Raw genomic sequence first — 110,656 nt, 5'->3', positions numbered from 1 at the left:
GGGGTGTCACCCTCTCGATAGGGTGACACCCCTCCACCGCCTTCGGCGGTCCCCCTCCCCTTACAGGGGAGGAATTTAGGGGCGGGTCTGCAAAGGATATGTGCGTCATGCGAGTGGGAGTTGAGGGATGAGCATGGCGGCAGGCAACACGGGCGCAAAAGACCTGACGCAAGGGCCGATCGCGTCCACGTTGATGCTGTTCGCCATGCCCACATTGGCGTCGAACATCCTTCAGTCGCTCAATGGCTCGATCAACGCCATCTGGGTCGGACGCTTCCTGGGGCCTCAGGCGCTGGCGGCGACCGCCAACGCCAATATCATCATGTTCCTGATGTTCTCGGTCGTCTTCGGCTTCGGCATGGCATCCACGGTGATGATCGGCCAAGCCATGGGACGGCGCGACATGGACGCCGCGCGCCGCGCCTTTGGGTCGGCAGTCGGTTTCTGCATGGGGCTGGCGCTTGTCGTATCGACCCTGGGTTGGGTGGGGGCGCCCGCGCTGCTACGGCTGCTCGCAACCCCGGTCGAAGCCTATGCCATGGCGCTGGTCTATCTGCGCGTGATCTTCATCGCCATGCCCGCGACCCTCTTATCCGTCATGATCATGATGGGTCTGCGCGGCGTGGGCGATGCGCGCACGCCGCTCATCTTCATGATCGTCAGCGTTACGGTGGACTTGATCCTCAACCCCGTGCTGATCCTGGGGCTGGGGCCATTCCCGGCCATGGGGATTGCGGGATCGGCGACGGCAACGGCCATGGCGGGTTTCGTCAGCCTGATCGGGATCATCGTCTATACCTATGCCAAGGATCTGCCGCTGCGGCTGCGCGGGGTGGAGCTAGCCTATCTGCGCCCTGCGGCCGAACAGATGCGCGTGCTGCTGGGCAAGGGGTTGCCGATGGGCCTCCAGATGATCGTCATGTCGGCATCGGGGCTGGTGATGATCGGCCTCGTCAACCGCGAAGGGCTGCTGGTGACGGCGGCCTATGGCGCGTCGCAGCAGCTATGGACCTATCTCCAGATGCCCGCCATGGCGATGGGCGCGGCGGTGAGCGCGATGGCGGCGCAGAATATCGGCGCGGGGCGCTGGGACCGGATCAGCCGCATCACCGGCTATGGCATCGGCTATCAGTTGCTGATCACCGGCACGATGGTCGCGGTGATGCTGACCTTCCACGAAGCGTTGCTGGGGCTGTTTCTGGGCGACAATGACGCCGTGATCGCCGAAGCGTGGCATATGCAGTTGCGGGTGAGCTGGAGCTTCATCGCCTTTGGCTGCACGATGATCCTGTTCGGGGTGATGCGCGCCAATGGCGTGGTGATAAAGCCGCTGATCATCCTGATCTTCACCCTGTTCGCGGTGCGGATTGGCTTCTATTATCTCGCTTATCCCCGGATCGGTGCCGATGCGTTATGGTTCAGCTTTCCGGCCGGGTCGTTCGTCTCGCTGTTGCTGGCCTATCTGGTCTATGCCCATGGCGGCTGGCGCAAGGCCAAGCTGCTGGTGCCGGTGCATGAAGAGGAATGCCGGGAAACGGTAAACAGCGACGCCGAACCCGCCGGGCGCATCGCGCCGACCGGATAATTACCGCCCTTGGTTGCGCCAGCGGGTGATGGTGCGGTCTAGGATGGCCTCTTCGTCGCCTGACTGCCGCCAAAGGGCGGTAAAACTGGGGTCGCCGGACGCGGGGCGGCGATGTTCTTCCAGATTGTCGAGCGCGACGCGGATCGGCACGGCGACACCTTCGCCGCAGATGATCGCCTCGCGGTTGCGCAGCGCGGGGATCGAATCCAGGAAGCCACGCGCGCCTTCGGGCATGGCGGCCTTGACGAAAGCCTGATCGCGGTCGTTGTTCAGGCGCATGGCGATGATGGTGCCGCATTGCGACAACACGCCTTCGGCCAGGTCTGACGGGCGCTGGGTGATGAGGCCGAGGCTGACGCCATATTTGCGGCCTTCCTTGGCGATCCGCTCCAATATCTTGCGCACCGCCTGACCGTTGCCGCTGGTCGAATTGGGAATATAGCGATGCGCTTCTTCGCACACGAGCAGGATCGGCCGTTGCGGTTCGTCGCGCGCCCAGATGGCATAGTCGAACACCAGGCGCGACAGCACGGATACGACGGTCGAAGTGATGTCCGACGGGATGGCGGAGACGTCGATGATTGAAATCGGCTTGCCGTCCGAGGGCAGGCGAAAAATCTTCGCGAGAAAGTCCTGCATCGTGTCGGCGACCAGCATCCCTGAAAACATGAAGCTGTAGCGTGGGTCGGCCTTGATCTCGTCGATCTTGGTCTTGATCCGCATATAGGGCAGCGCCCCTGTGCCCTTGTCGAGCTTGCCCATCTCATTCTGGAGAATGGTGGTGAGATCGGAGAGCATATAGGGGACTGGCGAATCGACGGTCAGCCGACCAATTTGTTCGGCCAGCCGGTTCTTCATGCGGGCCGCGAGCAGGCATTTGGCGAGAATGTCGCAATCGACCGTCCGTTCCGAGCCGGATGAGGTGACGAACACCTCGCAATGTTCCTCGAAATTCATCAGCCAGTAGGGCAGCGCCAGATTGCTGATGTCGAACACCGCGCCATTGGCTGCGAAGGCCGCGCCATATTCGCCATGGGGGTCGATCATCACGATATGCCCCATGGGCGACAGGTCGCAGATGCGATGGAGGATCAGCGCGGCGCTGGTCGATTTGCCGGTGCCGGTGGAGCCGAGCAGCGCGAAATGCTTGCCCAGCATCTGATCGACATAGAGCGCAGCGCGCGTGTCGGTGGTGGGATAGACGGTGCCGATCTGGACATGCGGCCGGTCATCGGCGGCGTAAATCTGCTGCATATCCTTGCTCGACACCGGGAAAATCTCGGTGCCGGGGGTGGGATAGCGCGTGACGCCGCGCCGGAAGTGAAAGATGCGCCCGGTCAGCTTCTCTTCATCGCCCTCGCCCAGAAAGTCGATGTCCGCGACGATACTCTGACTGGCTTGGTCCAGCACCATCGCGCGGACGCTGGCGACCAGCCAGACCGAGCCGACGCGCATCTTGACCTGGCTGCCGACCTGGCCCGCCATCGCCGTGCAGGGATCGGCATCCTGGCCCAATATGGCAAGCCGTTGCGGATCAAGGAGAATTTTCGAACTGGAACCGGCGATCTGGAACACCATGCCCATCGACTGCGCGTTGGCAAGGGAAGCAGGTGCCGCGGTCGGCGTGAATTGATGCGCACCCGGCATATGGGTCATGGCCTTTGTCATCCCTTGGCCCGGAAAGACTTCCGGCAAACACATGATGTCTAGGCGGCGAAGGTAAATATTGGCTTATTCATCCCTTTCAACATGGCCTGATCCGACAGAATGCGCCATGGCGTCTTAACAAGGGCTAGTCATCCATCCAAAATGGATGGGCCTGATGTTTGGGAACAGGACGAGATGTCGGGCATTGAGCCCTGGCCACTACAGGATATTTTCGTGCCCGAAACGATTGCGGACCATGAAGCGCAGCGCTCCGACGCCATCGCCATAGCGCGAGTCATCTGCATTTTGGGCGTGGTCTATGTCCATGCCTGGACGGGGTTGAACGGGGCGGCGCTCGACGCATTGCGCGGAACGGCGCAGGAAAACCTGCGCTGGCTGTTGATGGAACTGTTCGGGCGCAGCGCGGTGCCGTTACTGGGCCTGATATCGGGTTGGCTGGTGGCGGGGTCGAGCGGTGTGCGCAACTGGAGCGGGCATGTCCGGCGCAAGGCGCGGACGATCCTGCTGCCGATGATCCTGTGGAATGGCATCGCGATCCTGCTGGTGTCGGGGGCTGCGCTGACGCTCGGCCTGTCCGCTCCAGTTCCCAAGACGATCTGGTGGGTCATCGACGAAATGCTGGTCGTGACCCGCAATCCGCACATCAATGTTCAGATGCCTTTCCTGCGCGATCTGTTTTTATGTATGGTCGCCGCGCCGTTGCTGGTGCGCATGCCGGGCTGGGCGCTGGCGTGCATAGCGCTGGTCGCGGCAGCCTGCCATGTCACAGGGCTAGGCCCACCGGTGCTGATGCGGGCGTCCATCCTCTTCTTCTTCACCCTGGGCATATTGGCGCGTCGGGGTGCTTGGGAAGAGCGGATACTTCGCTGGCCCCTGGTCTTGGCGCTGCTGCCCTTTACGTTGTTGATGGGCGCGCAACTCTATCGCGCCATTATGCTGGCTGACAGCGATGCTGTCCTGGCATTGCGGGGATTGGATTTGGCCGCGCGCCTTGCGGCCGTGATCGCCTTCTGGCGGATTGCCTGGATATTGGCGGGGGGCAGGGCGCGCTTGTTGCTCCTGCGGATCGAGCCTTATGTCTTTCTGCTCTTTTGCGCGCATCTGGTCCTGATCTGGCTCGGCGGCCCGCTTTTGGGCAAGCTGACCGGCCGCATGGGATCGCCACTATATCCCATCTATCTGATTCTGCAGCCCTTGCTGGTGCTGGGCGTCGTGATCATCCTGGGGAGGTTGCTCAGCAGGGTCGCGCCCCGTGCTGCGGCCCTGCTGAGCGGCGGTCGCCTATAGAACGGGTTCGGGGGTGGTAATCGCCTGCGCCGCTGCCATGGCGATGGCGAAGCTGTGCTTGCGGGCGGCGGGATCGAAAATCTGCCCGGTCAGGATCAACTCGTCGGCCCGCGTGCGGCGCAGGAAGGCGGCCAGATCATGCTCGACATCGGCTTGCGTACCGATGCTGGACGCGCTCAGAACATCGGCCAGCATCGCCTGCGCCTGGGGCGGCAGCGTGTCGTAATAATCCGGCACCGGAGGCTGGAGCTTGCCCGGCTGGCCGGTGCGCAGCCGCACGAACGCCTGCTGCATCGAACTGGCAAGCAATTGGGCGTCGGCCATGCTGTCGGCGGCGAAGACATTGTAACCCGCCATCACATAAGGCTCCTTCAACTGGGCCGAGGGGCGGAAGTCACGCCGGTAAATTTCGATGGCCTCGTCCAGCGCGGCCGGCGCGAAATGGGAGGCGAAGGCATAAGGGAGGCCGAGCGCCGCAGCGAGTTGCGCGCCATAGAGGCTGGACCCCAGAATCCAGAGCGGCACATTCGCGCCTGCGCCTGGCGTCGCCTGAATACCCAGTCGATCATCGGCGGCGAAATAGGCCTGTATCTCCATCACGTCGCGCAGGAAATTATCCGCGCCACCAGCCAAGGTTCGGCGGATCGCTTGCGCCACCCGCTGGTCGGAACCCGGTGCGCGCCCAAGGCCGAGATCAATCCGACCGGGAAACAGCGCATCGAGCGTGCCGAACTGTTCGGCGATGAGCAGGGGGGCATGATTGGGCAGCATGATGCCGCCCGCGCCGATGCGGATCGTCGATGTCGCCTGGCCGATATGCGCCAGCACGACCGACGTCGCGGCCGATGCAATGCCTGCCATGCCATGATGTTCGGCGACCCAGAAGCGGTGATAGCCCAGCCTTTCGGCATGAGCGGCGAGGTCAGCCGTATTGGCGAGCGCGGTGGCGATGCTGTCGCCTTCGCGGACGGGGACGAGATCCAGCAGGGAGAAGCGTGTCATGCTCCCCATATGGGGGCATGATGGGTTTTATTTCAATACGCAATATCAGATGGCGCGGCCAAAACCTTGCGCGGGTGTTTCGGTACGGCGGCCGAAGGTCACGGGACGGCGCGCCACGAGCGGATTGGCATCGCGATCCAGCAACGCGAGCGTTTCGGTAAAGCAAGGGCGCAGCGCGACGACGGTCTCGATCAGTTCGTCCGGCTGTTCACGGGTCTCGACGCAGCGGCGGGCGACCATCTCAATCTCTTCGGCCATGGCGCTCAAGCGATAGGCACCGAACTGCGCCGATTCCCCCTTGAGCGTATGCGCGGGGGTCACCAAGGCGACGGCTTTGCGGGCGCGGAACGCCTCTTCGATTGCCTGAATCGACTTGACGCCATCTTCGCGAAAATAGCCCAATATCCGCGGAAAAGCCGCACCCAGTTCATTCCGGGTCCGGGTAAATTCGGTCCAGTTGACCAGATCGGTCTCTTGATGGGGCACGCGCACCGCTCCTTAGGCTACCCTGTGGAAATAGAGCAGGCATGTAAACAGGCGGTTAAAATCGGGTGGGCATCAGCCCGTGCGACGTAGTGAAAACCGATCCTCGTCAAGTGCTTCGAAGCTCCAGCCCTGGGCCTTGGCCAGCGCGGCCAATTCGGCAGGCGCGATAGGATCGTCAGCCTCCACCAACACTGCATCCGCCCCGCGCATGGCTCGTGCCGCGCGCAGCACGGGCCAGGGGCATTTCATGCCGCGCGCATTGACCGACACCGGCTCATTTGCTGGCATAGGGATTCTTGGCGCTCCGCAGCGTCAGGCGGACGGGCACGGCGCCAAAGCCCAGTTCCCGCCTTATGCCGTTCACCAGATAGCGGCGATAGCTTTCGGGCAAATCATCAAGGCGCGTGCCGAACAGCACGAAGGTCGGCGGGCGAGTCTTGTTCTGGGTGATGTAGCGCAGCTTGATCCGCTTGCCGCCCGGCGCTGGCGGCGGATTGGCCTCCAGCGCGGTTTCGAACCAACGGTTGAGGACGCCCGTGGACACGCGCTGCGACCAGGCGGTGCGGGTTTCGAACGCGACATGGATCAGGTCGTCCAGACCCTTGCCGGTGGCCGCCGACACGGTCATGATCGGCACGCCGCGTACCTGCGCCAGCCCGTCGTCCAGCGCTTTCTTGATGCCCTGATACAAAGCCGAACCATGTTCGACCGTGTCCCATTTGTTGAGCGCAACGACGAGCGCGCGCCCTTCCTCCAGCACCTTGTCGGCGATGCGCAGATCCTGCGCCTCCAGCCCGCGCGTCGAATCGAGCAGCAGCACCACGACTTCGGCAAAGTTCACAGCGTTCAAGCCGTCGGTCACGGCCAGCTTTTCCAGCTTGTCCTGCACCTTGGCGTGCTTGCGCATGCCCGCCGTGTCGATCAGGCGGACGGGGCGCTCCACGCTCTCGCGGCTGGTCCACATCCAGTCGACGGCGATACTGTCGCGGGTAATGCCCGCTTCCGGCCCGGTCAGCAGGCGGTTTTCGCCGAGCAGGCGGTTGATCAGCGTGGACTTGCCCGCATTGGGGCGGCCAACGATGGCGAGCTTGAGCGGCGCGCTCTCGTCATCCTCGTAAAATTCCCGCTCGAACGGTTCATCGCCTTCGCGCTCGACATGGGGCAGCAGCGCCTGGAACAGGTCGGCCATGCCCTGGCCATGTTCGGCCGAAAAGGGGACAGGCTCGCCCAGTCCCAGGCTGAAGGATTCCATCACGCCATCGTCGGCGGCTTTGCCCTCCGCCTTGTTGGCGACCAGAATGACCGGCGCATCATTGGCGCGCAGCCAGCGGGCGATTTCCTCGTCCAGCGGGGTGATGCCCGCGCGCGCGTCGATCATGAACAAGGCGACGTCGCAATTTTCGACGGCCGCTTCGGTCTGCATCCGCATCCGGCCGGGCAGGCTGTTGGCGTCCTCATCCTCATAACCGGCGGTATCGACGATGGTGAAGTCGAGGCCGAGCAGATGCGCTTCGCCCTCGCGCCGGTCGCGGGTGACGCCGGGCTGGTCATCGACCAGCGCGAGCTTCTTGCCGATCAGGCGGTTGAACAGGGTGGACTTGCCCACATTGGGCCGCCCGACAATGGCTACGATGGGCAGCATGGAGGCCCGTTTCCTTCTTATCTAAAAAACGCAATTCTCCTGCGAAGCCAGAAGCCCAGTCCAAAAGTGGAGGAACTGGGCTCCTGCCTTCGCAGGAGCATGCTTAGCACGAATATTCGGTTTAGCGGAACGCCGTCAGTTTCCCGTCATCCGCCAGCACATAGAGCATATTGTTGGCGATAACCGGCGAAAGCGACATGGAGCGTTTCATGTCCACTTCGGATTGCACGACGCCGGTCGTTGGATCGACATAGGCCATTTGGCCGCGCGTCGAGACGACGATCAGACGACCGCCCGCCAGGACCGGCCCCGTCCAGCGGATCGCCTTGTCCTTCTTCTTTTCCTTCTGCCAACGGCGCAACTGGCTGACCCAGCGGATTTTGCCGGTCGCGCGGGCGACGCAGAGCAGGCGCGCATCGCTGGTTACGGCAAATACCCATTCGCCCACGACCCAGGGAGTCGAGATGCCCGCAATATTGATTTCCCACAGGCGTTGACCGCTGGTGAGTTCATAGGAGGCCATGCGGCCACCTTGGCCGATCGCGAAAACACGGCCACGGTCGATAACCGGATCAGCGTCGATGTCGGTTAGCGTCGCCACGGCCGTTGAAATGCTGGTGCGCGACAGGGCGTCGCTCCAAAGCGTACGACCATTTTCGTAGCGATAGGCGTTGATTTCGCCCGAACTATAGCCAGCGATCACCGTGCCCTGCGCGGCCGCGGGGGCGGCAACGCCGAAGATCCCCGTAACCTGCAAGGTGCCGCTGTCGGTCCACTGGGTTTCGCCATCGCTCTGGTTCAGCGCGAAAACCTGATTGTCCTGACCCATCACATAGACATGGCCATTTTCCAGCGTCGGCGCGCCACGCAGCGGCCCGGCCAGATGCTTCTTCCAGATGACCGCGCCATCCGCCGCATTGAGCGCGAAGACGTCGCCAAGGCCGGTGCTGGCAAATACACGGTCGCCGATGACGCTGACGCCGCCGCCGAACAACGAACGGCCATTGCCCTTGCCTTCCGCGGGCAGGTCAGTCTGCCACAATTTCGACCCACTGGTGGCATCGAACGCAATGACATGCGCACCCGCATCGGTCACGAACAGCTTGCCGTCCGACACGACGGGCGCGGCTGCAAGCCGGGCCTGCGGGGAACTGCCAGCAATGGATGCTGTCCACACCTGCGTGGGCGAACCGCCCAGCGCGACATGGCCCATCGCCTTGGACGGATCGCCGCCCGGCTGCGACCAACTGTCATTGACGGCGGGAGCGGGCAGGGTGACCTGAACGTCGGCCAGGCTCGGTTCGACCTCGACGCCCTGTTCGCTGGTCAGGATGGACACGCGATTGCCGACCACCGGCGTCTTGGGGCCACCCTTCTTGCCGCCGATGATGCCGCACCCAGCGACCATCACGATCATGGCGGTCAGCGTCAGGGCGCGGCCCATGGGCGCAAATCTCTTCATCTTATGCTGTCCCATTTGCTCGTTACCCTTCCGTCGGCTCGGCCGGTATCTCTACCGCGTCGATCCCCATGACGCCTGCCATCTGACGCGCGCGTGAACGGATCGACTGCGGCACATTACTGTCCTTGGCAAGCGCGGCGAACATCGGCCCGGCGAGGTCCGTCTTGCCCATCTTGGCATAGGCGATGGCGACCAGTTCGCCCGCGCTGCCGAACCAGGGCGCGCCCTCGACGGCGAGCGGCTTGAGGCGATCGACCACCTGCTGCGGCTTGAGCGTTTCAAATTCGAGCGCGGTCTGGCGGATCAGCGCCAAATCGCGATAGGGCTGGTCCAGACCGGTGTCGGCGGCCATGGCTGCGTAGAGCGCGATCGCGCTCTTATTGTCGCCCTTACGTGCGGCCAAGCCAGCTTTGAGCAACTGCGCCGACGCGCGGTAGCCGGGCTGATCAGCCTTGGTGAGTGCGTCAAGCTGCTTGGCATCCGGTTCACCGCCGCCAGCGGTCGTCGCCAACACCGCGTCCATCTCTTCGGACACGGCCTGCGACTGGCTCTGCTGATGCTGCTGCCAATAGAGCCAGCCGCCAAAAGCCGCGAGGCCCAGCACCAGCACGACAAGAAGCACGCGGCCATAGCGCTGCCAGAAGGATGTCAGCTGGTCCTGCCGGACGGCTTCATCAACTTCACGCATGAAGGCTTCACTATTTTGCGGCGTCAGGGCCACTGCATTCTCCGGGACATGGATCAGAAATATGTGAGGGCAGAAGGCGCGATCAATAGCGGCGCTTATGCCACAGGCAAATCACTTTTTCGGGCGATAGACCTGTTCTTCGGTAGGAAAGGCGCGACTGCGCACATCGGCGGCGTAACGCTGGGCGGCACTGTCGATGCTTTGCGCGATAGTGTCGAATCGCTTCACGAAACGGGGGACGCGCTCGAACATGCCCAGCATATCCTCCGTCACCAGCACCTGCCCGTCGCAATGGGCGGACGCGCCGATGCCGATCACCGGCACATCGACGCTATCGGTGACGGCGACGGCCAGTTCCTCCATCACCCCCTCCAGCACCATGGCGAAGGCTCCGGCGTCGGCGACGGCGCGCGCGTCGGCCATGATCTTGGCATGTTCCTGCTGGCTCTTGCCCCGCGCGCCATAGCCGCCCAGCGCATTGACCGCCTGCGGCGTCAAGCCGACATGCGCCATGACCGGAATGCCGCGCTGGCCAAGGAAGCTGATCGTCTCCGCCATGGCCTGCCCGCCCTCCAGCTTGACCGCCGCCGCGCCGGTTTCCGCCATGATGCGGCTGGCGCTGGCAAATGCCTGCTGCGGCGAGGCTTCATAGCTGCCAAAGGGCATGTCGATGATCACGACGCTATGATAGCTGCCGCGCACGACGGCTGCGCCATGGGCGCACATCATGTCGAGCGTGACGGCGAGCGTGGATGGCAGGCCATAGATGACCTGGCCCAGCGAATCGCCGACCAGCAGCATGTCGCAATGCGGATCAAGCAATTGTGCCTGGCGCGCGGTGTAAGCGGTCAGCATCACCAGCGGCTCGGTGGTCTTGCCCTCGAACTTGCGCCGCTGGATGGCGGGCACGGTCAGCCGCTTCATGGGGGCCGGGGTGGGCGTGGCGCGGCTGGTCGCCGTGTCGATCGTGAAGGTCGTGGACATGGGTGCGCTCTACCCCACCCTGCGCCGGGCCGCAAATGCGCAAAGAAACGGGTGCGATCCAGGGAATCGCACCCGCAGGGTGGGAGCCTGTCAGAAGGAGAATTTGATCGTGCCGCCCCAGGTTTGCGGATCGCCCGGCTGGCCCGCGATCAGGCCGGTATTGCCGGGCGCGACCTGCAATGTTTCGATATAGTTGACGTCGAAGGCATTGCGGACCCAGCCGAACACATCGAAGCCCTCACCCCGGAAACCGGCGCGGACGTTGGTGAGCGCATAGCCCTTCACTTCGGTATAGATTGAAGGCGAGGCGTTGGAATTCCAGCGCGACCGATAATTGCCATCGACGCCGAGATAGACCTGGCCCTCCTTCGCCAGCAGCGTGATCGGTGCATTGACCTCCGCGCCGTAGGAGAAAGCCCATTTGGATACGCCGGGCAGTTCCTGCCCCGAAATATCGCACTGGCGGGGGCTGAGCGCACCGGGGACACCGGCTTGCGAATAATCGGGCGTTGCACTGGCGGGCTGAAGCGTGCCGCCCGACAATTCGGGCGGGCAGGGTGCGTTGGTGAATCTCTTATACTTCGCATCGGTATAGGCGCCGTTTGCATAAGCGCTGAAGCGATCGCTTGGCGTGATCTTGAAGTCGGCTTCGATGCCCTGCGACCGGACCTTGCCCGCATTGGCCAGATAGCCGCGCACCGTGCCGAATTGGCCGCCATTCACCGTCGCCTGGAAATTCTTGATGTCGGTGCGGAAGGCGGAGAGGTTGAAAGTCGCCCGGCGATCCCACAACTGGGTCTTGAGGCCGATTTCATAATGGTTGACCGATTCCGGCTTCACCGTCCCGGCATCGTAGTTGACACTATTGTCGGCGTTGAGCGGCAAGCCATTCTGGTTGATGCCCAGCGTCTTGAAGCTCTTGGCATAGGTCGCATAGGCGAGGACGTCGCGCGCGAATTTGTAGTTCAGGTTGAAGTCGTAGGTGAAGTTCCAGGCACTGTCCGATGGCGCGCTGACCTGCGGTTGGTAGACGCCGCATTGCGCGGCCAGTACCGATCCGGCTGCCGGGGTCGGGGAGCAACTGATAAGCTGGCCCTGGCCGTTGGTCACCACGCGCTCGTAGAAGCCCGACTTCTTGTCATAATTGATGCGCGCGCCCGACTGGATGGTCAGCGCATCAGTCACCTTCCAGCTCAACTGGCCGAACAGCGCGGCGCTGTCGCTCTTGAGATATTGGGTATTGCTGGCGGTCAGGCCTTGCAGCACGCTGGGATCGTTCGCAAGCGCGCCGGTCAGGCTCCATCGGCTGGCATCGGCACCCTGCTGTTCCGTGCCCTGGGTGTCGATCCGCTGTTTGAAGCCGAACAGGCCGACGACGAAATCGATCCGGTCGCCTTCCTGGCTGTAGCGGAATTCCTGGCTATATTGGTCCTGTTGCGAGGGGTTTTGCGATCGGGACACGATCGACAGGCCGGTAAAGTCGCGATCATTTTCCGGCTTCCAGTCCCAGAACCGCCAGGCGGTCACGGAGGTGAACTTGCCTGCGCCCAGGTCCCAGTTCACCTTCAGCGATGCGCCACCAATCTTGTTGCCAGCGTTCAAACTTGAGTCGAGATCGGTGCGGCGATCATAGACATTGCGGCTGGGCGCATAGTTGCGGCCGGGATTGGCGGCGTTGATCGCGGCAACCAGGGCGTCATATTGCCGATTGAGCGCGCGCTGGGTGCGGCCGACCCGCACGAAGGCGGTGCCGAACCCTTCCGGGTCCTGCTTGCTGTAATCGCCCGACAGGGTGATGCTGAGATCTTCACTGGGCTTGAACAGCAACTGGCCGCGAAGGCCCAGATTGTCCTGCTCGTTGATCCACCGGTCGCTGGTGGTGTTGAACAATGTGCCGCGCCGACTGGTCGATGCGATCGCGATCCGCGCGGCGATCGTGTCGGTCAGCGGGCCGGATATGGCGGCCTTGGCCTGCTTATAATTGAGATTGCCCACGGTCAGTTCGGCGCGCCCCTCGAAATCGAAGGTCGGCTGGTTGGTGGTGATGTTGATCGCGCCGGCGGTGGTATTCTTGCCGTAGAGCGTACCCTGCGGCCCGCGCAGGACTTCGACCTGGGCCACGTCCAGAAAATCGAACGTCGCAGCGGCGACGCGCGAATTATAGACATCGTCGACATAGATGCCCACGCCCTGTTCGAACCCGTCGCTGGTCAGTCCGAACGGCACGCCGAGGCCACGGATGTTGACCGATGTGTTGCGCGGATTGGTGGTGTAGACCTGCAACGTCGGCGCAAGCTGCTGCAATTTGACGATGTTGAAATTGCCGGTGGATTCGATGCTGTCGCCCCGGATCACCGAGATGGCGAGTGGCACTTCCTGCGCCGTTTCCTGGCGACGCCGCGCAGTGACGACGATCACATCGCCGCGCACCCGCTGCGCCTCGGCAGTTGCATCAGCCTGGTCCGGCGCCCCGTCCGGGGCTTGCGCCTGCGCATGGGCGGCAGGCACGATGATAGAAGCGCTCGCCACACTGGCGAGCAACAGGAAACGCGCAATCATATATATCCCCTTTATGTCCGGATGTCCGGTGGATGTGTGATCGCGGCGATTCCGGTGGTCCGGTCATGGCCGATAGGTCGGGCTTCACGAGCTCGTGTCATGGCTGGATTGCTCCAGCCCGTTGTGGTTCGCCGATCCTGTGGTCAGGCGGTAAGGCGGGTCTTTTCCGTCACGTCGATCTGCACGACGCGGGCGTCATGCACGGTCAGCGTGATCGAGCCGAAGCGTAGTTCCTGCAAAACATCGCGCACCTTTTCGATGCTGGCGGCGATGTCGATGCGCGGCGTGTCGGCGCGGGCCTGGTGAAAGTCGATCGGTCGTTGGTCGGTCATCTGTAACTCCTGCCCCTTCTTATCTCAACTCTATAAGTAGACAAAGCATGAAAAATAGCAGACGGACAATCTGAGCTTCTCGTCTTCCCGCTTAGCGATGGGCATGGGTGACGCTGTCGGTAGCCGATCGAATATTGTGGGCGGCTGGCAGCGTCCGACGGGTTGGCAGGGGACGATAGCGCGCATTGTCGATCAACCGGTCGAGCAAAGCCTGCCCGAACTGCCAATCGCCCAGGCCTGAGTCCGCGTTGATATGCCCGCAATGGCCCGCATCGACGAACTCGCTGCCCCAATATTTGCCGATGCTGTGGGCGCGTTCGAAGAAGATGTAGGGATCGTCGCGGCTGGCCACCAGAATGGAGGGGAAGGGCAGCGACGAATGGGGCGTCGGGCCAAAGCCGCCGATCGTATCGGGCGTTTCCACCCGTTCGCAATCAGGTGGCGCGACCAGCAGCGCACCGACGACTGGCCAACCATAGGCCTGGCTCTGCAAGGCGCCCCACCAGCCGACCGTGATGCAGCCCAGACTATGGGCGGCCAGCACCACCGGGCCATCGACCTGACGAATGGCCGCGTCGAGGCGCGTGACCCAGGCATTGCGATTGGGACTGGTCCAGCGGCCCAGATCCACCCGCTGGCAATCGCCGCGCGTCTCTTCCCACACGCTTTGCCAATGGTCCGGCCCGCTATTGTTGAGGCCGGGAACCGTCAGCACCACCGGCTGGCGCGTGCTGTGCGAAACTCCGAATCGATCCATGATACACTCCTCTCGTTTCGCCACCTTCCATAACTCTATTTATAAAGTAGACAATTGCCAAGCGATGGATTGTGGTTGAGGAGAGGCAGCCGGAAAAGGCGATGGGCGATGCCAGATATGAAAAGAGGCGCATGACCGATTGGTCACGCGCCTCCCGAAGGACATCGAGTGCCCGGACCTACCAGGGATAAATCAGCCCATAATATTGGTAGACGTTGCGGCCATAGCCATCATCATATTCGGGCCGCTGCTCATCGGCATAGCGGGGGGCATCGTCCAGAACGGCCTTGTCCAGTTCCACGACATAGCCGCCCTGCGCGACATCATAGTCGAGCATCGACCAGGGCAGGGGATAATGATCTTCTCCCATGCCCAGAAAGCCGCCGAACGACAGGACCGCATAGCGCACCTGTCCGCTCTTCTTGTCGACCATGAAATTGGAAATCTTGCCGAGTTTCTCACCTTGTTTGTTAAAGACCGTGGTGCCCTCGACCCGGTCCGATGCGATCAGGTCGCCGCGATTGTGCATAGCCAGTTCGGCCATCGTCACTCTCCTCACATAATGTCGCTATATAGATGCAACCATGCGGGCAGGCTGGGGTTCCATCGCTGACACAAGAGGAGTGACGAGATGAAGATCAATCGCAACGGTTCGGCGGCCTGGAGCGGCGGCCTCAAGGACGGCAAGGGCACGATCTCCACCCAGAGCGGCGCGCTCGACGCCTACCCCTATGGCTTTGCCACCCGCTTTGAAGGCGTGCCGGGCAGCAATCCCGAAGAACTGATCGCGGCCGCCCACGCCTCCTGCTTCACCATGGCGCTGTCGCTGATCCTGGGCGAGGCCGGGCTGACGGCGGACAAGATGGAAACCAATGCCGTCGTGACGCTGGAAAAGCAGGATGACGGATTTGCCGTGACGGCCAGCCATCTGACGCTCAAGGCGACCATCCCCGGCACCGACGATGCGACGTTCCAGGAGCTGGCGGGCAAAGCCAAGGCGAATTGCCCGATCTCTAAGCTGTTGAAGGCTGATATCAGTCTGGATGCGGAACTGCTGAACTGACGACCGATTGCCTGGCGCGACGATGTTCGCGCCAGGCAATGTAAAGCCCGCTGGCGATGATCAGGCTTGCGCCGATCCAGGTCGTGATCATCGGCCAATCCTCGCCGATCGCGACGCCCAGCAACGTGGTCCAGATGATCGCGCTATAGTCCATCGGCAGCACCACCGACACCGGCCCCCAGCGCAGCGATGCGGTGAGGCAAAGTTGCGCGATCCCGCCGACACAGCCGATCAGCAGCAGCAGCCCCCATGTCAGCGGATCATGGGCCTGCGCAAAGAAGGGCATGGCGATGCCCAGCGGGATCATCGACAGCGTCGTGAACCAGAATACGACAACGCCTGCATTTTCCGTCCGGCCCAGCGCCCGCAGCACCAGGCTGACGCTGGCGGTTACAATCGCGGCAACGATTGCCACGGCGACGCCCTGCATCGGAAAATGCCCCGCTTCCGGGCGGATCATCACCAGCACGCCAACGAAACCGATGAGGACAGCGCTCCAGCGATGCACGCCCGTAGCTTCGCGCAGGATCAGCGCCGACAGGATCGTGCCGAAAATCGGCATGGTGAAGCCGATCGTCGCGGCTTCGGCGGGCAGCAGTAGGATGTAGGACAGGAAATTGAGCAACATGCCGGTCATGCCCAGCAGCATCCGGCTGGCATGCACGCCAATCCGCTGCGTCCGTACCGCGCCTAGCCCACCGGACAGGGACAGCCAGGCAATGACGAAGGGTAGGGCAAGCGCCTGGCGGTAAAAGAGCGACTCGACGATATGGACGCCGCGCTGATCGACGATCCGCACCGTCACGAACATCGCCGACAAGCAGATTACGGCGGTCAGGCGCAGGCCGATTGCCAGGAGCGGGCGATGGGGGCGGGCGGCGAGGGTCACGCCCCCGCCTTAGCCCGGTCGCGCGTTGACGCAACCGGGCTTGGTCAGGAAAGGCTTATGCCGCAGGCTTGCGGAATTTGAGCGTCATCCGATCGCTTTCGCCAATGGTGAGATATTTGTCGCGATCGACCTCTTTCTGGCTGAGGCCGGGCGGCAGGGTCCAGACGCCCTTCGCCCAGTCGGCTGTGTCCTTGGGGTTGGCGTTCACTTCCGACGCCTCGACAAATTCAAAGCCTGCTTCTTGCGCAATCCGCTTGATGGTCGAGACTTTGAGATAGCCGCTGCTCTTTTCCAGCGCGCTGTCGCGATCTTCGGGCAGGCGGTGATCGACCACGCCCAGCGTGCCGCCGGGCTTGAGCATCGCGAAAAAGGCCTTGAAGGTTGCCGCTTCGCTGCCTGCCATGACCATATTATGGACGTTGCGGAAGGTCAGCACCGTGTCCACGCTCCCCGCCGGGATCGTGGCGGCTTCATCGGGATGGGCGACCAGCGTCACCTTGTCATAGACGGTCGGCTTGGCGGCCAGGAACGTCTTGTAGCCATCCAGATAGCGGCCGCTCGGCTGGAGCGCGTAGAAGCGCCCATGATCGCGCAGCAGGGGCGCGAGGATTTCGGAATACCAGCCACCACTGGGGCTATATTCCACCACCGTCTGGGTCGGGGTGACGCCGAAGAAAGCCAGCGTATCGGCCGGATGGCGATATTGGTCGCGCGCGACATTGGCCGGGGTGCGGCTAGGCGCGGCGATAGCGGCCGCGATCGGGTCGGCGGCCTGATGCGCGGCATGATCGGCGTGCTGGGCGGCCAGCGGCAGGAGGGGAAGGCAAAGGGCGGTTGCAACAAGTGCGGTACGGGCGAGACGGTTCATCGGGGATCCTCTCTTATAGGGAGAGGCTGATGTGCCGTCCGCCCGTGCCAAGCGCAAGAGGAATGGAAGGGAAAGCCCCTTCGAACATCATTCGTTACAGGCAGGCTTCCAGAAACGGCTGATCGAAGCCAAACATCCGCGCCTTGTCGAGCGTATAGGGACGCAGGCCCATCGAGCGATATTCGCCGACGATCTTCCCGCTGTCATCCTCGTCATGATATTCGAACTTGAACAATTCCTGGGTGACGATGACGTCGCCCTCCATGCCGATGACTTCGGTGACGTTGGTGATACGGCGCGATCCGTCGCGCAGGCGCTTCACCTGGATGATCAGGTCGACCGAATCGGCGATCTGCTTGGAAATCGCTTCCTTGGGGATTTTGATGTCCCCCATCAGGATCATATTTTCCATACGACCCAGGCACTCGCGCGGGCTGTTGGCGTGGAGCGTACACATGGAGCCGTCATGGCCGGTGTTCATCGCGGCCAGCAGATCGAAACATTCCGCGCCACGAATTTCGCCCAGGATGATCCGATCCGGCCGCATACGCAGGGCGTTCTTGACGAGATCGCCGATGGTGATGGCGCCATTGCCTTCCAGATTGGCCGGGCGGGTTTCAAGCGGCAGCCAGTGCGGCTGTTGCAGGCGCAATTCCGCCGCATCTTCGATCGTCAGCACGCGCTCGCCCGGATCAATCATTTTCGACAGGGCATTAAGCATCGTCGTCTTGCCCGAACCCGTGCCACCCGAAATGACGATGTTGAACCGGCAGGCACCGGCAATCTTGAGCGCAGTCGCCATTTTGGGACTCATCGCGCCCCAATTGGCCAGCATGTCGAGCGTGATCGGTTTGGCGGAAAATTTACGGATCGAGATCGCCGTGCCTTTGAGGCTCAGCGGGGGCACGATCACGTTGACGCGGCTGCCATCGGGCAGGCGGGCGTCGGCCAGCGGCGTGGTCTGATCAACGCGGCGGCCGACCTTGTTGACGATCCGCTGCGCGATCTGGAACAGATGCTCCTCGTCGCGGAACTTGATCGGGGCGATGACCAGCTTGCCCTTTTTTTCGATATAGGTCTGGTCCGGGCCGTTCACCATGATGTCGGTGATGTCCGGGTCGTTCAGCAATTCTTCGAGCGGGCCAAGGCCCAGCAATTCATCGACCAGAACCTTTTCCAGCGCGAATTGCTCGCGTCGGTTGAGGGTGAGCTTGAGTTCGGCCAGCACCTCCAAAATGATCGGGCGGAATTCCTCCGCCAACTCATCCTTGGTCAGCGTAGCCGCGGCTTCGGGATCGACTCGTTCCAGCAGGCGGGGCAGCACCTGCTCTTTGATCTTGTGGACGCTGGCCTCGAACCCCTGCGGCCCCGCGTCGGGCAGATGCTCGGCATTGGCGCGATCGGACAGGCGCATCATCGCATCGGCGTTGCGCTGCATCTGGCTGGTTGGCGCGGACAGCGGGTCGAAACTCTCGCCGGGCAGCGACGCTATGTCGAGCGGCGGGAATTGTTCGCCGCCGCGCGGCTCCTCCTTGGGGCTGCCGCCGTGCATCGGTCGGGCGACGCCAAAGCCGGGCTTGATCGCGGCAGGTCCATTTTTCCGTCCAAAGGCGCTCATAAGTCTCCGCCAGCAAGTCGCGACCGTCGCCGGTCTGATAGTGTCGGATAAGGTGAATAGATTGGAAACTTTGACAAATGGCTAATGGCGGGAAGGCTGCCGTGCGGCGGATAAGGCGACACCAACAAAAAGGGGCACCAACGGCACCCCTCTTCATGCGGCAGGGTCAACGCCTACCGCCTTATTTCTGAAGACTCAGCCCGCCTTTTCGGCCAGCACCGTCAGACCCTTTTCATTGACCTCGGCAAAGCCGCCCTGCACCGGAATAATCTCCGGCGTGGCCCCGGCCGACGCATAAATCTGGATGCTGCCATCGCGCACGGTCGACATGAAAGGGGCATGGCCCTCCAGCACGCCGAAGTCGCCATCGGTGCCCGGCACCACAACCTGCCACACATCCGCTGCACGAACGAGCTTTTCCGGGGTCACGAGTTCAAAATGCAGTGCCATGTTTTCGATCCTCTTGCCCTCTCCCGCCTTCGCGGGAGAGGCTACGAAGACTTGGCAGCTTGCTGCCTAGTCAAAGTCGGTGAGGGTCTTTCTATCTTTCCGCTCATTGTCAGAAAGAGAGAAAGACCCTCACCCAACCCTCTCCCGCGAAGGCGGGAGAGGGCTAGATAGGTTCTGCTTAAGCCGCTTCGGCAGCGAGCTTCTTGGCCTTTTCGACCGCTTCGTCGATGCCGCCAACCATGTAGAAGGCGTTTTCGGGCAGATGGTCATATTCGCCTTCGACCACGGCCTTGAACGACTTCACCGTATCTTCGATCTGCACGAACTTGCCGCTGATGCCGGTGAAGACTTCGGCGACATGGAAGGGCTGCGACAGGAACTTCTGGATCTTGCGCGCGCGGGCGACGGTCAGCTTATCTTCTTCGGACAGCTCGTCCATGCCCAGAATGGCGATGATGTCCTGCAGCGACTTGTACTTCTGCAGGATCGACTGGACCGCGCGGGCGGTGTCATAATGTTCCTGGCCCACGGTGCGCGGCTCCAGCACGCGGCTGGTGGAGTCGAGCGGATCGACCGCCGGGTAGATGCCCAGTTCAGAGATGGCGCGGTTGAGAACGGTCGTCGCATCAAGATGCGCGAACGAGGTCGCCGGTGCCGGATCGGTAAGATCGTCCGCGGGAACATACACGGCCTGGACCGAGGTGATCGACCCCTTGTTGGTGGAGGTGATGCGCTCCTGCAACTGGCCCATGTCGGTCGACAGGGTCGGCTGATAGCCCACGGCCGAAGGAATACGGCCCAGCAGAGCGGACACTTCCGCGCCCGCCTGGGTGAAGCGGAAGATGTTGTCGACGAAGAACAGCACGTCCTGGTTTTCGACGTCACGGAAATATTCAGCGATCGTCAGGCCCGACAGGGCGACGCGGGCACGCGCGCCTGGAGGCTCGTTCATCTGGCCATAGACCAGCGCAACCTTGGAGCCTTCGGAGATGGCATTGCCATCGGCATCCTTGGCGATGACGCCTGCGTCGAGGAACTCGTGATAGAGGTCATTGCCCTCACGGGTCCGCTCACCCACACCGGCGAAGACCGAAGTGCCGCCATGGCCCTTGGCGATGTTGTTGATCAATTCCTGAATGAGAACCGTCTTGCCAACGCCTGCGCCGCCGAACAGGCCGATCTTGCCGCCCTTGGCGTAGGGCGCGAGCAGGTCGATAACCTTGATGCCGGTGACCAGGATCGAGCTTTCGGTCGACTGGTCGACGAACTCAGGTGCCTTGGCATGGATCGGCGAGCGCATGTCAGTCGCGACCGGGCCGCGCTCGTCAATCGGTTCGCCGACGACGTTGAGGATGCGGCCAAGCGTGGCCGGACCGACCGGGACAGTGATCTGCGCGCCAGTGTCGGTGACTTCCTGGCCACGGGTCAGGCCTTCGGTCGAGTCCATCGCGATCGTGCGGACGGTGTTCTCGCCCAGATGCTGGGCGACTTCGAGTACCAGTCGCTGGCCGTTATTGCTGGTTTCCAGCGCCGAGAGGATGAACGGGAGCGCATCGGGGAAGGTCACGTCGACGACGGCGCCGATGACCTGCGAAATGCGGCCTACATTGTTGGTGGTTGCCATGACTGCTTCCTTGCGTGCGTGTACTTAGAGGGCCTCAGCGCCCGAAATGATTTCAACGAGTTCGGTGGTGATCGCGGCCTGACGGCTGCGGTTATACTGGATCGTCAGTTTGTTGATCAGGTCGCCGGCGTTGCGCGTGGCATTGTCCATCGCGGTCATCGACGCGCCCTGTTCGGATGCGTTGTTTTCCAGCAATGCCTTGAACAACTGGATCGCCACGTTACGCGGCAGCAGATCGTCGAGGATCGCTTCCTCGCTCGGTTCATATTCGACCGTCGCGCCGATGGCGTTGCGGTCGGCATCGGCCGGGATTTTGACGGGGATGATCTGCTGCTCGGTCGGGATCTGGGCGAGGGCCGACTTGAAGCGCGAATAGAAAAGATGCGCCATGTCGAACTTGCCGTCCAGATACATGGTGGTCAGTTCAGTCGCAATCGCCTGCGCCTGCTCATAACCGGGCTGTTTGGCGCCGGTCGTGTCGAATTGACCCATGATCGCGCCGGGGTAGAGGCGGTTGATGACCGGACGACCCTTGCGGCCGATCAGGTAGAATTTCACCGTCTTGCCCTGTTCGATCAACGCATCCGCCTTCGCGCGCGCGGCCTTGACGATGTTCGCGTTGAACGCGCCGGCGAGGCCACGGTCGGAGTTGGCGACGACCAGCAGATGCACCTCATCCTTGCCAGTGCCCGCCAGCAGCGGCGACGCGCCTTCGCCCGAACCACCCGCAATTTTCGAGGCCAAGCTGGCGACCACGGCTTCCAGACGGCTGCTATAGGGACGCGCGGCCTCCGCTGCGGCCTGCGCCTTGCGCAGCTTCGCGGCGGCGACCATCTGCTTCGCCTTGGTGATCTTCTGGGTCGATTTGACCGACCCGATCCGGATCTTCAGTTCTTTGAGGCTAGCCATCTCAATCCCGTGTTTCCCTCCCCCTTGAGTGGGAGGCAAGTGAAACTTGGCGGCTTGCCGCCTAGTTGAACTAGGAGAGGGTGGTCCGCCCCATCGGCGTTGCACACCCTCACCCAACCCTCTCCCTCAAGGGAGAGGGCTTTTAGCTATGCGAAGGTCTTGCCGAAGCTGTCGAGCGCGGCCTTGAGCTTGCTCTTGGCTTCGTCGCCCAGATCCTTAGTATCGCGGATCATGCCCAGCACGTCGGCATGTTCATGGCGCAGATAGCCCAGCATCATCTCTTCGTAGCGGTTCACGTCGCCGACCGGGATGCCGTCGAGATAGCCGTTGGTGCCCGCGAAGATCGACGCGGTCTGCTCTTCGAACGGCAGGGGCGAGAACTGCGCCTGCTTGAGCAACTCGGTCAGGCGCGCGCCACGGTTGAGCAGCTTCTGGGTCGAAGCGTCAAGGTCGGAACCGAACTGGGCAAAGGCCGCCATTTCGCGATATTGCGCCAGCTCCAGCTTGATCGAGCCGGACACCTTCTTCATCGCCTTGGTCTGCGCGGCGGAACCGACGCGCGACACCGATAGGCCGACGTTAATGGCCGGACGGATGCCCTGGTAGAAGAGGTTGGTTTCGAGGAAGATCTGGCCGTCGGTGATCGAAATCACGTTGGTCGGAATATAGGCCGACACGTCGCCTGCCTGGGTTTCGATGATCGGCAGTGCGGTCAGCGAACCCGAACCATTGTCGCTGTTCATCTTGGCCGCGCGCTCCAGCAGGCGGCTGTGCAGATAGAAAACGTCGCCCGGATAGGCTTCACGGCCCGGAGGACGACGCAGCAGCAGCGACATCTGGCGATATGCGACGGCCTGCTTGGACAGATCGTCATAGACGATGACGGCGTGCATGCCGTTGTCGCGGAAATATTCGCCCATCGTCACGCCGGTATAGGGCGCGAGATACTGGAGCGGGGCTGGCTCGGAAGCGGTCGCAGCGACGACGATCGAATATTCCATCGCGCCATTTTCTTCGAGCTGCTTGACGATCTGCGCCACGGTCGAGCGCTTCTGGCCGATCGCGACATAGATGCAGTAGAGCTTCTTGCTCTCATCATCGCCCGCATTGGCGGTCTTCTGGTTGATGAAAGTGTCGATCGCGACGGCGGTCTTGCCGGTCTGGCGATCGCCGATGATCAGTTCGCGCTGGCCACGACCAACGGGAACGAGCGTGTCGATGGCCTTGAGGCCAGTCTGGACAGGCTCATGGACCGAGGTGCGCGGGATGATGCCGGGCGCCTTGCGCTCGACGCGCATACGCTGGTCGGACACGATCGGACCCTTGCCGTCGATGGGATTGCCCAGGCCGTCCACGACGCGACCGAGCAGGCCTTTGCCGACGGGCACGTCGACGATGGTGCCGGTGCGCTTGACGGTGTCGCCTTCCTTGATCTCGCTGTCGGACCCGAAGATCACGACACCGACATTGTCGGCTTCCAGGTTCAGCGCCATGCCCTGAATCCCGTTGGCGAATTCGACCATTTCGCCCGCCTGGACGTTGTCGAGGCCATGGACGCGGGCGATGCCGTCACCCACGGTCAGCACGGAACCGACTTCGCTGACCTGCGCTTCGGTGCCGAAATTGGCGATCTGGTCCTTGATGACCTTCGAAATTTCTGCGGCGTTGATATCCATGTTCAGCCTTTCATCGCCATAGCGAGACTATTCAAACGGGTACGAATGGAGCTGTCGATCATCTGGCTGCCGATCTTGACGACCAGCCCGCCCAGGATCGCGGGGTCAGTCTTGGCATCGACGGCGACGGTGCGGCCGACGCGGGCGCGCAGATTTTGTGCCAGCGAAGCGATCTGCTGCGCGTCGAGCGGATGCGCGCTCGTCACTTCGGCGCGAACCTCGCCTTTGTGATTCGACAGCAGCGTTTCATAGGTGCGGATGACCGCGGGCAGTTGGCCGAGGCGACGGTTCTGCGCGAGCACGCCCAGAAATTTCGTCGTCAGCGGATCAATGCCCATGGCGGATGCCACGGCGGCGATCGTCTTGCCCGATGCGTCCCGGCTCAGCACCGGGCTGTTGATAAGGCCCTTGAAATCAGGGGATTGGGCGATAGCCGCCTTCAACCCGGACAGGCTTTGCGCCACCGTGTCGAGCGCGTTCGCGTCGCGAGCCAGATCGAACAGGGCCACCGCGTAGCGGCCGCTGAGGCTGGCCTGTATGCCGCCATTAGTCTCCACGCGCTTGCCGTCCTCCATTGACTTACTGGCAGGTGATGTGCCGGTCATGCAAAAAGAGAGGGGAGCAGTTACGCCCGTCCCCCTTTGTTGTCGGGCCGGTTAGCAGCGCGATTATGACTATGCAAGTCATGGTGCGCGATTCCATCGTTAGTCGGAAAGGCGCGGCATTTGCCTGAGTTTTTATTGCCCGCGCGAATCGGCTATTCGGCCGCTTCGGCGGGAGCAAGCCGTCCCTTTTGGCAATGATAGACGATCCGCTCATTGGGCGCGGCGGGCAGCAGCGCACTTAGCTCCGATTGCAGCGTAGCGATGCGCGCCAGTGCGTCCGGGTCTGCGCCACAGCCGGGAAAAGGCTTGTCTCCCAGCAGTGCGCGCGCCTTGGCCATGCTGTCCATGTCGGGCAGCCAGCGCTGCACGCGCAAAGTGCCGCTTGCCGGATCAAAGACGCTTATGGTGACGAAATTGCTTTGTGCAGGGATGCTGGCGCGCTGCCATTTGGTACCGCTCGCGACATATTGCGTATCGCCATCGACGCAGCCGCCTTCGGCCCAGTGGAAACCAATGTCATTGGGCTGCGAAACGGTCAGCCGGCTGCGCTGGAGGTCGATGCGGCAGATATTGTCCCCGGCCCAGGCATAGGCGTCGTTGCTGCTGACCCTCTGGTCCTGGGGCATCGCCATACGGTCTTCGATCGTGTCGAAACTGGGTTTGAACACGAACAAGGCCAACGCCCCCAACAGCATCGCGCCGCCGCCGCCAATGCCCCATATGGCGGGCTTTTCCTTGCCCTGGCTGTAGAATAGCCCGCCTGCGCCCAGACCCAATACCGCCAGCGCCAGCAGCACCGCTGCCCCTGCCATGGCGTTTTCGCGCGCGGTGATGACATCGCGTTCGGCCGCTTCGCGCGCGCGCGCCGTCGCCTGTTCGCGCGCATCGGCGCTGGCGCGGTTCTTCTGCTCGCTCACTTGCGATTCGCGCTGGGTGATGGCTGCTTCGGCGGCGTCCGCTTCCGCCATCGACCGGCAGGGAACGACGGTGCGCAGCGACGCAACGCCTGCCTGCCGGAGGAAGGACGCAATTTCGCGCCACGACACGGCAAAACCGAATTCCGCGTCGCTGCCGTCCGAAATCGAGCCGAAACTATTGACCCCAAGCACTCGGCCGCAATCGTCCACCAACGGCCCGCCGCTATTGCCCGCCGCCAGCGGTGCCGTATGCAGCACCGTCTCGAAGCTCTGGCTCGCGCGCCCTGCCGATACATTGCCGCTGGTCTTCACCGTCGCCAGCGGCTCGACCAACTGCTTGAGGCCCAGCCCCTGCGCACGGTCCACCGTGCCGGGATAGCCGATCGCGGTGACATGCTGCCCGTCCGATATCGCCCCTGCGTAGAAAGTGCTGACCGGCAGGCTGCCTTCCTCCAACTGGATGAGGGCCAGGTCATTGCCCGGCGAAAAGGCGATGATGCGCCCGCCATAGGTTTTTTTGCCCTCTGAGGGGATCACGCCGATCACGAGTTTTTTTTCCTCGCGCGCCAGTTCGACGACATGGGCGTTGGTCAATATTTTGTCCGGCGCGACCGCAAGGCCGCTGCCATGGCCGACGAAATAAGCCTCGCTGCCATCGGTCGCGACCAGCACCACGCGCACCACCCCGCGCGCCGCCGCAGCGATATCCTGCTGGTCGGCATGGGACGTTGCTGGCGCAAAAAGCGCGATCAGCAGGGCGAAGCGGCGGAGGAGGGCGATCATGGAGCGCGCATACATATTGGATGGGGGGCGCGGCGCAATCGGGAAATGCCGCAATGTTTTGAAAGCAAGACGCGGGAAGCATGGCCAAGCGCCAGCGTCTATTCCATAGACATGAACCTGATGACCGCCCTTGCCGAGCCGATGCCTGACGACGCGACCTGCTGGGCCGCTTTCCTAGCGCGCGACCGCACCATGGACGGCCGCTTCGTCGGCTGCGTCGCCACCACCGGCATTTACTGCAAGCCGAGTTGCGCTGCTCGCCACCCCAGGCGCGAGAATATGCGCTTCCTGCCCGACCCCGCCGCCGCGCGCGCGGCGGGATTCCGCGCTTGTCTGCGCTGCCGCCCGGACGAGGTTGGCCGCGACCGAATCGCCGTTGCGGCGGCACGCGCGCTGATCGAGGCGGCAGAGGACGCGCCGCGGCTGGAGGCGATCGCCGCCCATGTCGGCTATGCCCCGCATCATTTCCACCGCCTGTTCAAGCGCGAGACGGGCCTGACCCCCGCCGCCTATGCCCGCGCCCTGCGCGCCGACCGATTGAAGGCGGCGCTTGGTTCGCCCGGCAGCGTGACGAGCGCCATCTATGCAGCGGGCTATAATGCGCCGAGCCGCGCCTATGCCGACGCCGACCGCCATCTGGGCATGACGCCCAGCGCATGGAAGGATGGCGGCCGCGGCGCGCTGATCCGCTGGCGCACGATCGACAGCAGCCTGGGGCTGCTCTTGGTGGCCGCGACCGCGCGAGGTCTGTGCCGCATCAGTTTTGGTGAAGGCGAGGCAGAGTTGCGCGCGTGTTTCCCCAACGCTGATCTTCAACCGGCCGACGCGGCGCTCGACCGATTGGCGCAGGCTGTCGCCACGCTGGTCGATCATCCGGGCGAAACGCCTGACCTACCCATGGACGTCTGCGGCACCGCCTTCCAGCAAGCCGTCTGGGCCGCGCTGCGCGCCATCCCGTCGGGCGAAACGCGCAGCTATAGTGAGGTCGCGGCCGCTATTGGTCGCCCACAAGCCGTCCGCGCTGCTGGTAGCGCCTGTGGCGACAATGTGTTGGCGATCCTCATCCCCTGCCACCGCGTCCTGCGCAGCGACGGAACGCTGGGCGGCTATGCCTGGGGGCTGGAGCGCAAGCGGGCACTGCTGGACCGCGAAAAGGATGGATAGCGGGTTATGGGGTCTTTCCATCGTCATATCGCTCGGCCATTTTGATGGAGGGGCTGGATATTGGGGGTATGATGCGATTCTGGATGAAAGTGCTGGCGGCGCTTATGCTCGCACTGCCCGGCGTTGCGCACGCGACGTGGTGGCAGGCCAAGACTGACCATTTCACCGTCTATAGCGAAGGCAAGGACAAGACGCTGCAAGACTTTGCCGAGCGGCTGGAGAAGTTCGATTTCCTCCTGCGGCGGCTCTATGGCGTCACTGACCCGCAACGCGGCAGTCCGGTCAAGGTCTATCTATTGTCCAGCGATCGCAAGGTGCAGGAATTGGCGGATAGCCCCAATTTCAGGGGCTATTACACGACCTCCAACCGCAATGCCTATGCCTTCCTCTCGCGCGAAACGAAGAATGGGCGATTTGGCGTTGGGGCCGAAGAAATATTGTTCCACGAATATACCCATCATTTCATGCTGCATCATTTCCCGGCAGCCTACCCCGCCTGGTTCGTCGAAGGCTTTGCGGAATTTTTCTCCGTCGTGAAATTTCCCAAGGACGGGTCGATCGAGTTCGGCCATATCCCCATGGCGCGGGTGCCGGGTCTGGTGCTGGGTCAACCCTATCCTCTCAAGCAGCTCTTGGCGCGCGATCCCCAAGGCCTCAACCTGCGCGATGGCGATCGCTATTATGGCACCGCCTGGCTGCTGACCCATTATTATTTTCAGCATCAATCCGACCGCAAGGCGGAAATCAACCGCTACCTGACCGATATCGCAAAGGGCGCGCCGGACATGGACGTAGCCGACTATTTCGAAGGGGGGCTGGAGGGTCTGGAAAAGGATCTGAAGGCCTATATGCGGCAGAGGCATTTCATCAGTGTGCTGACGCCCAAGGAATTGACGACAGGTGCGATCACGCTCAGTCCGGTAGACCCGGCCCAGGCGGCGTTGATCGAGGAAGAGTTGCGCCTCACCCACCGGCCCAAGACTGAAAACTTGCCTGCTATCACTGCGGCCATCCGCAGCGTCGCGGCGCAATATCCTGACAGTGCCTATGCGCTGGCCTTGTTGGCCGAAGCGGAATGGAAGAGCGAGGACAAGGGCGCAGCGCTCGCTGCGGCTGACCGCGCCATAGCCATCGACCCGCAATCCTCGCGCGCCTATGCTGTCCGCGCAGAAGTGCTGCTGGAACGCGCGAATGACAGTGACGAGGCAGAGGATTGGAGGGCCGCGCTGACATCAATCGTCCGCGCCAATCGCGCCGATACCGAAGATCCCGTGCCGCTGGCGCTCTTCTACCGCTACCATGCGATGCGGGGCGGAAAAATGCCCGATCTTGGTTATGACGGTCTTTACAAGGCGTTCAGCCTGCTGCCGCAGAACCCCAGCTATCGCTTCAATTTCGCGCAGGCGATGGCGTTCCGGGGCGATTATGCCGCCGCGTCCACTTTGCTCGACCCCATCGCCTATTCCCCCCATGGATCGGGCATGCGCGATCATGCGATCCGGCTTAAGGCTCAGTTCGACGCGCAGGCGGCGAAAATGCCGAAGGGTGCGGCGAAGGCGCAAAGTCCTGCACCCACGTCATGACGGCGGCGCGCTGCGCATTGGTCAGGCTGCGCCAATGGACGATCTCGTTGATCGTCCGGCCGCAGCCCGTGCAGGTCGCGCGCGCCGCATCGAGCGCACAGAGGTTGCGGCAGGGCGTTTCCATCACATGAAGCTGTAGGGGTCGACGTCCACCGCCACCCGCGTTCCTGATTTCCACACGATCTGGCTCAGCCATTCGCGGATCGCGGACTGAATATCCACCTGCCGCGTGGCGTGGATCAGCAGCCGGTGCCGATGCCGCCCGCGCAACACCGACAGCGGGGCCGGGGCCGGGCCATAGACGCGCATCCCGTCGATCACCGGCGCGGACTTGCCGATCAGCCGGGCGACCTGGGCGGCTTCGTCGGCATCCTCGCTTGAAATGATGATCGCGGCGAAACGGCCAAAGGGCGGGGCGTTGGCGCGTCGCCGATGTTCGGTTTCCACCGCATAGAACCGCTCGCTATCGCCATCGATCAGCGCTTGGATGACTTCGCTGCTTGGCATCCGCGTCTGGATGAACACCCGTCCCGGCTTCGCCCCGCGTCCCGCGCGTCCCGCGACCTGGACGATCTGCTGGAAGGTCCGCTCGGCCGCGCGCAGATCGCCGCCCTCCAGCCCCAGATCAGCGTCGATCACGCCCACCAGTGTCAGGTTGGGAAAATGATAGCCCTTGGTGACGAGTTGCGTGCCGACGATGATGTCGATGTCGCCTGCCTCCACCGATTTGACGAAATCGGCTGCTTTTGCGGGCGAAAACAGCGTGTCGGACGTGGCGATCGCAATCCGCGCCAGCGGCCATAGCGCCTTCACCTCGTCGGCGATCCGCTCGACCCCCGGCCCGCAGGCGACCAGACTGTCCTCCTCCTTGCAGTCCGGGCAGAAGCGCGGCGCGGGCACGACATGGCCGCAATGATGGCAGGCCAGCCGATGCGACAGCCGATGCTCGACCATCCAGGCGGTGCAATTGGGGCATTGGAAGCGATAGCCGCAATGGCGGCATAGCGTCAGCGGCGCATAGCCGCGCCGGTTGAGGAAGAGCAGGCTTTGCTCGCCCTTTTCCATCACCTCGTCGATCGCCTTGACCAAAGGCGGCGCGATCCAGCGGCCGCGCTCCGGCGGATCGGTGAGCAGGTTGACGCCTTCGATATGCGGCATCTCCGCCCCGCCATAGCGCGACGGCAATTTGATCTCGGCATAACGGCCCAGTTCCACCTGATGCCGGGTTTCGATCGCCGGAGTGGCGGACGCCAGGATGACCGGGAATTTCTCAATGAGGCCCCGCATCACCGCGACGTCGCGCGCATGATAATGGACGCCATCCTCTTGCTTGAAGCTGGCCTCATGCGCTTCATCGACGACGATGAGGCCAAGGTTCGGATAAGGCAGGAACAGCGCGGACCGCGCCCCCACCACCACTTGCGCTTCGCCCGCCGCAATGGCGCGCCACGCCCGCCGGCGCTCGGTCTGGCGCAGCCCGCTATGCCAGTTGACCGGCACCGTGCCGAACCGCTTTTCGAATCGTTCCAGAAACGGCTCGGTCAACGCGATTTCAGGCAGCAGCACCAGCACTTGCCGCCCCGCCCGCATCGCCGCCGCAATCGCCTCGAAATACACCTCGGTCTTACCCGATCCGGTGACGCCGTCGAGCAGGAAGGGCGCGAACTCGTGCGCCCGCACCGCGTCGGCCATGGTGGTCGCAGCCGTCCTTTGCGCGTCCGACAAGGCAGGCGGCGCATGATCGGGGTCGGGCAGGGGGAAGGGCGTATCGACGCTCACCTCGACCGGCTCGAACACATCCTGCTTGATGAGGCCACGGATTACCGCATCGCTGACCCCGCCGATCATCGCTAGTTCGCGCACCAGACCCTGTCTCTCGCCGATCCGCTCTAGCGCCTGCGCGCGCTGCTCGGTCATCCGTTCGGGCACCGCCCCGGTCGCCTTATATTCGATGACCGTGCGCGTCCCCTCCAGCGCCGCCATCGACGCCAGCGCCATCCGCAGTACGGCGGCGGGGGGGCTCAGATAATAGTCCGCCGTCCATTCGATCAGGCGGCGCAGGGCTGCGGGCAGGGGCGGCGCCTCGACCAGTTCGAGCAAATTGCGCAGCCGGTTGTCGCCCACGCTCTCCACATCGGGGAAGCTGTCTTCCTCCCACACCACGCCCACCAACTGGCGCGGCCCCAGCGGCGCGACGACGATGCTGCCGGGCTTGACGCTCATCCCGTGCGGCACGCGATAGTCGAGCGGCCCCAGGGCGGCATTGAGCAGGAGGACACGGGCACGGGACATGGGACCGTCCTTAGCCCGTCGCGCCCGCCACGCAAATGCCGCGCGTCAGATCCGCCAACTCAGCGTCAGCCAGGGGATGTGCGACACGACATCTGGCCGCCCATCGCGAAAATTCTGCTGGCGCATATAGAGAAGCTGCGCATCGACGCCTTTGCCGATCGGATGACGCAGGCCGATCTGGTGGCGCATTGTCGCCAGACCCGTCTTGTCGCTGGGCCGCCCGCGATTGAGATGAAAGAAGATTTCGGTCGCGACCACCACCGTCCATTGCTTTGCTGTGTCGACCGGGACGCTCGCCTGCAGCCGCTGGCGCAGCCGCCACACGGGCGCATCGACCGTATCGAAAAAGCGCTGCTCCATGCGGGTGCGGGCCAGCCAGATACCTTTGGTCAGCGTCACTTGCTGGAACAGCCGCAACTCTTCGTCCGCCTCGCTCTTGAGATAGGCAAAGCCCCCGCCCAGTTGCACGGCCGGGGCGATGCGGTGGTCGATGGCGACGCGCGCGAGAAATTGCTCGCCGCCGCTTCGGCTGTCCGATCGCGCGCGCTGGCTCGAATCGACCGTCACCAGATTGGCCTCGCTCACCTTGATCGTCACCATCTCGGTCAGCCACGCCTGGCTTTCCTGCGTCGCCGCATGCACGGGCAACGGCATGGCCAGCACCGACACGGCAATACTCAGTCGGCACAGCATTATGGCATATCCTTTGGCAAGGTGCCCGCGCCTTAGGGATGTTGCTGCTCTGTTGCAATTCCCGCCCTGCGTCGCCGACGATGGCGAAACCGGCGGCCAGCGGTTAAAGGGGACCGACTCATTCATCCCCGGAGCCCAAATCCATGAAATTCTTTGTCGACACCGCCGACACCGCCGACATTCGCGACCTGGCCGCCACTGGCCTGCTCGACGGCGTGACCACCAACCCGTCGCTGATCCACAAGTCGGGCCGCGCCTTCCTCGAAGTGGTCGAGGAAATTTGCGGCCTGGTTGACGGCCCTGTCTCGGCCGAGGTCGTCGCGCTCGACCATGAAACAATGATGAAGGAAGCAGAAGTCCTCCGCAAGATCGCGGACAATGTCTGCATCAAGGTGCCGTTGACCATCGACGGTCTCAAGACCTGCAAGGCGCTGACCGACGAAGGCACGCTCGTCAACGTCACGCTCTGCTTCTCCGCCAATCAGGCGCTGCTCGCGGCCAAGGCCGGCGCGTCCTTCATTTCGCCCTTCGTCGGCCGCCATGACGATAATGGCTTCGACGGCATGGCGCTGATCCAGGATATCCGCCTGATCTATGACAATTATGGCTTCGACACCGAAATCCTGGTCGCCAGCGTCCGCCACCCCATCCATGTGCTCGAAAGCGCGCGCATCGGTGCCGACGTTATGACCGCGCCGCCCGCCGTCATCCGCATGCTGTCCAAACATGTGCTGACCGACAAGGGCCTCGAAGGCTTCGCCGCCGACTGGGCCAAGACCGGCCAGTCCATCCTGTGATCTGAACAGGCGGGACGGCAACCGTCGTCCCGCCGAAGGAAAAATCCATGAGCCACGATCCCGACAAACCCGATTTCGGCTTCCTCTGGTTCTCGCTGCTGCTCACCATTGTCGGTATGGCGCTGCTCATGGTCATGGGTGGATGGTGACCCCGGCGTGACTCGAACACGCAACATCCCGCTTAGAAGGCGGGTGCTCTATCCAGTTGAGCTACGGGGCCTTGGGCAGGCTCGATAGCGACGCCGGGGACAGCTTGCAATCACCCGACTGTGCGATATGCAGAGTGTCATGAACGACGGGGCGGTTCACAGGGTCGATGCAGGCGCGCTGGGTGTGCGGCCGCTACGCTATTATGATTTCGTGATGGCGGCTTTCGTCGCGATCCTGCTCCTGTCCAACCTGATCGGCGCGGCCAAATTGTCGAGCCTGGGTGGCTTCACTTTCGGCGCTGGCATCCTCTTCTTTCCGCTTGGCTATGTGATCGGCGACGTGCTGACCGAAGTTTATGGCTATGCGCGCGCGCGCCGCTGCGTCTGGGCGGGCTTTGCCGCCATGCTGTTCATGGCGGTGATGAGCTGGGTGGTGGTTGCGCTGCCGCCTGCCGAAGGCTGGACGGGGCAGGCGTCCTACGAAGCCGTGTTCGGCAGCACCTGGCGCATCGTCTTTGCCTCGCTCATCGCTTTCTGGGCGGGCGAACTGGCCAACAGCTTCGTCCTCGCCCGCATGAAGCTGCTGACCCAGGGCAAGCATCTGTGGATGCGGACGATCGGATCGACGATCGTGGGGCAGGGCGTGGACAGCCTGCTCTTCTATCCGCTCGCTTTCTACGGCAACTGGACCCAAACGCAGGTGCTGACCGTCATGGTCACCAACTGGGCAATGAAAGTCGGCTGGGAAGCGCTGCTGACGCCTGTCACCTATATGGTCGTCAATGCCCTGAAGCGACGCGAAGGGCTGGACGTGTATGACGCCGGAACCAACTTCACCCCGTTCCGCACCCGGCTCTAACCCGGATAATGCGCCGCCACGAAATATAGTCCATCGGGTGGAGCATTGAGCCCCAAGGCGGCGCGATCCTTCACCTCCAATGCCGCGCGCAGATCGTCGGCCGACCACCGTCCTGAGCCCACCAACGTCAGGCATCCGACCATCGATCGTACCTGATGATGCAGGAAGGAGCGTGCGTCTGCGTGAACCGTGACGCGCTCGCCCTCCCGTGCCACATGCAGGCGGTCGAGCGTCTTGACCGGACTGGCCGATTGGCAATGGGCTGATCGGAAAGTGGTGAAATCATGCAGCCCAACGAGTAACTGCGCCGCCGCCTGCATCGCATCGGCATCCAAAGGCTTCGCCACCTGCCAGGCCAGCCCCCGTTCGACCGTCAGCGGCGCACGGCGATTGACGATGCGATAGACATAGGAACGGCCAAGGCAGGAAAATCGCGCATGCCAGTCGTCCGGCACGACCTCGCACGCCAGGATCGCCACCGGATGCGGCCGCAACCGCGCATTGATCCCGCCCATCAGCCGGAATGGGGTGATCGACTTGGCTATGTCGGCATGCGCCCGCATCGCCAGCCCATGCACGCCCGCATCGGTCCGCCCGGCGGCATGCACCGCCACCCGCTCGCCCGTCACCGTATGGATGGCATCCTCGATCGCCTGTTGCACGCTGGGCCCATGGTTCTGCCGTTGCCACCCCATGAACGGCCGCCCGTCAAATTCGACCGTGAACGCAAAGCGGGTCAGGCCCGTCTCCGGCTCATCCATCCACCCGGCTCCCCGCCGGCATGTCGAACCCGCGCAGCAGATCGTCCGGCGTCATCGCCGCCTTGCCCGCACGCTGGATCAGCGTCGGGCGGATCGCGCCATGGCCGCAGCCGATCAGCAACGCATCGTCCAGCATTGCGCCCGCTGCGCCATCCTCATGCTCGACATGCGCCGCCAATATGCGGAACCGCTCGCCGCCATATTCGAAAAAGGCACCGGGGACGGGATTGAAGGCGCGGATCTGGCGCTCGACCTGAATCGCCGGGCGCGCAAAGTCGATCCGTGCCTCGGCCTTGTCGATCTTGGCGGCATAGGTCACGCCCTCTTCCGGCTGCGCCATGGCCGGATGCAGGCTAATATCGTCCAGCACCTCGACCATCAGCGCCGCACCCGCTTGCGCCAGTTCCTCGGTAAGCGCCCCCGCCGTCTTGCCCTCCACCGACGTCACATATTTGGCGCGCATGGGGCCGGTGTCGAGGCCCGCTTCCATGTCCATGATGGTGACGCCGGTGACATTGTCGCCCGCCAGCACCGCCCGCTGAATCGGCGCTGCCCCACGCCAGCGCGGCAACAGCGACGCATGGATGTTCATGCAGCCTTGGCGTGGCGCATCGAGAATCGCGCGCGGCAGGATCAGGCCATAGGCCGCCACCACCGCCACATCGGCGTCGAGCGCGGCAAAGGCTGCCTGCACCTCCGGCTCCTTCAGCGACACCGGCGTCCGCACCTCTATCCCCAGCGCCTCGGCGCGCTGGTGGACCGGAGAGGGTCGCAAAGCCTTGCCGCGCCCGGCGGGCCGGGGCGGCTGGCTGTAGACCGCAACGACTTGGTGCCCGGCCGTGACCAGCGCGTCGAGCGCAGGAACGGCGAAATCGGGAGTGCCCATGTAGATGATACGCATGACTTTATCCGGGTTTCCGCACCGGCCCGCTCCCCCACCCGGCCGCCCACAGGATAATGCCATTGGGTGGCCGGGTGGGGGAGCGGGCCGGTGCCGCATCCGAAATGCGCAATTCGCGCATTTCCAAAGAAGCTTCTCAAAGCTCTTGTCGGGACGGGTTGCAACCCCTTATCTCACAGCATGGCCTCTCCCGAAATCGAAGCGTTGACCCAGGCACTCTCCCGCCTGCCCGGCCTTGGCCCGCGTTCGGCGCGGCGCGCGGTGCTGCACCTCATCAAGAAGCGCGAGGCGGCGATGGCCCCTTTGCTGCGCGCGCTGGAGGCGGTGAACGAGCGGCTCGTGACCTGCCATGTCTGCGGAAATGTCGATACGGTCGATCCCTGCGGCATCTGCAAGGATACGCGCCGCGATCCTCGCGCGCTTTGCGTGGTGGAGGATGTCGCGGACCTGTGGGCGCTCGACAAATCGCGGCTTTTCCCCGGCCGCTTCCATGTGCTGGGCGGGCGACTGTCCGCGCTTGAAGGCATAAGGCCCGAAGACCTGACCATCGACGCGCTGGTCACCCGGCTGGAACAGGGCGGGGTGGATGAAGTCGTCCTCGCCATGAACGCCACGCTAGAAGGCCAGACCACCGCCCATTATCTGGCCGAACGGCTTGAACGCTTCCCCATACGGCTGACGCAACTGGCCCATGGCGTGCCCGTCGGCGGCGAACTCGACTATCTCGACGAAGGCACACTCGCCCAGGCACTCCGCGCCAGAAGGCCGGTGGGGTAGGGACAACCGCGCAAGTCTCACCGCAAAAGCTGGCCTATCGCGCCAGTCCTGCTATGCGCAGGCCATGCAAAATATGCACAACCTTGCCGGTAGTATCGACGTCGATGGCGAATCCTATGAATGGGAACTTCGCCGCGAACCCCAATGGAGCGACATTGACGGGTGGAAAGGCATGGCCATCGCTTTGCAGCAGAAAGATACGCAGCGCGGCGCGCTCCTCGAATTCCCGCCGCCAAAGCGCTTGCTGAAAGGCCTGCAACGCGGCCGCCTGCAGATCAACGACGCCATCATCGCCCGCGGCATCCGCGCCGCGTTGGAAGCCGGCTGGGAACCCACCTCGCGCGGCAAACCCATGGTGTTCACCGTCGACGCCGAGGGTAATTGAAGGATATTAGGTGTTCCGCCCTTAGCCCTCTCCCGTCTTTCACGGGAGAGGGTTGGGTGAGGGTCTGTATTTCCGTCCGGTTCCCCTGCCAAAGCCGCTAGCTGCATCTGCGGTCAGCTTGCGCTAGACCGGCGTGACAACCACAGGAGGGATGCCCCGATGATCGACCTGACCCGCACCCATCACAAGGGTATTGCCGTTGCCGATATCGACCGCGCCGTCGCGGACTATGGCGCGGCGCTCGGCCTGACCTTCGCACCCGTGCGGGATTTCGATCCGCTGCCTTTCTGGACACCGGAAGATGGCCTGCGCGACATTCGCGTGCGCGCCACCTATTCGCTGGGTGGTCCCATCCACATCGAACTGGTGCAGGGGCAGGGACCATTCTACGATCCCGCGACCGCCACCACGGCCCGCCATATCGGTGTCTGGGTCGACGACCTGCCCGCCGAAACCGCCCGGTTGGTCGATCTGGGCTGGACCGTACGCGCGGCGAACGCGAAGCCTGAGAATGGCTATGGGCTGATCGCCTATCTTGCGTCCCCTGACGATGCGCTGCTGGTCGAGTTGATCTCGACGGCGCTCAAGCCCGCAATCGACGAATGGCTGGGCGAATAAGCGCGACCGACTCGGCGCGTGGCTTGAAATTCCGCACCGTTTCGCTATTTTGTCACGATGGCGATACTTCCTATTCTTGAGGCACCCGATCCACGGTTGCGCACCATTTCGACCCCGGTCGAGGCGATTGACGACGATCTGCAACGGCTGATCGACGATATGTTCGAAACGATGTACGATGCGCCCGGCATCGGCTTGGCCGCGATCCAGGTCGGCGTGCCCAAGCGGGTGCTGGTGATGGATTTGCAGGAGCCGGAATCCGACGCGGAGGATGCGCCCCCGGTCAAACGGCCCATGGTCTTCATCAACCCGGAAATCCTGCGCGAATCGCAGGATATGTCGGTCTATAATGAAGGCTGCCTGTCAGTCCCGGATCAATATGCCGAGGTGGAGCGTCCCGCGACGATCCGCGCGAGTTGGATGGACCGCGATGGCCGCATCCATGAAGAGCAACTCGAAGGGCTGCTCGCCACCTGCCTCCAGCATGAGATGGACCATCTGGAGGGTGTGCTCTTCATCGACCATCTCTCGCGCATGAAGCGCGACATGCTGCTCAAGAAGCTGACCAAGGCCCGCCGCGCAGCCTGATCCGATAGAGTATAACGCCCCGGCCCTGATTGGCCGGGGTGTTATGATAGGTCAGGTTACGCCGTCGGTATCCAGCGCATAGCCAGCCGACCGCACCGTGCGGATAATGTCGGTATAGACGCCATCGGCATTGATCGCCTTCCGCAGGCGGCGGATATGCACATCGACCGTGCGCAGTTCGATATCGCTATCCTGCCCCCACACGCTGTCGAGCAGCCGCTCGCGCGAAAAAACCCAGCCCGGATGCTCCAGAAAATGCTTGAGCAGCCGGAATTCGGTCGGCCCAAGCGGGATCACTTGCCCGCCGCGCCGCACCTTATGTCCCACCGTGTCCATCTCGACATCGGCAAAGGTCAGCGTCTCGCCTGCCAGTGCTGGACGCACGCGGCGCAGCACCGCGCCGACACGCGCCACCAGTTCGCGGGGCGAAAAGGGCTTGGTGACATAATCGTCCGCGCCGGTTTCCAGGCCACGCACCCGATCCTCTTCTTCGCCGCGCGCGGTCAGCATGATGATCGGCACATTGGCGGTGCCGGTCATCCGCCGCAGCCGACGGCAGACCTCGATCCCCGACAGGCTTTCGACCATCCAGTCGAGCAGCACGATGTCGGGCACATTCTCCTGCGCCATCAACAGCGCTTCTTCGCCATCGACCGTATGGGCGACGTCGAAATCCTCGCGTTTGAAATGCCAGATGAGCAATTCGGCCAGCGCCGCGTCATCCTCAACCAGCAGCATCTTGGCCCGGCCCATGGTCAGATCTCCGCCTGGGCGTCAGTGCCGCCGCGCTCGCGTTCCGGCATGGTCTGGCCGGTCGCGGCATAATAGACCATTTCAGCGACATTGGTGGCATGATCGCCGATCCGCTCGATATGTTTGGCGACGAACAGCAATTGCGCGCATTCGCTGATCGTCTTGGGGTTTTCGACCATGAAGGTCACCAGGGTACGGAACACGCTGTTGTAGAAATCATCGACCACCGCATCGCGGTCCACCACCGCCTGCGCAAGGTCAGGATCGCGCGCGGCATAGGCGTTCAGCACATCATGCACCATTTCGGCTGCGACCTGCCCCATGGAGGGAAGGAGCGACATGGGTTCGAGCAACCGCTTGTTCGTCGCGATCAGCGGCACCCGCTTGGCGATATTCTTGGCATAGTCGCCGATCCGCTCGATCACGCTGACGATCTTGAGCGCGGCGATCACGTCGCGCAGATCGTTGGCCATCGGCGCACGCAATGCGATCACCTCGATCACCAGCTTCTCGACCTCCGCCTCGATCGCGTCGATCCGCTTGTCGCCCTCGACCACCTCGGCCGCCAGCGCCAGATCCTGCCGTTGCAGCGCCAGCATGGCGTTTTCGATCGCCGCCTCGGCGCGACCGCCCATTTCGGCGATCAGGCCGCGCAGCCTGTCGATTTCATCATCGAATGCCTTGATCGTATGTTCAGCCATGTCTTGTCTCTCTCCGCCCGGTCAGCGCCGCAAATCAGCCGTAACGCCCGGTGATATAGTCCTTGGTCCGCTCTTGGCGCGGATTGGTGAAGATGTCCGACGTCACCCCATATTCGACCAGTTCGCCCAGATGGAAGAAGGCGGTCCGCTGCGACACGCGCGCGGCTTGCTGCATATTATGGGTGACGATGACGATCGCATAGCGGCCACGCAGTTCGTGGATCAGTTCCTCGATCTTGGCGGTGGCGATCGGATCGAGCGCCGAACAGGGCTCATCCATCAGGATGACTTCGGGTTCGACCGCGATGGCGCGACCGATGCACAGCCGCTGCTGTTGCCCGCCCGACAAAGCCGTGCCGCTGTCGTGCAGACGGTCCTTCACCTCTTCCCAAAGGCCCGCACGGCGCAGTGATTTTTCGACCACCACGTCCATGTCCGCCTTCGATGCGGCCAGGCCATGGATGCGCGGCCCATAGGCGATATTCTCGTAGATCGACTTGGGGAAGGGGTTGGGCTTCTGGAACACCATCCCCACCCGCGCGCGCAACTGCACCACGTCCATGGACGAGGCATAGATATCCTCGCCGTCCAGCGTGATCTCGCCTTCGACCCGTGCCGAGGCGACAGTGTCGTTCATGCGGTTCAACGTGCGCAGGAAGGTCGATTTGCCACAGCCCGAAGGGCCGATGAAGGCGGTGACATGGTCCATGTCGACATCAATCGACACGCCCTTGATCGCCTGCTTCTCGCCATAGAAAACCTTGACGTCACGGGCGGACATCTTTGGATTGGCGATCGTCAGATTGCTTTGGTCTTGGGTCATGGGCGTCATTACCACCGTGTTTCAAACTTGTTGCGCAGATAAATGGCGAGGCCGTTCATCGCGAGGAGGAAGGCCAGCAGCACGATGATGGCGGCCGAAGTCTTTTCGACAAAGCCTTTGGACACTTCATCCGACCACAGGAATATCTGGACCGGCAGCACGGTTGCCGGATCGCTGATCCCGCCGGGCGGCGTCGCGATGAAGGCGCGCATGCCGATCATCAGCAGCGGTGCCGTCTCGCCGAGCGCACGCGCCATGCCGATGATCGTGCCGGTCAGGATGCCGGGCAGGGCGAGTGGCAGCACATGCTGGAACACCACCTGTACAGGACTGGCCCCGATGCCGAGCGCCGCGTCGCGGATGCTGGGCGGCACCGACTTGATCGCGTTGCGCCCGGCGATGACGATGACCGGCATCGTCATCAGCGCCAGCGTCATGCCGCCGACCAGCGCCGCCGATCGCGGCAGGTGCAACAGGTTGAGGAAGATCGACAGGCCAAGCAGACCGAAGATGATCGAAGGCACGGCAGCAAGGTTGTTGATCGACACTTCGATAATGTCGGTCCACCACGCCTTGGGCGCATATTCCTCCAGATAGAGGGCGGTTGCGACGCCGACCGGGAAGCTGAGCAATAGCGTCACCAGCATCGTCAGCAATGTGCCCTTGAACGCCCCCCAGATACCGACTTGCGCCGGATCGGTGCCGTCACTGGCGGACAGGAAATTCCAGTTGAAACCGGTCGTGAGTACGCCCGCCTTCTTCAGCCGCGCCACGGCGGCTTCCGCTTCGGGCGGTCCCTCGCTCTTGGCCGCCAGATCAATACTGGTCGAAGCAGGCAGGGCAATCGTCTCGGTGCGGCTCAGGATCGACGGATCGGCCTTGATCGCATCGCGAATGCTGATCCAGGCGGTCGGGGCCAGCAAGCTGTCGGCGTCGGGCCCCAGCACGCGCTGGGCAACCGTATTGGTCACCATCGGCAGGTTCGCCTGATTGAGCGATTCGTCCGTAATCGCGGCCGGATCAAGCAACAGCGGCGAGGCCGGGAAATCGACCGTGAGGGCAATCTCCGTCCGGGTAAAGCCGCGCAGGCCATTGCCCATCATGGTGAAGAGCAGGAAGGCAAGGAAAGCGGCGGACAGCACCACGGCCCCTAAGCCAATCAGCCGGAAGCGACGCTCCTTGGCATAGCGCCCCGCAATCCGCTTGCGCATCGCCTCCGACTTCCAGTCGGTGGGCAGACGTTCGACGGTCATTCGTAAGCCTCGCGATATTTCTTCACGACCCGCAGGGCCACGATGTTGAGCAACAGGGTGATGATGAACAGCACCAGCCCCAGCGCAAAGGCAGCCAGCGTCTTGGCGCTGTCAAACTCCTGGTCGCCGGTCAGCAACTGGACGATCTGGGTCGTCACCGTGGTCACGCTGGCAAAGGGGTTGAGCGTCAGGTTGGCGGCAAGCCCTGCGGCCATCACCACGATCATCGTCTCGCCGATCGCGCGGCTGACGGCGAGCAATACGCCGCCGACGACGCCGGGCAGGGCGGCGGGGATGAGGACGCGCTTGATCGTCTCGCTGGTGGTCGCGCCCATCGCCAGGCTGCCGTCGCGCATTGACTGCGGCACCGCGGCAATGCTGTCATCGGCCATGGAAGACACAAAGGGAATGATCATCACGCCCATGACGAGGCCGGCGGCCAGTGCGCTTTCCGACGATGCGCCGGAAATCCCGATCATCACCGCAAAGTCGCGCAGCGCTGGCGCGATGGTGAGCGCCGCGAAATAGCCATAGACGACCGTTGGCACGCCCGCGAGCATCTCCAGCGTCGGCTTCATCCAGCGGCGCACCGTGGGGCTGGCATATTGGGTCAGGTACACCGCGCTCATCAGGCCGAGCGGAATGGCGACGATCATGGCGATGATCGCGCCGATGAAGATCGTGCCCCAGAAAAGCGGGATCGCGCCAAAGGCATCCTTATTGCCATAGCCCATGGCGGCCGATTGCGGGCTCCAATTGGTCCCGAACAGGAAGTCGATCGGATTGACCATCGAGAAGAAGCGGAAACTTTCCCACAGCAGCGAGGCGACGATGCCGACCGTGGTGACGATGGCCAGCAGCGACGCTGCCAGCAGCAAGGCCATCACCAGCCGTTCGACCCGTGTGCGCGCCCGGAAGTCGGGACGGACGCGGGTAAAGGCATAGGCACCCCCGGCAAAGGCCAGCACCAGCGCCAATATCGCCCCTGCCAGCCCGAACTTGCCGAGTGCCCGCGTATAAGGCTCGACCAGCGCTTGCGAGGCGGGATTGAAGGCACCCGCCTGCTTGCCCGTCGCAATCGCGCGCGCTTCGCCCAGGATGGCGGAGCGGGAGAAGCTGTCGAGCGGCAAGGCCTGTGCGGCCGGGTCGTCCAGCACTGCCTGCGTCACGAGGCCCGGCGACACATTCGCCCACACGATCAGGAACAGGGCAGCAGGTAGCAATGTCCACAGCGCCACATACCAGCCATGATAGCCAGGCAGGCTGTGGACGGCGTCACGGCGTCCACTGGTCCGCGCCACGGCTTGCAAACGCAAGGCGCGGGCGCGGGCGCTGACCCAGGCGATCGCGCCCAGGCCTGCGAGCAGCAGGAAGATTGCGGGTCCGGTCATGGAATAAGGCTCAATGCAACTGCGAACCGTCGAGCACGGTCAAAGCCTTGACGGCTTGCGCGCTCGCGGTGCGGACATCCTCAGGGGCAGCGACCATGCCACGCTTGGTCAGCGCGCCGCCCGGTGCCCAATTGGCGGCAAAGGCATTGAGAAAGCCCTGCAGCCCCGGAATGGCGGCCATATGCGCCTTCTTCACATAGATATATATGGGGCGCGCACCGGGATATTGGCCGGACGATACGGTTTCATAGGATGCCTCGATCCCGTCGATCGGGATATCCTTGAGCGTCGCGCGATTTTCTTCCAGGAAGCTGAAGCCGAACACGCCGACCGCATTGGGGTTGGCACCCAGCTTCTGCACGATCAGATTGTCATTCTCGCCCGAATCGACATATTTGCCGTCCTCGCGAACGCGGGTGCAGGTCGCCTTAAATTCGTCCTCGCTTTTTTCCTTGAGCGCCTTCATCGCCGGATCGCTCTGGCATCCCTTTTCCAGGATCAATTCTGCGAGCGAATCGCGCGTGCCGCTGGTGGACGGTGGGCCGAACACCGAAATGGTGATGGCGGGCAGGCTGGGGTCGACATCCTTCCAGGTCTGCGTCTTGTTCGGCCCCGTGCCATAAGGATTGGCGGCCAGCGCCTCATAGACGATCTTGGGGGTCAGCTTGTAACCGGGGCCGTTCTTTGATTCAGCAAAGGCCAGCCCATCGACGCCGATCTGAACCTCGATGATATCGGTGACGCCATTGCCTTGGCACAGGTCGAACTCGGCCTTCTTCATCCGGCGCGATGCGTTGGCGATGTCGGGATATTGCGCGCCGACGCCGCTGCAGAACAGCTTCATGCCGCCGCCGGTGCCGGTCGATTCGATGATCGGCGACTTCATGCCCGGATTGGTCTGAACGAACAGTTCGGATGCGGCCGTGGCGAAAGGATAGACGGTGGAGGAGCCGACCGCGCGGATCTGGTCGCGGGTCGCGCTGGCGCCACCCTGATCACCGCAAGCGGCAAGGCCAAGGACGCTCAGCGCCGTGGCAGCGAGCAAGGCGAATCTCTTCACGGAAAACCTCCATAGACTAAGGCCGCGATTCGCATGTCGCCGCCCCCTAGGGCAGTGCGTCTAGCTGCGGACCATCGCGCCTTTGTGACAGTCAGGTTTCATTTTCATGACATGGTGCCCGAAAGCGCCGATGGCCGCCGCCGTTCATCGGTCTTTGCTACCCCCTCATCGGTCGCTGGCGGCAGCAATATGGTGATGGTTGTACCTTTCCCCAGCGTGCTGGCTATGTCCAGTCGCCCACGATGCCGCTCGACAATATGTTTGACGATGGCCAAGCCAAGCCCCGTGCCGCCCATCGCTCGGCTGCGCCCCGAATCGACGCGATAGAAACGCTCGGTCAGGCGTGGCAGATGATCGGGGCCTATGCCTTCGCCCTCGTCCGCCACGGCTAGCCGCGTCATGCCGCTCGGTCCCTCGGTCAGCGTAACGCGAATCGGCGTGTCGGGCCGACCATATTTCACCGAATTGCCGATCAGATTATGCACCAGTTGCGACAATTGCGCGCGATCGCCCAGCACCGGGGGCAGCGAATGGGCGATCTCCATCTCCACATCGCGGCCGCGTGCGCCATGGCTGGACCGGAATATGCCGACCACTTCGGCGACCAGTTCCGACAGGTCGACCGCACCGTCGGGCGCGCGATATTTTTCTGCCTCAATGCGCGAGAGCGAGATGAGATCGTCGATCAGCCGCTGCATCCGCCGCGCTTCGCCGTCCATGATCTTAAGGAAGCGTTGCCGCGTTTCATGGTCCTTGCCCAGTTCCGGGTCGGCCAGCGTCTCGATGAAACCCAATATCCCGGCCAACGGCGTGCGCAGCTCGTGGCTCGCATTGGCGACGAAATCGACCCGCATCCGTTCCGCCGCATGGGTGCCGCTATGATCGACCAGATGCACGAGGCGCCGCATCGACGTCACCGCGCCCACCGGCGCCACGCGCATCTGCCAGCGCTGCTCGCGACTGCCCAGGCCCACCAGTTCGATCATGAAGGGATCGGCCAGCGGCGCAGTGCTTGCCAGCCGTTCGGCCGCAGCGGGATGACGGATGGCGATCCGCGCATCGTCGCCTTCGATATGCGCGCCCAGCAAACGCTGCGCTGCGCGATTGGCGCGCACGATCTTGCCCTTTTCCACCAGCATCAGCGGATCGGAAATCCCTTCCAGCAATGTCGGAAAATCGGGATGGTCGATCAGGTCTGGCTGTTCGATCGGGGGGGCAGGCTGGTCCGGCTCCGGGTCGTGACCGTGCGCCGCGATCAGCAAGACGACAAGCCCCGCCAGAATCGGCAGGGCAATGCCAACGGGCGAAGCGCCAAGCAACAAGGCGCCGCCCGTGCCCAGCATAAGCACGGCAAGCGACGCGGTAATCTGGGAAATGCTGAGTCGATTCATGGTTACCGCACTGGATTTGTCGCGCAAAGACTGCAAAGACCTTGGTCCAATAGCGTGCAATCATTACGCTTTGGCAAGCGCGAGATGCGGAACAGGACGATATGAGCGAGCAGATGCCCGATCAGGACGGTCCCCAGATGGACGAAACCGCCTCCGAGCCGGCCGTCGCCTCGCGTCGCCAATTGTTGATGGGTGGGGCCATGGCGGCGTCCGCCATCGTCTCGATCCGCCCCGCGCTCGCCAACACCGCCGCTTCGGTCCTCAACTGCACCATCCCGGTGCCCGACAATAGCCGGGCGGGCAATTTCATCGCACCCAACGGTCAGGTCGTGCCTGCGGGCACCCCTGGAGCCTTTCCCGGTACGGGTCGCAGCTTCACCGGCGAACAGGTGAAGCAAGCCTTGCGAGGCCGCCCGCTGCCCGGCACCGGCTATCAGCAAAATCAGGCCTATCTCAATTATATCCGCCGCCTCCAATCGGGGCAGAGCGGCTTCACCTGCTACGCCTCGCTGCAGATGCCACGCTGAGCTGAAGCGCCACTTTTCCGCGACTACCCTAGCTGCAACGATCAGGACGAATACGGCTTTGCCGCGTTGAGGACGTCGAACCTGCGAAGGTTCGATCCAACGCAAGGGCAGCCCCATGTTCCACTTCCGCCAATCCCCGGCGCATGCCCTGTCGGTCGCAGTTTATCTCTACGAGCCGGGCGATGGCGGGCTTGATCGGGTCGCGATCCTGCTGGCCAATCATCTTCTGCGTCGCGGCGTGCGCGTCGAATTGTGGATGGCGCGCACCGACGGGCCGACGGCGCATCTGATCGACCCGGCGCTGACCGTCCGCCGCCTTCCCGCGCCCGGTGGCAACCGGCGGCTGGCGATGATCGCGCAATGGCCTGCGCTCGCCCGGCTGGTCCGGCGGCATCGCCCCGACATCCTCTATTCGGCGGGTAACCAGAGCAATATGCTCGTCGCGCTCGCTGCGCTGGGCACCGCGACGCAGGCGGTCGCGCGCATTTCCAATCCGATCCAGCGCCCCGGCAGCCACGGCCTTGCTGCCCAGGCCCGGCTCCTCCGCTTTCGCACCATCGCGCGGCTCAGCGCCCTGACCATCGTGATGGGCCAGCATGATCGCGCCCTGCTGGCGGACAGCGGCCCCGTGCGCCTGCTCCCCCGTCCGACCGTTACCCCCATGATGGATCAGGCCCGCGCCGCCCGCTTGCCCTGCGATCCCGCCGCGCCCGTGCGCCTGCTGATGGTAGGCCGCCTGACCGTGCAGAAGGATCAGGCAACGGCGCTCGACGCCTTGGCGCTGCTGCCCCATCTCGACTGGCAGTTGACGATCGCTGGCCAGGGTCCGCTGCGCGCCGCCCTCCAGAAGCAATGCGTTGCGCTCGGCATCGTCGACCGCGTACATTTTATCGGCTTCGTCGGTGACCCGCATCAACTCGCCACGTTGATGGGCCAAGCCGATCTGCTGCTCCAACCCTCCCGCTGGGAGGGCCTCTGCGCCACCCTGATCGAAGCCCTGGCCTGCGGCGCGGGCGTAGTCGCGACCGACAGCACGCCCAATATCCACCCGGTCCTCGCCGCCGCTGCCCAGCATCCCCCGGTGCCCACCGGCGATCCCGCTGCCTTCGCCCGCGCCATCGAACGCGCGCTGCGCCAGCCCGCCGACCCCGCGACGCTGGCCGCCGCCGTGCGCGATCATCATGTCGATCGCGCGCTCGACGGCTATTGGCGCGCCTTCACGGCCCTCGCCGATCACCCCGAAACCCGCGCCCGGCCATCGCCAGCCCTGCGCTGATACGTTAGGCACTTGGCTACGCTTCCGCGCTAGTGGGAAGCGAAAGCAGCAGGGTGCCGAACTATGGACAACAGCCTATCCTATCGACGCGATACGGCCGACGCGCTGCTCCGTTGCGCACTCGAAGACCTGACCCTGCTCTATCATCGCCGGTCGGGTCAGACCCACATGGTCATTAGCCCGGTCCCTGAACTGCTTGACCGCATGGCCGATGGCGCCCCCGTCACCGCGCACTTACTGCATGACCGGCTGGCGCAGGAATTCGACCTCGGTCCACCGGGCGAAGCCCTCGCCGAAATCGCCGCCCATCTCGCTGCGCTGGCCGCGCTAGGCCTGGTGCGTCCGGCATGAACCATGCGCTGACCCTGCGCATCGGCCCCGCCACCTTCCGCATCGGCGCGGCCTGGCCCCAACCGCTTGCGCAGTTGCAACGCCTCTATGCCGCCTATCCCGATATGACCGGCGAGATCGCCGACTTCACTGTCCGCCTCCAGCCGACCAGCACGCTGCGCCGCTGGGTGCGCCCCTCCATCTTCATCACCGGCGACCATGGCCTGGCCGATGCCGCGCCGATGAGTCTCTCGCACGGTCTGCTCGCGGCGGAGATGGGCATGAATCTCCAGATGGCGCTCGGCTGGCGACGGCATTTGCTGCTCCACGCATCGAGCGTCGAAAAGGACGGCCGCGTGCTGGTGATGACCGGCGAGTCCGGGTCGGGCAAATCCACCTTGGCGGCGCTGCTGGGCGAACGTGGCTGGCGCTTCATGGGCGATGAATTTGCGATGCTCGACTTCGACAGCGGCGCGATCCTGCCATTCCCCCGCCTCGTCAGCCTGAAAAATCGCGCGATCGACGTGGTCGCCGATGCGGTGGGCGAGGCCCGCATGGGTCCAATGCTCGCCGCCACCGCCAAGGGCGACATCCGCCACATGGTCCCCCGCGCAGATGCGGTCGCGCGCATGGGGGAGGGGGCGATGCCCGCCCTGCTACTCTTTCCCCGCTTCGGCCATGCCGCCGATATCCGTCCGGTCGGGCAGGGCGAAATCTTCATGCGTCTGACGCAGGCCTCGACTAACTATGTCGCGCTCGGCGAACCCGCCTTCACCGCTCTGACCCGCTTCGTGCGCGACGTGCCCGCCCGCGCCATCGACTTCCCGACCGGCGAGGATGCCATCGCCATGGTCGAAACGCTGTGGGAGGAGCTCGCATGAGCGCCGCGCTGTTGGTCCGCGCGTTGCGCAACCCCGCGTCCGTCACGACACTCGATGCGACAGGCTGGAACGGCCTGATCGCCGCAGCCCGCGCCGAACGGTTGATCGGCACGCTCGCCTTCCGCCTCGCCGACGTTCCCGTCCCACCAGCCGTGCAACCGATCCTCGCCGACGCCCGCACCGACGCCGCCCGTGAAGCGCGCCAGGCCTTGTGGGAAGCCGACCGCGCCGTCCAGGCGCTGCGCCCGCTCGACGTGCGGGTCATCCTGCTCAAGGGCACCGCTTATGCGGCAGCCGGATTGCGCGCAGGGGAGGGGCGCTTCATCGGCGATCTCGACATCCTCGTGCCGCGCGACCGGTTGGCAGCGGTCGAGCAGGCGCTGATCGCGGCAGGCTGGGAATGGGTGAAGGAAGACGCCTATGACGACGCCTATTATCGCCAATGGATGCACGAACTCCCCCCGATGATCCACCGCACCCGCGACAGGATGATCGACGTCCATCACACCATCCTGCCGCTCACTGCCCGCCCCACGCCTGATGCCGCCGCGCTGATCGCCGACGCCGAACCAATAGCTAACGGGTTATATATGCTGTCGGCCGAAGACCGCGTCTGCCACGCGGCCGCGCATATGCTGGCCGACGGTGATCTCCAAGGTGGGCTACGCAACCTGTGGGACATATATGGCCTGATCGTCGAATGCGATTCGAGCCTGCTGGACCAGCGTGCGGCCCACCACGGTCTGCGCCCCCATGTGCGGCAGGCACGGCGGCTGGCGCTGGCCCTCTATGGCGAAGGTGCGCGGCTGACCCTGCGGGACCGCCTCGTCCGCGCCCGCCTGCTCGCCCGCGACGGCTGGGGTCGTGAAACCCGCAAGCTACTTGTCTTCGCCTTCTTCCTGCGCTCCCACTGGCTCCGCATGCCCCCCCTGATGCTCGCCCGCCACCTCTGGACCAAATGGCGCAAGGGTCACCGGCCGACATGATATGTCCGCTGATCCGTTCGCCCTGAGCCTGTCGAAGGGCCTTGCTTGTTCCCGCTCTACCGACATGATATGTGTATGATTCTTTAATCGGATACACATCATGCGCACCAATATCGTAATTGACGACGAACTCATGGCGCGGGCCATGCACGCGACCGGCATCAAGACCAAGAAAGAGGCCGTGGAACAGGGGCTACGCACCCTACTGCGCCTGAGCGAACAAGCGGAATTGCGGTCGTTGCGCGGCGCGATCGACTGGGACGGTGATCTTGACGTCCAGCGCTGTGACGAATGATCCTCGTCGATAGCAGCGTCTGGATCGACTATTTTCGCGGTATCGCGACGCCCCAGGCCGACCGTCTCGATAGTCTGTTGGGACGGGAACCCTTGCTGGTCGGCGATCTCATCCTCGCCGAGATATTACAGGGCATTAGTGCCGACCGGGAGTTCGACCGAGTCCGGCGGCTGCTCTTGACCATGGATGTGATCGTCATCGGCGGGGCGGAGGTAGCGATCGATGCCGCTCGGCACTTCCGCCACCTCCGCGCATTGGGCATCACTGTCCGCAAGACGATCGATACGCTGATCGCCACCCGATGCATCCGCGACGGCCATGCGCTGCTTTCCAGCGACCGTGATTTCGACCCTTTCGTTGCGCATCTGGGACTGAGGACCGCGATGGCCTAGAAGCAGGATGCGCTTCTAAGCCGCCATTCCCCTATTTCTCCTTCAATATATTCAGTGCCAGCACCGTCATCGCCTCGCTCGCCGACGCGATCACCTTGTCGGCCTGTGGTGCCCAGAAGGGGCTGTGCAGCGACGGCAGCGTCGCCTGTCCCGCAGCGGCCGCGGCCATCTTGTCGGCGGGGACGCCACCCACCCAGAAGATGAAGCTGTTGATGCTCTTGTCCGCGCGATAGAAGCGGCCGAAATCCTCGCCACCCATCACCGCCGGGGTCTTGACCACCCGATCGTCGGCGAAATGCGCTTTCAGCACACCCGCCATCTGTTCGGCAAATTCGGGCGGGTTGAAAGTCGACGGGGTGAACTCGTCCTTCACGCTCACCACCGGCATCCGATTGTCGGGGATGCCCGCCGCGATCGCCTCGCCGCGCGCGATCCGTTCGATCCCCTTGATCAGCTTCTCGCGCGTCTCATCCGAATAGCTGCGGATGGTCAGCAGCAGCTTGGCCTCGTCGGGGATGATATTATGCTTGGCCCCGGCCTGGAAACTGCCGACCGTCACCACCGCGGGATCTTGCGGCTCCTGCTCACGGCTCACCAAAGTCTGGAGCGATCCCACGATCCGCGATCCCAACACGATCGGATCTCTGGTCGTCTGCGGATAGGCACCATGGCCACCCACGCCGCGCACCACTATGTCCACGCTATCAACATTGGCCAGCGCATAGCCCGGCGTATAGCCGATCTTGCCCGCTTCCAGATTGGCGGCATCATGAAAGGCAATCGCATGGGTCGGCCGGGGGAAGCGCGTATAAAGCCCGTCCTCCAGCATCAGCCGCGCCCCGCGTCCGACTTCCTCGGCGGGCTGGAGGATCATGACCAGCGTACCCTTCCAATCACTCTTGCGCGCCGCCATCAGCTTGGCGGTCTGGATGAAGGCGGTCATATGCGTGTCATGGCCGCAAGCGTGCATCACGCCCGTTTCCACGCCTTCCGGCGTCTTGGTGCGGACCTTGGACGCAAACTCCAGCCCCGTCTGCTCGACCACCGGCAGGCCGTCCATATCGGCGCGGATCAACAGCACCGGGCCGGACCCATTCTTCATCACCGCGACAACCCCCGTGCCGCCAACCTTCTCGGTCACGTCATATTTCATCGCCTTCAACCGCTTGGCGAGCTTGGCGGCGGTGTTGACTTCCTTTTCCGACAGTTCCGGATTGGCATGCAGGTCGCGATACAGCGCCATCAGCCCGTCCATATCCTTGGCGATTTCCGCGCCGATCGCGCTTTGCGCAGGCGGTGCTGCGGCGACCGGGGCATCCGCCGTTTGGGCCGTGGCGATGGACGAAAAGCTGACGGCGGCCATGATGGCCGTAAGCGCGTGGCGCATGCTGATATGTCTCCCTTGGATCGGGGGAGCATAAGCCTATTTTGCGCCGGTTAAAAAGGGGCTGTTTCCAAGGCTGCCCTTGTAAACTTGCGCATAAGGGACTATTTCACATGTGAAAGGAACGATCCGCCGCACGACGCGGCCCGATGATCGTCCTGCCTGCGGCACTTCTCCTTTTTTGGCCCTGATTTTGGCCCTGCCGTCACGAACGCACCATTCCTCGCATCAGGAGCCTGATCCATGGCCCAGACATCGGCATTCTGCCTCACCCAGCAGTCGCTCCACATCGCCCGTTCGCAATCGGAAACCCTGCCCAACACCCGCCGGATCGCGCTTGCCGCTGCCGATGCATGGGGCAAGGAAGCCACCCTCGCCGCCAATGCCGAGCGCCGCCGCGCAACCCGCACGGTCGCGAGCGAAGATGAAGCGATCGTCGCAGAATTTCAGGCCGAAGACGAAGCCGCCGCCCGCGCGGCCGGCTGACCTTTTCCCCTAATCGAAGGAATGGATGATGGCCAAGAGCCAGAAGAAATCGAACAAGGAAGTGCGCAAGCCCAAGGCGGAAAAGCCGCCCAAGGCCAATGCGTCCAACCCGTCCACCAAGGCGGGGCCGGTCGGCATCGTGACGTTGAAGAGCTGATTGATGACGACGCAAACACCTGACGCCGCCACCACGCCAACGCCCGCGCGCACCGCGCCCGGCCGACGCTTCACGCCCCGCAACGCCGTGCGCCTTGCACCCGATGCGGCGGAACGGCAAGGTCGCGTGACGCGCCTTGCTATCGAGGCACTGGGCGCTTCCGCTGCGATCCTGTTCCTCAACAGCGAACATGACGGCCTGTCCGACCGGCCACTCCCGCTGGCGACCGCCAGCGAAGATGGCCTGCAATCGGTGCTGCGCCTGCTGGAGCCAGCGGCCGCCTGAACGAACCGGCGACGGCGCTTTATTGCGCCGTCCAACCCCCGTCGATGCTCATATTCGCGCCGGTGATGTTTGCGGCGGCATCACTGCACAGGAACAGCGCCATCGCCGCGACCTGTTCGACCGTCACGAACTCCTTGGTCGGCTGTCCCGCCAGCAGCACGTCGTTCATGACCTGCTCGCGCGTCATGTTCCGCGCCTTCATCGTGTCGGGGATCTGGTTTTCCACGAGCGGCGTCCAGACATAGCCCGGCGAAATGCAGTTGGCGGTGATCCCGAACGTCGCGACTTCCAATGCGACCGTCTTGGTGAAGCCCGCAAGGCCATGCTTGGCAGTGACATAAGCGCTCTTGAACGGTGACGCCGCCTTGCTGTGCGCGCTCGCCGTCTGGATGATACGCCCCCATTTCTTCGACTTCATATAGGGCACGGCCAGCCGGGTCGTGTGGAAGGCGCTGGTCAGGTTGAGCGCGATGATGAGGTTCCACTTGTCGACCGGAAAATCCTCGACCGGCGACACATGCTGCGTACCGGCATTGTTGATCAGGATGTCGACGCCGCCAAAGGCGTCGGCCGCCTGCGCCATCATCGCCTCGATCTCGTCGGCCTTGGTCAGGTCATGGCCGCTATAAAGCGCCTTGGCACCGCTCAGCGATTCCAGTTCCAGCCGTTCCTTCTCGATCGCATCGGCATCGCCAAAGCCGTTGATGACGACATTCGCCCCTTCACCCGCCAGTGCCTTGGCATAGGCAAGGCCGATGCCCGACGTGGAACCCGTGATGAGGGCGGTCTTGCCTGTCAGGGACTTGCTCATGCCTTTTTCTCCTTGAGATGGTCGGGGGCGTCGAGATCGAAGGTCGAACTCTTGCCGTTCAGGATGTTGCGCGCGATCAGGTCGCCCTTGTGCATCACTTCTTCCACCGCATCGCGGCCCTGCGCCCAGTGGTCCAACATGGTCGAGCGCGAAAATTCAAAGTCCTTCGCCCCACTTTCCCAATCGCGCGTGCGATAGATAAGGTGGACGATGTTGACCGATCCGACATCGAGAATCTCGCGCAGCTTTTGCGCTTCCGGCTTATCCCGCAGTTCAGGGGGTAGTTTGTCGAGCAGTGCCTTGATCGCGCCATGCTCGCGCCGCAGCCGCAGATGTTGATCGGTAACCTGGCGGGTTCGGCTGGAAAACTGAATGTCCTTGGCGCGCGAATAGACATCGGTCATCTGGCGCGGCATCGGCCCTTCGGCGGGGAAGAGATCGACCTGAAACACCAGCATGTCCTCGGTCTGGTGGTCGAGCACATGGGCGAGCGGCGTGTTCGACACAATGCCCCCGTCCCAATACCAGCGCCCGTCAATCTCGACCGGCGGCAGGCCGGGCGGCAAAGCGCCCGATGCCATGATGTGCCGCGCGTCGATTCGCGTATTGCCGCCGGGGCCGCGCGTATCCCAATAGGCGAAATTACCGGTCTCGACATCGACCGCGCCGACCGACAGCCTAACCGGGCCGTCATTGAGCAAATCCCAGTTGACGCAGGCATCGAGCGTCTCCTTGAGCGGCGCGCTGTCATAGAAGCTGATCGCACCCGCGGTGCCTTCGGGCATCAGCGTCGCTGGCCACAGGCGCGGGCGGAACATGCCGGGGACGCCAAAGCTCGCAACCGTCCCGGCCGCCAGCAAATGCATGGCTTCTCGGATCTTGTCGATTTCCGGCAGGATGATGTTGGGCATGCCGCCCGACACGGTGTACCAAAACTTCTTCAAACGGCTGATCCGGCGGTGCGGCTCATTGCCTGCGATGATCGCGGCGTTGATCGCGCCGATGGAAATGCCCGCAACCCAGGTGACATCGACACCCAGTTCGTCGAGTCGCTCATAAGCGCCGGACTGGTAGGAACCGAGCGCACCGCCGCCCTGCAGCAACAGTGCGACTTCGCGGGGAAGGGGCAGCGGCGTACGCGCACGGCGCAGCGGCTTGGGGTGGATGGGGGGATCACTATCAGCCATGTCGCAGTGCAATATAGGGTTTGAGCCTCGCAATCCAACGCATAGTGGCAGGTAAATTATTCGCCGCTTTGCAACCCCATGGCGCTCGCGATGGTTTCCAGCCGTCAGGGAATCGCGTAGGCCGCGATGATGACAGGGAGGGCGTGATGCGGCTCGACGACGAACAGGAAAGCGGCAATTTCGAAGTGCAGGGCGGCCGGGGCGGGGGTGGCGGCCTTGGCGGCGGCCTGGGCATGCTGTTGCCGTTGATCGGTAGTCGCTTTGGCTGTGGTGGCATCGCCGTGGTGCTGGTCATCATGGTGGTGATGGGTATGAACCCGCTCAGCCTGATCGGCGGCGGTGGTGGTGGCCAGCCGGTGCAGACGGAGCGCCCGGCGACAACCGAACTCACCGACATTCAGCGCACCTCGCTCAAGGTGCTGGGCTCGACCGAGCGCCGCTGGGCGGACATCTTCAAGGCAGAGGGGCAGCAATATCCGCCGCCGACGCTGGTTTTCTATACGCAGAACGGCCAGTCGGGCTGCGGCGCGGCGCAGTCGGCCATGGGGCCATTCTACTGCCCGGCCGATCAGCGTATCTATATCGACACCGACTTCTTCAACGAGATGGAAAGCCGCTTTAACGCGCCGGGCGACTTCCCGATCGGCTATATCATCGCGCATGAAGTGGGCCATCATATCCAGACCATCACCGGCACCGCCGACAAGGTCCGCGCGGCACAACGCCGGGCCAGCGAGGCGGAGGGCAATGCGCTCCAGGTCAAGATGGAATTGCAGGCCGACTGCTATGCCGGCGTCTGGGCGGCTCGCGATACGAATCTGATGGAAGCGGGCGATCTGGAAGAAGGCATGCGCGCGGCCGAGGCGATCGGCGACGATACGCTGCAAAAAGCGGCCGGCCGTCGGCCAGTGCCCGAATCCTTCACGCATGGCAGCGGCGCGCAACGTCAGGCTTGGCTGCGCAAAGGCCTTTCGACCGGCGATCCGGCGCAATGCGACACGTTCAGCGGTGCGCTGTGAGGCCTATTCGGCGTTGGGTGAGCCGGGCGGGGCCGACAGAGGCGAGAAGGCCGGCGTGCCGGTCATTGCGGGTGCGTCAGGCAGGCCTGAGCCGGGAACGAGGGTTGGCTGGCCCGCACCAGGCATAGGCTGTCCAAAATTTGCGGGCGGCGCAACGGGCGGAGCCTGCGGCGCGATGACAGGCGGCGCGACGGGCTGTGGCACGAAATCCGCTGTCTCCATGGCCACGCTTTCCGGCGAAGCAGGTGCCTTTGGCACCACCGCCTCCACCATCATGACGAGGAGGGGCGCGCCCAGCAGCGTGGCAATGGCGAAATTGCGATAGAGCATGGCAGCATGTCCCGTGACACTGGCGACGATGCTGCAAGGCCTTAGGGATTAAGGGTTAACAAAGCCCTTTCTGGCCGCTCAACTCAATGCTGGTCGAGCTTGTTCAACAACGCCATCATGTCGTCGGGCAAGCCGCCGCGCGGGGGGCTGTAGGTCTTGCGCAGCGCATTGCCAATGCCTTCATAAGGGGCAGGCAGCGATACGGTGACGATCCGGCCCTTGTCGCCGTCCCCTCCCGTTGCCGATCGGCAAGCATATTTGCGCTGCATTTCCATAAAGCTCAGAACGGCCGGGGTGCCGAAAAGTTTCTGGCATTCGTCGCATGGTCGCGCGATAGCCCGCGCAAAGATGGGAGAGAGTGAGTGACGGACTGGTCGGAAACGCAGGCGCGGATACGAGCGCATTCGCCCTTTCTGGCGCGTGTGCTGGATCGTTTGCCTGCTTTGGCGGACTGTCTGGCCACAGGCGATTTCGACGCAGCGCTGGCGATGGCCCATGCGGCAGGTAGCCCACAGGATGGGGTAGCCCGATCGCTGCGGCGGCGGCGCAACGCCATCGCCCTGACCGTCGCGGCGGCAGACTTGTCGGGAGCGTGGGATCTGGACCGGGTCACCCGCACCTTGTCCGACTTTGCCGACGCGGCTTTGGAAGAGGCGCTCGCGGCCGCCATGCAGGAACGCTATCCCGACATGCCCCATCGCGGTTTCGTCGTGCTGGCGCTCGGCAAGCATGGCAGCCGCGAACTCAACTATTCTTCGGATATCGACCCGATCCTGCTCTATGATCCGGCGACCCTACCGCATCGCGATCGCGAGGATGTCGCCGACGCCGCCGTGCGGATTGCGCGGCGGATGACCGAATTACTGAGCGCGCCAGATGGCGACGGCTATGTCTTTCGCGTCGATCTGCGGCTGCGCCCGTCGCCCGAAGCGACGCCGATCGCGCTGCCGGTGGAGGCGGCGATCGGCTATTATGAGTCGATGGCGGTTGGCTGGGAACAGGCCGCTTTCATCCGTGCGCGTGCCGCGGCAGGCGACAAGGCTCTGGGCGATTATTTCCTGCGTCAGATCCGCCCTTTCGTCTGGCGGCGCAGTCTCGATTTCGGGGCGATCGACGCCATCGTCGACATCAGCCGCCGCATCCGCGACCATTATGCGCAAGGACAGGCGTTCGGCCTCGGCTATGATCTGAAGCGGGGTCGTGGCGGCATCCGCGAAGTCGAATTTTTCGCGCAGGTGCATCAGTTGATCCATGGCGGGCGCAATCCCGCGCTGCGGTCAGGCAACACGCGCGAGGCGTTGCGCGCGCTGGCGGGCGCAGGCGTGATCGAACACGACGTCGCGGCTCGGCTCGATGCCGCTTATGTCCTCCTGCGCACCATCGAACATCGGCTGCAGATGGTCGAGGATCTCCAGACCCACCAACTGCCCAGGACCGAGGCCGCGCTCGACAATGTCGCGCGGCTGCACGGCCTTGCCGATGGCCCCGCGCTGCTCGCCCTATTGACACCGCATGTCGAATGGGTCGGCCGCAATTACGACCGGCTGACCCCACAGACCGACGACACGTCGCTCTCCCATGACGAGGATCGGCTGAAGGGCCAGTTGCTCGCCATGGGCTTTGTCGATGCGGACACGCCGCTCGCTCGCATTGCGCGCTGGCGCGGCGGCACGATCCGCGCGCTGCGCAGCGGTCCTTCGCGCGAGGCGCTGGAGGCGCTGCTGCCCGGCCTGATGCGCGCGATCGCCAAGGCCCCCGACACCGCCCGCGCGCTCAACCGGCTCGACGACATGATCGCCCGGCTGCCGAGCGCGATCAATTTCTTCAAACTGCTCGCCGCCCGGCCCGCGTTGGTCGAACTGCTTGCCGAGATACTAAGCCATGCCCCCACGCTGGCCGACGCACTGGCCCGCCGCGTCGAACTGATCGACGGGCTGATCGACGCCACCGCCTTCGACCCGCCGCCCTCGGTTGAAGGGCTGACCGCCCAGCTTGGCGCGCTGGAGCCGGGCGAGGATTATCAGGCGCTGCTCGACCGCGTGCGCCAGCGGGTGGGCGATCGCCGCTTCGCGCTGGGGGTACAGATCATCCGTGGCGGCGATCCGCTCGAAGCCGCGCGCGGCTATGGTCGCGTGGCCGAGGCCGCGATCGAGACGTTGGCCAATGCGACCATCACCGAGTTCGAAGCTGCCCATGGCCGGGTGCCGGGCGGCGAACTGGTCATATTGGCGCTGGGCCGGATGGGCGGCGGCCTGCTGACCCACGCCTCCGACCTCGATCTCATCTATCTCTTCACCGGCGATTTTCAGACCGAGTCAGACGGGCCCCGGCCACTCGGCGCGACGCTCTATTTCAACCGTCTGGCCCAGCGCGTCACCAACGCGCTGTCGGTCCATACCGCCTCCGGCCCGCTTTATGAGGTCGATACAAGGCTGCGGCCATCGGGCGCGCAGGGGCTGCTGGCGGTCAGTTTCGACAGTTTCGCCAAATATGAACGCGAAGCCGCCTGGACCTGGGAGCATCTGGCGCTCACCCGCGCCCGGCCTGTGTTCGGATCGCCCGAAGCTCGCGCCGCACTGGAGGCCATCCTCACCGAAACATTGCACCGCCCCCGCGACTTTGACGAGTTGGCGCGGCAGGCAGTACAGATGCGGCGGGACATCGCGACCCACAAGCCGCCTGCCAGCGATCTCGACGTCAAGCTGGTGCCCGGCGGCCTGGTCGATCTCGAATTTCTGATCCACGTCTCGCAATTCCGCCATAACATGGCGTTCGACCCGGATCTCGGCAAAGCGCTGGCGGACCTTGTCGCTGCCGGGCATCTGCCCGCCGATCTTTTCGCCGCGCACGATCTTATCACCCGCTATCTCGTCGTCTCGCGCCTCGTCGCGCCCGGATCGACCGAACCGGCCGAAGCGACCCGCCCGCTCGTCGCGCGCGCCTGCGGCGCTGACCATTGGGACAGTCTGCTTGAAAGCTATGCGCAGGCGCGGCAAAGCGTCGGTCAGGCCTGGGCCGCGCTCGCCGCGCCCTATTTGGAGGATATATGATGCTGCAACAGGGCGACGCCATCCCAACAGGGACGATCAAGGACGCAGACGGCGTGGAATTCACGCTGGCCCGCTATGCAGGCAAGCCGCTCGTCGTCTATTTCTATCCCAAGGCGGACACGCCGGGCTGCACCAACGAAGCGAAGGATTTTACCGCGCTGGCCGACGAATTTGCGGCAGCGGGCGTGCCGGTCGTGGGCGTGTCGAAGGACAAACCCGCCAAGCTGCGCAAATTCGCCGACAAATATGGCCTGTCGGTGATCCTGGCCTCGGACGAGGAAGGCACGCTGTGCGAGGCGTTCGGCACCTGGGTCGAAAAATCCATGTATGGCCGCTCCTATATGGGCATCGAACGCGACACCTTCCTGTTCGATGCGGACGGCCGCCTGCAGCGTGTCTGGCTCAAGGTAAAGGTCAAGGGGCACGCGCAGGAGGTGCTTGAGGCGGCGCAGGCGCTTTGAGCCTGCCTGCTGGCGTTACCAGCGTAGGCGCAGCCTGCGCCCACGTCCTGCTGACCGCCGATCCCATCGCCAAGCTCATGGCCGCCCGTGCAACCGCGCGGGCGTGGCGGCTCGGACATCTGGCCCATCATTTCGATGTGGCCATGCCCGATCGACCCGCGCGCCCGGCGACGCCTGAATTGCTGCCACCAGCGCAGATGCCCCGACGCGGCAAGATCGGGTCGGACCGGGCGCGGATCGCCATGATCCACGCGCTCGCCCATATCGAATTTGTCGCGATCGACCTCGCCTTCGACTTGATCGGTCGCTTCGGCGCCCAGTTTCCCGCTGCCTTCACGGACGAATGGATGCGCGTCGGCGCGGACGAAGCGATGCATTTCGCTTTGCTCGACCGGCGGCTGCGCCAGATGGGCAGCCATTATGGCGCACTGCCTGCGCATGACGGCCTGTGGCAGGCGGCCATCGAAACGGCGGAGGATGCGCTCGCCCGCCTCGCCATCGTGCCGATGGTACTGGAAGCGCGCGCGCTCGACATCACGCCCGCGACGGTCGAGCGGTTCGACCAATCGGGTGATGAACCCACCGTCAAAATCCTGCGCCGGATTCTCGTCGACGAGATTCGCCATGTCCAAGCCGGGACGAACTGGTTTGTCACGGAGGCGAACCGAAGGAACCTAAATCCACCGATTCATTACCAAATGCTGGTGAAACGCCATTTTCGGGGCAGCGTTAAACCGCCGTTCAACGACTCGGCGCGTCGACAGGCCGGTTTGACCCACGAATTCTACGCCGCGCTTGCAACCTGACCGCCAATTTGCAGTCTATGTCTGGCGGGGGCGATCTAGGTCGCCAAGAAAAACACGGGAAGCGCCGACAGGCAATCAAGCCTGCGGTGACATAAGTCGGGGTCGGCATGCTGTTTCTTCAATCGATCAATGCTGGTGCATCCAATTTGTTCCAGAGTGCAGCGAAAGCCGCGAAAATTTTTGGAAGCATCGCAATGGTCGGAACGCTCTGTGCGGCGATGCCCGCCCAGGCGACCGAAGATGACGATCCCTATGGCGAAGTGACCGAAGCGGCGGCTACCCAGTCAGCCCCGGTCGATGCTGCCTTCTCCAACATCTTTTCCAGCCTGCAGCGGATGGATGGCACGCCCAAGGCGACCGCTTACATCCCGTCGGGCCGCCCGGTTGAAAAGCTCTCGTTGACGTCGAACTACGGCACCCGTTCCGATCCGTTCAACGGCCAGGCCCGCATGCACAAGGGCATAGACATTCCCGGTCCCGTCGGCACCCCCATTTATGCAACCGCCGACGGCATCGTCAGCCGCTCCGGCTGGGCCAGCGGCTACGGCAACCTCGTTCAGATCTCGCATGGCGGTGGCATGGAAACGCGCTACGGCCACATGTCGAAGCTGATCGTACCGGCCAACAGCTATGTGAAGCGCGGCCAGGTCATCGGCCTGATGGGCTCGACCGGCCGTTCCACCGGCAGCCACCTTCATTATGAAGTCCGCGTCGATGGCGCGGCGATCAATCCCATCCCCTTCGTCGCCGGTCCCGACTATCTGGTCGCGGTGAACACCAAGCCGCCGGTCGCCATGGGCGGCCCGACCAAGGCGCAGGAAAAAGCAGCCGATTGATCGCCCTTTTCCGACTTTCGCAAAAGGCCCGGCACCCCATGGGTTGCCGGGCCTTTTGCGTGCGCCTATCTAGGGTACATGACCGACATTGATATCACCCCGTCTGCCGCCGCGCGTGTCGCCGCGATCGCTGCCAAACAGGGCAAGCCCGCGATCCTGCGGCTGGCCGTGGAGGGGGGCGGCTGTTCGGGCTTCCAATATCGCTTCGGCCTCGCCGATCAGATCGATGCCGAAGATGTATCGGTCGAGCGCGACGGCGTGACCCTGGTGGTCGATGACGTCAGCCTCGACCTGGTACGCGGATCTGCAGTCGATTTCGTATCGGACCTTGGCGGTGCGGCCTTCAAGGTGACCAACCCCAATGCGACCGCAGGCTGCGGTTGCGGCACCAGCTTCTCGGTCTGATAGCCAAGCGCTGTTCCAACCCCTAGGGACGGGGGCGAGGAGAATCGTCCATGCGTATCGCCACCTTCAACATCAACGGCATCAAGGCACGCCTGCCGCGCCTGCTGGAATGGCTGGACGAAACGCGGCCCGACATCGCCTGCCTGCAAGAGATCAAGACCTCCGACGAAACCTTCCCGGTGAAGGACATCGAAGAGGCCGGTTATGGCGTGATCTGGCATGGGCAAAAGGGTTTCAACGGCGTCGCCATCCTCGCGCGCGGCGAGACCCCGGTCGAAGTCCGGCGCGGCCTCGACGGTGAGCCGGAGGACGAGCATAGCCGCTATCTGGAGGCCGATGTGAAGGGCGTGCGCGTCGCCAGCATTTACCTGCCCAACGGCAATCCGCAGCCCGGCCCCAAATTCGACTACAAACTCCGCTGGATGCAGCGCCTTCGCAACCGCGCCGCCGAGATATGGGCGGAGGAAGTGCCTGCGATCCTGGCAGGCGACTATAATGTCATCCCCCGCGACGATGACACCTATTCCGTCAAGGCGATGGCCAATGATGCGCTGATGCAGCCCGAAAGCCGCGCCGCCTATCGCCGGATGCTGGCCGATGGCTGGACCGACGCGCTGCGCAGCCGCCATCCCGCTGGCGGCGTTTGGACCTATTGGGATTATCAGATGAACAGTTGGCCACGCGACGCCGGCTTTCGCATCGACCATCTGCTGCTCAGCCCCGCCGCCGCCGACCGCCTTGTCGACGCGCAGGTCGATCGGGACTTTCGCGGGCGGGAAAAGGCCAGCGACCATGCGCCAACCTGGGTGGAATTACGCGGCTGAGGCGGGGCTGAGGCCTATCGCGCCAACCAGTCCCGCGCGTCTTCGATCGTCAGAAATACGCGCAGTCTGGGATGCACCAATGTGCGTTCGGCTTGCGCCTTGTTCAACTGGCTGCCAACGACCACGGCGGCGCGCCCGGACGTCAGGCTGATCCCGCCCCGCATGATGTTGCTGAGCAAATCAGCGACATCATTGGCCTGTACCGGGAACGCCAGCGAATCGACCAGCACGTTGAAATCGTCGCGGATGGCGCGCGCCTCCTGGGCTTTCACACCGACCTCCTTGGCGAGCGCCACCACCGTCTCGGCCGTCCAGAACCCCTCTACCCGCATGTTCAGGCAATTGGCGTGGCGGTCATAGTCTATTTGAAACATCGAATTTCGGTTTGATTCATGGCTGTCTTGCAATCGGTTCAAGCCGCCAGTCGCAGGAACGGCACCGGCTGCGTAGACCGCAGCACGATCGGCTTGCCCTCCGACGCTTCGAACAATTCGCCGTCCAGAATGACGCTGCTATGATTGCCCTCGATGCGGATCGTGTCACCCTGTTCCAGATGGATGCCCTGCATCTGGCGCTTGCCCACGCGCTTGAAGAGGCTGGCCCACATCAGGCGCAGCAGTGCTGGAAGATTTTGATCCACCGCCATCAGCTTCATATTGCCGCGCCGACTGTCACCCGGCTGTACGCCCAATAGCAGCCGTTCGAGCGTGGTCACGATCAGCACCGCATAGCGCCCAACCAGTTGCCCGTCGCGGATCAGCGAAATGCTGACCGGCTTGCTCGACGGCGGCAGAAAGCGCGCGCTGATACCGAACAACAGCGACACCAGTACCGCCATCGCGGTGATGAAATGGCTCAGGCCATTGGAAAGGCCCAGCGGATAAATCTGGTTGCGGCAATAAAGCATATAGTCGGCCAGCCCCGCGCCGCCCAGGAACATGCCCAGGACCGGCCGGCTGCCGACCTGTCCGTCCGACAGGGCGATAAGCTCGCGTGCGACGACATGATCGTCCACACCCGCCTTAGCGATCGCGACGATCCGCTCCAGCGCCTTGATCGGGTCGCCATGGATGCCCAGGTCCAGCGCGATCAGGTTGGTCTTGCCATTGGGCAGCACCGCGATCGGCGGCACCCGGCCCTTGAAATGCTCACCCTGATAGAGTTCGGTCAGCGACGCCTGCACTGTCCCGTCGCCGCCATTGATGACGATGACGACCGGATCGACGCGGGCGATGGTCTGGAACGCCCGGCCGATCTGTTCGACATGCTCCACTTCATAATGGAAGATGTCGGGGTTGCTCGCGCAATAGCTGCGCACGCGCGGAAGCGACTGCCGGTTGCCCGTGGACTTGGGATTGGACAGGAGGGCGACGCAAACCATGGCTTTGGGGTCACATATATTTGAGGGTGATCGTGATTTTCGTCACGCCGGGACCAGCGTAAAAAGCGGCTTTGTCGACGCTCGGCTTGCCCAGGTTGAAGAGGCTGATCGCCGGATTGTTGGAAAAGCCACCGCCATCGCTGGAAATGTCGGTCTTGCCATTGCCATTGCGGTCATGCCGTACGGCGATGCCATATTTGCCCGGCTGCGGCACCGGCATACAGAATCGCATCGCGCCATTGGCCGGGCGGACCGCCGTATCAATGCGATGCAGCCATTCGCCCTTGGTCAGCCACGCCGCCTTGGTCGCCGGATAGGATTGAAGCCGCACCTTGCCTGTGGCGGCGGCAAAACCGCGCACATCGACCAGCACAGCAGGCCCGCTGGCGCTTGCCGCACAACGGTCCAGATCATTGGCAATTTCCTGGCCATGGGCGAATGCGGGCACCGCAGCGACCAGCGCTGCTCCCGACATCAGACCCATTGCAACTTTTATCATGACCATCAGACTCCTGGAAGCTATAGCCACCGGCATGGGCCGGATGGCGAGCCCCTGTTCGCCCCGCAACGCTATGCCATTTGATATGGCCGGGGTTTGCGGCCAAAACATGGTGATGGGACGACGACTTAGAGAATGCTGACCGCCACCGACCGTTATCTCGCCCGCCTGATCGCGGTGCCCATGCTGGGTACGCTGGTGATCGCCGCGATGCTGCTTGTCCTCGACAAGATGCTGAGCCTGTTCGACTTCGTCGCGGCGGAGGGCGGGCCGGTCAGCGTCGTGTGGCGGATGCTCGCCAATATGCTGCCCGAATACCTCTCGCTCGGCATACCGATCGGCTTGATGCTCGGCATCTTGCTCGCCTTTCGCAAACTGGCCATGTCGTCCGAACTGGACGTCATGCGCGGCGTTGGCCTGTCTTATGGTCGCTTGCTGCGCGTCCCCTATATGTATGCGATTGCGCTGGCGCTGCTCAATTTCGGCATCGTCGGCTGGGTCCAGCCCCTGTCGCGCCACGCCTATGAGGCGTTGCGCTTCGAATTGCGCTCCGGTGCGCTCGGCGCGTCGATCAAGGTGGGCGAGTTCACGAATCTTGGGCGGCGGATGACGATGCGAATCGAACGCAGCCTGGACGAAGGCCGCAATCTTCAGGGCATTTTTGTGCGCGCCAGCAGCCGCGATGGGCAATCGGTTGCGGTTACGGCGGCGCAGGGCATGTTCCTTGCTACGGATGATCCCGACACGATCATTTTCCGGTTGCGCGATGGTGTGCTGGTCAATGATTCGCCCAAATATAAAACGCCGCGTATCCTGTCCTTTTCCAGCCATGATCTGCCGATCGACCTGCCGCAAATCGAAAATTTCCGTGGCCGCGACGTGGATCGGGAAAAGACGATCCCCGAACTGGTGGTGATCGGCCACAGCAGCGAGACCCCCGCCAAATTACGCGACGAAGTGCGCGCCAATTTCCATTTCCGCATGGTCGAAGTGGCGATGATGTTGCTGCTGCCGCTTGCCGCGCTGGCCTTCGCCATCCCGCCCAAGCGATCGACATCGGCACTCGGCGTCTTTCTCTCGATTGTGTTCATCGTGACCTATCACAAGATCAACCAATATGGCGAAGGCATCGGTGCATTGGGCAAAATTGATCCGATCATCGCCTTGTGGGGTCCGTTCGTGCTGGTGGCCGGACTTATCCTGTGGATGTATCATGTCATCGCCCATCGTCCTGGCGGCCAACCGATCGGGGCGCTGGAATTTGCCTTTGCCAAATTGGGGAAGCAGGTCGCACGGCTGTTGCGGCTGGGCCGCAAACGTCGGCCGGTCGTGACCGAGGAAGGAGCGGCCTGAGGCCATGCAGTTTAATTTCTTCCCGTCGACGCCCATCACCCTTTATATGGCGCGCCTGTTCCTGACCCGGACGTTTGCCGTGCTGGCGCTGCTGGTGGTCGTGCTTCAAACACTCGACCTGCTGGGCAATTCCAGCGACGTGCTGGCCTATCCCGGCAATGGCGATGCGCAACTATGGCACTATGTCGGCCTGCGCGCGCCGCAGATCATTGCGCGCTTCCTGCCCTTCTCGGTGTTGCTGGGCACGCTGGTCATGCTGGCGACGCTCAACCAGAATAGCGAAATCATCTCGATGAAGGCGGCGGGGCTGTCCGCGCATCAGATACTCGCACCGCTGATCGCGGCAGCGCTGGGCGTCTCGCTGATCAGCTATGTGTTCAACGAACGGGTCGTGGCGCGATCGACAGCAGCGCTCAGTGCCTGGGAAGCGGTGGATTATGGCCCGATCCCGCGTGACAGCGGGGTCAAGAGCAACCCCTGGGTCCGCGACGGCAACAATCTCGTCAACGCCGCGATCGTGGCGGGGCGCGGCACCGAAGTCCAGTTGCGACAGGTGCGCATTTACAACCGGATCAACAATCGCCTGACGACGATCGTGGAGGCACCACGCGGCCGTTATGATGTGGAAACCAGCAGTTGGCTGCTGGAGCGCGCACGCCAGTTCGACGTGGCGCGCGGCACGATAACCGATGTTGGCACAATCCGCTTCGGCCGGGATATTCGCCCCGACCAGTTCACTTTGGCCAAGGTCGATCCCGACGCGCTGACCTTCGCGGAACTGAAGGCAGCGATTTCCGACCTGCACGATGCCGGGCGGCCGACGGCGGAGCTGGAGGCGAGCCTGTGGCACAAAATGTCCGGGCCGCTGTCGGCGCTGCTGATGCCGATCCTGGGGTCCGTGGCAGCCTTCGGCCTCGCCCGGTCGGGGCAATTGTTCGTGCGCGCGGTGATGGGCATGGCGCTCGGCTTTGCCTATTTCGTCGCTGACAATTTCTCGCTCGCGATGGGCAGCCTGGGTGCCTATCCGCCCTTCCTGGCCGCCTGGGCACCCTTCTTTCTGTTCCTGCTGGTTGGCGAAACCATGTTGTTCAGGACCGAAGAATAGCCTCAGCGCGCGCCCATCGTGCTACGCGCGATCTTGCCCACCAGCGGGATCATCCCCGGATAATTGCCGCGATGATAGGGCGAGCCTGCGTCCAGCATCGCGATCAGCCGGGCATGGGCCTGACCCAGCGCATGATAGGGGACGCTGGGCAGCAGATGGTGGAGCGCATGATAGCGCAGGCCCACCGGCGCCCATAGTTCGGGCAGCACACCGGGCGGCGGCACATTGACCGAATCGAGATATTGGGCAGTCACCGTCATTGGATCGCCCTCATTCTCCCACAGATGCGCGACCAGCGTGCGCAACTGGTTGATGACCGTCATCGCCGAATGGATCGCCATATAGACGAGCAGCGGTTTCCAGCCGAAAACGAACACGCTCCCCACCAACGCCAGCGCGAACAGGCAGGCACCTGCTTCCTGCCACGCCCACATGCGCGCAAAGTCACCTTCCGGCGCGCGGCGGCGATAGGCGGGGTTGATCGACAGCGCCGATAATTCCGCCACCACCTTGCGGCGCAATGGCGGCAGGAGGAGGCTGAGCGGGGTCAGCAGCCCGAAGCGCAGGATGAGGCCGACAGGGGCCAACGCCGCGACCAGAATGAACAGCGGCAATGACCAGGGCTTCATCAGCGCCAGCGGCAGATATTCGGGGTCTTCCGCCGTGCCATAGCGGGTGCGGGCATGATGCTGGGTATGCACGCCCTCATAGAGAAAGGACGGGATCATCAGCGGAATGCCGACGATCAGGTTCCAGCCGAAGCGAAAGCCCGGCAGCGCGCCCTTGCGGATATGGGTGAGTTCATGAATGAAGCTTGCAGCGCGATAAAGCGCCAGCATCGCCACAACCCCGCAAACGATGGCGATCGCGAGATTGTCCACCACGATCGCGCCCGCCATCGCGGCCCAGCCGATCAGCGCCGAACCGAGCATATCGGGCCAGTAGATGCGCGGATTGGCGACGCTATAGTCGCGCGTCAGTTCCGCTGCGGCCCGCAGCATGGCGGTGTCGTCGGGAATGGTCGCTCGCGCCCGCTGGGCGGCGGCCAATATGGGATCATGCACTGTCATAAGACCGTCCTACACTCCAAATGCGCTGATATCGTGGCAGCACCATGACATCCGCGTCCCGATACGCCGCCATCCCGCGCCCGTGATTGACATTGCGCAAACAAGCGGCGAACTGCGTCCCATTCCTTTCATCAAGGCGGCAACCGTGACGCAATCCGATCTGGTCATCACTCCTGTTTCCGGCAAGGCCGACCTCAAGGCTTTTATCGACCTGCCCTGGTCGATCTATGCGAACGACCCGAACTGGGTGCCCCCGCTTAAGGCCGAGGTGAAGGCGCTGCTGACGCCGGGCGACAATCCCTTTTTCGACCATGCCGAGGCGCAATATTTCCTCGCGCGCCGTGGAAGCCAAGTGGTCGGCCGCATTTCGGCCCATTTTGATCGCCTCGCGCTGGCCCAGCCCGCCGAGCAGGGCATGGGGCCGGGCACCGGCAATTTCGGCCTGTTCGAAGCCAGCGATGCCGATGTCGGCGCGGCGCTGATCGCGATGGCGGAAGACTGGCTGCGCGCCAGGGGCATGACGCGCGTGCTAGGGCCGATTTCGCTCTCGATCTGGGAAGAGCCGGGGCTTTTGATCCAGGGCCATGACCATCCCCCCACGGTGATGATGGGCCATAACAGCCCGGCCTATCAAGCGATGATCGAGGGCGCGGGCTACGCTCCGGCCAAACAGCTCAAAACCTATGATTTGGACATCACGAGCAGTTTCCCGCCGCTCATCCAGCGGATCGTCGCATCGGGGCAGAAAAACCCGCGCATCCGCATCCGCAAAGTGGAAAAGGCGAAGTTCGACAAGGAAGCCGCGATCATCCTGTCGATCCTGAACGACGCATGGGGCAAGAATTGGGGCTTCGTGCCGATCACCGATGCAGAGGTCGTGCATACCGGCAAGAAGCTCAAGCCTATCGTGTTCGAGGATCTCATCATGATCGCCGAACTGGACGATGAGCCGGTTGCCTTCATGATGACGCTGCCCGACCTCAACGAGGCGCTGGGGCCGCTCGACGGGTCGCTTTTCCCCTTCGGCTGGGCAAAACTTCTGTGGTGGTTACGCAAGCCCAAGGTCCGCACCATGCGCGTGCCGCTGATGGGCGTGGTGCAACGGCTGCAATCCTCGCGCATCGCCAGCCAGCTCGCCTTCATGATGATCGAGCATATCCGGCTTGACGCGGTTGCCCATTATGGATCGACGCGGGGCGAAATCGGCTGGGTGCTGGACGATAATCAGGGGATGAATGCGATTGCCGAGGCAATCAACAGCACGGTCAACAAGGTCTACCAGATCTACGAAAAGCCGCTCTGATCAACCCTCGACCGGTACCGCCACCTCGATCGCGCCCGCCGCGACCTTGGCGGTGACGGGAGTCTTGGCCAGCACTTCGCCATCAATCGAAATGCGCTGGGTCGGACGGGTCGAAATCGTGAACGACTTGCCAGTAAATTCCTGCGTGTGCGAATCGCGGTCGCGCAGCTTGAAGAATTTGGCATACCAATCCCAGGCAAGCCGGACATGGCTGCGCCCGACGACCGCTTGAATGACAATCTCGCCCGTATCGACATCGGCATGGTCGGACAATTCAACCCCGCCATGAAACGGACCGTTGAGGATGCGGACTTCAGTGGACCAGAGCCGATGCTCCTTTTGCCCGTCGTCGATGACCAGGCGGAAGGCGCGAAAGCCTACGGAGCATTTGATCGCCCAGACGAGATAGCCGATGCGCCCCAGATAGCGTTTAAGCTTGTGCGGCACGGTGCGCCCGATGATCGGTGACAGGCCGAGCGAGGCGGCGTTGACGAAATAATCCCGGTCGATCATACCCAGATCCACCCGTCGTCGTCGGCCATGGGCGATCACCTGCACCGCGCCGTCCAGGTCGAGCGGCAGGCCCAATGTGCGGGCAAAGCTGTTGGCAGTGCCAAGCGGGAGGACGGCAAAGACGCAATCCTTGCCCACCAGTTCATCGACCGTGCCCGACATGGACCCGTCGCCACCACCCACGATCACCATGGGCGCGCCATCGGCGATCGCTTGGCGGACCGTCGTGTCCATCTGGCTTGGATCTTCGACCGCATGCGCGGCAACCAGCCGGACGCCCGCCTCTTCCAGCTTCTGCTTGGCTTGCGCATACAGATCCTGGCCCTTGCGACTATGGGCGTTGACGATCAGCGCTGCCTCGCGGGGGAGGGGGCGAAGAACAGGGCTGGGGGGCGCTTTCGTTTCCATGGCACAACAACACGGCAAGAGGGGATTTGGGTCCAATGGAAACCATCTGCTTGCACTTCGTTACCCTTTAATGGCCCGCATCGCACATCTCTCCGACATTCACTTTGGCGCGAACGATCCCAGGATCGTCGACGCCGCCACCGCCTGGCTGGAGGAGCGCCGACCGGATCTGGTCGTCATCAGCGGCGATTTCACGCAGCGCGCCCGCGTCGATCAATTCCGCGCTGCGTCCGCCTGGCTCAACCGCTTGCGCAGCGCAGGCCTCAAATTGCTCGTCGTGCCGGGCAATCATGATGTGCCACTTTACGACCTAGTGCGGCGCTTCATGGCCCCGCTCGATCGCTACAAACGCTATATCAGCAGCGATCTGTGCCCCTTCTATGAAAATGCTGAAGTGGCAATTCTGGGTATCAACACGGCCCGGTCGCTCACCATCAAGGATGGACGGATCAACCATGGCCAGATGGAGATGCTGCGCAAACGCTTCGCATCGGTGGCACCGGACAAGACCCGCATTCTCGTCACCCACCATCCCCTCTTCGCCATGCCGATCGGCCGGGGCGGCGAATTGAGCGAAGCGGTCGGCCAGCATGAGGATGCGATCCAGGCCGCGTGCGAAGCTGGCGTACATCTCGCCCTCGCCGGCCATTTTCACCGGACTTATGCCGAATCGGCTGCCAAGATGGTCGAACAGGCGGGCGGCGCGCTGGTGATTCAAGCTGGCACTGCGACATCGACACGCCTGCGCAACGACGAACCACAAAGCTTCAACTGGCTACACGTCCATCGGAACAATGAAGTGGAATTGCAGGTAATCGTCTGGGACGGCGCGGGCTTCCAGCGGGCCAGCCATGTCGCCTATCGGCAGGAAGGCGATAGCTGGACCGGCGAGGCCGTTGATCATCCGGCGAGCGTGGGTGCCATCGCCTGACATCGCCGTGGCTGCTTTTGTCGGATAGCGCGATACGCTAGGACGCGAGCTATGAGCGTTCGCAACCGGAATCCGCGCTAAGATGGCGATCATCAGAAGCCTGTGCGGCCAGTGTGGCATGGGGTGCGGCGTGCGGGCTATGACCGGCACCGATCGCGACCTGCGGATTGAGGGTGACAAGGCGCATCCCGCTAATGCCGGACAGTTGTGCGAAGGTGCGGATGCGCTGACGGCCATGACGGACCTGGACGGGCGGCTGCTGCACCCGATGGTCGATGGCAAGCAGGTGGCCTGGGACAAGGCTATCGCCCAGATTGCACGGCGTCTGGCCGCCGTGCAGGCGCGTCATGGACCGGGCAGCGTGGCGCTGCATGTCGGCGGCGGCTTGCTGACCGAGGATTATTATGTCGCCAACAAGCTGATGAAGGGCTTTCTGGGCTCGGCCCATATCCATGCGCCTTGGCGCGGTGCGATCGGCGCCGTGCAGCGCGCCGCCTATGGCGAAGATGTGATGCCCGCCACGCTGGAGGATATCGACCGCGCCGATATTATCCTGATCGCCGATCCGCTGGCGTTGCTGGCGCATCCGCTCTTGCTGGAGCGGGTGCAGGAGGCGCGCACCACACGCGGCACGCGGCTCGTGGTGCTGGGCAGGGGGATCGAAGCCGACATGCCATTGCCGGTTCGCGCAGGGAGCGTCGCCCGCTTGCTCGCGGGGTTGTTGCTGCATAGCCTTGATGGCGGGCTGATCGACGCGGCTTTCGTGGCCGCGCATGTGACCGTGCCCGACGGGTTTCAGGAGCAGTTGGCACCCGGTCATGATCTATGGTCGGTCGCACGGGCCTGCGGGATCGAACCGGGGCAGGTTCGGGATTTCTACGATGCGATCGGGCCAGCCGACCGCCTGGTGACCCTGTTCGGGGAGACGGCGGGCGCGGATGTCGCAGCAGCGGCGATCGACCTGCATCTGCTGACGAGGCGGATCGGGCGGCCGGGCGCGGCACCCTTCGCGCTGCCCTCCGGCGCGAACGGCATGGGCGCGCGCGAAGTGGGTTGTTACGCCGACGGCCTCGCGGCGCATGGCGATTTCTCTGATCCGATGCGGGCCAATGTCGCCCGCTTCTGGGGGGCGCGGCAGTTGGTGGAGCAGCCCGGACTGGAGGACGACGCGCTGCTCGACGCCATGCGCGACGGACAGGTGCGGGCGCTGTGGAGCATCGGTGCGGATGACGGCGCGGCGGACTGGCTGCGCGCCGCGCGAGCGGCCGTGCCGCTGTCGATCCGATCAACCGACCGCATCGAGGAGGCCGACGACGGCTGGACCCTATGTCTCCCATCGGCAAACTGGATCGAAAAGGATGGCACGGTGACAGGGCTGGACCGCCTTGTCAGCCGACAAAGGCGCTTGTTTGATCTGCCTCGCGAGGCGCGGCCCGACTGGTGGATGCTGACGCGGGTGGCGCAGGCGATGGGCTGGGGCGACGCCTTCCATTATGAACAGCCCGCCGACATTTATCGCGAACATGGACGGCTGACCGCCTATCGCAATGATGGCACGCGCCTTCTCAACCTGCGCCGCCATGCGCCCATTTCCAACCCCGCCTATGCCGAATTGACGCCGTGGCGCTGGGGCGAGGTGCCGTTCGACGGCGGGCATTTCCCGACGTCCGACGGCCGCGCGCGCCTCCTGCCGATCGCGGGTCAGGCCGAGGCGGCGATCCCCTGAAGATGCGCCAGCAGCGCGTCGCCATTGGCCGCCCAAGTGAAGCGCTGCGCCGATTCGCGCACCTTTTCGGGTGCCGGTGGATTATCAAGGATGGCCTGGATGGCCGCCGCGATCGCTTGCGGATCGCGCTCGACGATCTGCCCGGCTTCGGGCCGATCGAGCAATTCGCGCGCGCCGCCCACATCACTGATGACAATCGGCGTGCCGCAGGCGAGCGATTCGACCCAGGCATTGGCGAGGCCTTCGGATGCCGATGGCAGCGCCATCACATCGGCCGCAGCAAAGATGCGCGGCAATTTGTGATGCGGCACCGACCCCAAGAAACCGACGCGGCGCTCCACCCCAAGCTCCTGCGCCAGATTTTCCAGCGTCCGCCGATATTGACCCTGACCCGCCAGCAGCAAGGTGACGTCGGGCAATGCGGGCAGCGCGCGGACCAGCAGTTCCTGCCCCTTGCGCGGGATCAGCGCGCCGACGCACAGCACCACCGGCCCGCTGAAATCGAGCGCTTCCTTTGCCGCTGCGCGATCGGACAGTTCGAACGTGTCGAGATCGACCCCGGTATAATGGACGCGGATCTTGTCGGCATCCATGCCCATGCGCGCCATCGACCGGCGCATCGCGTCGGACACGGCAAGAAGCCCTGCCGCCTCGTCGCCCGCTCGCGCCACCATCTTGCGGGTACCGCGCTGCGTGCCCCAATGGTGGATGTCCGCACCGCGCGCCTTGACCGAATAGGGGATACCAAGCGCCTTCGACAGCCGCTGCGCCACCGGCCCATCGGGGAAGAAGAAACTGGCATCAATCACGTCGAACGGCGTCTGCGCGTGGAGCCGACGCACCAGCGGCAGGATCGCCCGCGCCATGGTGATGACATTGGTGCGCCCGCCAAATTTGGGGATGATCGGGAAAGTCGGGCGATAGACGGTCAGTTCGCGCCAGCGCTCCTTGCGCGGCAGCGCGCGCAGCGGCGCATAGCGGGCGCTGAGCGACAATGGCCAGGGCGGCAGGCCGACCGGCGCAACGACGGTGACAGTGGCCTCCGCACGGCTGGCCAGTTCGCGCGCCTGCCGTTCCACGAACACGCCGAAATTGGGGCGGCTGATATCGGGGAAAAGGGTCGATAGCATGAGGACGTTGAGCGTCATGGTCTTGTCTTTCGCGGATCAGCCTTTGCCATCGGGTTAAGAGGGGCATTCGCTTTTGGCTAGAGCCGCCGGACGAGTTGCACGGCGACTGCGGCCCATGGCGGGTCGGTCAGCACCAATTGCCGCGCGCCCGACCCCAGCGGCAGCAGTTGCAGGCGATCGCCCTCCCGCCCGATCAGGCGACCGAACAGGAAGCGCCCGGCGGGGCGGGGGAAGAGGATGTCGCGATTGAGCGCGCTGGCAAAGTCTTCCGGCCCGATGCGGCGGCACCAGATCGCGTCGCCGCTGCGATAATCGCCGATGCTGGCGCTGACATGGACGCCGACCATGCCGTCGCTGGGCGCGGGCGAGGGGAAGGCAAGCGGCCGGGTCGGCGCACGCACGCCATCGGGGCCGAGCAAAGCGGCGACCGGCACTTCGGCCTGTCCCGGCAGCGCGACCAGTTCGGACGTGGTGACGCCCAGCGCCAGCGCAATGCGGTTGAGCCATTTGACCGATACGGTGCGCGTGCCCGTTTCCAGCCGCCCGATCGTCTGCGCCGTGGTCGGCGGGTCGCACAGCGCGCCCACCTGTTCGAGTGTCAGCCCCTTCGCCTTGCGGACTTCGCGGATACGGGTGATCATCCCATGCCTCTATAATAACCTATTTGGTTTTCTCTTTCCTACAAATGATCCTCCATGGCAAGGGGTGGGCATCCGATTCTTGTCAGCAGGAGCGAGTGATGGCTGCAACGCATATCGAGCAGACAATCGAAGGCCCCGATGGCCGGGCGCAGCGGGTGATGGTCAATCTCGGCGAATCGCCGCTCGCTTGGCTGCATGCGCGCGGCCATGTGAGCGAACGTCAATATCTGGCGGGCGAACGCCTGCGCGCCGACTGGGAAAAAGCGGGCCTTGGCGCACGGGTGACGATGTGCTGGGACGCGGCTCCGCGCGAGGGCGGACGGCGTGGACCGGGACGACAAGCCGACCCCACCAGCGCGCAATTATCCGCGCGCGAACGGTTCAACGGCGCGATCGCCGCCGCCGGGCCGGGCCTCGCCGACATATTGTGGCGCGTGGTCTGTGCAGGCGAAGGCCTTGTCGCCGCCGAAAAGGCGCTGGGCTGGCCGAGCCGCGCGGGCAAGCTGGTGCTGACCCTCGCCTTGGAGCGCGTTGCGGACTGGTATCGGGTGGCTTAAGCCATCATTCCCGCGCCGAGCAACAGCAGCAGCTTCACGTCCATCGCATAGCCCTGCGCGCGCCAAGCTGCGATTTGGTCAGGCAGGGTGGCGAGGGGGATGCGATGGACGATAATATCCTCGCCCTCGACACCGCCGCCATCGCCGGTCTTCTCCAACCCATGCGCGCGGAACAGCGTGAAACTCTCCGACACCATGCCCGGAGAGCTGAAAAACTGGCCCAGCGATTCGAGCCGGGCCGGGCGGTAGCCCGTCTCTTCCTCCAACTCGCGCGCGGCGGCGATGCTGGCGTCCTCGCCTGCCGCCTCGTCACCCACCAGGCCAGCGGGCAGTTCGATGCAGCGGCGGCCCAGCGGCACGCGATATTGATCGACCAGCAGCACATGGCCGTCATCCATCGCCAGGATGACCGCCGCCTGGATGCCCCGCGCGCGCCCCACATATTCCCATTTGCCGCGCTGTTTGGCGGTGATGAAGCGGCCCTGCCACATCACCTCTTCGGGCGCATCGCGATCCGGGTCGGTCATAATTCGATCAGCCTGTCGGGCAATTCGTTGGTGTCGCCCTGCGCGCGCGGAAAATGTGTCGCCAATATCGCGCCGACCTGCCGCACTTCGGCCGCAAGCCCTTCGCCCGGTCGCCCCTCGCGGATGGCCTCGATCAGCGCTGCCATCGCCTCGCCCCACATTTCGGGCGTTACCTTGTCGTTGATGGCGCGGTCGGCCACCAGTTCGGCGCGATGTTCGTCGAGCGATAGATAGAGGAGGACGCCGGTGCGCCCATGGGTGCGCGCCTCCACGGCGGAACGGAACAGCAGGATGGCGCGACGACGCACGCGCCGCGCCTTGGTCGCACGCGGCGTCAACGCCATGCGCAGCGGCATGATCGCCAGCACATAGCGCACGATCAGGAATTTGAGGATGAGCAGGCCGAGCAGCCCGGTCATCAGCTTCCAGTCCGCCAGCTCATGCTCCCAATCGAGAAACAGCGTCGACAGAAAGGCGCGCAGATGCTGGGGGAAGGCGGTCATGAGGGCAAGCGCGAGAAAAACAGCCGCCGCCGCCCAGCTAAGCCCGACGTCATGATAGGCATCGGACCGGCGCGCCACGATGGTGACGATCTCCCCCGATGTCTGCGCTTCGGCCTCTGCTACGGCGGCGGAAACAAGGTCATGGTCGGCCTGGGTCAGATGAAGCTGCATGCCCATTACCAGCCCCCCGATGCGCCGCCACCGCCGAAGCTGCCGCCGCCCGAAAAGCCGCCACCGCCACCACCAAAGCCGCCGCCACCACCCCAACCGGAGCCGCCACCTGATCCCCAGCCCGAACTTCCGGCACCCGGTCCCCACAATATGATCGGCATGCTGCCCCGACCCCGGCGATAGCGTTTGCCGCCGCCCGCGCGCGACAGCAGCGGCAGGAGGATGAAGAAGACGAAGAACATGACCGCCCAAAAGCCCAGGATCGCGCCGCCCCCGCTATTGGCCTTGCGCGCTTCCGCCTCCGCTGCGGCGGCGCGGGCCTGCGCCTCTTCGGGCGGCAGGGCGAGCAGGGCAGTGATCTGGTCCACACCCGCTAGGATGCCGCCGGGCATGTCGCCCGCCTTGAAGCGCGGCGTGATGGCATTGCGGATAATCTGTGAAGAGAGCGCATCGGTCAGCGTCCCTTCCAGCCCATAGCCGACCTCGATCCGCACCTTACGGTCATTGGGCGCGACAATCAGCAGCGCGCCATTGCTATCCTTGTCGCCAATGCCCCACGACCGGCCGAGCCGATAGCCATAGTCGGCAATATCATAGCCTTGCAGATCTGGAATGGTCGCCACAACCAGCGATCGCCCGCTGGCCTGCTTCTGCGCGATCAGTTTCTCGCTAAGCGCCTGTTCCTGCGCCGGGTCGAGCAGATTGGCGGCATCGACCACGCCCTTGTCATCGAATTTCGGAAAATCCTGCGCCCACGCCGCCGGGGCGAGGACTAACAAGAAGAACAGCGCCATGAGGACCATGCCCCACAGGCGCTGCGCTCGCCCTGCGGGCGCGTGAAATGCCGCGTTTATGCTCAATTGCCGAAATCGACGGGTGGGGCTTCTTCCGCGCCGGGGGTGGTGGCCTGGAACGGCGTCATCGGCTTGGCCCCATGGATGATCTTCGCGCCGATCGCATCGGGGAAGGTGCGGATGCGGGTATTATAGGCCTGGACCGCGCCATTATAATCGCGAATGGCGACGGCGATGCGATTTTCGGTGCCCTCCAACTGCGACTGGAGCTGCAGGAAATTCTCATTGCTCTTAAGATCGGGATAGGCCTCGACCGACGCCAGCAGGCGGCCAAGCCCCTGGCTCAACTGCGCCTGCGCCGCCTGGAACTGCGCGACCTTGGCAGGGTCGGACAAATCCTCCGCATTGACCTGCACCGACGTCGCCTTGGCACGCGCCTCGGTCACGCGGACCAGCGTGTCCTGCTCCTGCTTGCCTGCGGCCTTTACCGTGGCGACCAGATTGCCGACCAGATTGGAGCGGCGCTGATATTGCGCCTGCACGTCGGCCCATTTGGCCTTCGCCTCCTCCTCGGCTGTCGGAACGCTGTTGAGGCCGCAGGCGGACAGGGCGAACGCCCCGAAGAGCGGCAGCAGAAAGGTCGAGAAGCGGCGCAGGCGCGTCATGGGACATCCTTGGCGGTTGTTTCGCTGCTGAAAATAGGGCGTTGAACTGATCGGCGCAACGGGCCATGCAGATAATATCGCAGATGGTAAAAGGGTGTAAACCATGGGCCTGCTTTCGGAATTCAAGACATTCATCAATCGCGGCAATGTGATGGATCTGGCGGTCGGCGTCATCATCGGCGGCGCGTTCGCGACCATCACCAAATCGCTGACTGATGACGTGATCATGCCGGTGGTGGGGTATATTTTCGGTGGCGCTGACTTTTCGGGCTACTTCATCCGGCTTGGCGCGCTGCCCGCCGGGTTTCAGGGCAATCCCGAAAGCTATGCCGATTTGAAGGCGGCGGGTGTCGCCATGTTCGGCTGGGGGGCCTTTCTAACCGTGCTGGTCAATTTCTTGATCCTGGCCTTCATCATCTTTCTGCTCGTTCGGCTGGTTAATCGGCTGACGGCCAAGCAGGAAGCCGAGGCACCGGCCGCAGCACCCGCGCCGACGCCGGAGGACATTGTGCTGCTCCGCGAAATCCGCGATTCTCTGAAAAAATGATCGTTTATGCGACGAAACGAGACTGCGACGGGAACCATCATGAGTGCGGCCGGTTGATCGCGGTCAGGGCTGAAGGCTGCATTCGCGGCCTGGAAGCCTTGCGAAGTAGGTAGCCCCAGGGGGCGCAACAGGAGAACAACGCCGTGAAAACCTTCGTCAAAGTCCTTGGCCTCGCCAGCCTTGTCGCGCTCGCAGCGTGCGATTCCGCCAAGGAAAATCAGGTCGAGAACGCTTACGAAAATCAGGCGGACGCGCTCGACAACCAGGCTGATAATATGGAAGCCATGGCTGACAATCTGACCGGCGCTGCCGAAATGCGCGCTGAAAACGCCGCCGATGCGCTGGAAAACAAGGCCGACGCCACCCGCGAAGCGGGCGAGCGGGCTGAAGAAGCCGTCGAAAACCAGCAGTAATCGGCTTTCGCTATTGCAGTGAAGGGGCGTCGCGAGTCTATCGCGGCGCCCTTTTGCTGTCCGCGCCATGGCTTTTAACGGCCCTTTAACCACGTCCCGCCAAAGGTGGAGCCGCGCGCATCGGTGGGGCCATGGCAATGGACGAATTATTACAGGAATTTATATCGGAAACTCAGGAAACGCTTGAAGCGTTGGCTGGGGAAGTCGTCGCCTGGGAGGCTGACCCGTCCGATCGCGATCGGCTGGATGCGATTTTTCGCTTCTTTCATACCGTTAAGGGCAGTTGTGGCTTCCTGAACCTGCCCCGCTTTGAACGATTGAGCCACGCCGCGGAAGATGTGCTGGCGGACATTCGCGCCGGTAAGCGCGGGGCCGACGCCGCGACCGTGAGCGCGGTGCTGGGCCTGATGGACCGGATCGGAGAGTTGACCGAAGCGGTTGCCAGGGGCGCGGCGCTCCCCAATGAAAATGACGATTATCTGATCGCCGCGCTGAACGCGCCGACGGAACAGGCCGCAGCGCAAGTGCCGTCAGCGCCGGTCGCGGTGGCGCGGCAAACGGGGCAGGCCGGCCCGCGCACCATCCGCCTGCCGCTCAGCCTGATCGACCAGTTGATGAACGGCGTGTCGGACATGGTGCTGGCGCGTAACGAATTGTCGCGCAAGCTGCGCGAACGGTCAGCCGACCCTGAACTCGACAATGTGTTCGAACGGCTGTCGACCTGCGTGGCGGACATGCGCGACGTGATTTCCAAGACACGGATGCAGCGGGTCGAACGGCTGTTCGCGGCCATCCCGCGCATGGTCCGTGATCTTGGCCGCGATCTTGGCAAGCGCATCGACCTCACGCTGGAGGGCGGCGATGTCGAAATGGACCGCGAGATGGTGGAGATGGTCGTCGACCCGCTCACCCATATCGTGCGCAACAGTATCGACCATGGCATCGAAACCCCCGAACGGCGTCGCGCCGTCGGCAAGTCTGAAGCCGGTGCGCTGCGGGTGGAGGCCCGCCAGTCGGGCAATCAGATCGTCATCACCATCAGCGACGATGGCGCTGGCATCGACACGGCGCGGCTGGTGGAAAAGGCGATTGGCGCAGGCCGCCTGACGCCCGAAGCGGCTGCGCGGATGACTGAAGCCGAAAGGCTCGACCTCATCTTTCAGGCCGGCCTTTCCACTGCCACTCAGGTCACATCTATTTCGGGACGCGGCGTCGGCATGGACGTGGTGCGCGCCAATGTGGAGCGGATCGGCGGCGTCATCGCGCTCGACAATCATCCGGGCCAGGGCCTGTGCATCACCCTGCGTGTGCCGCTGACGTTGACCATCATTCCGGGCCTGGTGGTGCGGGCAGGCGGCCTGCATTTCGCCATTCCGCGCGCGGCCGTGGTAGAGATATTGCACGACAATAATGCGATGCTCCAGATCAGTTGCATCGGCGGCGCACAGATCGCGACAATCCGCGGCGTGCGGCACTCGATGATCGAGCTGGAGGATGTGCTGGGCATGGAGCGACCAGCGCAGGCCGCACCGCGCGCGATCATGGTGGTGCGTTCGGGCAGCGGCGTGCCCTATGCAATGGGTGTGGCGGCGGTCGACAATCATGAGGAACTGGTGATCCGCCCCGCTTCGCCGCTCATCATGGCGAGCGGGGTCTATGCGGGCATGACCTTGCCGGACAATGGCAAGCCGATGCTGCTGCTGGATGCGGCGGGCATTGCCAGCGCGGCCCAACTGCCCACCATTCTTGACGATCAGGCGGCGCGACAGACCGAGGAACAGGCAGACGCCCAGGCCGGGGTCGAAATGGTCGCAGCGCTGCGGTTCGAGGAAGTGACCGGCGAAAAACGGCTGCTCAAACTGGCCCTTATCGACCGGGTCGAGGATATCGACGCCAGCCTGTTCGGTCGGTCGGGTAACTGTGCCTTTGTCCGGCTCGACGGTCGACTCGTCCCTGTTGTTAATGGCTTGTGGCAATTCGATCGGGATAAGGTGTCCGCTTTGCGCCTGCGCGACGGTACGCAGGAGGCCTGCTATCCGGTCGCTACCGTGTTGGACATCGTCCAGATGCCGCTCGTCCCAGACATGGTCGCCATGCACGGAATGCTAAGCGGTATCGCGGTGATCGAGGGCGAGCATCTGGAGGTGATAAACCCGTTTGCACTGTTCGCTTCGCTGTCCGGAAAAGAGGGTTTCGAAAGCCAGGGCGGCCGTTGCCTGCTGGCCGACAGCGAGGATGGCTGGACCCGCGAGATACTGGCACCGCTATTGCGGCAGGCTGGGCATGACGTGGTGCTGGGCCTGCCGGAGGACGGAACCATCGACCCGCACGACGTGCTGCTTTGTCATGATGGCGACGGATCGAAGCTGGCCGGGATCATGGCCGAGATGACGGGATGCCGGGTGGTGCAATTGCGGGCCTCGCCCCGCGCCGCCGGACCGCGCGATGCCAGCATCTACCGCTATGATCAGGACGCGCTGATGGCCGCAATCGCCGCGGGACAGGGATAGAGCCATGAACCAACTATATCTTTTCGCCACTTTGGCAGGCACCCGGATCGCGGTGGAAGCAAGCGAGGTGGAAGCCGTCGTCAAGCTGACCGAGATTTCGCCGGTACCGGGCATGGGCCCGCATGTTGCGGGCCTTGCCGCGCTGCGCAGCCGGGTGCTGACGATCATCGACACGGCCGCGCTGATTAAGGGGGCTGCCTCGCCCAGCCGCGAAGGCGGGCTGGCCATTATCGCCAATATCGCCGGGCACAGCTATGGCCTGATGGTCGATGGCGTATCCGACATCTGCCGCGTTCCGCAGGGCGAATTGCCGCTGCGGGGCCAGCTCGACCGCGCCTGGGCACCTTATGCCCGCGCCATCGTGGAGCAGGATGGCAACGCCTGGCTGCTCGTGTCGCTGGGCAGCTTCATTGATGTTGGTGGTCAGGCGCAGGCGGCCTGATCTTGTTTTCGATCCCGTTTACCAAAAACTCGCATTTGCCCGCTAGCTATCGATTTTCGGGCCATAAATTCCAAAGGGACGCTTCATGAAGAACTGCCTGGTCGTCGATGATTCGAAGGTTATCCGCAAGGTAGCCCGGCATATCCTCGAATCGCTTGACCTGACCGTCACCGAAGCGGTGGATGGACAGGATGCCCTGACTCAGTGCGAAGCCTCCGCACCGGACGTGGTCCTGCTTGACTGGAATATGCCAGTGATGAGCGGCATGGAGTTTTTGCAGGCTTTGACGACGTCAAAGGTGACCGCCCGACCCAAGGTTATCTTTTGCACCACTGAAAACGGCATCAGTCATATCAAGGCTGCGGTGGAGGCTGGGGCCGACGAATATGTCATGAAGCCTTTTGATCGGGAAACGCTGGAAAGCAAATTGGCGATTGTCGGAGTGATATAGGGCGACAGCCCGCACTCCAGTTCAGGGAGTAAGTCCTACCGTTTCTTCTTCGTGCAGAAAGTCTCCCAATGACCGTCAGCATGCCGACCATGACCAGCCACAGGACAGGACAGGGGGCCGTACGGACCCTCATCGTCGATGATTCGGTGGTCGTGCGCACGGTGATCGAGCGCATCCTGAATCTCGATCCGGCCTATAATGTGGTGCACAAGACCAACAGCGCCGAACTCGCGTTGGGCTATCTGGCGGATCATCCGGTCGATCTGGTTCTGCTGGACATTGAACTGCCGGGACAGAGCGGGCTTGCCGCGCTGCCCGCCATTCTTGCGGCACGTGCCGGAGTGAAGGTCGCGATCCTGTCGGGCAAGTGCGAGGAAGGCAGTGCCGCGGCGATTGAGGCGCTGGCCCTTGGTGCCAGCGATATCGTATCCAAGCCGGGCAGCGGCAGCTTTGGCGAACAATTTTCCCAGGCATTGATCGAGCGACTCAACCGCCTGTTCGATCAGCGGGTGCTGACCATATTGTCTGCGGCACCAGTCGTGCCGCCAGTCTTGCAACCCGCGCTCCAGCCATTGTCTTGCCTGGGCATCGGCGCATCGACCGGGGGGATTCATGCCCTGGGACAATTGTTCGAAGGACTGGCCGCGCCGCTCGGCGTGCCGCTTCTGCTGACTCAGCATCTGCCCGCCAGCTTCACCATCTATTTCGCGCAGCAACTCACCCGTATGACCAGCCTGCGCGTGAAGATTGCGGAAACCGGCGACATTCTCGCCCCGGACACCCTCTATGTCGCGCCGGGCAATGCCAATCTTCAGGTCCGCAGGGGACTTTATGGCCGGGTCATGATTCAACTCAATCCCGAACGCACGCCAGCCGGCAATTTGCCCGGCGTCGATCCGATGTTCGCCAGCATGGCGGAGGTTTATGGTGCGGGGGCGGCCGGGGTCGTGCTGACCGGCATGGGTCGGGACGGCACGGTCGGCGCACGCGACATCGTGGCTGCTGGCGGCTGGATCGTTGCGCAGGACGAGGCCAGCAGCGTGGTATGGGGCATGCCTGGGTCGGTAGCGGGGGCAGGCCTCACCTGCGCCTTGATGGAACCCAAATATATGATGGACTTCATCATGCGACGCGGCAGGATAAACGCATGAGAATGGCTCCCCCTGTCCCGATGTTTGAAGGGGCTGCGCGCATACTTGCCGGATTGCTGGAAGCGCGCACTGGCCAGGCCTTGTCTGAAGGCAGGGCCTGGCGGATGGAAACCGCGCTGCGGCCCGTGCTGCGGCAGTATAAGCTGGCGGACATGGACGAACTGGCTGCCCGATTGACGCGCAAGAGCGATCCCCGTCTGGAACAGGATGTGGTTGACGCTCTACTCAACAATGAAAGCAGCTTTTTCCGCGATCTCCAGATTTATGACATGATCCATCGCCAGATTCTGCCGACGATCCATGCACAGCGCGCTGATCGGACGTTGCGCATCTGGAGCGCGGGCTGTTCGACCGGGCAGGAGGCCTATTCGCTGGCGATCCGCCTGCGCAACGATGCGGCGCGTTGGAGCGGCTGGCGTATCGAAATCCTTGCAAGCGACATTTCGGCCACTGCGATCGACCAGGCCCGCGCGGGAGTCTTCTCGCAAATGGACGTCCAGCGTGGGCTTGCCATCGGCGATCTTCTCAAATGGTTTGAGCCTCATGGCGAGGATTGGCGCGCCAGCGCAGAATTGCGCCGGATGATCGATTTCCGCCATGACAATCTGTTCGACGCCAAGGCTCCGACCGGCGAATATGACCTGCTCCTGTGCCGCAATGTCCTGCTCTATTTCTCGCCGGAGCGGCGACAGGCCGTGCTGCGGCTATTGGGGCGGCACAGCCATGCCAGGACGATATTGCTGTTGGGCGCGGGTGAGACGGTGATCGGGCAGGGGGACGACTTCATCGCGCACCCGGAATTTCGCGGTGCCTATGCCCGGCAGGTGGCATTGCCGGATGGCGCGATCGGACGCACGCGGCGGACTGGCTGATATTTCCGGGCGTTGCTGCTCGTGCCACCCCTAACCATGCTTGATTGCAACGCTCTGCTGCGCCATTGTCATGGTCAGGCTGCCGGATCGACGGTGCAGGCCGAAAGGGCATGATGACCAAGCTGCCGATGATCGAGACGCCGTCGCCCAATTATGACGAGCGCAGCCTGCCCATCACCATGTTGGTGCTGCATTATACGGGGATGCCCGACGCGGCGAGCGCGATCAACTGGTTGGCCAACCCGGAATCGAAGGTGTCGGCCCATTATGTCGTGACCGAGGATGGCCAAATCATCCGCATGGTCGATGAGGCCAAGCGCGCCTGGCATGCCGGACGATCGCACTGGCGCGGCATCGACGACATCAACTCGGCCAGCATCGGCATAGAGATCATCAATCCGGGGCATGAATGGGGCTATCGACCCTTTCCCGAAGCGCAGATGGGATCGTTAATCCCATTGGTCCATGACATCACCCAGCGGCACCGGATCACGCGTGGCAATATTGTCGGCCACAGCGACATTGCGCCCGCGCGCAAGCAGGATCCGGGCGAGCTGTTTCCCTGGGGCCAACTGGCGCGGCTGCGGCTGGCGCTTCCCCGGCCAACGAAAAATCTGATGGACCCGCATTGGACCGATGGCGGCTTCATGCTGGCGCTCGAACGCTTCGGCTATGACATTGCCGAACCGCAGGCGGCGGTGGTCGCGTTCCAGCGCCGCTTCCGCCCGGAACGGATCGACGGGGTGATCGACGGGGAATGCCGTGCCATCCTGCTCGCGCTGTTGCTGCCAAAGCCCAGGGGCGATGAATAAGCAGGTGACGCCGGACCCGAACGGCGCTAGGGACCAATCCGCCAGAGGGCTGGGCGGCCGCGGCGTGGCGGGTAACTTCCACGGCGAGGAAAGTCCGGGCTCCACGAAATGACGGTGCCGGTTAACGACCGGCTGGAGTGATCCAAGGGACAGTGCAACAGAAAGCAGGTCGCAACGGCTTAGGCCATGCGAAATTGAAAGGGTGCGGTAAGAGCGCACCGCGTCTGCGGCAACGCAAGACGGCACGGTAAACCCCACCGGGAGCAAGACCGAATAGGGACGGCGCGCAGTTTCGGCTGCTAGGTCTGTTTCGACCGAGATCGTCCGGGTTGGTTGCTGGAGGGGCGGAGTAATCCGTCCCCTAGAGGAATGGTCGCACATCTCCGCAAGGAGAGGACAAAACCCGGCTTATAGGCCCTCTGGCACATTTTTTTGGCGACCCCTTTTGCGCTGCAGCGGGGTGGCGTTTTTCTGACGGAATCCTTACCTGTAACTAATGTCTCGTAACGGCCGATCCAATGACTGGGGCTTTCCCCGCTGGCGCAGCTATGGCGCATCGCGTGAAGCCCAGGCGGTGCGCGGCTGCGACCGCTTTGGTTGTGACCAACCGGGCAACTGCCCTGCGCCCAAATCCCCTAACAGCCCGGAACGCTGGTATTTCTGCCCCGAACATGCGGGCGAATATAACCGGAACTGGGATTATTTTCAGGGGCTGGATGACGAAGAGCGGGCGAAGCGCGAACATGATGAGCGGCGCGATGCAGGCGGCTTTCAGTCGAGCGCCTATCATGGCTGGGGTGGGCCGGGCGATGGCAACCGGTCGCGCGACGAACTGCATGCGCTCCAGGCGCTGGAGCTGGAAGATGACGCCGATTTCGAAGCGGTGAAGAAAAGCTGGCGGCGGCTGGCCAAGGAGTTTCACCCCGACGTCAAGCCGGGCGATGCCAAAGCGGCGGTCCAATTCCAGACGATCCAGGCCGCCTATGAGGTTCTGCGCGCGGCCGAGGAGCGGCGGACATGGAAACCCCGCGGCGCGGTAGATTGAAGGCCGATCGATGAAGGCCCATGTCCGCTCCAATTGGCGCAACGCCGTGCTGGTGTGCCGCAAATGCGCCAAGAAGCTGGACGGCGGCTTTGGCCCAGATGGCGATGAGAGGCTGGCCAAGGCGCTGCGCAAGCATCTGACGCTGGGCAAGGGGCGCAAAGCGGCGGCCGGCATCGTCGAGGTCGATTGCCTGGGCATTTGTCCGAAGGGCGCGGTGACGGTGGTCAATGGCGCGGCGAGTCGCGAATGGCTGCTGGTGCAACCGGGCGCTGATCTGGATGAACTAGCTGTCACTTTGGGCATCGGTGCGCCGAAACAGCCTTAATATTATCCTTACCATTCAATCCTATCCGGATGGAATGACATATTTTGCGCGCGCGCGTCCCGGCACGTCCCTATCTGTTCAATGCTGCCTGGTGATGAGTAGCCTGGCGGCGCTCTACGCCATGCCCCCTGCCAGCGGACGCATGCTGTTGATGCCGATGACCCAGGATGGGCGCGCGGGGCTTGCGCGCGTGGCGGTTGCCCATGGCGCGCGCCTGATCGCCGCCGGGCCATGGGCGGGATCGCTGGTGGTGGAGGGACGGCGTGATGCCTTGGCGCGGCCTTTGCTCATGTCCGGTGTCCTTGCCATTGCGGCTGACGCTGGCGGTTGCGGAGATCTGGGCTGATGACCGCGATCAGCAGTCTTGGTCGCCTGCGCTTGCAGGGCCTGCGTATCCTCTTGCTCGCCAGCTGGGTGTGGACTGTCGTGCTGGGCCTGATGGCCATGGCGATGGGCGGGGAGGACAGCATCAGGGCGATGTTCCTGTCGGCCTTGGTCAACGCGCTGCCGACCGTGATGGTCCTGCGCGGGCGTCGCGATCTGGAAGCACGCATGGTCATGGGCACATTGGCGGCGGTTCAGCCTGCCATCGGTGTCGTGCTGCTGTCTGGCCATGGCTGGCAAATGGACGGCCATATGTATTTCTTCGTGGCGCTGGCGGGGCTGGTGCTGCTCTATGACTGGCGGCCGATCGTGTTGGGGGCGACCTTGGTCGCGCTCCATCATCTGCTGCTCAACTATCTCGCACCGTCCTGGGTCTTTCCGGGGCAGGGCAATCTCGAACGGATCGCGCTCCATGGGGCGGCGGTGATCTTGCAGGCATCGGTCCTCTGCTATCTTAGCGTTCGCTTGCGCGAAATGCTGCTGGCATTGGACAGCCATGTTGCGGGATCGGCGGAGTTGGCCGAACAGGCCCAGGCCGGACGCGCTGCCGCGGAAGCGGCGATGGCAGCGCGGCGGGAGGCCGATGCGCGCGAAGCGGCGCTTCGTGTGGAACGGGAGCGGGAACGCGAACGGATGATGGCGGATCGCCGGGCCGAAACGCTCGCATTGCTTGCGGCCTTCCGCCAGTCGATCGCCGAAGTGGCCGATGCGGTCAGTGCAGCGACCGGCGAGTTGGAGGAGTCAGCCCTCTCCCTGAACGATCTCGCGCGTCGCGCAAGCGCGGGCACGGGCGAGACCGTCCATGCCGCCGAGCAATCCTCGGCGCGCGCGGCGATGTTGGCGCAGCGGATTGATCAATTGTCCGAATCCATCACGGCCATCGCCTCGGCCGCGCATCAGCAGGCGACGCTGGGTGGGGAGGCGCAACGTGTGTCCAACGCCGGACATGAAGCGATGCGCGACATGGAAAGTCATACCGCGTCCATCACCAGCTTTGCCCATTCGATCACCCAGATCGCGTCGCGCACCAATTTGCTGGCGCTCAATGCCACGATCGAGGCGGCGCGCGCCGGGGATGTCGGACGCGGTTTTGCCGTGGTGGCGGGCGAGGTGAAGCAATTGGCCGGACAAGCCGCCAATGCGACAGGGGAAATCCAATCCTTGGCATCCTCGGCGCAGCAAGGGGCTGGTGTCGCCCAAAACGCGCTGTCCAATGTTGCCAGTGCGGTCGAGCAATTGGCCGATGCCGCCGACGCGATCCAACGCGCGGTGGCTGATCAGCGGGATGCGACGGCGGCCATTGGTGCGACTGCGCGCGATACGGCGCAGGATGCCACCATCATGGCCGGACGAATGGAGCAAGTGGCGGATATGGCACGGAGTACCGAAAGCCTGTCAGGGCGGGTGTCGAGCGCGGCGTCCGGTCTGTCGCGCACCGCGCAGGATTTGCAGCGCGCGACAGACCTGTTCGTGGCGCAACTCGAAGCGGCGTAATCGCTGCTCAGCCCGCGCGGGCAACGGGCGGGCCGGCACCTTGATGCTCGTCGGCCAGTGGATAGAGTGTGCGGTTCTCGCGGTCGACCCTTTGCGTCAGCGTGGCCAGGATCGCCTGGGTTTCCGCGCAGAAAGCGGGCCATTCGCGCGCGATCCGGTCATCGCTCCAGGCCGCCATATAGCGGGTGAAGCCCTCCGCCAGCGCGCCGGTTTCGCCTTGCAGTTGCAGGGCGGTCTTACGCGCAAGCGGGTTGGCTGATCGCTGCATTTTGGGGTAGAGGATGCGATCTTCCAATGCCAAATGCGCGATCAATTGCCGGGCAAGTGACCATCGCAATGCCGCAACACTTTGCGGGGCGGTCGTATCGCTGGTGGCCTGCGCCAATTGTCGGGCGGTCAGGCTGATTTGCTTATGCTGTTCCCGCAGTCCTGCCATATCCATCATATGTCACCCTCTCCTTACGGAAAGGCCATGATGCGTGGCGCGCCTTAACAAAAGATTGTGGAGGATGAGGCAAGAAACCGAAAAGAAATGGGGCGGCCCCGTGCGAGGCCGCCCCTTGAGCATCAACCCGGCTGGTCGGCCCTGCTGGCGCCTTCGCCGTCCAGGTTCAGCGCCGCAAAGTCCCAGTTGATCGCGTCCTTGAGGATGCGGTCGGCATAGCCGGGGCGCGCGTTGCGATAGTCGATATAATAAGCATGTTCCCACACATCGACGATCAGCAGCGGGGCATGGCCTTCATGCGCGACCGGCGTGTCGGCGTCATGATAGCTGGTGACTTCCAGCTTGCCGTCCTTGAGGATCAGCGCGGCCCAGCCGCTGGCGAAATGGCCCACGGCCTCCGCCTTCATCTTCTCGATCAGCGCATCGACCGAGCCGAAAGCCTCTTCGATCTTGGCGAGCAGGTCGCCGGTCGGCGCGGTCTTGGTCGGCGACAGCGACTGCCAGTAGAATGTGTGGTTCCAGATCTGGCCGACCTGGTTGAACAGGCCGCCCTTGGTCGACTTGATCAGTTCGACCAGCGACTTGCCCTGGTGGGCGGCGTCGGCGGCGATCAGCTCATTGGCCTTCACGACATAGGCGTTGTGATGCTTGCCGTGGTGATAGTCGAAGGTTTCGGCCGACAGGATGTCGCCAAATGCATCCTTGGCATAGGGCAGGTCGGGCAGAACAAAAGCCATGGCGGAACTCCTAAGGTTCGGTGGGACGGCCGCACGATGACTGGCGCGGTCGATCTGTTATGGGTCCAGGCGGGACGCGAAACGCCGCCGCGCCCTTCCATATGCGCACCCGTGCGCGGAAAAAAGGCCTATATGCCTATTGCGAAACGATCGCAGAAATAAGGGCTTAGCAGGCGGTTCAACCTTGGGGCGGGGTCGTCTCGCCCAGATCGTCGCTGGCAGGCTCGTCGCCCAGTTTCAGGCCATGGCGCATCAACATCGGGATATTGGCGGCGGCAAAGATCACCGAGACGATGGTGACGCCCCAAACCTTGACCGCAAGCCAAGTGTCGAAGCTCATCGACCGACGCATCGCCTCATTGGCGATCGCCATGGCGACGAAGAAGAGTGCCCAGTTGCGTGATAGCTTCATCCAGCCGGTGTGGCTGAGGCCATCATAGGCGGCCTGCAACAGATATTTGAGCAGCGGCTTGCCCCGTGCCAGTCCCGCGAACAGCATCAACGCGAAAAAGGCGTAGATGATGGTTGGCTTCAACTGGATGAAGCTCTGGTCATGGAAATAGATGGTCAGGCCGCCGAAAAACAGCACCAGCGCCGCCGATAGCCAGAGCATCGGCGAAACCCGACCCAGCTTCCATTTCGACACGATCACCGCAATGACGATGGCGACCATGAAGGCCGCCGTGCCGACGATCATGCCCAGAAATTTATAGCCGAGGAAAAAGACCAGCAGCGGCCCGAAATCGAGCGCCAGGCTCAGCGTCCCGCTATGGGCGGGTTTGGTATCAGCGGGCATAAGCGGTTCCTGCAATAGCGCGCGCCATGTCGCCGGGATCGAAGGGGCGCAGATCCTCGATCTTTTCCCCAACGCCGATGGCGTGGATGGGCAAGCGGAATTTTTCTGCCGCCGCGACCAGCACGCCGCCGCGCGCCGTGCCGTCCAGCTTGGTCATGACCAGGCCGGTGACTTGCGCCGTTTCCTTGAACACTTCGATCTGGTTCAGTGCATTCTGGCCCGTGGTGGCATCCAGCACCAGCACGACGTCATGCGGCGACGCCGGGTTCAACCGGCCCAGGATGCGGCGAATCTTGGCCAGTTCGTCCATCAATTCGGTCTTGTTTTGTAGACGCCCTGCGGTGTCGACAATCAGCACGTCGATGCCGGTGGCGGTCGCCTGCTTGACTGCGTCGAACACGATGCCCGCTGCGTCGCCGCCTTCCTTGCCCGCGACGATCGGAATGCCCAGCCGCTCGGCCCAGACCTTGAGCTGGCCGATCGCGGCGGCGCGGAACGTATCGCCCGCCGCCAGCATCACGCCATAATCCTGTTCCAGGAAATTATGCGCGAGTTTCGCGATGGTAGTCGTCTTGCCCGATCCGTTGACGCCGATGACGAGGATGACCTGCGGTCGGGGGAAGGCTTCGATCTCCAGTGGGCGGGCGACGGGGGCCAGCACTTTCTCGATTTCCTCCGCGATGATTTCGCGCAGATATTCCTCGGTCAGTTCCTTGTTGAACCGTCCTTCGGCCAGGCGCTCGCGCACCCGCACCGCCATGGCCGGGCCAAGGTCGGACAGGATCAGCGCTTCCTCGATCTCGTCAAGCGTCTGCGCGTCCAGCGCTGCCTTGCCGAACAGGCCGGTGAGATTGTCGCCGAGCTTGTCGGACGTGCGCTTCAAACCGCCAAAGAGGCGGTCGCGCCAGCTGGTGCCAGTGTCTGTCATGATGCGGCCTCTTGCGCGATCAGCGTGTCCTTCTCAAGCCCCGTGATGCGGGCGGTGACGATGGTCGAGGGCGTTTGGGCGCACGTAAAGCGCACGGGCGCGAAATTTTCGGCATGGCCCGACAGGCCGCTGCGTTCGACCAGCACCGACTGGGTCGTGCCGATCAGGCTGCGTAGCCAAGCATTCCGTTGGCTCTCACAGGCAGCACGCAGGCGGGCGGCGCGGGCCTTGATGGTTGGGCGATCGACCTGCGGCATCCGCGCGGCGGGCGTGCCCGTGCGGGGCGAGTAGGGGAAGATATGGCCATGGACGATGTCGCAGTCGGCAACCAGCGCCAGGCTCCGTTCGAACATCGCATCCTCCTCGGTCGGGAAACCGGCGATGATGTCCGCGCCGATGCTGATGTCGGGGCGGGCGGTTTTGAGCCGTTCAACGATGCGGACAGCGTCGGCGCGGCTGTGGCGGCGCTTCATGCGCTTGAGGATCATGTCGTCGCCCGCCTGAAGCGAGAGATGAAGGTGCGGCATCATTCGGGGTTCGTGGGCGATCAGGTCGAACAGGCGGTCGTCTATCTCCACGCTGTCGATCGAGGAGAGGCGCAGCCGGGGGAGGTCGGGCACGCCGGTCAGGATGCGCTCGACCAGGGAGCCAAGCGACGGGCTGCCCGGCAGGTCGGGGCCGTAGCTGGTGACATCGACGCCGGTCAGTACGATCTCGCGATAGCCCGCCGCGACCAGTTCGCGCGCCTTATCCACCACCGCGCCTGCGGGCACGGAGCGGCTGTTGCCCCGGCCATAGGGTATGATGCAGAAGGTGCAGCGATGGTCGCAGCCATTTTGCACCTCCAGGAACGCACGGGCATGGTCGGCAAAGGCGGACGCCATATGCGGCGCGGTGTCGCGCACGGCCATGATGTCGGCGACACGGACTTTGGGCATCGCTCCAAAAGCCCCGTTCGCTTCGAGCGACGTCGAGAAGCGCTTCTCGACGTCGCTCGAAGCGAACGGACGTTGGTATGTTTCCGCGTCCAGCTTCTCCCGGTTGCCGATCACCGCATCGACTTCGGCCATCGCCGCGAACGTCTCCGGCTCGGTCTGGGCGGCGCAGCCCGTCACCATGATCCGCGCCTCCGGCCGCTCGCGCCGGGCGCGGCGGATGGCCTGGCGGGTCTGGCGCACGGCTTCGGCGGTGACAGCGCAGCTGTTGACGACGATCAGGTCGTCCTGCCCCTGCGTCAGGTCACGGATCGCCTCGCTCTCCGCAATATTGAGGCGGCAGCCCATGGTGATGATGGCGGGGCCGCTCATCAGAAGCGCGCCCAGTCAGCCTCGCCATCGAAGACATGAGTGGCGGGGCCGGTCATGCTGATCGTGCCGCCGGGTGCCCAGTCGATGACCAGATCGCCGCCGGGCAGGCTGACCGTGACGGGGCCGCGCACCAGCTTGCGGCGGATGGCGGCGACGGCGGTGGCGCAGGCCCCGGTGCCGCAGGCGCGGGTGAGGCCAGCGCCGCGTTCCCACACGATCAGGCGGATATGATCGTCGGCCATGACCTGCGCGAAATTGACGTTGATGCGGGCGGGGAACAGCGGGTCGGTCTCTATGAGCGGGCCGAGCCGCTCGAAGTTCACACCGTCCCAAGCGTCCATGAAGAAGATGACATGCGGGTTGCCGACATTGACGGCGGCGGGGGCGGGCAGGTCTTCCCAGCTCGCGCTCATGATCAGCGTGTCCATGGGGTAGGCGAGCGGAATCGCGTCCCATGCGAAACGCGGCGCGCCCATGTCGACGCTGACGCCGCCATCGACGGCCTTGGCTTCGAGCAGGCCCGCCTTGGTGCGGATCGACACGTCGCGGCCGACGAACAAGGGCACGCAGCGGGTGGCGTTGCCGCAGGCTTCGACCTCGCTGCCATCCGCGTTGAAAATCTGCATCGACACGTCCGCGTCGGGGGCGTTGCCGATCAGGATCAGTTGGTCGCAGCCGATCCCGGCATGACGATCGGCAATGGCGCGGGCGAGATTCGGGGTCATTTCGATCGCGTCACTACGCGCGTCGATCACGACGAAGTCGTTGCCCAGGCCATGCATTTTGGAGAAGCGTCCCATGATGGGGAGCATGTAGGGGGATTTCTATCAAATCACCAGTGCGGGTCGCTGTTGCCACTACCACTTTATGCGGTTGCGCCAGACGGATGGAATCTTGTTTCCTTGCTTATCCAGCGCCGGGACAAATTGAACGCGCTTCATGAGCGTTCCACAGAGGGCTTGATCGTGGGTAGGCGATCCTGAGCTTGTCTCGACCGTGCATTTTACCACTGCGCCCGTTTCATCGACACTGAGCGTAAAGGACGTGGTCGCGCCACCCGTTAATGGCGGCAACCTTCGCGCGTCTTCACTGGTAAACCATGTTGAGGGACTGGAACGTGGTATGGGCTTACTACGGTCCAATTCTGAAAAGGGGATGATCTTCATTTGTTTTTCAGCACTAACCTGACTTCCCCACATAAGCAGGACAAGTGAAGCGCCCAGGCATTTCAGGTTGGAAGGCATGTTTTTTACCTCGAATGAGCGGCCGTTGCCCGTTTCTGCCCGTACAGAAAATACACGACCAGCCCCAGCGCATTCCACCCCAGGCACGCCAATATCGTGTCCCTCGGCAGGCTGATGAACAGATAGGCGCAGCCGCAAATCGCGCCTAACCCGACGAACCAGGCGGCGGGGGTGCGGAAGGGGCGGCGGAGGTCGGGGCTGCGGCGGCGCAGGACGAGGAGGCAGGCGCCGACGGCGGTGAAGGCGATCAGGGTGCCGGCGTTGGCGAGCGCGGCGATCTCGTCGATGGGGAGCAGGCCCGCGATGATCGCGACCAGCACCGCCGTCACGATGGTGATGCGCACAGGGGTGCCGCGCTTGGAGATTTTGGCGAGGCTTTGCGGCAGGAAACCGTCGCGCGCCATGACCAGGAAGATGCGGCTCTGGCCATAGAGGAAGCCGAGCAGCACGGTCGGCAGGGCGATGACGGCGGCGATGGCGACGATCCGCGCGACCTCTCCGCGACCCATTTCGCGCAGGATCAGCGCAAGTGGTTCGGGGCTGTCGGCAAAGCGGGTGAAGGGCATCGCGCCTATCGCGGCGGCCGCGACCAGGACATAGATCAGGGTGCAGACGATCAGCGACCCGACGATGCCGATGGCGAGGTCGCGATCCGGGTTCTTGGCTTCCTCTGCTGCCGTGGAAATGGCGTCGAAGCCGTAAAAGGCGAAGAAGATGATCGCGGCCGCCGCCATCACGCCGCGCTCGACCCCGTCCGGTCCCATATCCTTGGCGAAGCCGAAGGGCATGAACGGCTCAAGATTCTGTGCGTCGAACGCGGGCAGGGCGACCCAGACGAACAGGCTCAAGGTCGCGATCTTGATGAGGACGAGGATGCTGTTGAGGCGGGCGCTTTCATGGGTGCCGAGCATCAGCAGGCCCGCGACGACCGCGATGATGAAGATGGCGGGCAGGTTGACGAGGCCCCCCAGTTCCGGCCCTTGCGTCAGCAGTTCGGGAAAGCCGATCCCGGTCAGCAGTGGCGCGGCATAGCCCGACCAGCCGACCGCGACGGTCGAGACGACCAAGCTATATTCGAGGATGAGGCTCCATCCCACGATCCAGGCAATGCCCTCGCCCAGCGCCACATAGGAGTAGCTATAGGCGCTGCCCGCGGCGGGCATCATGGTCGAGAGTTCGGCATAGGCGAGCGCGGCGCAGGCGCAGATCGCGCCCGCTATGGCGAAGGAGAGTAGGACGGCAGGCCCGGCACGGTCCGCGCCGACGCCGATCAGGGTCAGGATGCCGGTGCCGACGATCGCGCCGACGCCCAGCGCCAGCAGATGCGGCCAGGACAGGGTGCGGGCCAGGCGATGCTGGTCCCCCGTCGGCGTCATCGCTTCGATCGACTTGCGGCGTGTCCAACTCATGGCGGTTCAGGCTCCCCTTATGGTGTCGCCCTTAGCTTCGCACATTTTCCGCAGATTTCGACATAAAATTACGCGGCCTTGATTTTATCGCAAAGTCGGGTGCGGGGCGCATGAGGGGCGCGGTTGGGAGCATAGCGGCTCAGGTGCCGGTAGGACAGCGATGTGTGATGGGGAGCAATGGTGGACGTTTACCGCGTGCTGTGAAGCTCTCAGACGACGCTCACCATCGGTCAAGGGTGGCGTCCCGTCGCACCGCAAACTTCCATGCGGTGACGGCGATACTAGCAGTCAGAACCAGCGTTGCAGCGGCCACGACGGCACCACACAAGGCTAGAGCAATCGCTTCTCCGGCATTCGTGGCGGACGACATATCAGGCATAAGTTTGTTCACGCCACTAGCCGCAAAGAACACCAATATCAGTGACCAGCGATAGCCTTTCGTTGCCTTTACGATCTGCATCGGACTTACGAAGTGTGTCGCGATCGCCTGCGCTATCGGCCAAGCGGGCAGGAACGCTAAAAACAGCAAGCCGATAAGAAGCAACGTGATGACGGTCGAAACGGTCAAGCCGTCGTGCAGACCTGAGCGAGACGTGTAAACTAGAACAGTCAAGCTAGATAATATCGGCACGAACGTCAGAATGGTAATGGCTGCAAACTTGACGAAGCCCACCACGGTTGATCGCTTTTCAACCATTGTCATGGTCGTAAGATATGCCGCTGCGAGCCAAGCCAATATGACGACGCCGAGAAGGGCGTAATCCAAATCAGAGAATTTAGTGCCTGTACCCCAATGAACTAGGTCGGTGACAGCCGATAGCGCGCCTGCTATTGAGACGTAGATCAGCCCACGCTTAGGGACCGTGCCAAACTCACCCATCGTCTGCGTGAGGAAATTTTGAAATGTGGAACCCCCGGTCATTCATGGAACATGAACGACAATGCTTTGCACCGCAATCTAGGTTCTGCACGGGGATGCTATGTCAGCTTAGGACTTGTTGCTGCGCTAAGCCGTCAGTCGCCTTCCCACCCCCCCTGCCGTCATGCCGGGCTTGACCCGGCATCCATTAGCTCAACGGTTAGACGTCATTGCGAGGGTGAGGCTCATGGACCCCGGATCAAGTCCGGGGTGACGGTGTTTGATGGGTGTTTGCGAACCACCCATCTCGTCATTTCCCGCGAAGGCGGGAAGCCATCTTCTTGCAGCCTCCCAAGTGCGGCGCTGGGGAGATGGATCCCCGCTTTCGCGGCGATACCGATCATGGGGCGGTCAGCGCGTCCGCGCGCCGCGCTTGCCATTCACGCCGCTTTCCTTTAAGCGCACGCCAGCAATCGGGCGGTTTGCCGTTCGGTCCCTGACACATCCATTGAGCGCGCAGCCTGACAACAGGATGCAACAGGCGTTTTGTATGGACGCTGGTTGGCGAGGTTTCGCCCACCGGCGATTTTGTCGTTTTGGCAGGGTAGCTGCTGTTTTCCGGGCCTTTTGGTCCAATTGAGGTGATGATGTTCGATTCGCTGAGCGATCGTCTGGGTGGGGTATTCGATAAACTGCGCGGGCGTGGTGCGCTCACGGAGGACGATGTCCGCGCCGCGATGCGCGAGGTGCGAATCGCGCTTCTGGAAGCCGATGTCGCCCTCTCGGTCGTGCGTCAGTTCGTCGATCAGGCCACCGAACGCGCGGTCGGCAGCGATGTGCTGCGGTCGGTTACGCCGGGGCAGATGGTCGTCAAGATCGTTTCCGACACGCTCACTGAAACGCTGGGGTCCGAAACGTCGGACCTGATGATCGACGTGGCGCCGCCCGCCGTCATCATGATGGTCGGCCTGCAGGGGTCGGGCAAGACGACCACGACCGCGAAGATCGCCAAGCGCCTCAAGGAGCGCGAGCGCAAGAAGGTGCTGATGGCGTCGCTCGACGTGCAGCGTCCGGCGGCGCAGGAGCAGTTGGCCGTGCTGGGCACGCAATGCGATGTGGCGACCCTGCCGATCATCGCCGGGCAGCAGCCGGTCGATATCGCCAGGCGCGCGCTGCAGGCGGCCAAGCTGCAGGGCTTCGACGTGGTGATGCTCGACACCGCCGGGCGTCTGCATGTTGACCAGGCGCTGATGGACGAGATGAAGGCTGTCGCTGACGCGAGCAGCCCCGCCGAAATCCTGTTGGTGGTCGATTCGCTGACCGGCCAGGATGCCGTCAATGTCGCGCAGAATTTCACCGCGCAGGTGCCGCTGACCGGCGTCGTGCTGACGCGGATGGATGGCGATGCGCGCGGTGGTGCGGCGCTGTCGATGCGGGCGGTTACCGGCCGTCCGATCAAGTTTGCGGGCACGGGCGAAAAGCTCGACGCGATCGAGCCGTTCCATCCGCAGCGCGTGGCGCAGCGCATTTTGGGCATGGGCGATGTCGTCTCGCTGGTCGAGCGCGCGGCCGAGAGCATCGACGCGGACGAAGCGGACAAGCTCGCCAAGAAGATGGCCAAGGGTCAGTTCGACATGAACGACCTGCGCGCGCAGCTTAATCAGATGCGCCGCATGGGTGGTCTTGGCGCGCTGGCGGGCATGTTGCCGGGCCTCAAAAAGGCGCAGGCGGCGATGGCCAATAGCGGCGCGAACGACAAGACGCTGATCCATCTCGACGCGATGATCGGGTCTATGACGCCCAAGGAGCGGGAGCGCCCCGCCCTGATCAACGCCAAGCGCAAGATCCGCATCGCCAAGGGTGCCGGGCGGACCGTGCAGGACGTCAACCGCCTCCTGAAAATGCATCAGGAGATGGAAACGGCGATGAAGAAGATCCGCAAAATGGGTGGCCTCAAGGGGCTGGCCAAGATGTTTACCGGGGGCGGCATGGGTGGCCTCGGCGGACCCGATGGCGCGGGTACGCCTGACCTGTCGGGCCTTGGTGGGCTTGGCGGCAATATGCCCAAGCTGCCGCCGGGCTTTCAGAATTTCATGAAGAAATAAGCAATTTCCGTAATTTGATTTAGTGTAGAAAGGTTAAGTTCCATGGCAACGTCCATTCGTCTCTCGCGCGGTGGTTCCAAGAAGCGCCCCTATTATCGCATCGTCGTGGCCGACAGCCGCGCGCCGCGCGATGGCAAGTTCATCGAGCGTATCGGCAGCTACAACCCCGTCCTGCCCAAGGGCGACGAGAAGCGCATCATCCTGGACGTCGAGCGTGCGAAGCACTGGGTTGCCGCTGGTGCGCAGCCGACCGATCGCGTTGCCCGTTTCCTCGACGCTGCTGGCGTGAAAGAGCGGATCGTTCGCAACAACCCGAACAAGGCCGTGCCGGGCCAGAAGGCCAAGGATCGCGCCGAAGATCGTGCGGCCAAGCTGGCTGAAGCCGAAGAAGCCCGCATCGCTGCGGAAGAAGCCGCCAAGGCGCCTGCCGAAGCGCCGGCTGAAGAGGCTCCCGCCGAGGAAGCCGCGACCGAACAGGCCGAGGGCTGATTGTCTTGACGGACAAGCCCGTCACGCTCGCCGCGATCGTCGGGGCGCATGGGGTGGCGGGCGAAGTCCGTCTCAAGCTGTTTGGCGAAGGGGCCGAAAGCCTCAAAGCCTATGGCAGCTTCGATGCGGCGGGGCGCACATTGACGTTGAAGTCGGTGCGCCCCGGCCCCAATGGCGCGGTCGCCCGCTTTGCCGAGATCGGCGATCGCGGTGCGGCCGAAGCCCTGCGCGGTACGGCGCTGACCGTTCCGCGATCCGCCCTGCCGCCTTTGGCCGAGGGCGAATATTACCATGCCGACATTATCGGCCTGCCTTGCGTTTCGAGCGAGGGGGAAGCGCTGGGCGAGATCATCGCGATCGAGAATTTCGGCGCGGGCGATATTGTCGAAGTGCAGCGGCCGTCGGTCGACGGCAAGCCCGGCAAGCGGTTCATGGCCCCGATGCATGCGGTGACGCTGGAGGCGGAGCGGGCGGTGATTGACGCGCTGTTTGTCGAGTAGTATATACAGCGAGTATATACGAAGGGCATTGCCATGAGCGAGGAATATAAGGCCAAGGTCTTCAAGTCTGGCAACAGCCTGGCATTGCGCTTGCCCAAGGCCCTTGGTCTGAAAGAGGGCGCGGAAATGACCCTGCGCGAAGAGCAGGGTAAATATAGCTTCGAACCCGCGCATAGCAAACGCAAGATCGATGTCAGCAAGTTCGCGGGCACGGCTCCATGGCTCGAACCCTTGCCGCGCGAGGATTTCGATGATTCTCGGCGTGACTGGCACCTGCTCGGCCGTGATGCGTCCGGGGCATGATGCGGCTGCTCGATACCAATAGCTGCATCTATGTCTTTACCGGCGTCTATCCCGCATTGATCGCACGCGTGGCCGACCAGGTTGCGGGCAGTCTCTTCATCTCTTCCATCACCTATGCCGAATTGGCCTATGGTACGATGCGCGGCAAGCCGCCGGCGTCGGACGCGTTGGCTGCCTTTGTCGCGGAAGTGGGCATCCTGCCTTTCGATGAAGCTGCGGCGCAAGCCTATGCCGCCATGCCATTCAGGCGGGGTAGTTTTGATCGGCTCATTGCCGCCCATGCCTTGTCCCTCGATGCGGCGCTGGTGTCGCGCAACCTTGCCGATTTCAAGGATATCCCCGGTTTGCGCGTGGAGGACTGGACGCATTGATGCGATATTTTCTCCTATTGCTCCTCGCGGTCATTCCTTGCGCTGCCCACGCCGCCGATGCGCAGAAGATCGCTGCGGCAATCCCTGAGATCGACCGGTTGTTTGCCGATTTTCAGATGGATAGTCGTGCGCCGGGGCTGGTCTATGGGATCGTGGCCGATGGCAAGCTGGTCCATGTGAAGGGCTTGGGCGTGCAGGATCTGGTGCATAAGCGGCCGGTGACGCCCGACAGCCTGTTCCGTGTCGCGTCGATGACCAAGGCGTTCACGGCGCTGGCGATTTTGAAATTGCGGGAAGAGGGCAAGCTCGGCCTGGACGATCTGGCCGAAACTCATGTGCCGGAAATGCGGGGATGGACCTATCCGACCAAGGACAGTCCGCGCATCCGCGTCCGCGACCTTTTGACGCACAGTGCCGGTCTGGTGGACGATAATCCTTGGGGCGATCGGCAGACGCCTTTGCCGGAAGCCGATTTTACACTGATGTTGCAAACCGGCGTGCCGTTCAGCACCGCGCCCGGCACGCGCTATGAGTATAGCAATTTCGGCTATGCGCTGCTGGGGCGGATTGTCGCCAATGTGTCTGGTCGGCCCTATCGCACCTATGTCGAGGGCCGCTTGCTGGCCCCGCTCGGCATGACGTCGAGCGGCTATCAGGTCAGCGAATGGCCGGTCGAGCAGCGCGCCATCGGCTATCGCTGGGAAGAGGGGCGCTGGAGCGTCGAGCCGACCATGGCGGACGGGGCATTCGGGGCGATGGGGGGCTTGCAGACCAGCGCCAACGACTATGCGCGCTGGGTCGCTTTCCTGCTGTCGGCCTGGCCTGCTCGCGACGATGCGGAGGTGGGACCGGTGGCGCGCGCTTCGGTGCGAATGCTGGCGCAGGGGAGCAATTTCATGGGGGTCGCCCAGCGCAACGGCGCGAGCGGGGCGACCGCATGCCGACAGGCGGCGGCCTATGGCTTTGCGATGCGAGTGGCGCAGGATTGCGACCTGGGGCTGACGCTGGCGCATGGTGGCGGTTATCCCGGCTATGGCAGCCATGTCATGCTGATGCCGGACTATGGCGTGGGCATCTTCGTCTTTACCAACCGCACCTATAATGGTGGCAGCGGCCCGGCCTGGGACGCGGCGGTAGCGCTGCACAAGGCGGGGGCGTTGATCGCGCGGACGATCCCGGTGTCGGCGCTGCTGGCGGACGGCTATGCGGCGGCGGGGCGTATCTATGCGGCGGGCGATGTGCAGGCGGCGCGCGATCCGCTGGCGATGAATTTCCTGATGGATCATGATGCGGCGCAGTGGGGCAAAAGGATCGCGGCGGTGAAGCAGGAGGTGGGGGCATGTGCCAGCGATGCGCCGATCGTCGCGACTGGCGCGCTGGCGGGACGGTTCACCTGGACGTGCGAGCGCGGGCGGGTGGCAGGTACGATCTTGCTGGCCCCGACGCCCGATGCGCAGATACAGGAACTGTCCTTCACGGTTCGGGCACCCTGACAGCAGCCGTCTGGACGCTGCGGCTGGCATCGCCTAAGCGCGAGACATGCCCCAGATATTCACTGCCCTCTATCTGATCGCCATGCTGGCCGCTGGCTGGCGCTTGTTCGGCCTTGGCTGGTCGCGCGGCGTCAAGATCGCGGCTGCGGTGGCGCTGGTCTGCCCGGTGCCGCTGCTGGTGCTGCTGCCTGGCCTCATCCATCCTGAGCGGCCCTTTGCTGACCTGCTGCGGACCATTGGCCTGACGCTGCTGCTGTGCGGTGCGCTGTGCCTGGGCGGGGGCTGGTCCGCCGCCAAGATGCGGGCGCGGCGGCGATGAGCTTTACCGCGCAGATATTGACGCTCTACCCGGAGATGTTTCCGGGGCCGCTGGGCGTGTCGCTGGCCGGGCGGGCGCTGGCCGAGGGGAAATGGGCCTGCGATCCCATCCACATCCGCGATTTTGCCACCGACAAGCATCGCACCGTGGACGATACGCCTGCGGGTGGCGGCGCGGGCATGGTGCTGCGCGCGGATATATTAGCAAAAGCGGTCGATCATGCGCTGGAGCGGCGGCCCGACCTGCCCGTCCTTGCCATGACGCCGCGCGGCGTGCCGATCACGCAGGCGCGGGTGCGCCAACTGGCGGAGGGGCCGGGCGCGACCATATTGTGCGGCCGGTTCGAAGGGTTTGACGAGCGGATTTTCGACGCCCGGCCGATCGAGCAGGTCAGCATGGGCGACATCATCCTGTCGGGCGGCGAGATGGGCGCGCTGCTGCTGCTGGATGCTTGCGTCCGGCTGCTTCCCGGTGTAATGGGCGCGGCTTCCAGCGGAGTCGAGGAGTCCTTTGAAACGGGGTTGCTCGAATATCCGCACTATACCCGACCAGTAGAATGGGAGGGGCGCACGATCCCGCAGGTGTTGCGATCGGGGGATCATGCGAAGATCGCCGCCTGGCGGAAACAAAGGGCGGTCGATGATACACGGCTAAGGCGGCCGGACCTTTGGGAACGTCACAGCGGCGTTCGGGTCCAGTCGCCCTCTGGTGCGCAACGCGACTTGAAGGACTGACGTTTCATGAACATCCTCCAGCAGATCGAGGCGGAAAACATCGCCGCCCTCGGCAAAGAAATCCCCGAATTCCGCGCCGGCGACACGCTGCGCGTCGGCGTGAAGGTCGTCGAAGGCGAACGGAGCCGCGTCCAGAATTACGAAGGCGTGTGCATCGCGCGTTCGAACAAGGGCATGGGTTCGAACTTCACCGTGCGCAAGATTTCGTTCGGCGAAGGCGTGGAGCGCGTGTTCCCGCTCTATTCGCCCAACATCGATTCGATCACCGTCGTCCGTCGTGGCGTGGTGCGTCGTGCGAAGCTCTATTATCTGCGCGGCCGCACCGGCAAGCGCGCTCGCATCGCCGAGCGTCGCGACGTGCGTACCGAGGGCTGATCCCTCGGCTGTCCCACGGGATAGCGTAGAAACAGGAAAGGGCGGCGTTCCATTGGGAGCGCCGCCCTTTTTCTTTGACGGTGAATTATTCGCGGCTGGTCCACCATAGGCCCGCCAGGCTGATCGCGGCGGCGGCCGACATATAGAGGCCGACAAATTCGACGCCCTGGACCGCGATCAGCCAGGTGGCGACGATCGGGGCGAGCGCGCCGCCCAATATCCCGCCAAGGTTAAAGGCGAAGGACGCCCCGGTATAGCGGAGCTGAATCGGGAAGAGGGCGGGGAGATAGGCGCCCAGCGGCCCGTAGACGAAGCCCATCAGGAACAGCGCGAGGCTGAGGATCAGGAAGATCGGCAGCAGCGTGCCTGCGCCCATCATCGGGCCGAAGATCAGCCCCATGAAGACCGTGCCGACACAGCCCCAGGCAAGCACGCGGGTGGGGCTGGTCTTGTCTGCCCACCAGCCTGCGATGAGGATGCTTAAGCCCATGAACAGGATCGCGCCGAGCTGGATCGAGAGGAAATCGCTGCGGTCGATCTTGAGCGTGGTGGTGCCGTAGCCGAGCGCGAAGGCGGTCGCGATATAATAGATGGCGAAGCAGGCGACGACGGCGAAGGTGCCCGCGATCGCCGCGCCCAGATGATGTTTGAACAGCGATGCGAGCGGCATGGCAGGGGGCGGCGCTTCGGCCTGGGCGGCGGCAAATTCCGGAGTCTCGGTCAGTTTGAGGCGGACCCAGAGGCCAAGGAACACCAGCACGGCGCTGCCAAGGAAGGGCAGACGCCAGCCCCAGGCGAAAAATTCCTCTTCGGTCAGGATGGTACCCAGGATCAGGAACAGGCCATTGGCGGCGATGAAGCCGACTGGCGCGCCCAGTTGCGGGAACATGCCGAAGCGCGCGCGCCAGCCGGGCGGGGCATTTTCCACCGCCAGCAACGCCGCGCCGCCCCATTCGCCGCCCAGGCCCAGCCCCTGACCAAAGCGCAATATGCACAGGATCAGTGGGGCCCACCAGCCGATCTGCGCATGGGTGGGCAGGAAACCGATAGCCAGCGTGCAGCCGCCCATCAGCATCAGCGAGGTGACCAGCGTCACCTTGCGCCCGACGCGGTCGCCATAATGGCCGAACACCGCCGCGCCGAGAGGTCGGGCGAAGAAGGCGAGCGCGAGGCTGCCATAGGAGGCCATGAGCTGCGCCGTGGGCGAGGAGGAGGGGAAGAAGAGCGAGGGGAAGATCAGGCTGGCGGCAGTGGCGTAGATGTAGAAGTCGTAAAATTCGACCGCCGTGCCGACGAGGCTGGCCGTCAGCACGCGCTTGTGCCGCCACATTTCCCCGACGCCGCTCAGTTCCGCCATATCATGCCCCCTCTGCTATCTTTGCCAAAATCCTCCCCTGGTAGGGGAGGTGGCTGGCCACAGGCCAGACGGAGGGGGGTCACGCTCTCGATGGGGTGACACCCCTCCACCGGCTGCGCCGGTCCCCTTCCCCTTGCAGGGGAGGATTTGGTCTTGCGTGCCGCTATGATCGTCGCCGTTTCTGGTTCAGTAGTTCGTAAGCCATCACCGCCGTCGCCACCGCCGCGTTCAGGCTGTCGGCCTTGCCCAGCATCGGCATCTTCACCAGCAGGTCGCATTCGGCTTCATAGACCTCCGGCAGGCCCTGCGCTTCATTGCCGACGAGCAGGAAGGACGGGCTTTGGTAGCGCGGTTCCTGATAGTCGTGGGTTGCCTTGAGGCTGGTGCCGATCAGTTCGCCGGGGCCGGCGCGGAGCCAGGTCATGAATTCGGGCCAGCGCGCCTGGGTGATCGACTGGGTGAACAGCGCGCCCATCGAGGCGCGGACCGATTCGACCGAGAAGGGGTCGACGCAATCGTCGATCAGGATCAGGCCGCCCGCACCCACCGCGTCGCCGGTGCGCAAGATGGTGCCAAGGTTGCCAGGGTCGCGCAGCGATTGCGCGACGATCCAGATGTCGGCCTTGGTACGATCGAGCGCGGCCAATGGCGTCAGCCGGTCGCGATAGACGCCGACCACGGCCTGCGCATTATCCTTGCCGCTGATCTTGGACAGGATGTCCGCGCTGGTTTCGATGACGTCGCCACCCGCCGCTTCCATCGCCGCGATCAGCTCGGCCGCCAGCGGATGGGTGGACCCGGCGTGGAACAGCATTTCGGGCAGCACGCCTTCCTCACGCGCTTCGGTCAGGATGCGCAGGCCCTCGGCCAGGAACAGGCCTTCGGCCTTGCGAAACTTCTTTTCGCGTAAGGATCGGACACGCTTCACCAGCGGGTTTGAAAATCCGGTGATTTCGCGTGCCACGGTTGCTCGACGTCCCAATTGCCCAAGGAATGGGCTTCTCTATCGACGGAAACGACAAAAGGACAGAGGGCAGGGGTCGGCCGGTCGTTCGGCGATGGATTTGATCGCAAAATCTTGCGAAGGAGCGGGCATGGATTCCCACGCCCCCCAATCACCGCCGCCACCCTTCTCGCCCAAGATTGAGGACGGCTTCTTCCTTGGCGTCGTGCTGCTGGTGTCGGTCGCCTTTTTCCTGGTGATACAACCCTTTCTGGCGGCGATATTGTGGGGCGTGATCGCCGCCATTCTGTTCGCGCCGGTATATCGCAACATATTGGCGGCTATACCCACGCATCAAAATGCCGCTGCGCTGATCACCCTGTTCCTGATCCTCGTCATCGTCATCGTTCCGGCCTTTGTGCTGGGAGCGGCGTTGTTGCAGGAAGCGGCGCATTTTTATGGCAAGATCCAATCCGGGGAGATCGACTTCGCCCGCCTGTTCTCCCAGGCCATGGCGAGCTTGCCGGAATGGACGCGGCCTTATCTGGGGCGGATCGGCCTTAGTAATTTCGACGCGGCGCAGGCGATGCTGACCAAGGGCATTACCAGCAGTTTCCGGATGCTCGCGGCGCAGGCCTTCCAGATCGGCCAGAGTGCGTTCAGCTTCTTCATGGCGCTGGGTGTCATGCTCTATCTGTCCTACTTCCTGCTGCGCGATGGCGAAAAACTGTCGCAGCGGATCGCTGTGGCCGCGCCGTTGCGGGCCAGCCAGCGTCAGGCGCTGATCCAGCAATTCGTCATCGTCATCCGGGCGACGATCAAGGGCAGCCTCGTGGTCGCCATCGTTCAGGGGTTGATTGGCGGCATCGTCTTCTGGGCCTTGGGGATACAGGGTGCGCTGTTGTGGGGCGTGCTGATGGGTGCCTTCTCGCTGCTGCCCGCGATCGGCACGGCGATCGTGTGGGTGCCGGTCGCCATCTTTCTGTTTGCAAGCGGCGCGATCTGGAAGGCCATCATCTTGGTGGCGTGCGGCGTTATGATCATCGGTATGGTCGACAATGTGCTCCGCCCAATCCTGGTCGGCCGCGACACGCGCATTCCCGATTATGTCGTGCTGATCACGACGCTGGGCGGCATCGAATTGTTCGGCTTCAACGGCATCGTCATTGGCCCGGTGATCGCGGCGCTCTTCATCGCGACCTGGAATATTTTCACCCGCATGCGGCTGACGGGAAGCGGGGCGGCGGGTTGAGACATTGAGTGGTGCCACCCGGCCAGCCAAGGCGGCGGGCCGGGTGGCGCGCGCTTCGCCTTAATCCCCGAAGCTGCGGGGCGCGGGGGCGACGACGGTCAGGTTGCCTGCGCCGATCTCAGTCACTTCCAGCGCGCGTTCAGCGACGCCGGAGCGCGAGAAGCGGAAGGCGCCGTCGATGCCGGAAAAGCCGCCCGCGTCGCGCAGGCGCGCAGCGGGGAAGGCGCTGCCGGGCTTCCAGTCCTGCGCGATCCGCACCGTCAGCAGCACGGCGTCATAGCCGAGCGAGGACAGGCGGAAGGGCGCGCTGCCGTAGCGCGCACGATATTTGGTGGCGAGTTGGCGATAGAGGCTGTCCGAAACACTGGCGAACCAGGCCCCGCGCAGCACGGGGCTGGCCGACAGCGTGCCTTCGGTATTCCACAATTCGGTGCCGAGCAGCCGTGCGGTCGCGCCGCCATTCTTGCGCACGATCGGCGCGATCTGTAGCGCGACGCGGCCGCTGTCGGCGATCAGCAGGGCGTCATAGCTGGAGGAGGCCTGCAATTTCTTGACCGCCGCCGTCATCGACGCGGGGCTGCGGTCGAAGGTCTGCATCGACACGACCGTACCGCCCGCCTGCTCCACCGCGCGCAGCAGGGCGTTGCCCGCCCGCTCGCCATAGGTGCCGCGCGGGATAAGTGCGCCGAACTGGCTCAGCCCCTTTTGCCGGGCGAAGCCGACGACGCGCTCGATCGACTGATTGGGGTTGTAGCCCATGATATAGACGCCGCTGCCCGCAACGCCGCTGTCGTTGGAGAAGCTGATCACCGGCACATTGGCGCGCGCCGCGATCGGCCCGATCACGCGGGCGTCGTCGGCCAGCAAGGGGCCAAGGATCAGGCGGTTGCCATCGGCCAGTGCCTTGTTGGCGGCCGCCGCCGCGCCCAGCGCCGTGTCATAGGTGGTGATGCGGACCTTGTCGGTCTTGGTATCCATCAGCGCCAGCGTGGTGGCGTTGGCGATCGACTGGCCGACGCCCGCATTGGTGCCACTCATCGGCACCAGCAGCGCGACGCGATGGCGCAGCGTGTCGGTGGGCAGGCCTTCGGTCACGGTCGGACCTGACGGCTGGGCCGGGCCGGTGGGCGTCGTCGGGGCCGGTCCCTTGGGCACGATCGACTGACAGGCGGCGAGCATCAGGGCGCTCGCGGCGAAAGCCAGCCGTGCGCCGCGTTTGAGGGAAGCGAACAAGTCCGCTTGCCGGGAGGCATCCGTCTCTGTCATCTGGCGTCCTTATGGAAACTCAATCATCGGGTCTTGAACCTGGGCTTTATATCGTCGCGGGGCCGATCGGCAACCTTGGTGACCTCACGCCGCGCGCAGCGGAGGTGTTGCGGCTGGCCGATGTCGTCGCGGTCGAGGATACGCGGGTCAGCGCGCGGCTGCTCCGCCATGCAGGCTCTGATCGGCCGATGCTGCCCTATCACGACCATAGCGGCGAAAATGTGCGCCAGCGACTGGTCGAGCGGATGGCGGGCGAATCGGTCGCTTTGCTGTCGGATGCGGGCACGCCGCTGATTTCCGATCCGGGCTACAAGCTGGTGCGCGATGCGCGGGCGGCGGGGCGGCGCATCACGACGCTGCCAGGGCCAAGCGCGGCGATCGCGGCGCTGACCCTGTCGGGGCTGCCGACCGATCGATTCCTGTTCATGGGCTTCCTGCCGAGCAAGGCCAAGGCGCGGGGCGACGCGCTGGATGAGGTGGCGGGATTGCGGGCGACTCTGGTCTTCTACGAAAGCGGGCCGCGCCTGTCCGAAAGCCTGTCGGCGATGGCGGCGCATCTGGGCGACCGGGAGGCGGCGGTCAGCCGGGAAATCAGCAAGACCTTCGAGGAAACGGCGTGCGGCACGCTGAGCGAACTGTCCGCCCGCTATGCCGAGGCCGCGCCCAGGGGCGAGATCGTGGTGACCGTCGGCCCGCCGGGCGAAGCGCCGCCCGCCACCGCTGAAGATGCGGACGCCGCGCTGCGTGAGGCGCTGACCCGGTTGTCCGTGTCGAAGGCGGCCGGCGAGGTGGCGAAGAAACTGGGGCTGGACCGGCGCACGCTCTATGACCGGGCGACGGAATTGAAGGGGTGAAGCGCGAAAGCGCCGAGCGCCGCGAGCGGCAGGCGGAGAGGATCGCCGCCTGGTGGCTTCGGCTCAAAGGCTGGCAAATCGTCGGGCGGCGGATGCGGACGGCGGCGGGGGAGGTCGATCTGGTCGCGCGCAAGGGCACGATGCTGGCCTTTGTCGAGGTGAAGGCGCGCGCCACGGCGGCGGAACTGGACATGGCAATCGACGAACGGCGGTTGCGCCGGGTCGCGGCGGCGGCGGAAATATTGTGGCATGAGCTGGGCAAAGCGGGGGACGATATGCGAATCGACGTCATCCTCCTTGCGCCCGGCCGCGCGCCACGCCATCTGGCGAATGTCTGGCATGGGGGGTGATTTGTCCTTCCATACACCCCTTCGTCACCCTGAACTTGTTTCAGGGTCCATTAGCTCTGCGGCTGCGGATATACGCGGCGGTAGGACGAATGGATGCTGAAACAAGTTTAGCATGACGAGTCATTATATGAGGATGACCCCAATGACGCAGCTCAACCCCCTGACCGTCGCGGTGCAGATGGACCCGATGGAGGGCATCAAGATCGCGGGCGATTCGACCTTTCATATCATGCTGGCGGGGCAGGCGCGGGGGCACCGCCTCTATCATTATCTCGCCCATGACCTGACGTTCCGCGAGGGCCGGGTGCTGGCCAAGGCGCGGCCGGTGCATGTGCAGAAAGTGGATGGCGATCATTTCGCCTATGGTCCGGAAGAGATGATCGACCTGGGCCGTGATGTCGATGTCGTGCTGATGCGGCAGGATCCGCCCTTCGACCTGTCCTACATCACCGCCACCCATTTGCTGGAGCGGGTGCAGGATGAGACGCTGGTGGTCAACGATCCCGCCAGCGTCCGCAATGCGCCTGAAAAATTGTTCGTGCTGGATTATGCGCGCTTCATGCCGCCGACGATGATCACCCGCGACCTGGCCGAAGTGCGATCCTTCCTCGCCGAACATGGCGAAATCGTGGTCAAGCCGCTCTATGGCAATGGCGGCGTGGCGGTGTTCCATGTCGGCAAAAATGGCGCCAACCTCTCTTCGCTCGTGGAACTCTTCAACGCCTCATGGGTCGAGCCATTCATGGTTCAGGCATTCATTCCCGGCGTCGCGGAGGGCGACAAGCGTATCGTGCTGATCGACGGCGAAGTCGCGGGCGCGGTCAACCGCATTCCCGGCGCTGGCGAAATCCGCTCCAACCTGGCGGTCGGCGGCTCTGCGGCCAAGACCGTGCTGACCGACAAGGAGCGCGAAATCTGCGCAGCGATGGGGCCGGAACTCAAGCGTCGCGGCCTGTTGTTCGTGGGTATCGACGTAATCGGCGGCGAATGGCTGACCGAGATCAACGTGACCTCGCCAACCGGCATCGTCTCGATCGAGGCGTTCGACGGGACTGACACGGGTGGGCTGATCTGGGACGCGATCGACGCAAGGCTGGCAGCGCGGGCGGCAATTTGAGGATTGGTTGTTATCTTTCGCCCGTTCGGGCTGAGCATGTCGAAGCCCTTTTCTTTTTTTCAAGAAGTGCGGCACCCTTCGACTGCCTGCCAAGGCAGGCGCTCAGGACAGGCTTCGACAAGCTCAGGGCGAACGGAGGATGGGTTGGTACCCGGTTGCGGACGTCAGCAGCATGTTGGGCTGTGAGCAATATATATGACTGACTGGGTGCTGCGCCTGATTGATGCAGGCGGCTATTGGGGTATTTTTCTGCTGATGGTGCTGGAAAATGTCTTTCCGCCGATCCCGTCCGAACTGATCATGGGCATTGGCGGCATCCGTGTCGGCCAGGGGCGGATGGACATGGGCTGGTTGCTGGTGGCGGGCACGCTGGGCACCACGGTCGGCAATTATTTCTGGTACATGATCGGCCATGTGCTGGGCTTTGCCCGGTTGAAGCCGCTGGTCGATCGCTATGGCCGCTGGGCGACTCTGGAGTGGCGCGATGTGGAGGCGCTGGACCGCTTGTTCGGCAAATATGGCCAGATCGTCGTCTTCGTCTTCCGCTTCATGCCTGCGCTGCGGACCATGGTGTCGCTGCCCGCCGGGCTGTTTCGGATGGGGCATATCCGCTTCCTGCTGTGGACCACCGGCGGGGCGCTGATATGGAACATCATCCTGGCCTATGCCGGTTTCATATTGGGCAAGAATTTCAGCGAGATCGATAAATATATCGGCCCGGCAGCGACCATCTGCGTCGTCGGCGCGGTCGTTCTCTATCTGTGGCGGCTGGCGACCTGGAAGCCCAAAGGTTAGGCGCGCGGATGGGCGTTGCGATAGACGTCCATCAAATGCGCTGCATCGACCTGGGTATAGACCTGGGTCGATGACAGGCTGGCGTGACCGAGCAATTCCTGAAGGCTGCGCAGATCAGCGCCGCGCCCCAGCAGATGCGTCGCGAAACTGTGGCGCAGCGCATGGGGCGTGGTGCGGTCTGACAAGCCCAGCCGACCGCGCGCCCCCTGTACGGCGCGGCGGATCAGCGCGGGCGACAGCGGCCCGCCGCGCGCGCCCCGGAACAGCGCTTCGTCGCGGGTCATGGGGAAGGGGCATTGGTCGACATAGGTTTCGATCGCCTGGCGTACCTGTGGCAGCAGCGGGACTTGCCGGGTCTTGTTGCGCTTGCCGGTGACGCGCAGCGTGCCGGCGAGCGGAAGCGCCGCGCCGGTCAACCCCATCGCCTCGCCGATGCGCAGGCCCGCACCGTACAGCAGCAGCAGCACTGCCCAGTCGCGCGCGCCGATCCACGGCAGGCGCGCGGTTTCGGCTATGTCCTGCGCCAGCGCGACGGCTTCGTCGGGCGAGATGGGGCGGGGCAGGCCGCGTTTGGCGGGTGGTCCCTTGAGCAGTGGCACGCGGGCATCCTCGCCGCCTGTAAAGCGCAGAAAACCGCGCACCGCCGACAGTTCGCGCGCCGCCGATAGATTGCCGATCCCGTCCATGCGCCGCACCGTCAGAAAGGCGCGCAGGTCCGCCTGGTCGATCCGCGCCAGGCTGGCTGCGGTCACCGCTTCGCCATGATGCTGTTCGAGAAAAGCGACCAGCCGCTCGGCCGTCGCGACATAGGCGCGCACCGTATGGATCGACCGGCGACGGTCGAGCGCAAGATGATGACGCCAGCGGTCTATGAGGTCTGGGGAGGGCATGGGCGGGAGGATAGGGCAGGTTAGGGGAAATGGGAAATGCGGGATCGGCATGCGGCATGTCCCTAAAATCCTCCCCTGTAAGGGCAGGGCTATCGCATATGACCAAGCATTGAGAGAAGGAATGCATCGTTCCACCCTGCTCGTTTGATTTTGCCTTTGATTGATCCCTTGTCC

Annotated in this window: 121 protein-coding genes, 1 tRNA gene and 1 other RNA gene; 61 read left to right on the top strand and 62 right to left on the bottom strand. The window is 63.6% G+C overall.

What is annotated here, in order from left to right:
- Positions 1-133: 133 nt before the first annotated feature.
- On the top strand, positions 134-1,585 hold the full coding sequence (locus tag J2W40_RS14630) for an MATE family efflux transporter (RefSeq protein WP_310226170.1): 1,452 nt from the start codon (positions 134-136) through the stop codon (positions 1,583-1,585).
- Here the strand turns inward: J2W40_RS14630 and J2W40_RS14625 are convergent, their stop codons facing one another.
- A complete protein-coding gene (locus J2W40_RS14625; protein WP_310226061.1) occupies positions 1,586-3,241 on the bottom strand; it encodes an ATP-binding protein in 1,656 nt (551 codons plus the stop codon).
- A 186-nt stretch (positions 3,242-3,427) separates the two neighbouring features.
- Between J2W40_RS14625 and J2W40_RS14620 the strand changes: the two genes are divergently transcribed.
- A complete protein-coding gene (locus J2W40_RS14620) occupies positions 3,428-4,540 on the top strand; it encodes an acyltransferase family protein (RefSeq protein WP_409050382.1) in 1,113 nt (370 codons plus the stop codon).
- Here J2W40_RS14620 and J2W40_RS14615 read toward each other — a convergent pair.
- The 11 genes from J2W40_RS14615 to J2W40_RS14565 all read right to left on the bottom strand — a co-directional run bounded on the left by J2W40_RS14615 (position 4,535) and on the right by J2W40_RS14565 (position 14,996).
- Positions 4,535-5,542 carry an LLM class flavin-dependent oxidoreductase gene (locus tag J2W40_RS14615; RefSeq protein WP_310226060.1) on the bottom strand — a complete coding sequence of 336 codons (1,008 nt, stop codon included), beginning with the start codon at positions 5,540-5,542 and terminating at the stop codon, positions 4,535-4,537. The genes J2W40_RS14620 and J2W40_RS14615 overlap by 6 nt on opposite strands.
- 45 nt (positions 5,543-5,587) lie before the next feature.
- On the bottom strand, positions 5,588-6,028 hold the full coding sequence (locus J2W40_RS14610; RefSeq protein WP_310226058.1) for an Hpt domain-containing protein: 441 nt from the start codon (positions 6,026-6,028) through the stop codon (positions 5,588-5,590).
- Between the two features lie 72 nt (positions 6,029-6,100).
- Entirely contained in the window at positions 6,101-6,316 is a 216-nt protein-coding gene (locus J2W40_RS14605) for a sulfurtransferase TusA family protein (protein ID WP_310226057.1), read from the bottom strand.
- Positions 6,303-7,670: a ribosome biogenesis GTPase Der gene (gene der / locus J2W40_RS14600; RefSeq protein WP_310226055.1), complete on the bottom strand. Its 1,368-nt coding sequence runs from the start codon at positions 7,668-7,670 to the stop codon at positions 6,303-6,305. Before der ends, J2W40_RS14605 begins: the two co-directional genes overlap by 14 nt.
- Before the next feature lie 121 nt (positions 7,671-7,791).
- Positions 7,792-9,114, bottom strand: a complete 1,323-nt coding sequence (locus J2W40_RS14595) for an outer membrane protein assembly factor BamB family protein (protein WP_310226166.1) — start codon at positions 9,112-9,114, stop codon at positions 7,792-7,794.
- Between the two features lie 40 nt (positions 9,115-9,154).
- Complete coding sequence (locus J2W40_RS14590; RefSeq protein WP_310226053.1) at positions 9,155-9,853, bottom strand: tetratricopeptide repeat protein; 699 nt, start codon at positions 9,851-9,853, stop codon at positions 9,155-9,157.
- A 78-nt stretch (positions 9,854-9,931) separates the two neighbouring features.
- Positions 9,932-10,804: a 3-methyl-2-oxobutanoate hydroxymethyltransferase gene (gene panB / locus J2W40_RS14585; protein ID WP_310226051.1), complete on the bottom strand. Its 873-nt coding sequence runs from the start codon at positions 10,802-10,804 to the stop codon at positions 9,932-9,934.
- Positions 10,805-10,894: 90 nt separating this feature from the next.
- The gene (locus J2W40_RS14580; RefSeq protein WP_310226048.1) at positions 10,895-13,363 is read right to left on the bottom strand and encodes a TonB-dependent receptor; all 2,469 of its coding nucleotides are present in this window, start codon (positions 13,361-13,363) and stop codon (positions 10,895-10,897) included.
- A 143-nt stretch (positions 13,364-13,506) separates the two neighbouring features.
- Complete coding sequence (locus J2W40_RS14575) at positions 13,507-13,695, bottom strand: YezD family protein (protein ID WP_310226046.1); 189 nt, start codon at positions 13,693-13,695, stop codon at positions 13,507-13,509.
- A gap of 91 nt (positions 13,696-13,786) precedes the next feature.
- The gene (locus J2W40_RS14570) at positions 13,787-14,452 is read right to left on the bottom strand and encodes an RBBP9/YdeN family alpha/beta hydrolase (protein ID WP_310226044.1); all 666 of its coding nucleotides are present in this window, start codon (positions 14,450-14,452) and stop codon (positions 13,787-13,789) included.
- A 178-nt stretch (positions 14,453-14,630) separates the two neighbouring features.
- Positions 14,631-14,996 (bottom strand): PRC-barrel domain-containing protein, encoded by a 366-nt coding sequence (locus J2W40_RS14565; RefSeq protein ID WP_096061122.1) that lies wholly within the window; start codon positions 14,994-14,996, stop codon positions 14,631-14,633.
- Between the two features lie 87 nt (positions 14,997-15,083).
- Here J2W40_RS14565 and J2W40_RS14560 point away from each other — a divergent pair, with 87 nt between their 5' ends.
- Positions 15,084-15,515, top strand: coding sequence for an OsmC family protein (locus tag J2W40_RS14560; RefSeq protein ID WP_310226041.1), 432 nt, complete (start codon positions 15,084-15,086; stop codon positions 15,513-15,515).
- On the opposite strand, the gene J2W40_RS14555 is transcribed toward J2W40_RS14560, so the two are convergent.
- From J2W40_RS14555 to J2W40_RS14515, 9 genes are all read right to left on the bottom strand, one after another.
- The gene (locus J2W40_RS14555) at positions 15,487-16,371 is read right to left on the bottom strand and encodes a DMT family transporter (RefSeq protein ID WP_310226164.1); all 885 of its coding nucleotides are present in this window, start codon (positions 16,369-16,371) and stop codon (positions 15,487-15,489) included. The genes J2W40_RS14560 and J2W40_RS14555 overlap by 29 nt on opposite strands.
- A gap of 88 nt (positions 16,372-16,459) precedes the next feature.
- Positions 16,460-17,272 carry a class I SAM-dependent methyltransferase gene (locus J2W40_RS14550; RefSeq protein WP_310226039.1) on the bottom strand — a complete coding sequence of 271 codons (813 nt, stop codon included), beginning with the start codon at positions 17,270-17,272 and terminating at the stop codon, positions 16,460-16,462.
- A gap of 94 nt (positions 17,273-17,366) precedes the next feature.
- Positions 17,367-18,890, bottom strand: a complete 1,524-nt coding sequence (locus J2W40_RS14545; protein ID WP_310226036.1) for a TadA family conjugal transfer-associated ATPase — start codon at positions 18,888-18,890, stop codon at positions 17,367-17,369.
- A gap of 195 nt (positions 18,891-19,085) precedes the next feature.
- Complete coding sequence (locus J2W40_RS14540; RefSeq protein WP_037477469.1) at positions 19,086-19,340, bottom strand: ATP synthase F1 subunit epsilon; 255 nt, start codon at positions 19,338-19,340, stop codon at positions 19,086-19,088.
- 178 nt (positions 19,341-19,518) lie between these two features.
- A complete protein-coding gene (atpD, locus tag J2W40_RS14535) occupies positions 19,519-20,964 on the bottom strand; it encodes a F0F1 ATP synthase subunit beta (protein ID WP_310226035.1) in 1,446 nt (481 codons plus the stop codon).
- A 24-nt stretch (positions 20,965-20,988) separates the two neighbouring features.
- Positions 20,989-21,873, bottom strand: a complete 885-nt coding sequence (locus J2W40_RS14530) for a F0F1 ATP synthase subunit gamma (RefSeq protein WP_310226034.1) — start codon at positions 21,871-21,873, stop codon at positions 20,989-20,991.
- A gap of 146 nt (positions 21,874-22,019) precedes the next feature.
- Positions 22,020-23,549 (bottom strand): F0F1 ATP synthase subunit alpha, encoded by a 1,530-nt coding sequence (gene atpA / locus J2W40_RS14525; RefSeq protein WP_310226032.1) that lies wholly within the window; start codon positions 23,547-23,549, stop codon positions 22,020-22,022.
- 2 nt (positions 23,550-23,551) lie between these two features.
- The gene (locus tag J2W40_RS14520; protein WP_310226162.1) at positions 23,552-24,106 is read right to left on the bottom strand and encodes a F0F1 ATP synthase subunit delta; all 555 of its coding nucleotides are present in this window, start codon (positions 24,104-24,106) and stop codon (positions 23,552-23,554) included.
- Between the two features lie 200 nt (positions 24,107-24,306).
- Positions 24,307-25,854: a S1C family serine protease gene (locus J2W40_RS14515; RefSeq protein WP_310226030.1), complete on the bottom strand. Its 1,548-nt coding sequence runs from the start codon at positions 25,852-25,854 to the stop codon at positions 24,307-24,309.
- 111 nt (positions 25,855-25,965) lie between these two features.
- On the opposite strand from J2W40_RS14515, the gene ada reads away from it, so the two are divergent.
- Both ada and J2W40_RS14505 read left to right on the top strand, forming a co-directional pair.
- A complete protein-coding gene (ada, locus tag J2W40_RS14510) occupies positions 25,966-27,018 on the top strand; it encodes a bifunctional DNA-binding transcriptional regulator/O6-methylguanine-DNA methyltransferase Ada (protein WP_310226028.1) in 1,053 nt (350 codons plus the stop codon).
- A gap of 68 nt (positions 27,019-27,086) precedes the next feature.
- Positions 27,087-28,601, top strand: coding sequence for a tetratricopeptide repeat protein (locus tag J2W40_RS14505; protein WP_310226026.1), 1,515 nt, complete (start codon positions 27,087-27,089; stop codon positions 28,599-28,601).
- Here the strand turns inward: J2W40_RS14505 and J2W40_RS14500 are convergent.
- From J2W40_RS14500 to J2W40_RS14490, 3 genes are read right to left on the bottom strand one after another with little or no spacing between them, the layout of a single operon-like run.
- Positions 28,522-28,725, bottom strand: a complete 204-nt coding sequence (locus J2W40_RS14500) for a DUF1289 domain-containing protein (protein WP_310226024.1) — start codon at positions 28,723-28,725, stop codon at positions 28,522-28,524. The genes J2W40_RS14505 and J2W40_RS14500 overlap by 80 nt on opposite strands.
- Complete coding sequence (locus J2W40_RS14495) at positions 28,725-30,893, bottom strand: primosomal protein N' (protein ID WP_310226022.1); 2,169 nt, start codon at positions 30,891-30,893, stop codon at positions 28,725-28,727. Before J2W40_RS14495 ends, J2W40_RS14500 begins: the two co-directional genes overlap by 1 nt.
- Before the next feature lie 45 nt (positions 30,894-30,938).
- Positions 30,939-31,586, bottom strand: coding sequence for a DUF2490 domain-containing protein (locus J2W40_RS14490; RefSeq protein ID WP_310226020.1), 648 nt, complete (start codon positions 31,584-31,586; stop codon positions 30,939-30,941).
- 143 nt (positions 31,587-31,729) lie between these two features.
- Between J2W40_RS14490 and fsa the strand changes: the two genes are divergently transcribed.
- On the top strand, positions 31,730-32,383 hold the full coding sequence (fsa, locus tag J2W40_RS14485) for a fructose-6-phosphate aldolase (protein WP_037480038.1): 654 nt from the start codon (positions 31,730-31,732) through the stop codon (positions 32,381-32,383).
- A 143-nt stretch (positions 32,384-32,526) separates the two neighbouring features.
- Here the strand turns inward: fsa and J2W40_RS14480 are convergent.
- A tRNA-Arg gene (locus J2W40_RS14480) sits at positions 32,527-32,603 on the bottom strand.
- A gap of 68 nt (positions 32,604-32,671) precedes the next feature.
- Between J2W40_RS14480 and J2W40_RS14475 the strand changes: the two genes are divergently transcribed.
- On the top strand, positions 32,672-33,391 hold the full coding sequence (locus tag J2W40_RS14475; RefSeq protein WP_310226017.1) for a queuosine precursor transporter: 720 nt from the start codon (positions 32,672-32,674) through the stop codon (positions 33,389-33,391).
- On the opposite strand, the gene truA is transcribed toward J2W40_RS14475, so the two are convergent.
- Both truA and fmt read right to left on the bottom strand, forming a co-directional pair.
- Positions 33,388-34,131 carry a tRNA pseudouridine(38-40) synthase TruA gene (truA, locus tag J2W40_RS14470; RefSeq protein WP_310226160.1) on the bottom strand — a complete coding sequence of 248 codons (744 nt, stop codon included), beginning with the start codon at positions 34,129-34,131 and terminating at the stop codon, positions 33,388-33,390. The two genes, J2W40_RS14475 and truA, sit on opposite strands and share 4 nt — an antisense overlap.
- A gap of 13 nt (positions 34,132-34,144) precedes the next feature.
- Complete coding sequence (fmt, locus tag J2W40_RS14465; RefSeq protein ID WP_310226015.1) at positions 34,145-35,053, bottom strand: methionyl-tRNA formyltransferase; 909 nt, start codon at positions 35,051-35,053, stop codon at positions 34,145-34,147.
- A gap of 180 nt (positions 35,054-35,233) precedes the next feature.
- On the opposite strand from fmt, the gene recR reads away from it, so the two are divergent.
- The 4 genes from recR (at position 35,234) to def (ending at position 37,421) form a co-directional block, all read left to right on the top strand.
- The gene (gene recR, locus J2W40_RS14460) at positions 35,234-35,830 is read left to right on the top strand and encodes a recombination mediator RecR (RefSeq protein WP_310226013.1); all 597 of its coding nucleotides are present in this window, start codon (positions 35,234-35,236) and stop codon (positions 35,828-35,830) included.
- Positions 35,831-35,903: 73 nt separating this feature from the next.
- The gene (locus J2W40_RS14455; protein WP_409050381.1) at positions 35,904-36,215 is read left to right on the top strand and encodes a hypothetical protein; all 312 of its coding nucleotides are present in this window, start codon (positions 35,904-35,906) and stop codon (positions 36,213-36,215) included.
- Positions 36,216-36,374: 159 nt separating this feature from the next.
- A complete protein-coding gene (locus J2W40_RS14450) occupies positions 36,375-36,833 on the top strand; it encodes a VOC family protein (protein WP_310226009.1) in 459 nt (152 codons plus the stop codon).
- Between the two features lie 57 nt (positions 36,834-36,890).
- Entirely contained in the window at positions 36,891-37,421 is a 531-nt protein-coding gene (gene def / locus J2W40_RS14445) for a peptide deformylase (protein ID WP_310226007.1), read from the top strand.
- 51 nt (positions 37,422-37,472) lie between these two features.
- On the opposite strand, the gene phoB is transcribed toward def, so the two are convergent.
- The 7 genes from phoB to J2W40_RS14410 form a co-directional block, all read right to left on the bottom strand.
- Positions 37,473-38,174, bottom strand: a complete 702-nt coding sequence (phoB, locus tag J2W40_RS14440; protein ID WP_310226005.1) for a phosphate regulon transcriptional regulator PhoB — start codon at positions 38,172-38,174, stop codon at positions 37,473-37,475.
- Positions 38,175-38,176: 2 nt separating this feature from the next.
- Positions 38,177-38,875, bottom strand: a complete 699-nt coding sequence (gene phoU / locus J2W40_RS14435; RefSeq protein WP_310226003.1) for a phosphate signaling complex protein PhoU — start codon at positions 38,873-38,875, stop codon at positions 38,177-38,179.
- 34 nt (positions 38,876-38,909) lie between these two features.
- Positions 38,910-39,698: a phosphate ABC transporter ATP-binding protein PstB gene (pstB, locus tag J2W40_RS14430; protein ID WP_310226001.1), complete on the bottom strand. Its 789-nt coding sequence runs from the start codon at positions 39,696-39,698 to the stop codon at positions 38,910-38,912.
- Positions 39,699-39,706: 8 nt separating this feature from the next.
- Positions 39,707-40,951 (bottom strand): phosphate ABC transporter permease PstA, encoded by a 1,245-nt coding sequence (pstA, locus tag J2W40_RS14425; RefSeq protein WP_310225999.1) that lies wholly within the window; start codon positions 40,949-40,951, stop codon positions 39,707-39,709.
- Entirely contained in the window at positions 40,948-42,342 is a 1,395-nt protein-coding gene (gene pstC / locus J2W40_RS14420) for a phosphate ABC transporter permease subunit PstC (RefSeq protein WP_310225997.1), read from the bottom strand. Before pstC ends, pstA begins: the two co-directional genes overlap by 4 nt.
- A gap of 10 nt (positions 42,343-42,352) precedes the next feature.
- Positions 42,353-43,402 carry a substrate-binding domain-containing protein gene (locus tag J2W40_RS14415; RefSeq protein ID WP_310225995.1) on the bottom strand — a complete coding sequence of 350 codons (1,050 nt, stop codon included), beginning with the start codon at positions 43,400-43,402 and terminating at the stop codon, positions 42,353-42,355.
- A 104-nt stretch (positions 43,403-43,506) separates the two neighbouring features.
- Positions 43,507-44,793, bottom strand: a complete 1,287-nt coding sequence (locus J2W40_RS14410) for an ATP-binding protein (RefSeq protein WP_310225992.1) — start codon at positions 44,791-44,793, stop codon at positions 43,507-43,509.
- 101 nt (positions 44,794-44,894) lie between these two features.
- On the opposite strand from J2W40_RS14410, the gene J2W40_RS14405 reads away from it, so the two are divergent.
- The 7 genes from J2W40_RS14405 to vapC all read left to right on the top strand — a co-directional run bounded on the left by J2W40_RS14405 (position 44,895) and on the right by vapC (position 49,480).
- Positions 44,895-45,320 carry a hypothetical protein gene (locus tag J2W40_RS14405; RefSeq protein WP_310225990.1) on the top strand — a complete coding sequence of 142 codons (426 nt, stop codon included), beginning with the start codon at positions 44,895-44,897 and terminating at the stop codon, positions 45,318-45,320.
- 115 nt (positions 45,321-45,435) lie between these two features.
- Positions 45,436-46,596, top strand: coding sequence for a glycosyltransferase (locus J2W40_RS14400; protein WP_310225988.1), 1,161 nt, complete (start codon positions 45,436-45,438; stop codon positions 46,594-46,596).
- A gap of 63 nt (positions 46,597-46,659) precedes the next feature.
- Positions 46,660-46,947 carry an HPr-rel-A system PqqD family peptide chaperone gene (locus tag J2W40_RS14395; protein ID WP_310225986.1) on the top strand — a complete coding sequence of 96 codons (288 nt, stop codon included), beginning with the start codon at positions 46,660-46,662 and terminating at the stop codon, positions 46,945-46,947.
- On the top strand, positions 46,944-47,807 hold the full coding sequence (locus tag J2W40_RS14390; protein ID WP_310225984.1) for an HprK-related kinase A: 864 nt from the start codon (positions 46,944-46,946) through the stop codon (positions 47,805-47,807). The genes J2W40_RS14395 and J2W40_RS14390 overlap by 4 nt, the downstream gene beginning before the upstream one ends.
- Positions 47,804-48,793 carry a nucleotidyltransferase domain-containing protein gene (locus tag J2W40_RS14385; protein ID WP_310225982.1) on the top strand — a complete coding sequence of 330 codons (990 nt, stop codon included), beginning with the start codon at positions 47,804-47,806 and terminating at the stop codon, positions 48,791-48,793. The genes J2W40_RS14390 and J2W40_RS14385 overlap by 4 nt, the downstream gene beginning before the upstream one ends.
- Positions 48,794-48,893: 100 nt before the next feature.
- The gene (locus tag J2W40_RS14380; protein ID WP_310225980.1) at positions 48,894-49,088 is read left to right on the top strand and encodes a type II toxin-antitoxin system VapB family antitoxin; all 195 of its coding nucleotides are present in this window, start codon (positions 48,894-48,896) and stop codon (positions 49,086-49,088) included.
- The gene (vapC, locus tag J2W40_RS14375; RefSeq protein WP_310225978.1) at positions 49,085-49,480 is read left to right on the top strand and encodes a type II toxin-antitoxin system VapC family toxin; all 396 of its coding nucleotides are present in this window, start codon (positions 49,085-49,087) and stop codon (positions 49,478-49,480) included. Before J2W40_RS14380 ends, vapC begins: the two co-directional genes overlap by 4 nt.
- 31 nt (positions 49,481-49,511) lie before the next feature.
- Here vapC and J2W40_RS14370 read toward each other — a convergent pair whose 3' ends face one another.
- Positions 49,512-50,867: an amidohydrolase gene (locus J2W40_RS14370; RefSeq protein ID WP_310225977.1), complete on the bottom strand. Its 1,356-nt coding sequence runs from the start codon at positions 50,865-50,867 to the stop codon at positions 49,512-49,514.
- A 240-nt stretch (positions 50,868-51,107) separates the two neighbouring features.
- On the opposite strand from J2W40_RS14370, the gene J2W40_RS14365 reads away from it, so the two are divergent.
- From J2W40_RS14365 to J2W40_RS14355, 3 genes are read left to right on the top strand one after another with little or no spacing between them, the layout of a single operon-like run.
- Complete coding sequence (locus J2W40_RS14365) at positions 51,108-51,350, top strand: hypothetical protein (protein WP_037475022.1); 243 nt, start codon at positions 51,108-51,110, stop codon at positions 51,348-51,350.
- 25 nt (positions 51,351-51,375) lie between these two features.
- Positions 51,376-51,507: a hypothetical protein gene (locus J2W40_RS14360; RefSeq protein WP_310225974.1), complete on the top strand. Its 132-nt coding sequence runs from the start codon at positions 51,376-51,378 to the stop codon at positions 51,505-51,507.
- Between the two features lie 3 nt (positions 51,508-51,510).
- On the top strand, positions 51,511-51,792 hold the full coding sequence (locus J2W40_RS14355; RefSeq protein WP_069066081.1) for a hypothetical protein: 282 nt from the start codon (positions 51,511-51,513) through the stop codon (positions 51,790-51,792).
- Between the two features lie 19 nt (positions 51,793-51,811).
- Here the strand turns inward: J2W40_RS14355 and J2W40_RS14350 are convergent, their stop codons facing one another.
- Both J2W40_RS14350 and J2W40_RS14345 read right to left on the bottom strand, forming a co-directional pair.
- Entirely contained in the window at positions 51,812-52,603 is a 792-nt protein-coding gene (locus tag J2W40_RS14350; RefSeq protein ID WP_310225971.1) for a 3-hydroxybutyrate dehydrogenase, read from the bottom strand.
- Positions 52,600-53,790 carry a patatin-like phospholipase family protein gene (locus J2W40_RS14345; RefSeq protein ID WP_310225969.1) on the bottom strand — a complete coding sequence of 397 codons (1,191 nt, stop codon included), beginning with the start codon at positions 53,788-53,790 and terminating at the stop codon, positions 52,600-52,602. Before J2W40_RS14345 ends, J2W40_RS14350 begins: the two co-directional genes overlap by 4 nt.
- A 146-nt stretch (positions 53,791-53,936) precedes the next feature.
- Between J2W40_RS14345 and ypfJ the strand changes: the two genes are divergently transcribed.
- The gene (gene ypfJ, locus J2W40_RS14340; RefSeq protein WP_310225967.1) at positions 53,937-54,809 is read left to right on the top strand and encodes a KPN_02809 family neutral zinc metallopeptidase; all 873 of its coding nucleotides are present in this window, start codon (positions 53,937-53,939) and stop codon (positions 54,807-54,809) included.
- Between the two features lie 3 nt (positions 54,810-54,812).
- On the opposite strand, the gene J2W40_RS14335 is transcribed toward ypfJ, so the two are convergent.
- Positions 54,813-55,139 carry a hypothetical protein gene (locus J2W40_RS14335; RefSeq protein WP_310225965.1) on the bottom strand — a complete coding sequence of 109 codons (327 nt, stop codon included), beginning with the start codon at positions 55,137-55,139 and terminating at the stop codon, positions 54,813-54,815.
- 83 nt (positions 55,140-55,222) lie between these two features.
- A complete protein-coding gene (locus J2W40_RS14330) occupies positions 55,223-55,408 on the bottom strand; it encodes a hypothetical protein (protein WP_310225963.1) in 186 nt (61 codons plus the stop codon).
- A 93-nt stretch (positions 55,409-55,501) separates the two neighbouring features.
- On the opposite strand from J2W40_RS14330, the gene J2W40_RS14325 reads away from it, so the two are divergent.
- The 6 genes from J2W40_RS14325 (at position 55,502) to xth (ending at position 61,521) form a co-directional block, all read left to right on the top strand.
- The gene (locus J2W40_RS14325; RefSeq protein WP_310225961.1) at positions 55,502-58,189 is read left to right on the top strand and encodes a bifunctional [glutamine synthetase] adenylyltransferase/[glutamine synthetase]-adenylyl-L-tyrosine phosphorylase; all 2,688 of its coding nucleotides are present in this window, start codon (positions 55,502-55,504) and stop codon (positions 58,187-58,189) included.
- The gene (gene bcp / locus J2W40_RS14320; RefSeq protein WP_310226158.1) at positions 58,189-58,650 is read left to right on the top strand and encodes a thioredoxin-dependent thiol peroxidase; all 462 of its coding nucleotides are present in this window, start codon (positions 58,189-58,191) and stop codon (positions 58,648-58,650) included. The genes J2W40_RS14325 and bcp overlap by 1 nt, the downstream gene beginning before the upstream one ends.
- Complete coding sequence (locus tag J2W40_RS14315) at positions 58,647-59,456, top strand: ferritin-like domain-containing protein (RefSeq protein ID WP_310225959.1); 810 nt, start codon at positions 58,647-58,649, stop codon at positions 59,454-59,456. Before bcp ends, J2W40_RS14315 begins: the two co-directional genes overlap by 4 nt.
- A 107-nt stretch (positions 59,457-59,563) precedes the next feature.
- Positions 59,564-60,292 carry a M23 family metallopeptidase gene (locus tag J2W40_RS14310; protein WP_310225957.1) on the top strand — a complete coding sequence of 243 codons (729 nt, stop codon included), beginning with the start codon at positions 59,564-59,566 and terminating at the stop codon, positions 60,290-60,292.
- Between the two features lie 78 nt (positions 60,293-60,370).
- Positions 60,371-60,697, top strand: coding sequence for an iron-sulfur cluster insertion protein ErpA (gene erpA, locus J2W40_RS14305; protein WP_310225955.1), 327 nt, complete (start codon positions 60,371-60,373; stop codon positions 60,695-60,697).
- Positions 60,698-60,747: 50 nt separating this feature from the next.
- Positions 60,748-61,521: an exodeoxyribonuclease III gene (xth, locus tag J2W40_RS14300; protein WP_310225952.1), complete on the top strand. Its 774-nt coding sequence runs from the start codon at positions 60,748-60,750 to the stop codon at positions 61,519-61,521.
- A 14-nt stretch (positions 61,522-61,535) separates the two neighbouring features.
- Here the strand turns inward: xth and J2W40_RS14295 are convergent, their stop codons facing one another.
- From J2W40_RS14295 to J2W40_RS14285, 3 genes are read right to left on the bottom strand one after another with little or no spacing between them, the layout of a single operon-like run.
- Positions 61,536-61,895 (bottom strand): hypothetical protein, encoded by a 360-nt coding sequence (locus tag J2W40_RS14295; protein WP_310225951.1) that lies wholly within the window; start codon positions 61,893-61,895, stop codon positions 61,536-61,538.
- 38 nt (positions 61,896-61,933) lie between these two features.
- Entirely contained in the window at positions 61,934-62,902 is a 969-nt protein-coding gene (locus J2W40_RS14290; protein ID WP_310225949.1) for a diacylglycerol/lipid kinase family protein, read from the bottom strand.
- Between the two features lie 10 nt (positions 62,903-62,912).
- A complete protein-coding gene (locus J2W40_RS14285) occupies positions 62,913-63,407 on the bottom strand; it encodes a DUF2141 domain-containing protein (RefSeq protein WP_310225947.1) in 495 nt (164 codons plus the stop codon).
- A gap of 129 nt (positions 63,408-63,536) precedes the next feature.
- On the opposite strand from J2W40_RS14285, the gene lptF reads away from it, so the two are divergent.
- On the top strand, positions 63,537-64,754 hold the full coding sequence (gene lptF, locus J2W40_RS14280; RefSeq protein ID WP_310225945.1) for an LPS export ABC transporter permease LptF: 1,218 nt from the start codon (positions 63,537-63,539) through the stop codon (positions 64,752-64,754).
- A gap of 4 nt (positions 64,755-64,758) precedes the next feature.
- Positions 64,759-65,859: an LPS export ABC transporter permease LptG gene (lptG, locus tag J2W40_RS14275; protein ID WP_310225943.1), complete on the top strand. Its 1,101-nt coding sequence runs from the start codon at positions 64,759-64,761 to the stop codon at positions 65,857-65,859.
- A gap of 2 nt (positions 65,860-65,861) precedes the next feature.
- Here the strand turns inward: lptG and J2W40_RS14270 are convergent, their stop codons facing one another.
- On the bottom strand, positions 65,862-66,929 hold the full coding sequence (locus tag J2W40_RS14270; protein ID WP_310225941.1) for a fatty acid desaturase family protein: 1,068 nt from the start codon (positions 66,927-66,929) through the stop codon (positions 65,862-65,864).
- A gap of 145 nt (positions 66,930-67,074) precedes the next feature.
- Between J2W40_RS14270 and J2W40_RS14265 the strand changes: the two genes are divergently transcribed.
- Positions 67,075-68,232, top strand: a complete 1,158-nt coding sequence (locus J2W40_RS14265; protein ID WP_310226156.1) for a GNAT family N-acetyltransferase — start codon at positions 67,075-67,077, stop codon at positions 68,230-68,232.
- Here the strand turns inward: J2W40_RS14265 and J2W40_RS14260 are convergent, their stop codons facing one another.
- Positions 68,233-69,153, bottom strand: a complete 921-nt coding sequence (locus J2W40_RS14260) for a diacylglycerol/lipid kinase family protein (protein ID WP_310225939.1) — start codon at positions 69,151-69,153, stop codon at positions 68,233-68,235.
- A gap of 70 nt (positions 69,154-69,223) precedes the next feature.
- Here J2W40_RS14260 and J2W40_RS14255 point away from each other — a divergent pair, with 70 nt between their 5' ends.
- Together J2W40_RS14255 and J2W40_RS14250 are read left to right on the top strand one after the other, a co-directional pair.
- A complete protein-coding gene (locus J2W40_RS14255; protein WP_310225937.1) occupies positions 69,224-70,084 on the top strand; it encodes a metallophosphoesterase family protein in 861 nt (286 codons plus the stop codon).
- Positions 70,085-70,166: 82 nt separating this feature from the next.
- On the top strand, positions 70,167-71,810 hold the full coding sequence (locus J2W40_RS14250) for a molybdopterin oxidoreductase family protein (protein WP_310225935.1): 1,644 nt from the start codon (positions 70,167-70,169) through the stop codon (positions 71,808-71,810).
- Here the strand turns inward: J2W40_RS14250 and J2W40_RS14245 are convergent.
- Positions 71,786-72,958, bottom strand: coding sequence for a glycosyltransferase (locus J2W40_RS14245; RefSeq protein WP_310225934.1), 1,173 nt, complete (start codon positions 72,956-72,958; stop codon positions 71,786-71,788). The two genes, J2W40_RS14250 and J2W40_RS14245, sit on opposite strands and share 25 nt — an antisense overlap.
- A gap of 59 nt (positions 72,959-73,017) precedes the next feature.
- Entirely contained in the window at positions 73,018-73,581 is a 564-nt protein-coding gene (locus J2W40_RS14240) for a helix-turn-helix domain-containing protein (protein ID WP_069066098.1), read from the bottom strand.
- A gap of 98 nt (positions 73,582-73,679) precedes the next feature.
- On the opposite strand from J2W40_RS14240, the gene J2W40_RS14235 reads away from it, so the two are divergent.
- Positions 73,680-74,138: a DUF6456 domain-containing protein gene (locus tag J2W40_RS14235; protein WP_310225931.1), complete on the top strand. Its 459-nt coding sequence runs from the start codon at positions 73,680-73,682 to the stop codon at positions 74,136-74,138.
- On the opposite strand, the gene J2W40_RS14230 is transcribed toward J2W40_RS14235, so the two are convergent.
- The 4 genes from J2W40_RS14230 to J2W40_RS14215 are packed head-to-tail and all read right to left on the bottom strand — an operon-like array spanning position 74,135 to position 76,798.
- Positions 74,135-74,665 (bottom strand): NUDIX hydrolase, encoded by a 531-nt coding sequence (locus J2W40_RS14230; protein ID WP_310225929.1) that lies wholly within the window; start codon positions 74,663-74,665, stop codon positions 74,135-74,137. The genes J2W40_RS14235 and J2W40_RS14230 overlap by 4 nt on opposite strands.
- Positions 74,662-75,339, bottom strand: coding sequence for a TPM domain-containing protein (locus J2W40_RS14225; RefSeq protein WP_310226154.1), 678 nt, complete (start codon positions 75,337-75,339; stop codon positions 74,662-74,664). The genes J2W40_RS14230 and J2W40_RS14225 overlap by 4 nt, the downstream gene beginning before the upstream one ends.
- A 5-nt stretch (positions 75,340-75,344) precedes the next feature.
- A complete protein-coding gene (locus J2W40_RS14220; protein ID WP_310225928.1) occupies positions 75,345-76,142 on the bottom strand; it encodes a TPM domain-containing protein in 798 nt (265 codons plus the stop codon).
- A gap of 53 nt (positions 76,143-76,195) precedes the next feature.
- Positions 76,196-76,798, bottom strand: a complete 603-nt coding sequence (locus J2W40_RS14215) for a LemA family protein (protein WP_310225926.1) — start codon at positions 76,796-76,798, stop codon at positions 76,196-76,198.
- Between the two features lie 103 nt (positions 76,799-76,901).
- Between J2W40_RS14215 and mscL the strand changes: the two genes are divergently transcribed.
- The 13 genes from mscL (at position 76,902) to J2W40_RS14150 (ending at position 87,244) form a co-directional block, all read left to right on the top strand.
- Positions 76,902-77,345, top strand: a complete 444-nt coding sequence (gene mscL / locus J2W40_RS14210; RefSeq protein WP_310225924.1) for a large conductance mechanosensitive channel protein MscL — start codon at positions 76,902-76,904, stop codon at positions 77,343-77,345.
- A 143-nt stretch (positions 77,346-77,488) separates the two neighbouring features.
- Positions 77,489-77,758 carry a hypothetical protein gene (locus J2W40_RS14205; RefSeq protein ID WP_310225922.1) on the top strand — a complete coding sequence of 90 codons (270 nt, stop codon included), beginning with the start codon at positions 77,489-77,491 and terminating at the stop codon, positions 77,756-77,758.
- Between the two features lie 137 nt (positions 77,759-77,895).
- Positions 77,896-80,268, top strand: coding sequence for a chemotaxis protein CheA (locus tag J2W40_RS14200; RefSeq protein WP_310226152.1), 2,373 nt, complete (start codon positions 77,896-77,898; stop codon positions 80,266-80,268).
- Positions 80,269-80,272: 4 nt separating this feature from the next.
- Entirely contained in the window at positions 80,273-80,710 is a 438-nt protein-coding gene (locus J2W40_RS14195) for a chemotaxis protein CheW (protein WP_310225920.1), read from the top strand.
- A gap of 85 nt (positions 80,711-80,795) precedes the next feature.
- Positions 80,796-81,161 carry a response regulator gene (locus tag J2W40_RS14190; RefSeq protein WP_310225918.1) on the top strand — a complete coding sequence of 122 codons (366 nt, stop codon included), beginning with the start codon at positions 80,796-80,798 and terminating at the stop codon, positions 81,159-81,161.
- A 68-nt stretch (positions 81,162-81,229) separates the two neighbouring features.
- Entirely contained in the window at positions 81,230-82,312 is a 1,083-nt protein-coding gene (locus J2W40_RS14185; RefSeq protein WP_310225916.1) for a chemotaxis protein CheB, read from the top strand.
- Positions 82,313-82,314: 2 nt separating this feature from the next.
- A complete protein-coding gene (locus J2W40_RS14180; protein WP_310225914.1) occupies positions 82,315-83,184 on the top strand; it encodes a CheR family methyltransferase in 870 nt (289 codons plus the stop codon).
- Between the two features lie 113 nt (positions 83,185-83,297).
- On the top strand, positions 83,298-83,996 hold the full coding sequence (locus J2W40_RS14175; protein ID WP_037478310.1) for an N-acetylmuramoyl-L-alanine amidase: 699 nt from the start codon (positions 83,298-83,300) through the stop codon (positions 83,994-83,996).
- Positions 83,997-84,037: 41 nt separating this feature from the next.
- An RNA gene (gene rnpB / locus J2W40_RS14170) (RNase P RNA component class A) lies at positions 84,038-84,423 on the top strand.
- 69 nt (positions 84,424-84,492) lie between these two features.
- Positions 84,493-85,041, top strand: coding sequence for a J domain-containing protein (locus J2W40_RS14165; RefSeq protein ID WP_037475360.1), 549 nt, complete (start codon positions 84,493-84,495; stop codon positions 85,039-85,041).
- A 10-nt stretch (positions 85,042-85,051) separates the two neighbouring features.
- Entirely contained in the window at positions 85,052-85,366 is a 315-nt protein-coding gene (locus J2W40_RS14160; protein WP_310225912.1) for a (2Fe-2S) ferredoxin domain-containing protein, read from the top strand.
- A 94-nt stretch (positions 85,367-85,460) separates the two neighbouring features.
- Entirely contained in the window at positions 85,461-85,712 is a 252-nt protein-coding gene (locus tag J2W40_RS14155) for a hypothetical protein (protein ID WP_310225910.1), read from the top strand.
- Positions 85,712-87,244 carry a methyl-accepting chemotaxis protein gene (locus J2W40_RS14150; protein ID WP_310225908.1) on the top strand — a complete coding sequence of 511 codons (1,533 nt, stop codon included), beginning with the start codon at positions 85,712-85,714 and terminating at the stop codon, positions 87,242-87,244. Before J2W40_RS14155 ends, J2W40_RS14150 begins: the two co-directional genes overlap by 1 nt.
- Before the next feature lie 7 nt (positions 87,245-87,251).
- On the opposite strand, the gene J2W40_RS14145 is transcribed toward J2W40_RS14150, so the two are convergent.
- From J2W40_RS14145 to J2W40_RS14110, 8 genes are all read right to left on the bottom strand, one after another.
- Positions 87,252-87,689 (bottom strand): hemerythrin domain-containing protein, encoded by a 438-nt coding sequence (locus J2W40_RS14145; RefSeq protein ID WP_310225906.1) that lies wholly within the window; start codon positions 87,687-87,689, stop codon positions 87,252-87,254.
- Positions 87,690-87,811: 122 nt separating this feature from the next.
- Positions 87,812-88,426, bottom strand: coding sequence for a superoxide dismutase (locus tag J2W40_RS14140; protein WP_310225904.1), 615 nt, complete (start codon positions 88,424-88,426; stop codon positions 87,812-87,814).
- A gap of 178 nt (positions 88,427-88,604) precedes the next feature.
- A complete protein-coding gene (ispZ, locus tag J2W40_RS14135) occupies positions 88,605-89,222 on the bottom strand; it encodes a septation protein IspZ (RefSeq protein ID WP_310225902.1) in 618 nt (205 codons plus the stop codon).
- Positions 89,212-90,150, bottom strand: a complete 939-nt coding sequence (gene ftsY, locus J2W40_RS14130; protein ID WP_310225900.1) for a signal recognition particle-docking protein FtsY — start codon at positions 90,148-90,150, stop codon at positions 89,212-89,214. Before ftsY ends, ispZ begins: the two co-directional genes overlap by 11 nt.
- The gene (gene mtaB, locus J2W40_RS14125) at positions 90,147-91,457 is read right to left on the bottom strand and encodes a tRNA (N(6)-L-threonylcarbamoyladenosine(37)-C(2))-methylthiotransferase MtaB (RefSeq protein WP_310225897.1); all 1,311 of its coding nucleotides are present in this window, start codon (positions 91,455-91,457) and stop codon (positions 90,147-90,149) included. Before mtaB ends, ftsY begins: the two co-directional genes overlap by 4 nt.
- Positions 91,457-92,257, bottom strand: coding sequence for a diaminopimelate epimerase (gene dapF, locus J2W40_RS14120; RefSeq protein ID WP_310226149.1), 801 nt, complete (start codon positions 92,255-92,257; stop codon positions 91,457-91,459). The genes mtaB and dapF overlap by 1 nt, the downstream gene beginning before the upstream one ends.
- A 449-nt stretch (positions 92,258-92,706) precedes the next feature.
- Positions 92,707-94,110, bottom strand: a complete 1,404-nt coding sequence (locus J2W40_RS14115; RefSeq protein WP_310225895.1) for an amino acid permease — start codon at positions 94,108-94,110, stop codon at positions 92,707-92,709.
- Between the two features lie 220 nt (positions 94,111-94,330).
- A complete protein-coding gene (locus J2W40_RS14110) occupies positions 94,331-95,032 on the bottom strand; it encodes a hypothetical protein (RefSeq protein ID WP_310225893.1) in 702 nt (233 codons plus the stop codon).
- 581 nt (positions 95,033-95,613) lie between these two features.
- On the opposite strand from J2W40_RS14110, the gene ffh reads away from it, so the two are divergent.
- Genes ffh through rplS form a run of 9 tightly spaced genes read left to right on the top strand, consistent with a single transcriptional unit; the run spans position 95,614 to position 101,658 of the window.
- Complete coding sequence (ffh, locus tag J2W40_RS14105) at positions 95,614-97,074, top strand: signal recognition particle protein (RefSeq protein ID WP_310226147.1); 1,461 nt, start codon at positions 95,614-95,616, stop codon at positions 97,072-97,074.
- A 42-nt stretch (positions 97,075-97,116) separates the two neighbouring features.
- Positions 97,117-97,563: a 30S ribosomal protein S16 gene (gene rpsP, locus J2W40_RS14100; protein ID WP_310225892.1), complete on the top strand. Its 447-nt coding sequence runs from the start codon at positions 97,117-97,119 to the stop codon at positions 97,561-97,563.
- Positions 97,564-97,568: 5 nt separating this feature from the next.
- A complete protein-coding gene (gene rimM, locus J2W40_RS14095; RefSeq protein WP_310225889.1) occupies positions 97,569-98,063 on the top strand; it encodes a ribosome maturation factor RimM in 495 nt (164 codons plus the stop codon).
- A gap of 33 nt (positions 98,064-98,096) precedes the next feature.
- Positions 98,097-98,366, top strand: coding sequence for an AbrB/MazE/SpoVT family DNA-binding domain-containing protein (locus tag J2W40_RS14090; RefSeq protein WP_310225888.1), 270 nt, complete (start codon positions 98,097-98,099; stop codon positions 98,364-98,366).
- A complete protein-coding gene (locus J2W40_RS14085) occupies positions 98,363-98,737 on the top strand; it encodes a type II toxin-antitoxin system VapC family toxin (RefSeq protein ID WP_310225886.1) in 375 nt (124 codons plus the stop codon). Before J2W40_RS14090 ends, J2W40_RS14085 begins: the two co-directional genes overlap by 4 nt.
- Positions 98,737-100,230, top strand: a complete 1,494-nt coding sequence (locus tag J2W40_RS14080; RefSeq protein ID WP_310225884.1) for a serine hydrolase domain-containing protein — start codon at positions 98,737-98,739, stop codon at positions 100,228-100,230. Before J2W40_RS14085 ends, J2W40_RS14080 begins: the two co-directional genes overlap by 1 nt.
- 46 nt (positions 100,231-100,276) lie before the next feature.
- Positions 100,277-100,549: a hypothetical protein gene (locus J2W40_RS14075; protein WP_096061044.1), complete on the top strand. Its 273-nt coding sequence runs from the start codon at positions 100,277-100,279 to the stop codon at positions 100,547-100,549.
- Entirely contained in the window at positions 100,546-101,283 is a 738-nt protein-coding gene (gene trmD, locus J2W40_RS14070) for a tRNA (guanosine(37)-N1)-methyltransferase TrmD (RefSeq protein ID WP_310225881.1), read from the top strand. Before J2W40_RS14075 ends, trmD begins: the two co-directional genes overlap by 4 nt.
- A 6-nt stretch (positions 101,284-101,289) precedes the next feature.
- A complete protein-coding gene (gene rplS / locus J2W40_RS14065) occupies positions 101,290-101,658 on the top strand; it encodes a 50S ribosomal protein L19 (RefSeq protein ID WP_037479649.1) in 369 nt (122 codons plus the stop codon).
- Positions 101,659-101,743: 85 nt separating this feature from the next.
- Here rplS and J2W40_RS14060 read toward each other — a convergent pair whose 3' ends face one another.
- On the bottom strand, positions 101,744-103,015 hold the full coding sequence (locus J2W40_RS14060) for an MFS transporter (RefSeq protein ID WP_310225879.1): 1,272 nt from the start codon (positions 103,013-103,015) through the stop codon (positions 101,744-101,746).
- A gap of 163 nt (positions 103,016-103,178) precedes the next feature.
- Positions 103,179-103,979 (bottom strand): TrmH family RNA methyltransferase, encoded by an 801-nt coding sequence (locus J2W40_RS14055; protein ID WP_310225877.1) that lies wholly within the window; start codon positions 103,977-103,979, stop codon positions 103,179-103,181.
- Positions 103,980-104,109: 130 nt separating this feature from the next.
- Here J2W40_RS14055 and J2W40_RS14050 point away from each other — a divergent pair, with 130 nt between their 5' ends.
- Entirely contained in the window at positions 104,110-105,210 is a 1,101-nt protein-coding gene (locus tag J2W40_RS14050) for an AI-2E family transporter (RefSeq protein ID WP_310225874.1), read from the top strand.
- Between the two features lie 60 nt (positions 105,211-105,270).
- Here the strand turns inward: J2W40_RS14050 and J2W40_RS14045 are convergent, their stop codons facing one another.
- A complete protein-coding gene (locus tag J2W40_RS14045) occupies positions 105,271-106,476 on the bottom strand; it encodes a penicillin-binding protein activator (RefSeq protein ID WP_310225872.1) in 1,206 nt (401 codons plus the stop codon).
- An 11-nt stretch (positions 106,477-106,487) separates the two neighbouring features.
- On the opposite strand from J2W40_RS14045, the gene rsmI reads away from it, so the two are divergent.
- The 4 genes from rsmI (at position 106,488) to J2W40_RS14025 (ending at position 109,592) form a co-directional block, all read left to right on the top strand.
- Positions 106,488-107,330: a 16S rRNA (cytidine(1402)-2'-O)-methyltransferase gene (gene rsmI / locus J2W40_RS14040; protein ID WP_310225870.1), complete on the top strand. Its 843-nt coding sequence runs from the start codon at positions 106,488-106,490 to the stop codon at positions 107,328-107,330.
- On the top strand, positions 107,327-107,680 hold the full coding sequence (locus tag J2W40_RS14035) for a YraN family protein (RefSeq protein WP_310225868.1): 354 nt from the start codon (positions 107,327-107,329) through the stop codon (positions 107,678-107,680). The genes rsmI and J2W40_RS14035 overlap by 4 nt, the downstream gene beginning before the upstream one ends.
- A 142-nt stretch (positions 107,681-107,822) precedes the next feature.
- Positions 107,823-108,797 carry a glutathione synthase gene (gene gshB, locus J2W40_RS14030; protein WP_310225866.1) on the top strand — a complete coding sequence of 325 codons (975 nt, stop codon included), beginning with the start codon at positions 107,823-107,825 and terminating at the stop codon, positions 108,795-108,797.
- 195 nt (positions 108,798-108,992) lie between these two features.
- A complete protein-coding gene (locus J2W40_RS14025; RefSeq protein ID WP_310225864.1) occupies positions 108,993-109,592 on the top strand; it encodes a DedA family protein in 600 nt (199 codons plus the stop codon).
- On the opposite strand, the gene J2W40_RS14020 is transcribed toward J2W40_RS14025, so the two are convergent.
- On the bottom strand, positions 109,589-110,482 hold the full coding sequence (locus tag J2W40_RS14020) for a tyrosine recombinase XerC (RefSeq protein WP_310225862.1): 894 nt from the start codon (positions 110,480-110,482) through the stop codon (positions 109,589-109,591). The two genes, J2W40_RS14025 and J2W40_RS14020, sit on opposite strands and share 4 nt — an antisense overlap.
- Positions 110,483-110,656: the final 174 nt, after the last annotated feature.

This window comes from Sphingobium xenophagum, from assembly GCF_031457465.1.
In the GTDB taxonomy this organism is placed as follows: Bacteria; Pseudomonadota; Alphaproteobacteria; order Sphingomonadales; family Sphingomonadaceae; genus Sphingobium; species Sphingobium xenophagum_A.
The sequence above is the reverse complement of the archived record's forward strand: the minus strand, read 5'-3'. Positions and strand labels throughout refer to the sequence as shown.

Coding starts and splice junctions, on each gene's coding strand:
- pstB (WP_310226001.1), bottom strand. CDS start 39,698: ATGACCCAAGACCAAAGCAATCTGACGATCGCCAATCCAAAGATGTCC.
- J2W40_RS14090 (WP_310225888.1), top strand. CDS start 98,097: ATGAGCGAGGAATATAAGGCCAAGGTCTTCAAGTCTGGCAACAGCCTG.
- def (WP_310226007.1), top strand. CDS start 36,891: ATGGCGATACTTCCTATTCTTGAGGCACCCGATCCACGGTTGCGCACC.
- J2W40_RS14235 (WP_310225931.1), top strand. CDS start 73,680: ATGGCTGCAACGCATATCGAGCAGACAATCGAAGGCCCCGATGGCCGG.
- ftsY (WP_310225900.1), bottom strand. CDS start 90,150: ATGACAGACACTGGCACCAGCTGGCGCGACCGCCTCTTTGGCGGTTTG.
- panB (WP_310226051.1), bottom strand. CDS start 10,804: ATGTCCACGACCTTCACGATCGACACGGCGACCAGCCGCGCCACGCCC.
- J2W40_RS14060 (WP_310225879.1), bottom strand. CDS start 103,015: ATGGCGGAACTGAGCGGCGTCGGGGAAATGTGGCGGCACAAGCGCGTG.
- J2W40_RS14620 (WP_409050382.1), top strand. CDS start 3,428: ATGTCGGGCATTGAGCCCTGGCCACTACAGGATATTTTCGTGCCCGAA.
- J2W40_RS14195 (WP_310225920.1), top strand. CDS start 80,273: ATGAACCAACTATATCTTTTCGCCACTTTGGCAGGCACCCGGATCGCG.
- atpA (WP_310226032.1), bottom strand. CDS start 23,549: ATGGATATCAACGCCGCAGAAATTTCGAAGGTCATCAAGGACCAGATC.
- ispZ (WP_310225902.1), bottom strand. CDS start 89,222: ATGCCCGCTGATACCAAACCCGCCCATAGCGGGACGCTGAGCCTGGCG.
- xth (WP_310225952.1), top strand. CDS start 60,748: ATGCGTATCGCCACCTTCAACATCAACGGCATCAAGGCACGCCTGCCG.
- J2W40_RS14050 (WP_310225874.1), top strand. CDS start 104,110: ATGGATTCCCACGCCCCCCAATCACCGCCGCCACCCTTCTCGCCCAAG.
- J2W40_RS14455 (WP_409050381.1), top strand. CDS start 35,904: ATGCACAACCTTGCCGGTAGTATCGACGTCGATGGCGAATCCTATGAA.
- J2W40_RS14255 (WP_310225937.1), top strand. CDS start 69,224: ATGGCCCGCATCGCACATCTCTCCGACATTCACTTTGGCGCGAACGAT.
- vapC (WP_310225978.1), top strand. CDS start 49,085: ATGATCCTCGTCGATAGCAGCGTCTGGATCGACTATTTTCGCGGTATC.
- J2W40_RS14370 (WP_310225977.1), bottom strand. CDS start 50,867: ATGCGCCACGCGCTTACGGCCATCATGGCCGCCGTCAGCTTTTCGTCC.
- J2W40_RS14565 (WP_096061122.1), bottom strand. CDS start 14,996: ATGGCCGAACTGGCTATGCACAATCGCGGCGACCTGATCGCATCGGAC.
- J2W40_RS14490 (WP_310226020.1), bottom strand. CDS start 31,586: ATGCTGTGCCGACTGAGTATTGCCGTGTCGGTGCTGGCCATGCCGTTG.
- fmt (WP_310226015.1), bottom strand. CDS start 35,053: ATGCGTATCATCTACATGGGCACTCCCGATTTCGCCGTTCCTGCGCTC.
- pstA (WP_310225999.1), bottom strand. CDS start 40,951: ATGACCGTCGAACGTCTGCCCACCGACTGGAAGTCGGAGGCGATGCGC.
- ffh (WP_310226147.1), top strand. CDS start 95,614: ATGATGTTCGATTCGCTGAGCGATCGTCTGGGTGGGGTATTCGATAAA.
- recR (WP_310226013.1), top strand. CDS start 35,234: ATGGCCTCTCCCGAAATCGAAGCGTTGACCCAGGCACTCTCCCGCCTG.
- bcp (WP_310226158.1), top strand. CDS start 58,189: ATGCTGCAACAGGGCGACGCCATCCCAACAGGGACGATCAAGGACGCA.
- phoB (WP_310226005.1), bottom strand. CDS start 38,174: ATGGGCCGGGCCAAGATGCTGCTGGTTGAGGATGACGCGGCGCTGGCC.
- fsa (WP_037480038.1), top strand. CDS start 31,730: ATGAAATTCTTTGTCGACACCGCCGACACCGCCGACATTCGCGACCTG.
- J2W40_RS14250 (WP_310225935.1), top strand. CDS start 70,167: ATGGCGATCATCAGAAGCCTGTGCGGCCAGTGTGGCATGGGGTGCGGC.
- J2W40_RS14630 (WP_310226170.1), top strand. CDS start 134: ATGGCGGCAGGCAACACGGGCGCAAAAGACCTGACGCAAGGGCCGATC.
- J2W40_RS14560 (WP_310226041.1), top strand. CDS start 15,084: ATGAAGATCAATCGCAACGGTTCGGCGGCCTGGAGCGGCGGCCTCAAG.
- J2W40_RS14380 (WP_310225980.1), top strand. CDS start 48,894: ATGCGCACCAATATCGTAATTGACGACGAACTCATGGCGCGGGCCATG.
- J2W40_RS14175 (WP_037478310.1), top strand. CDS start 83,298: ATGACCAAGCTGCCGATGATCGAGACGCCGTCGCCCAATTATGACGAG.
- J2W40_RS14110 (WP_310225893.1), bottom strand. CDS start 95,032: ATGACCGGGGGTTCCACATTTCAAAATTTCCTCACGCAGACGATGGGT.
- atpD (WP_310226035.1), bottom strand. CDS start 20,964: ATGGCAACCACCAACAATGTAGGCCGCATTTCGCAGGTCATCGGCGCC.
- J2W40_RS14495 (WP_310226022.1), bottom strand. CDS start 30,893: ATGTCCCGTGCCCGTGTCCTCCTGCTCAATGCCGCCCTGGGGCCGCTC.
- J2W40_RS14140 (WP_310225904.1), bottom strand. CDS start 88,426: ATGGCTTTTGTTCTGCCCGACCTGCCCTATGCCAAGGATGCATTTGGC.
- J2W40_RS14615 (WP_310226060.1), bottom strand. CDS start 5,542: ATGACACGCTTCTCCCTGCTGGATCTCGTCCCCGTCCGCGAAGGCGAC.
- J2W40_RS14545 (WP_310226036.1), bottom strand. CDS start 18,890: ATGAGCGCCTTTGGACGGAAAAATGGACCTGCCGCGATCAAGCCCGGC.
- rplS (WP_037479649.1), top strand. CDS start 101,290: ATGAACATCCTCCAGCAGATCGAGGCGGAAAACATCGCCGCCCTCGGC.
- J2W40_RS14530 (WP_310226034.1), bottom strand. CDS start 21,873: ATGGCTAGCCTCAAAGAACTGAAGATCCGGATCGGGTCGGTCAAATCG.
- J2W40_RS14260 (WP_310225939.1), bottom strand. CDS start 69,153: ATGGAAACGAAAGCGCCCCCCAGCCCTGTTCTTCGCCCCCTCCCCCGC.
- J2W40_RS14160 (WP_310225912.1), top strand. CDS start 85,052: ATGAAGGCCCATGTCCGCTCCAATTGGCGCAACGCCGTGCTGGTGTGC.
- J2W40_RS14580 (WP_310226048.1), bottom strand. CDS start 13,363: ATGATTGCGCGTTTCCTGTTGCTCGCCAGTGTGGCGAGCGCTTCTATC.
- erpA (WP_310225955.1), top strand. CDS start 60,371: ATGACCGACATTGATATCACCCCGTCTGCCGCCGCGCGTGTCGCCGCG.
- J2W40_RS14405 (WP_310225990.1), top strand. CDS start 44,895: ATGAGCGAGCAGATGCCCGATCAGGACGGTCCCCAGATGGACGAAACC.
- dapF (WP_310226149.1), bottom strand. CDS start 92,257: ATGGGACGCTTCTCCAAAATGCATGGCCTGGGCAACGACTTCGTCGTG.
- J2W40_RS14155 (WP_310225910.1), top strand. CDS start 85,461: ATGAGTAGCCTGGCGGCGCTCTACGCCATGCCCCCTGCCAGCGGACGC.
- J2W40_RS14360 (WP_310225974.1), top strand. CDS start 51,376: ATGATGGCCAAGAGCCAGAAGAAATCGAACAAGGAAGTGCGCAAGCCC.
- J2W40_RS14150 (WP_310225908.1), top strand. CDS start 85,712: ATGACCGCGATCAGCAGTCTTGGTCGCCTGCGCTTGCAGGGCCTGCGT.
- J2W40_RS14215 (WP_310225926.1), bottom strand. CDS start 76,798: ATGACGCGCCTGCGCCGCTTCTCGACCTTTCTGCTGCCGCTCTTCGGG.
- J2W40_RS14270 (WP_310225941.1), bottom strand. CDS start 66,929: ATGACAGTGCATGATCCCATATTGGCCGCCGCCCAGCGGGCGCGAGCG.
- phoU (WP_310226003.1), bottom strand. CDS start 38,875: ATGGCTGAACATACGATCAAGGCATTCGATGATGAAATCGACAGGCTG.
- lptG (WP_310225943.1), top strand. CDS start 64,759: ATGCAGTTTAATTTCTTCCCGTCGACGCCCATCACCCTTTATATGGCG.
- J2W40_RS14075 (WP_096061044.1), top strand. CDS start 100,277: ATGCCCCAGATATTCACTGCCCTCTATCTGATCGCCATGCTGGCCGCT.
- rsmI (WP_310225870.1), top strand. CDS start 106,488: ATGGAAACTCAATCATCGGGTCTTGAACCTGGGCTTTATATCGTCGCG.
- J2W40_RS14475 (WP_310226017.1), top strand. CDS start 32,672: ATGAACGACGGGGCGGTTCACAGGGTCGATGCAGGCGCGCTGGGTGTG.
- J2W40_RS14385 (WP_310225982.1), top strand. CDS start 47,804: ATGAGCGCCGCGCTGTTGGTCCGCGCGTTGCGCAACCCCGCGTCCGTC.
- J2W40_RS14310 (WP_310225957.1), top strand. CDS start 59,564: ATGCTGTTTCTTCAATCGATCAATGCTGGTGCATCCAATTTGTTCCAG.
- J2W40_RS14500 (WP_310226024.1), bottom strand. CDS start 28,725: ATGGAAACGCCCTGCCGCAACCTCTGTGCGCTCGATGCGGCGCGCGCG.
- J2W40_RS14080 (WP_310225884.1), top strand. CDS start 98,737: ATGCGATATTTTCTCCTATTGCTCCTCGCGGTCATTCCTTGCGCTGCC.
- J2W40_RS14225 (WP_310226154.1), bottom strand. CDS start 75,339: ATGCAGCTTCATCTGACCCAGGCCGACCATGACCTTGTTTCCGCCGCC.
- J2W40_RS14115 (WP_310225895.1), bottom strand. CDS start 94,110: ATGAGTTGGACACGCCGCAAGTCGATCGAAGCGATGACGCCGACGGGG.
- J2W40_RS14180 (WP_310225914.1), top strand. CDS start 82,315: ATGGCTCCCCCTGTCCCGATGTTTGAAGGGGCTGCGCGCATACTTGCC.
- pstC (WP_310225997.1), bottom strand. CDS start 42,342: ATGACCGGACCCGCAATCTTCCTGCTGCTCGCAGGCCTGGGCGCGATC.
- J2W40_RS14625 (WP_310226061.1), bottom strand. CDS start 3,241: ATGACCCATATGCCGGGTGCGCATCAATTCACGCCGACCGCGGCACCT.
- J2W40_RS14450 (WP_310226009.1), top strand. CDS start 36,375: ATGATCGACCTGACCCGCACCCATCACAAGGGTATTGCCGTTGCCGAT.
- J2W40_RS14165 (WP_037475360.1), top strand. CDS start 84,493: ATGTCTCGTAACGGCCGATCCAATGACTGGGGCTTTCCCCGCTGGCGC.
- J2W40_RS14245 (WP_310225934.1), bottom strand. CDS start 72,958: ATGACGCTCAACGTCCTCATGCTATCGACCCTTTTCCCCGATATCAGC.
- J2W40_RS14550 (WP_310226039.1), bottom strand. CDS start 17,272: ATGAACCGTCTCGCCCGTACCGCACTTGTTGCAACCGCCCTTTGCCTT.
- ypfJ (WP_310225967.1), top strand. CDS start 53,937: ATGCGGCTCGACGACGAACAGGAAAGCGGCAATTTCGAAGTGCAGGGC.
- gshB (WP_310225866.1), top strand. CDS start 107,823: ATGACGCAGCTCAACCCCCTGACCGTCGCGGTGCAGATGGACCCGATG.
- J2W40_RS14575 (WP_310226046.1), bottom strand. CDS start 13,695: ATGACCGACCAACGACCGATCGACTTTCACCAGGCCCGCGCCGACACG.
- J2W40_RS14515 (WP_310226030.1), bottom strand. CDS start 25,854: ATGATCGCCCTCCTCCGCCGCTTCGCCCTGCTGATCGCGCTTTTTGCG.
- J2W40_RS14390 (WP_310225984.1), top strand. CDS start 46,944: ATGAACCATGCGCTGACCCTGCGCATCGGCCCCGCCACCTTCCGCATC.
- J2W40_RS14335 (WP_310225965.1), bottom strand. CDS start 55,139: ATGCTCTATCGCAATTTCGCCATTGCCACGCTGCTGGGCGCGCCCCTC.
- J2W40_RS14410 (WP_310225992.1), bottom strand. CDS start 44,793: ATGAATCGACTCAGCATTTCCCAGATTACCGCGTCGCTTGCCGTGCTT.
- J2W40_RS14605 (WP_310226057.1), bottom strand. CDS start 6,316: ATGCCAGCAAATGAGCCGGTGTCGGTCAATGCGCGCGGCATGAAATGC.
- J2W40_RS14290 (WP_310225949.1), bottom strand. CDS start 62,902: ATGGTTTGCGTCGCCCTCCTGTCCAATCCCAAGTCCACGGGCAACCGG.
- J2W40_RS14240 (WP_069066098.1), bottom strand. CDS start 73,581: ATGATCACCCGTATCCGCGAAGTCCGCAAGGCGAAGGGGCTGACACTC.
- der (WP_310226055.1), bottom strand. CDS start 7,670: ATGCTGCCCATCGTAGCCATTGTCGGGCGGCCCAATGTGGGCAAGTCC.
- J2W40_RS14200 (WP_310226152.1), top strand. CDS start 77,896: ATGGACGAATTATTACAGGAATTTATATCGGAAACTCAGGAAACGCTT.
- J2W40_RS14400 (WP_310225988.1), top strand. CDS start 45,436: ATGTTCCACTTCCGCCAATCCCCGGCGCATGCCCTGTCGGTCGCAGTT.
- J2W40_RS14295 (WP_310225951.1), bottom strand. CDS start 61,895: ATGTTTCAAATAGACTATGACCGCCACGCCAATTGCCTGAACATGCGG.
- ada (WP_310226028.1), top strand. CDS start 25,966: ATGAACCTGATGACCGCCCTTGCCGAGCCGATGCCTGACGACGCGACC.
- J2W40_RS14365 (WP_037475022.1), top strand. CDS start 51,108: ATGGCCCAGACATCGGCATTCTGCCTCACCCAGCAGTCGCTCCACATC.
- rpsP (WP_310225892.1), top strand. CDS start 97,117: ATGGCAACGTCCATTCGTCTCTCGCGCGGTGGTTCCAAGAAGCGCCCC.
- J2W40_RS14145 (WP_310225906.1), bottom strand. CDS start 87,689: ATGATGGATATGGCAGGACTGCGGGAACAGCATAAGCAAATCAGCCTG.
- J2W40_RS14085 (WP_310225886.1), top strand. CDS start 98,363: ATGATGCGGCTGCTCGATACCAATAGCTGCATCTATGTCTTTACCGGC.
- mscL (WP_310225924.1), top strand. CDS start 76,902: ATGGGCCTGCTTTCGGAATTCAAGACATTCATCAATCGCGGCAATGTG.
- J2W40_RS14190 (WP_310225918.1), top strand. CDS start 80,796: ATGAAGAACTGCCTGGTCGTCGATGATTCGAAGGTTATCCGCAAGGTA.
- J2W40_RS14230 (WP_310225929.1), bottom strand. CDS start 74,665: ATGACCGACCCGGATCGCGATGCGCCCGAAGAGGTGATGTGGCAGGGC.
- J2W40_RS14395 (WP_310225986.1), top strand. CDS start 46,660: ATGGACAACAGCCTATCCTATCGACGCGATACGGCCGACGCGCTGCTC.
- J2W40_RS14540 (WP_037477469.1), bottom strand. CDS start 19,340: ATGGCACTGCATTTTGAACTCGTGACCCCGGAAAAGCTCGTTCGTGCA.
- J2W40_RS14020 (WP_310225862.1), bottom strand. CDS start 110,482: ATGCCCTCCCCAGACCTCATAGACCGCTGGCGTCATCATCTTGCGCTC.
- J2W40_RS14505 (WP_310226026.1), top strand. CDS start 27,087: ATGATGCGATTCTGGATGAAAGTGCTGGCGGCGCTTATGCTCGCACTG.
- J2W40_RS14220 (WP_310225928.1), bottom strand. CDS start 76,142: ATGGTCCTCATGGCGCTGTTCTTCTTGTTAGTCCTCGCCCCGGCGGCG.
- J2W40_RS14345 (WP_310225969.1), bottom strand. CDS start 53,790: ATGGCTGATAGTGATCCCCCCATCCACCCCAAGCCGCTGCGCCGTGCG.
- J2W40_RS14595 (WP_310226166.1), bottom strand. CDS start 9,114: ATGGGCCGCGCCCTGACGCTGACCGCCATGATCGTGATGGTCGCTGGG.
- J2W40_RS14185 (WP_310225916.1), top strand. CDS start 81,230: ATGACCGTCAGCATGCCGACCATGACCAGCCACAGGACAGGACAGGGG.
- J2W40_RS14025 (WP_310225864.1), top strand. CDS start 108,993: ATGACTGACTGGGTGCTGCGCCTGATTGATGCAGGCGGCTATTGGGGT.
- J2W40_RS14355 (WP_069066081.1), top strand. CDS start 51,511: ATGACGACGCAAACACCTGACGCCGCCACCACGCCAACGCCCGCGCGC.
- J2W40_RS14350 (WP_310225971.1), bottom strand. CDS start 52,603: ATGAGCAAGTCCCTGACAGGCAAGACCGCCCTCATCACGGGTTCCACG.
- mtaB (WP_310225897.1), bottom strand. CDS start 91,457: ATGAGCGGCCCCGCCATCATCACCATGGGCTGCCGCCTCAATATTGCG.
- J2W40_RS14570 (WP_310226044.1), bottom strand. CDS start 14,452: ATGGATCGATTCGGAGTTTCGCACAGCACGCGCCAGCCGGTGGTGCTG.
- J2W40_RS14285 (WP_310225947.1), bottom strand. CDS start 63,407: ATGGTCATGATAAAAGTTGCAATGGGTCTGATGTCGGGAGCAGCGCTG.
- J2W40_RS14045 (WP_310225872.1), bottom strand. CDS start 106,476: ATGACAGAGACGGATGCCTCCCGGCAAGCGGACTTGTTCGCTTCCCTC.
- trmD (WP_310225881.1), top strand. CDS start 100,546: ATGAGCTTTACCGCGCAGATATTGACGCTCTACCCGGAGATGTTTCCG.
- J2W40_RS14330 (WP_310225963.1), bottom strand. CDS start 55,408: ATGCAGCGCAAATATGCTTGCCGATCGGCAACGGGAGGGGACGGCGAC.
- lptF (WP_310225945.1), top strand. CDS start 63,537: ATGCTGACCGCCACCGACCGTTATCTCGCCCGCCTGATCGCGGTGCCC.